Below are 115,343 nucleotides of genomic sequence, written 5' to 3' on the forward strand. Positions count from 1 at the left end.
AGAACGTTGTATGAACAGGCAAAATGGCTGGTGTTGCCAGGTCGCAGAGAGCGAAGTTATCCGAGAGAGCTCAGAGCCAGAAGCAGGAAATATCCAGATAAAAAAGTTGCTGGCCACCCTTAAGTGACCAGCATTAGCCGCGGCGGGTTTATTTTTCATACGGGCGCCGGCGGTTTATTCCGTCAGCGCCTTTTGCGCCGCGGCCAGTTCACGCTGCCGGGGCGACGCCACCGCGTGATCGCGCGCCAGCAGCGTATACACCGTCGGCAACACAAACAGGGTGAACAGCGTGCCCACCAGCATGCCGGATACGATCACCAGCCCCAGGCCGAAGCGGCTGGCGGCGCCGGCGCCGCTGGCGAACAGCAGCGGAATCAAGCCGAACACCATCGCCCCGGTGGTCATCAACACCGGCCGCAGGCGAATTTGCGCCGCCTGCAAAATCGCGACGCGGCGCGTCAGCCCCTGATGCATCTGCAACTCGTTGGCGAACTCCACCATCAAAATGCCGTGCTTGCTGATCAGCCCGATCAGGGTCACCAGCCCGACCTGGGTATAGATGTTCATCGTGGCGTAGCCCAGCGCCAGCGGCAGCAAGGCGCCGCAGATCGACAGCGGCACGGTGATGAGGATGATCAGCGGATCTTTCAGGCTCTCGTACTGCGCCGCCAGCACCAGATAGATGATCACCAACGCCGCCAGGAACGCGAATGCCAGCGCGCTGCCTTCCTGGGTATATTGGCGCGAATCCCCCTGCCAGTCGTGGCTAAACTCGGCCGGCAGCGCATTGGCCTGCCGTTCGAGGAAGGCCACCGCTTCGCCCATCGAAACACCGGGCGCGGGAATGGCCTGCAGGGTGGCGGCGTTCTGCTGGTTGAACTGGGTCAGCTTGTTCGGCTCGACCTTAACGGCCACCGACACCACGGTGGAGAGCGGCACCAGCGTATTGTCCTGCGTGCGGACGTACTGTCGCGCCAGCGCCTGCGGCGTCAGCCGCTGTTCGCGCAGGCTCTGCGGGATCACGTCATAGGCGCGGCCGTCCATGCCGAAGCGGTTGAGGTAGTTTTCCCCCACCAGCACCGCCAGCGATTCGCCGATGTCGCTCATGCGGATCCCCAGACTGTTGGCCTTGGCGCGATCGATATGCACCTCCGCCAGCGGGTTGTTGTAGTCCAGATCGCTGTCCACCACCATAAACAGGCCGCTGTTTCTGGCGTTCTGCTTCACCTCTTCCAGGGTGCGATACAGCTGCGGGTAGTCCTGCGGCGTGCGCAGCACCATCTGCACCGGCAGCCCGCCGGTGGAGCCCGGCAAGGCGGGCAGCTGGAAGGCGAAAATGCTGGTGCCTTCAACGTCGTTCACCGCCCGCTGCAGATCGGCCTGCACCGCCGACGCCGAGCGCTGGCGCGCCTGCCACAGCGTCAGGTTGATGCCGCCGATGCCGGACGCCGTGCCGTCGCTGCCGTTGATGATCCAGCGGCTTTCGGTTTCCGGCATGCGGTTGTAAACCTCGTCCAGCTTGTAGGCAAAGCGTTCGACATAGTTCAGATTGGCGTGCTGCGGCGCCTTGATGGCGGTCAGTACGATGGCCTGATCCTCGGTCGGCGCCAGCTCGCGCTGCGGCATCAGATACAATAGCGGCAGGCTGATCATCACCAGCAACGCCAGCGCGCCGGTCAACCAACGGTGGCGCAGCGAAAAATCCAGCGCGCGCGCATAGCGCCGCGTCAGACCGCCGAAGAACCACTCGGCGGCGTGCGCCACGCGCCCTTCGCTCTGTTTGGCCGGCAGCAGGAGCGAGCTCATCACCGGCGACAGCGTCAGCGCCACCACGCCGGACACCACTACCGCCCCGGCCAGCGTCAACGCAAACTCGCGAAACAGCGCGCCGGTCAGCCCGCCCATCAGGCCGATCGGCGCATAGACCGCCGCCAGCGTCAGGGTCATGGCGATCACCGGCCCCGCCACCTCGCGCGCGCCGATCATCGCCGCCGCCAGCGGCGTTTTCCCCTCTTCGATATGACGATGCACGTTCTCCACCACCACGATGGCGTCGTCCACCACCAGGCCGATCGCCAGGACCATCGCCAGCAGCGTCAGCAAATTGACGCTGAAGCCGAAGGCCAACATCAGCCCGGCAGCGCCAAGGATCGACAGCGGAATGGTCACCACCGGGATCAACACGGTGCGCAGCGACCCCAGACACAGGTAGATCACCGCCACCACGATCACCAGCGCTTCGAGCAGGGTATGCACCACTTCATCGATCGAGGCCTGAATAAAGCGCGCGGTTTCGAACGCCAGCGCCATCTTCACGCCCGGCGGCTGCATCTTGTCGATCGCCGGCATCAGGTGGCGAATGCCGTCGACAATCACCAGCGGGTTGCCGGTCGGCGTAGGGAAGACGCCGAGGAACACCGCCGGTTCGCCATCCATCAGGGCGCTGGTTTCCGTGGCCGCGGCGCCCAGCTCCACGGTGCCGACGTCTTTTAAGCGCACCAGGCCATTGCCGTCGTTGCGCACCACCAGATTGCGAAATTCCTCAACGCTGGTGAGATCGGTATTCACCCGCACGTTGGCAACCACATACTGCCCTTTCACCTTGCCCGGCGCCGCCTGGTAGTTGTTGCGCCGCACCGCGTCGGCCACGTCGGCGGCGGTCAGGCCGCGGCCGGCCAGCCGATCGCTGTCCAGCCACAGGCGCATCGCCATTTTTTGCCCGCCGAACACTTCCACCTTGGCGACGCCGTCGATGGTGGTGAACATCGGCTCCACCACCCGCGTCAGGTATTCGCTCAGCGCCGGCGTGGACAGCGTTTTACTGGAAAAGCCGACATAGGCCACGGCGGTAGCCTCACCGGCGGAACGTTCAATCACCGGATCGTAAGCCTGCTCCGGCAGCTTGTAGCGCACCTGATTGACCTTGGCCATCACTTCGGTCAACGCCTGGGTCGAATCGCGGTTCAGCGCCATGCGCACCGTCACCACGCTGCGCCCCTGCACCGAAGAGGAAGAAAGGTAGTCAACGCCCTCGACGGAGGACACCGCCTGGGCGATCGGCTGCGTGACAAAGCCCTGCATCAGCTCGGACGACGCGCCGGGATATTCAGTGCTGATGGTGATGGTCGAGTTTTCCAGCAGGGGGTATTGGCGGATCGGCAACTTGCTGAGCGCCAGCGCGCCGAACAGCAGGATCAGGGTGCTGACCACCAGCGCCAGCACCGGCCGGCGCACGAACAGATCGGTAAATGTCATCGGTCTCTCCTCAGGAACCGGCCTGGGCGGCGTTCAGGGTATCCTGCGCCACCGGCTCGGCCGCCATGCCGTCGCTCAGCTTGAGCTGGCCCGAAGTCACCACCCGATCGCCTTCCTGCAGGCCATTGACGATCTCGACGCGCCCGTCGTTGCGCTCACCCACGGTGACCGAAACGCGCTTGACCGTCATGCCCTTTTCACTCTGCTGGGCCAGAAACACGGTATCGCCGTACGCGGTATAGGTCAGCGCCGTTTCCGGCACCGTCAGCACCGCCACGCGCTGCTGCTGCGTGACGCGAATGCCGGCGTACATGCCGGCCTTCAGCAATCCCTCACGGTTGGTCAACGTCGCCTGCACCTGCACGGTGCGGGATTTGCCGATCATCGGGTCGATAGCGGTAATGACGGCGGGGAAAGCGCGATCGGGATACGCCCCAACCTGCACCGACACCGCCTGGCCTGGCGCCAACCCGGCGCTGCTTTGTTCGTCCAGCGAAAAGTTGACGCGCAGCGTATCGGCGTCCACCAGGTTCGCCACCGCCTCGGCGGCGTTAAGATATTGCCCTTCATGCACGCGGCGAATGCCGATGACGCCGGAAAACGGCGCGCGGATCGCCTTCTGCGCAATTTTGGCCTGCGTTTCCCGCACCGCGCCAAGCGCCATATCCCGCTCGGCCAGCGCATCGTCCAACTGTTGCCGCGCAGTGGCGTTGAGGTTCATCAGTTTTCGCATGCGCCCCAGCAGCAGATCGGCGTTGCGCAATTGCGCCTGCAGACGCACCAGCTCAGCCTGTTCGACCGCATCGTTGAGCTGCACCAGCAACTGCCCCTGCCGCACCGTTTGGCCGGATTCAAACAGGATACGCGTGATGCGGCCGCTGGTTTCCGCCGCCACCTCCACCTGGCTGGCCGCCTCCAGCTCGCCCACGCCGGCGTAGCTGCGCGCCGCCTGTTCACGCAGTGCGGGCGCCAGCGCCACTTTCACCGGCGGATAGGCCGGTGCGCCTTCGCTTTGACGCGCGGTGGAACGCATCGCTACCGCAGCGACGACGAGTACCGCCAGCAGCGCCGCGATAATGAGATATCGTTTCATCATGCAGCCTCACGCGTGTTGGCCAGACGTTGACGCAAACGGCTGGCGATGGCCGTCACCCACAGCCCGCCGATCACCGTGATGTGTTCCAGCGCGAAGTAGAGAGAAATCTGCATATTGGGAGCGGACATATTCCAGAAGGTGTGGACGATCGCGATAGTCAGGATCAGAAACACCGACAGCATGCCGGCGCCCAGCCACACCCACCGGTTCAGCAGGATCAATACCGAACCTGTCAGCAGCACCGCCGCCGACGCCAGGTTGAACAGCCAGGCCGGATGCAAACCGGCGGCGCGCATCTCCGCCAGGCTCCCTTCGATGTCGAACAGCTTGGCGAGCCCCGACGAGATGAAAATCACCATCAAGCACAGACGTGCGAGCAGCCAAAGCCAATAACTGTCCAGAGCGGTGTTGATAAAGCGTTGCATAACGGTTTCTTCCTGATTTTACAGCCAAAGCCATCCTTCTCCCCAATAAGACGGGGGCAGGTCTCGAGAGATGCCGGTTGCCAAGCCCGGCAGGCTGAACTATAAAACCTCAGGTTAACTTGAGGTCAAGTTGAGGAAGATAAAATGGCAAGAAATGAACCGATTGACGCCAATCGGCTATTGACCGTCGGGGAAGTGGCGAAACGCAGCGGCGTGGCGATATCCGCGCTGCACTTCTACGAGAGTAAAGGGCTGATTCAGGCGACGCGCAACGCCGGCAATCAGCGGCGTTATCCGTCGGTGGTATTGCGCTATATCGCGGTGATCAAGATCGCACAGCGCGCGGGCATTCCGCTGGAAGAGATCCGCGCCGCGCTGAGCCGTTTCCCCATCGGCAGCAAGCTGACCTCAGAACAATGGGGAGTGCTGTCCTCCGCCTGGCGCAAAACGCTGGATGAGCGTATTCAACGGCTGACGGTGCTGCGCGACCATCTCGATAGCTGCATCGGCTGCGGCTGCCTGTCGCTCGCCGACTGCCCGCTGCGCAACCCGAACGATATATTGGGCCGGCAAGGGGCTGGCGCGCATATTTTCGAACACCCGGATGGGCAGTGACAGGCGGCTAGGCAACCGGCATCATCGAGAGGCGGCGATTGGCTTCGGCGAATACCGCGACGCTGTGATCGATAAACGCCCGCACCGGCGGCAACAGGCCTTTGCCGCTGGTGAACACCAGATGAACAATGCTGCTCGGCGCACGCCACTGTGGCAGCAGACGCAGCAGTTGACCCGTTCGCAATTCGTTGGCACACAAATGGATCGGCAAAAACGCGACGCCCATCCCGGCAATCGCCGCACTATGCAACGTGCTGTAATCCCCGCAACACAGCCGGGGGACGTGTACGAAAGTACGTTGATTGCCTGCATTATCCTCGAATTCCCATCGATCGCGATCCAGCCACTCCCCCATCGACAACGTCGGCAAGCTGGCCAGCTGTTCGAACGACTGCGGCAAGCCGCCGGCTTTCTCCACCAGCTGCGCGCCGGCGACCAAAATGCGTTGCCTTACGCCAAGATCGCGCTTAATCAATGATTGATCCTGGTCGAAATGACTCGTAATGCGAAACGCCACATCGATCTTTTCGTTGATCAGATCCACATGGCGCTCATGGATCAACAGTTGTACGCGCACGTCCGGGTAACGCGCCATAAACCCCAACAGCAGATGGGAATTATAATACTGCATCAAACCGGGCGGCGAACTGATGCGCAGGCAGCCGCTCACTTCGTCGCGCGCACGGGCGACAATGGCATCGGTCGCCTCCAACCGCTCGATAATCGCCTCACACTGCCGATACACATCGCGGCCAATATCCGTGACGCGGAAACTGCGCGTCGAACGTTCGATTAACCGCGCACCGTAACTCGCCTCCAGACGAGCCACGCGTTTGCTGAGTTTGGATTTGGCTTCGCCGCTCGCCCGCTCGGCTGCGGCGAAACCACCATGTCGCACCACCAAAGCAAACAGTTGAAGATCGTTCAAATCCTGCATGCCCCCTCCTTATCGTTTCCAGTTTGGAAACGATGCATTACGCTTTCAGGCACTACCGCGCCGGCACCTCGCTGCTTATCCTTTAGCATAACGAAACAAAAAGATTCAACCATAGCAAAGAACAAGCGTATTGCGCTTGGGGAGAACATCATGAAGAACGTCATGTTGAAAACGATGCTGCTAGGGGCTTTTGTCTTTTCAGGCGCAACAGTCGCGGCAACGCAAATCAATAGTCAACAGGCGGACGCCCTGACGCCGCGCCAGGTGATTACCGTTAGCGGTGCCGCGAATCTGAGCGATGCGGAAAAGATGTTGGCGGACAAAACCGCCAAGGCAGGCGCCCGTTACTACAAAATCATCGCGATCGTAGGCAATAACAAGCTGCACGCCAGCGCGATGACTTATCAATAACCAACCCCGGCAGCGGCGGCTGCCGGTTTTTTTGCACCAACCCATTCATCAGGGATAAATAATGTTCAGCGTGGCCGAGGTGTTGATTTCACCCTGCGTCACGCCATCGCGCTGATAAGGGTAATAATAAGCGCCCATGCCGATGATAAAGTGACTGTTCAGGCTGCCGCCGGCAGCGACGTGAAACAATGAGGTGGCGCTGCCGCGATCGACATTGGAGGGCGACAGTACCACCGGCGAGCTCGGCATATCGCGTTTGACCAGGCGCAGCCCCACCCCTTGCGCGCCGCCCGCGTTGGCATTGGTCAGCACGCTGGCGTCGGAGGCCAGCAGGTTATTGCTGGACAGGAACATCTCGACGGCGCGATCGGCGATGCCTTCCTGCTGCATGTTCTGGCAGCTGATGTTCAGCGAGAACGGCGTGTAGCCGGGTTGGTTGTTATTCAGCACCTGCGCCACGCCCATTTTCGGCAATCTGACCGTCAGGCCGGCGTTGTCGAAACGGCAGGTGGTGGTTTTGGGCGCGTATTTGATGTTCATCGGCTGGCCGTACATATCGCGTTCGTCATAAGGCCAGTTGCCGGTCAGGAGCCAACTGAGTATTTTCCCGACTTGCTGCAACAGCCAAATCGGCAATTCCCATATCTTTATGCCGGTAATGTCCGAGACCATCAGCGCGTCATCCAGCATCAACGTATCCCCCGGCACCACACGGCCATTTTTGGGCTTCGATTCTAATGAGTAGCGCACGGTCATCGGCGTATTTAACTCGGCGGCGGAATGTTCGCCGCGCTTTGACAGTTCACGATCGCCAATCTTATTGACGATTTGCGCGCGTATCCACTGCGTGCCGTTGTTAAAACCAAAAATAGCCGCATTCTTATTATCGGGCGACAGCTTGAGCGTATAGGTAAATTTGCTCTTTGAAGAACTGCAGTCAAAAGTGCCGACATATTGGGTGCTGTATTGCTCCTCCCACACCGGGGTGTTGGCATTCAGCTTATCGGAGAGATCGACATTCAAAGCCGGTGCAAATGAGATCCCTTTGCCAAAACAGGTGGCATAACTATAGCCGCTGAACACCCCGGACAGCAGCAGCAAAAAAATCAGCCTGATCATAGGTTCGGTTATCCTGTATTAGCGGCAAACGCCGGGCGACGCGTCGAGCGCCAGAGTCGGTTTGGCGATACGGCAACGGCCGTCGCGCAGTTGCACCGTCAACGCCGTTGGCGGCTGTTCGACGCGCAGGTACAGCACGCTGGCCTGGCCGACAAAGCCTATCGACCGGCCGTTTTCATCCAGCACTTCGGCGCCGAACGGCAGCGGTGCACCATCGGCGCGCTGCGCCCGCAGCTGGAATGGCTGACGTTGATCGGTTTCGAATTTCAGGTAGCTGACCGCGCCGTAGTAAGGCACGTGGTTGGCGACGTTGCCGCTGATTTCCGCCCCGCTGCTGTGGCCGGTATCCGACAGCGTGACCGAGTTTTGCCGGTATGGCGTGGCATAGGGCACCAGCGCCAGACCCTGGGCGTTGGTCACGATGCTTTCGTCGCCGTTGACCATCAGCCCTTCGGCCTGCGGCGCCTCGACCACCGTCATGGTGTTGCCGATTTCGTTCGACGCCAGCACATGCCAGGGGATCGCCACCAGGCTGCCGCGCGCGCTGAGGCCGCTCTGGCGATAATCGTTGCCTTCGCTGTAGGAGACGCCAAGCGTCGAGACACGGGTGCGGTAGGCCGCATTGACACCGGCCATGTTGTCGCCGCCGCTGCGATTGCTGCCGTTCAACGAGTAGCTCAGACGGTTGGATTCCAGCGCATTGCCGCTCAGGCTGACCGTGCTTTGCTGATAGTGAGAGTCCGTCGCCGACAGGCCGGTGCTGAGGTAGGCGTTGTTGTCGAACACCGACAGCGGCAGGCTGAACGACAGGTAATAACGCGTCTCTTCCTCACGCTGGCTGTTGCGTACCCGGCTGGCGGAAACGGAGTAGCTGACGCGCCCCAGATTGTTGGAGTACCCCAGCTGGTATTCGCGGCTTTTCGCGTTGGCCGTCCAGTAATCGCGCTGGGAGCCGGAGAAGAACAGCGTGCCCCACCCTTCGTTAAGACGCTGGTTCAGGTTAAGCGTAAAGGTATTTTTCGGCCGGGCGGACCGTAGCGCATCCCAGGTGTTCATATCCAGTTCGGACAAACCCACCTCGTCGCGCCAGCGGTCAAACTGCCGTTCCAGCTGGCGGTAACCGTCATTAGAGTAAATGGCGTCGGTAAAGCTGTAGTAACCGCGGGTGGAGTAACGGTAGGCCGCCAGCGTGAAGTTGGTCGCGGTGGCATCGAGAAATTTACTGTAGGCGATACGGAAGCTCTGCCCGCTTTCACGGCGGTTTTTCAGGCGGGTATCGGCATGCGTCAGGTCGATGGACACCGCCCCTATCGGCAGGTTCCAGCCGCTGCCGAGCAGCCAGGCCTGATAGTCGTCGCTCAAAATGCTGCCGGCATAGCCGGTTACCAGGTTGTTGAAACCGTACTGCAGGGTGCCCTGCACAAAGCCGGGATCGTAATCGGTATTGCTTTCGTTCACCTTGCCGGCCAGCACGCTGTATTGGCTGACGCCCTGTTTCAACATGTTGGGTACGGCGGAAAACGGCACGCTGAACGACTGTTCACGCCCATCCGCCTCTTTGACCGTTACCCACAGATCGCCCGCCGAGCCGGTCGGCTGAATGCTGTCGAGGGTAAAGGCGCCCGGCGGCACGTTTTCCTGGTAGATCACGTTGCCGTTCTGCACCACTTTCACCAGGGCGTTGGTTTGCGCCACGCCCCGCACGATCGGTGAAAAGCCCTGCTGCGAGTTGGGGCGCATGCTGATGTCCGACGCCAGCGCCACCCCGCGGATGCGCACCGAGTCGAACAGATCCCCCGGCGAATAAAAATCGCCGGCGGTCAGGTTGGATTTGATGTCGGCGAAGCCGCGCTGCAGATAGCGCGTGTTGTTCTGCCAGTGGCTCCCCCGCCCGCTGCCGTGGCGAAAGCTGCTGCTGTCGCGAAATTGCCAACCGGCCAGATTGATCCCGGATTCCAGCCCGGTATAAAAATCGTCGTTGTTGCTGCGATTGCCGTCGCCGCGCGCCTCGGCGTGGTAGTACGTCGCGTTGTAGGCCAGCGTCAATGCGGAGATGCCGCGATTCCAGAAGGCTGGATCCACGTATCCCGCCTCCGATCGGTTGACCCGCGCCTGCGGCACCGTCAGCCGCAGGCTCAGCGCGCCGACGTCCATATCGAACCGGCCGCCCTGCACCAGCGTGGCGATCGACAGCGTCGTCTGGGGCGCCTGAGGCGTCGGCAATTGACTCAGATCGATGCCCAGCCGCTGCGCATCCTGGTAGTCGATTTGGATATCGTCGCGTTGGGTGCCAAACAGCAGCGCATAGCGCCCTTTCCAGTCATGGTTGACATACACATCGATCTCCTGCCGGCCGGCAGGCATGTCATTATTGAGGTAAAAACGCGAGAGATCGGAATCGCGCGATTCGCCGGCCAACAGCGACGTATCGAACGTCACCGCCCAGGCCGTATCCGGCAACAAGAATGAAGAGGCGGTCAGCAGCGAGAGGACTTTTTTATTCAGCTTCATTGTTGTTCTTTCAGGTTAGTGTGCGGTGATGGCTTTAGACTTGTAAGCCCCCAGATCGTCGATATACATCAGGTCATAACGGGCGTTTTTGCTGACCGCTCGTTTGCTGGCGGCAAACTGGGTGGAAAACGGCGCGACCATCAGCGAATCAACCAGCAGATGCTTGTCCGCACCCTGGCCTATATTCGCTACCGTAATGAAATACGGGCTTTTATTGATGACGTTGAAGCCTTTGCCATTGGCTTGCAGCGTCAGTTCTTCCAATGCATTTTCCACGCCGCGGGTTAACGCCTGCGGGCGGTAGAACAGTTTGATGCGCGACTTGATCGCCAGCTGCAGCGTATTGGTGCCCTGCAGGTTTTCCGGCGTCGGCGGGATATCCAGCACGTTGAGGTAGAACACCGATTCACGATCCGCCGCCAACGCGGCGCCAACTTTCTGAATACGCAGCTGCTGCCCGCTGTTGCCGTTCACTTTCACCACCGGCGGCGACAGCAAAAACGGCACATTGGCGGTTTCCGGGGTGGAATTGATATCGCCGTCGTCGATCCAGGCCTGAACCAGCGAGGGGTCGGTACCGTTATTCAGCAATTGGACAATCACGTCCTTGTTGTTTGCCGGGTAGATCACCCGCGTGCCGTTAACCACCACATTGGCCTGCGCGCCAACGGAACCCAGCAACAGCGCCGCTATCATCATGTATTTTTTCATCGTTCCCCCGGGTGGCCAGGCCCTATCAAGGGCCTGGCTGTCAGCGCGATTACAGGTAAGAAATGGTGTAAGTCACGTTGGAGCTCAGAGCGCCCACTTTTGCCGCTTCGGCGTTGGTTTTGTAGTAGTACGCGTCCAGCGTCAGGGTTTCTGAATCCGGCGCCTCTTTGTCGCCCATGATGTCGGTGACATAAGGCACGTTCAGTTGGATCGGGGTGGAAGAACCGGTTTCCGCCAGAGAGAAGCCCACGTTTTTCGCGACGGAAGCGTCGTTCTCGTTGACCGAGTTGTTCAGCAAATATTTGCCGTCGGTGGAGATGTTATCCGCGGAGGAGAAGTAGATTTTCAGCGGGGTGCCCGCGGTACCGGCCGCCGGCGAACAGCCGGAGAAGGTCAACGAGAAGGACTTCTTGTTCTTGGTGATTGGCCCGACGGTGTTACCCGCGTCGGTCACCGAGATCGGGCTCAGTGCTACGGTGAAATCCGCGCTCTTGCCGCCGTTAATCGTACAGGTGGTGTCGGTAATGGCGCCGGTAAAGTTAATCACGCCACCGGCGGAATTGTCTTCAGCAAAAGCCACCGGCGCAGCGACCGCGGCCGCCATGATTGCAACAGAAAGCATTTTCTTCATCATGAGATAAAACTCCATAACAGTTTGGTTTGAGAGAATAAATAAAAAGCAGCCGCTGCTGGCGGGATGAAACAATCCCTCCCCGTAATACAGAGGCAAAAGGGTGAACACATTCCTGTTTTTATAAAATCAAGCCATAGCGTTATTCATCAGCCGATAATAAAAGCGACAAAATAACGAACTCCTAGATAACCGCCGAGAAACCGGATGAAATGTCCAATAAATTGTGCACCCGATTCTTCAATCCCATTTTGCGTAATGCACTGCATTTCTGCGTGCTGACCGTTTTTACGCTTTTATCAAGCATTCGGGATACCTGGGTCACCGTATAGCCGAAAGAAAGCAAATGAAGCGTTTCCACTTCACTTTCAGTCAGGCAACTTTTCGTATTGCGGGCCGCCCCACCCTCAACGTTTCCATCTAATGCAGAATGCTGCGCAATATTAGCCAGCAGCAAAGACAATTCCTTATTCATGTCGGGAACTCGCACTCTTTTATCGAGCACCACCACATCACGCGTGACAGAACGAAATAACAGACGACGCTTCTCTTCTGTCGTCAAAAAAATTTTCACGCCATGAATAGCAGACAATAACGCTGCCGCCATGCTGAAACGCAACAGGCTTTTTATCGCATCATCGACGATTAGAATATCGTGGTAATTTCGCCCCATGGCCAAAGGCAGATCGTCGTAGTAAGCAATAACGTGATCCTTATGAAAAATCCTTGGCGCCAATATCCTTTTCATCGCCTCTCTGAAAAAGATGTTTTCAGATACGATACCGATACTGAGCATACTTCCTCCATCCATGGCTAAAGAAAACGGCGATGCCTTGCACTAAATACCTGCCGTTTTCTTGGAAAAATCGCATTGCCGTTTGGGAGCCATCAATAAGCGCCCGGCACATAAGCAGGCGCCGTAAAACACTAAGATAATTCTGCATCAAATCATTAACAACAGGAACATTATTTTTATTAACGTAAATTTTAATTATTATAATCTAATAAATTATATATTTTCAGAATTTAACCCTGCCAAGCATAATAAAAAGAGCAATGCACCATGCATTCTGTTCGTCGAAGAAATAAAAATCCCCCTGAATTATTTATGTTTCCCCACCCAGAACCTTGACCTGACCGACGTTTCACTAAATACTAGCCGCGACCTGGAAGCCTATACCATTATAAAAACCTGCATACATGAAATATATTATCGACCTCTGCGTGATCTATGACGCAAACGCGTGTCGTCTCCAACTCATTGATAACGATGAGTCATCGATACGGATATCCAATCCGGCCTCGCGCCTGTTAATTGAAATGCTGACTCATCCGAATATCCCATTGAAACGTGAGGTATTGATAAAAAAGGTATGGGAAGAGTATGGTTTTTCAGGCTCATCGATCAGCCTCAATGTAGCCGTCAGTGAAATAAGGAAAGCGTTCAAACTGCTGGGGAGAGAAACCTCGCCGATAAAGACCCTGGCGAAAGTCGGTTTTTGCTTTACCGCCATGATTGATATTTACCCATCACCGCAGGCAACCGTTAATGAAACGCCCCCTTCTGCCGCCTCAGTACCGCTTTCGTCTTTCCCGTCGGTTGCCGAATCACATAACACGCCGCCGCAGAAACAGGTAAATATTCGCGCTATTGCCGCTATCTGCGGCGCATTTATTCCGCTGTTGTTCGTCGCAGCGCTCTATCCTGTTGAACCGCCTGATCAACCCAGAGAAAATTTAATCTCGTTAGGGAAAAAAGACCGCTGCACCTTGTATTCTCTGGATGCGGACAAGCATATTGATGACGAACTGGAAAAGCGCATGGTCAACCAGGCGCTAGAAGAGAGCGGTGTGGATTGTATAGCCAGTAAAGCGGACATCTATTTTTCCTCCGTAAAACACACGTTGACTTATAACACCTTCCTCGGTGTGTGTTATCTCGGCTCACAAGATCGATATACCCAGTGTGTTACCTACAAAATTCTCAACGGAAAATAAATGGCCGCATTGCTCAACCCCAAAATGCTGACTATCGGATTTTTGGCAGTGATTCTCTTCATTGTGCTGTTTCGCATTTTAACCCCCGCCGCGCCTGTGCATATGAATTGCCAGGCCGATACGATCACTAAAAAACGATTAGCTTCAGGCGATGACCTGGAATTAAAAGTGACGGGCAGTTTATTCATCTATGACGAACATCATGCCATGATCGTGCAGCGTGGGGACATCACCGTGAGAGGCAAAACCTACAGCCTGGATAGGAAAATAAACTTTGATATAAAGAGGTTAGATGACGGGTTTTACATGACCACCCACCGAGAAATCAGTAAAGCGCCCGACGACAACGCGCCGGATGAGCTGACCCAGGAAATCCCCATGATCTCTCTCGGCATTAAGAACGGCGTTTTTTCGATGCGTAAAGCTCGGCAAGATGCGTACATCGTTCATGGCGTGCTTTTCCCGGTAACGCTATGCCGTTAACCTGAGAACAGAATGCCATAGAGAGACAGCGAAGGATCGCAACGGGGCGCGCTTATGGCAAACACGCCCCAGATACCGATTGGGGAGGAAGGGCTATTTTACCGACATATCCGTACGGACGATGCCATGGTTTTTCATCACCTCTTCCATGGTGAGGTTCTCATCATACGGCGTATCGTCCACCACGACGTCTTGCGGGCGCACATAAGGTTTGGTCGCGCGTTTGAACATCCACCACCACACGAATACCAGGAAAGCGCCGGACTTCAGAAAGATCATGGTCCATAGGGCGACTTGATACCAGTTCATCTCTGTCTCCATAAGAGCATTAAGCGAAATCGATAAGGCGGCGTTGTTTATCACCCCGGCGGTGCCTGACAGCAGCAGGCATCCGAGCAGCCAACCTTGATGACCGCATAATCTCACCGATGCGTGGCCCTTATCAATAGCCGATCGCGTTTCCTGCAAAAGCGCCTCGGTTTCTGCGCACGCAAAAACAAAAACCCCGTGCTCAGAGAGCACGGGGTCAGAATGTATGGCGGAGGAGCAGAGATTCGAACTCTGGAACGGTTTCCCGTCGACGGTTTTCAAGACCGTTGCCTTCAGCCACTCGGCCACCCCTCCGCAACGACGCGCACTATAAACAGACCTCATTCGCTTGTAAAGCCCGGGCGCGTTCAACCGCGCGAAAAATCGGCGAAGACGCAGCAAACAGCGAACAAACGCGCGTCCGCTCCTCCCTGCTGTTGCAACAATGATAACTAAGGGTAAAGATTGGTAAACAAACTTTAATCAAGCGCTTGCGCTGCCTATCATCGGGATTATTTTGTGATGGCTTGATAAGAGAGAGCATTATGGACCGCATTGTCGTCTCATCTTCTTCGCGCGACTCGCTGCTCAGCACGCATAAAGTCCTGCGCAACACCTATTTCCTGTTATCCCTGACGCTGGCTTTCTCGGCGCTGACCGCGACCGCCAGCACGATGCTGGGGCTGCCGGCGCCGGGCTTGCTGCTGATGCTGGTTGGTTTCTACGGCCTGATGTTCCTGACCCATAAACTGGCCAACAGCCCGGCAGGCATTCTGGCGGCGTTTGCGCTGACCGGTTTCATGGGGTATGCCCTCGGCCCCATTCTCAGCTCGTTCCTGAACGCCGGCGCGGGCGATCTGATCATGCTGGCGCTGGGCGGCACCGCAGCGGTGTTCTTCTGCTGCTCGGCGTATGTGCTGACCACCCGTAAAGACATGTCATTCCTGTCCGGCATGATGATGGCAGGTTTTGTGGTACTGCTGGTGGCGGTGATCGCCAACCTGTTCCTGCAGATCCCTGCCCTGCACCTGGCCATCAGCGCGCTGTTCATCCTGTTCTCCGCCGGCGCGATCCTGTGGGAAACCAGCAACATCATTCACGGCGGCGAGACCAACTACATTCGCGCCACCGTTAGCCTGTACGTGTCGCTCTACAACATGTTCATCAGCCTGTTGAGCATTCTGGGCTTCGCCCGCAGCAACTGATCGCACGTTACACCAGCTTTCCAGGCCCCGCTCCGGCGGGGCTTTGTTTTTTGCGGCTGAAAAAATTTGCTAAACTGGCGGCCGTTCCGAATTATCCGTTATCGAGGCAGTATGTTGGAGTTTGAAGGTCAGGTTATCGACACTGACGCGCAGGGGTATCTGAAAAACAGCGCCGACTGGCATGAAGGGCTGGCGCCGCTGCTGGCCGCGCAGGAAGAGATCGTGCTCACCGAAGCACACTGGGAAGTGGTGCGCTTCGTGCGCGACTTCTATCAGGAATTTAATACCTCACCGGCTATCCGCATGCTGGTCAAAGCGATGGCGCAGAAATACGGCGAAGAAAAAGGCAACAGCCGCTATCTGTATCGCCTGTTCCCGAAAGGGCCGGCCAAACAAGCCACCAAAATCGCCGGATTGCCGAAACCGGTAAAATGCATTTGACCGCTCTGCCCGCAGCGCCGCTGCAGGCGAGCGTTTAATAACGAATGCCAAACCCGCTGTAATCAGCCAGGCCCTGCGGCTCCACCAGCACACGTTCGACGCGCGCGCTGCGCGGGCCGCCCTGTTTCAACCACTCCAGCAGCTTGTCCACCTGCGCCTGTGTGCCGCAGGCCACCACCTGAACACTGCCGTCATCGAGATTGCGCGCATAGCCTGTCACCCCCAACGCCTCGGCCTGCCGCTGGGTGGAATAGCGAAACCCAACCCCCTGCACTACGCCATACACATACGCAGCAATGCAAACTTGTGTCATAATCGCCCCCTTATTCAGTTTTCGTTATGGCATTGCCGTGCCTTTGCACCGCCGTGTCACTCTTTCTATCCTAGCTGGCAGCATTCTTAATTATGACCGTACGCCTGTTTCTCGCCAAAGGACGTGAAAAGTCCTTACTCCGTCGCCACCCTTGGGTGTTCTCCGGCGCCGTTCAACGCGTTGAGGGCAAAGCCCACTCCGGTGAAACCATCGATATCCTCGACAGCCAGGGTAAGTGGCTGGCACGCGGCGCCTATTCGCCCGAGTCGCAGATCCGCGCACGCGTCTGGACCTTCCAGCAAGATGAAGAGATTAACATCGATTTCTTCATTCGCCGCCTGCAGCAAGCGCAAAGCTGGCGCGATTGGGTCGCACAGCGCGACGGTCTGGACGGATACCGCCTGATCGCCGGCGAGTCCGACGGCCTGCCGGGCATCACTATCGATCGCTTCCAGAATTTCCTGGTGCTGCAGCTGCTGTCCGCCGGTGCCGAATACCAGCGCCCGGCCCTGCTTTCCGCCCTGCAGCATTGCTACCCGGAATGTTCGATCTACGATCGCTCCGACGTTGCGGTACGTAAAAAAGAAGGCCTGCCGCTGGCGCAGGGCCCGGTATTTGGCGATCTGCCGCCGGAACTGCTGCCGATCACCGAACACGGCATGAAGCTGCTGGTGGACATTCAGCAGGGGCACAAGACCGGTTTCTACCTCGACCAGCGCGACAGCCGCCTGGCGGCGCGCAATTACTCCGCCGGCCGTCGGGTGCTGAACTGCTTCTCCTACACCGGCGCCTTCGCCGTTTCCGCTTTGATGGGCGGTTGCGCGCAGGTGATCAGCGTGGATACCTCGCAGGCGGCGCTGGATATCGCCAAACAGAACGTCGAGCTCAACAAGCTGGATCTGAACAAAGCGGAGTTCGTTCGCGATGACGTGTTCCAGCTGCTGCGCAACTACCGCAATCAGGGCGAAAAATTCGATCTGATCATCATGGATCCGCCGAAATTCGTCGAGAACAAGAATCAGTTGGCCAGCGCCTGCCGCGGCTACAAAGACATCAACATGCTGGCGCTGCAGCTGCTGAATCCGGGCGGCATTCTGCTCAGCTTCTCCTGCTCCGGCCTAATGCCGACCGACCTGTTCCAGAAAATTTTGGCCGACGCCGCTGTAGATGCCGGACGTGATGTACAATTTATAGAGCAGTTCCGACAGGCTGCCGATCACCCGGTGATCGCCACATACCCTGAGGGGCTGTATCTGAAAGGATTCGCTTGTCGGGTGATGTAACTTGAAATGCGCTGCCCTGCCCCCATATATGAGCAAGGCATTGTTTCTCAGGAGGTCATCATGATTGCCAGCAAATTCGGTATCGGACAACAGGTTAGGCATAAACTGCTGGGGTATTTAGGCGTCGTGATCGATATCGACCCGGAATACTCTTTGGAACAACCCAAAGCTGACGAAATAGCGGCGAACGATGAACTGCGTTCAGCCCCTTGGTACCACGTGGTGATGGAAGACGAGGAAGGCCAACCGGTACACACCTATCTGGCGGAAGCGCAGCTGGATAGCGAAGCCCAGGAGGCACACCCCGAGCAACCATCGCTGGATGAACTGGCGGAATCCATCCGTCACCAGCTACAGGCGCCACGCTTGCGCAATTGACCGCGCCAAGACCTGAGAAACCCGAGAGGGCCCGGCATCGCGCCTGGCCCTTTTTATTTAGCGCTCCAACCCTAAGCGCGGGATTTCGATTTTCGGACAGCGATCCATCACCACACGCAACCCGGCCTGTTGCGCCAGCGCTGCCGCCTGCTCGTTAATCACCCCTATCTGCAGCCAGAGCGCCCTGGCGCCGATCGCTATCGCCTCTTGCGCCACACCGTAAGCCGCTTCTGAATTGCGAAACACGTCAACCATATCCACCGGCTGCGGGATAGCGGCCAGCGTAGGGTAAACCTGCTGCCCCAGCAGCGTCTGCCCCGCCAGTTTTGGGCTGACCGGGATCACCTGATACCCTTGCGCCAACAGATACGCCATCACCCCATAGCTGGGCCGCGATGGGTTATCGCTGGCACCGACCAGCGCGATAGTTTTCACCTGTTGCAACAGCTCAACAATCTCTTGATCTTGCATCTTCAACTCCCGTTTATCACTGCGTCACTTTCCATTTCGAGTGTAACCGATCGGCATTCGTTCGGTTAAACGCAACGCAAGGGAAACTTCACAGCAATCTTATGGTCAGAGGCTGTCGCGGTTCAGCTGCGCATGGTCATGTCTAATCGCGATAAAATATGTAAAAATGTAAACAAAATACCCGATTGAAAAATTTTGACACAACCTATGCCGTGTTCAACACTTAGCGTTACGCCACTTTATAAGGAGATAATGATGAAATTTGGTCTGGTGGTTGCGGCGTTGCTCAGCATCAGCATGCCTGCCGCGGCTACGACCCTGAAACTCTCCCCGGACATCGACCTGCTGGTGGTCGACGGCAAGAAAATGACAGGTTCGTTGTTAAAAGGCGCCGACAGCCTTGAACTGGATGGCGGGCAGCACCAGTTGCTGTTTAAAGTGACCAAAACCGTACGTTCCGGCCAGCATACGCAGGCCTATGCTTCCTTGCCGCTGGTTGCCACCTTCAATACGCAAAAGATCAGCCAGGTGGCGATCGAACTGCCACGCATCGAGAACGATCGTGATGCGCAACGCTTTGACAGAACGTTGAATTATCTGGTGGTCGATAAAGACGGCAACGCCCTGCCGTTCCGGCATGATGTGCTGCATCCCGACAGCGTCACCTTCAATACCGATTTGGAAAAGGTGATGACCGATTACAACCGCCAGAACCGCCCGGCCTCCGTTCCGAGCTTTGTTCAGGCGAACGCGGGCAATGCCTCAGCCCTCGCGTTGGCCGGCGCGCCGATAAACGCCCCGACGGTGACGTTGAAAGGTGAAAACGTGTCGGAACAAATGCTGCAATACTGGTTTCAACAGGCCGACAAGGAAACACAGAAGCGTTTTCTGCGCTGGGCCAATAAACAACCGATTCGCTGATCCCTCCCGGCGCCTTTCCCCGTAAAGGCGTCTTTTCTTCGCATTTTCAAGCGCAAACGCTAGGCAGTGAAAAACAGTTTCAGTAATCTGTCGCACATTCCCCGATTAGCGAAGGACACCGAGATGGAATTGACCACCCGCACTATCGCCGCGCGCAAACACATTGCGCTGGTGGCGCACGATCACCGCAAACAGGCCTTGCTGGAGTGGGTAGAAAGCCACAAGACCATTCTGGCGCAGCACCAGCTGTACGCCACCGGCACTACCGGTAATCTGATCCAGCGCGCCAGCGGCATTCCCGTCACCAGCATGCTGAGTGGCCCGATGGGCGGCGATCAGCAGGTTGGCGCACTGATTGCGGAAGGCAAGATAGACATGCTGATCTTCTTCTGGGATCCGCTGAACGCGGTGCCGCACGATCCGGACGTGAAGGCGCTGCTGCGGCTGGCGACCGTATGGAATATTCCGGTGGCCACCAACCGCTCGACCGCCGACTTTCTGATCGACTCTCCGCTGTTCAAAAGCGAGGTGGAGATCGCCATCCCCGACTATCAGCGCTACCTGCAAGACCGCCTGAAATAGTCCTCGCGGCCTGGCAGCCGCCAGGCCCAGGCTTACGGTTTTTTCTGCACCGGTACGCCAAGATCTTGCAGGTGTTCAACGAACACCGAAGGACGTTCACGATCCTGCAACAGCCACACCTGATGTTTAGCGCGCGTCAACGCGACATACAGCAGACGGCGCTCTTCGGCATCCGGGAAATCCTCCGGCTGCGGCAGCAGCACCTCTTCCAACACCGACTCGCGCGCCACGGCGGGGAAGCCGTCACGCCCATCATGCAAACCGGCGATGATGACGTATTCCGCCTGCTGCCCCTTGCTGGCGTGGATGGTCATAAATTCCAGATCCAGCTTGGGCCAGCGGGTGGCCGCCTTCGCCAGCGCTTCCGGTTTCAGATGATGGTAGCGCGCCAGCACCAGGATGCGCTCATCCGGCTTGGCGTAGCCGCTCAGTTTATCCAGCAAGGGCTCCAACTGCTCGTGCGGCAGGATCGCCACCGACTTTTTATTGCCCTTGCTCAGGCTGTTGAGCGTTTTTTTCAGCTGGTGCGGGTTCTGCTGCACGAACCGGTTGGCCACCTCGCCGATACGTTCGTTGAAGCGATAAGTGGTGTCCAGCGCGCACTGCGCCCCTTCGCCGAAGTGGGTGGCAAAAGCCGTGGTTAACGTCAACTCTGCGCCGCTGAAGCGATAAATCGCCTGCCAGTCATCCCCCACCGCAAACAGGCAGGTCTGCTTGTTCTGCCGACGCAGCGCCGCCAGCAACAGCGCACGCTGCGGCGAGATATCCTGAAACTCATCGACCAGAATATGTTTCCACGGGCTGACGAAGCGCCCCTTGTCGAGAATGTTGACCGCCTGATGAATAAGGCCGGAGAAGTCCACCGCTCCTTCCTCTTTCAAGGCGCTTTTCCAGGCTTTCAACAGTGGCGCCATCAGCCGAATGCGTTTCGAAAACAGATCGCGGATTTCTTCATCCGCCTGCTCAATCATTTCCGCCTGGCTGCCGCCGTGCATGCGCATCAGCCCCAGCCAGCGTTCCAACCGGCCCGCCAGCCGGTCCGCCAGGCATTTATCCTGCCAGAAGTCGCCTTCCGGCACGTCCCATTCCAGCTCCTCGGTCAACCATTGACGCCACCCCTTCGCCTGGGCTTTTTTCTCTGCACATTGCTCGCGCCAATGGGCAATCAGCAACGCTTTGCGCGCGCTGGCATCGGTTTCCAACCGGCTGATGGCCGGGGCTTTGCGGCTGCCTTGTTGAATGATCTGCAGCGCCAATGCATGGAATGTTTTGGCCTGAATACCGACATCGCCCAAACGTTCTTTGATGCGATCATTCATCTCACTCGCAGCCTGACGGCCGAACGCCAACAGCAAGATTTGGCCCGGCTCCGCCTCCTGACGGCGCAGCAGCCAGCCGGCGCGCGCCACCAGCACCGACGTCTTGCCGCTGCCGGCCCCCGCCAATACCAGGACGGAATCCTCGCCGTTGACCACCGCACGGCTCTGAGAGCCATTGAGCGGTGAGCTCTCGACGGTCTGGAAGAAGTCATGATGTTGCTCCAGCATGCGATCGGTCCACTGCCGGTTGCGTTGGTCGACACTGCGTTGCCCCTGCTGCAGCCATTGCAGACACAGATGGTAATCGGCCCGGCAGTTATCGAATTCCTCCAGGCGCGCCACCGGCATTGGCAGCGCGGAGAAGGCTTCACGGATTTGCTGCTGCAGCTTGCCCAGCTCAGACTTTTTGAACCATTTATCTTGCTGTTCAATGCGCTGAATCTGTGCCACCTGCTGTTGCAACACGCCGGCACTGACCTCACTCATTTCGGCGCTCCACTGCTGCCACGCCTGCTGCAGATAGTGATAAAAACGCTGCGTTTCCTGCCACTCGGTACCGTGCAGTCGCACCACTTTTTCGTCCGGCAATTCAAATTCCAGCTCGCCCCAGACGATGCCGCGCTTGCACCTGACCTGAATCAGTTGATTGAAGGGGATCAGGTACTCATGTTTTTCCCCGCTCACCTCAACGCCGGCGTGCAGCAACCGCACGCGGTTATAAGGGTGCTGAGCCAGGTGTTTCCCCAGCGATGTCGCTTTAAGTTCCATATCGTCGCGCCATGACTATGTTGAGATTAAATAACGGATATCTGCCAGTTTACCTGCGATAAGCAGTGGCACTCTAGCGCTAAAAAAAGGGTAGAATAGATTTTGCGTTTTTATCGTGAATACGCCCGCATCGCGGTTTGGCCAACATTAGAGCAGAATGACGTCTATGCGTACTGTACTGAATATTCTTAATTTTGTGTTGGGCGGTTTCTTCACCACGCTAGGTTGGCTCATCGCCACGGTGTTCAGCGTGCTGCTGGTCATCACGCTGCCGCTCACCCGCTCCTGCTGGGAAATCACCAAGCTGTCGCTGGTGCCGTTCGGCAATGAGGCAATCCACGTCGATGAGCTCTACCCGGAAAAAAGCAATGCGCTGCTCTCCGCCGGCGGCTCACTGCTCAACGTTATCTGGCTGGTGCTGTTCGGCTGGTGGCTGTGCCTGTCACACATCGCCGCCGGTATCGTGCAGTGCGTTTCGATCATCGGCATTCCGGTCGGCATCGCCAATTTCAAAATTGCCGCCATCGCTCTGTGGCCGGTGGGGCGCCGCGTCGTCTCGGTAGAAATGGCTCAGCAAGCGCGTATTGAGAATGCTTGCCGCCACTATCATCAGCGTTAATTTTTTCTCCGTTTGAGGAATTTTTCGTGCGCTCTTTTGCACCCGCAGTACGTCGTTACACCTATAACAGCAATCTGCTGTATCACCTGCGCATCCTTATTGCGCTGATCGGCACCACCGCCGTTCCCTGGTGGCTGGGCATTCCCAAGCTGACCATCCCGCTGACGCTGGGCGTGGTGGCAGCGGCCCTGACCGATTTAGATGACCGCCTGGCCGGCAGGTTACGCAACCTGCTGATCACGCTGGTGTGCTTCTTTGTCGCCTCAGCTTCAATCGAGCTGCTGTTCCCCTATCCCTGGTTGTTCGCCCTTGGCTTAACCACGTCGACCTGCGGTTTTATCCTTCTGGGCGCCTTGGGGCAACGTTACGCCACCATCGCCTTCGGCGCACTACTGATCGCGGTTTACACTATGCTCGGCACCGCCATGTACGATGCCTGGTATCAGCAACCGCTGCTGCTGGTGATCGGCGCGCTGTGGTACAACCTGCTGACGCTGGCGGGCCACCTGCTGTTCCCTATCCGGCCACTGCAAGAGAACCTGGCGCGCTGCTATGATCAACTGGCCAACTATCTGGATGCCAAAGCCAACCTGTTCGATCCCGACGCCGAACGCGACGCCGACCTGCCATGGATGGATGTTGCGATGGCCAACAGCGCGTTGGTCGCGTTGCTTAACCAGACCAAAGCCTCGCTGCTGACGCGCCTGAAAGGCGATCGCGGCCAGCGCGGCACCCGCCGTACCTTGCACTACTATTTTGTCGCGCAGGATATCCACGAACGCGCCAGCTCTTCCCACGTTCAGTATCACGCGCTCAGCCGGCAATTTCGCCACAGCGATATTTTATTCCGCTTCCAGCGTTTGCTGAGCATGCAGGCGCGCGCCTGCCGCCAACTGGCACAATCGATCCTGCTGCGGCAAAAATACCAGCACAACCCGCGTTTTGAGCCGGCCTTCAGCCGCATTCAGGAGGCCTTGGCGCGCATCGCCGAAACCCAGGGCAATTCAGAACAAACCAAGGCGCTGGCGCACCTGCTGAAAAACCTGCATGCGATCGATGCGCAGCTGGCCAATATTGAGTCAGAGCAGACGCTGGCAAGCGGGCAAGCGGAAGAGAACAGCCTGGCCGACGATCGCTTAACCGGCTGGAGCGACATCCGCCTGCGCATCAGCCGCCATTTGACGCCGCAATCGGCCCTGTTCCGCCACGCGATCCGCATGTCGGTGGTGCTGTGCGTGGGTTACGCTTTCATCCAGTTCACCGGCATGCAGCACGGTTACTGGATCCTGTTGACCAGCCTGTTCGTCTGTCAACCGAACTACAACGCTACCCGCCGACGCCTGGCGCTGCGCATCATCGGCACCCTGGCCGGTATCCTGATCGGCCTGCCGATCCTCTATTTCGTGCCTTCACTGGAAGGACAGCTGGTGTTGATCGTCATCACCGGCGTTCTATTTTTCGCTTTCCGCACCGTCCAGTATGCCCACGCCACCATGTTCATCACGCTACTGGTCTTGTTATGCTTTAACCTGTTGGGTGAAGGATTCGAAGTAGCCGCCCCGCGCGTTTACGACACCTTGTTGGGCTGCGCCATCGCCTGGGCGGCAGTCAGCTTTATCTGGCCGGACTGGAAATTCCGCCAACTGCCGGCGGTGGTGGATAAAACCCTGAATGCCAACTGCCGTTATCTGGACGCCATTCTGGTGCAATACCACCAGGGTAAGGATAACGGCCTCGCCTACCGCATTGCGCGGCGAGATGCCCACAACAGCGATGCCGAACTGGCTTCGGTCATCTCCAACATGTCCGCCGATCCCAAGGCCGACAAGGAATTGCAGGAAGCCGCCTTCCGCCTGCTTTGCCTCAACCACACTCTCCTGAGTTATATCTCGGCGTTGGGGGCGCACCGCGAGCGGCTGAATACCCCTGTCACCCTCGATCTGCTCAATGATGCCGTGTGTTACGTGGACGGCGCCTTGCATCAGGAAGAACGGAACAGCCAGCGCATTGCGCAAGCGCTGGAACAGCTGGCGGAGCGCATTCGCAGAGCCGTTCCGGAACCTGAAAGCAAAGAGCAGTTGGTGTTGCAACAGGTGGGGTTGATGCTCGAACTGCTGCCGGAGCTCACCGCACTCCACGCCCAAATCAATAAGGCAATCTAATTATTCAGGGCTCGCTCGATGGGCCCTGAACCACTGGCTCATGCCCATGGCGGCGCATCGCCATCGTATGATCGAACCAGCGCACCAGTTCGTTGCGCAATTCGGCCGGCAACGCCGCCTGATGATAACCGGCTATCGCGCCGCCCAGCGACAGCAGCACGCGCAGCCCCAGATTGGTCTGCTGTTGCAGCAGGCGGAGATAGCTGCGTTTAGCGCCTTGCAGCCGCAGGTCATAGGCGTTGCGGATACCCGCTCGCCATAGCAAGCGCTCCATGTTGACATCGATATTCGGCAACGCCTTCAATCGACCGTGATCGCCGGCCTTAAGCCGCTGCTCTCGACGCGCTTCCCTGACGGCCTGCCAGGCCAGCCCCACCAGCTCGTTGCGTTCCCGCCACAGCGACTCGTCAACCCAGTAATAACGCAAAGTGATGGGCACTCCACGCTTGGAATAGACCATATTGACCATCCCTCTGGCGCGAAAAGCCGGTTCCATGCTCGCCGTAGCCCGCAGGTACAACTCTCCTTCCGCTATCACTGCAAACATTACCCCCTCGGCCAGCAGGCCGTAGCCGCCAAACTGTGACCGCGTGGTGATGGCGCCCAGCGCCGCGAAGCAATTTTTAGCCTGTGCGATCCTTCGTATCGACATCCTTTTCATAGCGTTTCTCCTTTTTAGGTTCCGGTCGTATTATTTCTCTTATCAATGAAAAGAGTAACGTGAACAACTAATTAGGAAAATACGCACTATCCACCCGCATGCCAATCACAAAAAACACCGGTACAAAAAATGATCGCAATTATGCGAGCCGCTACGAAAATTTGGGTTGATCTTATCCCAAATCAGGGATACTGTATAAACATACAGTAACACGACGGGCGGGAACTTTATGCGTACTCAATCACTCTACCAACCTCATTTCAGCCAAGGCTCTTTTACAGCGCGCAATGTTGAGAAGAACACGGATGTCGGCAAAGAGAATGGCTTGATCAGTGAACTTGTTTACAACGAGCGCCAGCCCGCAGTGGCTCAATTGCTGTTGCCCCTGCTGCTGCAACTGGGCAAGCAGTCTCGCTGGCTTCTGTGGCTGACACCGCAGCAAAAATTAAGCAAGCAATGGCTGCAGCAATCCGGCCTGCCTGTAGATAAGATGGTGCAATTGAGCCAAATCAGCCCGGTGAATACGGTCGAGGCTATGGAAAAAGCGCTGCAAACGGGAAATTACAGCGTGGTTCTTGGCTGGTTGCCCGAGCTAACGGAGGAGGATCGTCTAAAATTAAGACGTGCGGCAGAATTGGGTAATGCCTATGGGTTTATCATGCGCCCTCAACGTGACATTAACCCGACTCACGGACACTGTTCCACCCTAAAAATTCACTCTTCTTTGTATCATTAAGTAAATTTAGGATTTTTCCCATCATTTTCGCACCCCATAAGCGGAACCTTTGCGGTGGAAGGCACAAAGCTAGTCCTGCTGCGGTTTGGCAAGTAAAAACGCCCAAAGAATCGCCGTTTTTTTAGGCTAAGAATGTTAGCAAATATGTACGATTCCGCGTTTTTTTTTAGAGCCTTATCACATCACACTTGTAACTTTCGCGCCACGTTGTAGACTTTACATCGCCAAGGTTGCTCTATAACGTCAGAAAAACTGGCGAGTAACAAACGAGGGCTTAAACCTTGGCGAAGGAATTTAACCAAGGGCTTAAAACAGCTTTAAAGCTCATTGCCTATTTGGATGATAACGAGGCGCAAAATGAAAAAGACAGCTATCGCATTAGCAGTGGCACTGGCAGGTTTCGCTACCGTAGCGCAAGCCGCTCCAAAAGATAACACTTGGTACACCGGTGCTAAACTGGGCTGGTCCCAGTACCATGACACTGGTTTCTACGGCAACGGTTACCAGAACGGTATCGGCAACGGTCCTACCCACAAAGATCAGCTGGGTGCCGGCGCGTTCCTGGGCTACCAGGCAAACCAATACCTGGGCTTCGAACTGGGCTATGACTGGCTCGGCCGCATGCCTTACAAAGGCAGCGTGAACAACGGTGCTTTCAAAGCGCAGGGCGTTCAACTGGCCGCTAAACTGAGCTACCCAATTGCTGACGATCTGGACATCTACACTCGTCTGGGTGGTATGGTATGGCGTGCAGATTCCAAAGCTAACTACGGCCGTACTGGTCAGCGTCTGAGCGACCACGACACCGGCGTTTCTCCGCTGGCTGCTGTTGGTGTTGAATACGCACTGACCAAAAACTGGGCTACTCGCCTGGATTACCAGTTCGTAAGCAACATCGGTGACGCAGGTACCGTTGGCGCGCGTCCAGACAACACCATGCTGAGCCTGGGCGTTTCTTACCGCTTCGGTCAGGATGACGTAGTTGCTCCAGCACCAGCTCCGGCTCCAGCTCCAGTTGTTGAAACCAAGCGTTTCACTCTGAAGTCTGACGTGCTGTTCAACTTCAACAAGTCTACTCTGAAAGCAGAAGGCCAACAGGCTCTGGATCAGCTGTACAGCCAGCTGAGCTCCATGGATCCTAAAGACGGTTCCGTAGTTGTTCTGGGTTACACCGACGCCGTTGGTTCTGACCAGTACAACCAGAAACTGTCCGAACAACGTGCACAGAGCGTTGTTGACTACCTGGTCTCCAAAGGCATCCCGTCAGACAAAATCTCTGCACGTGGTATGGGTGAAGCAGATGCAGTTACTGGCAACACCTGTGGCTACAAATCTGGCCGCGCTACCAAAGCTCAGATCGCTTGCCTGGCACCAGATCGTCGCGTAGAGATCGAAGTTAAAGGTATCAAAGACGTTGTAACTCAGCCTCAGGGCTAAGTTTACTCGCCTAATAAAAACCCCGCATAGCGGGGTTTTTTTTCGTCCTATTGTTGAAACCAAGCGCAACAAAGGCGCGCTCACGCACTTACTTGGGATCTTTGCCAAGAATCGCCTTCAAGTCTTCTTTCAACGACGACATCTGGTTCGCATACTTTTCTTTGCGTTCAGCGTCTTCGATAAGCTGCACGACGGTTTCCGACAGCGTAACGCCACGTCGGCGCGCCAGGGCAGCCAATCGTTGCCAAACCAAAAACTCCAGATCGATAGATTTTTTACGCGTATGCTGATGTTCTGCGTTAAAATGACGTTTACGGCGGGCGCGGATCGTTTGTTTCATCCGGTTATCCAGTTCCGGATTCATGTGAGCGGCAATCCATGCAAGTACCTTTACCGGCTCATTTTCCAGCTTCAGCAGCTCGTTAACCGCCTCCTGAGCAGCGCTGTTTTCAATGTAGCGGGTAATGAGTTCCCCTTCCCGATGTTTCTTCACCAGGTACTTCCATTTCCAACCGCTCTCCAGATTTTCCAGTTGCTGATATTTCATCTTGAGCTCTTCAGTGACCGCGTAACTTCAAATAAGCATAACAGCTTTGCGCCAAATTTCCCCGGCAATTAAGCCGTCTTTTAGACTGTTTTTTGCACAGTCACCGCGCGATGTCAAACTCCCTGATGCCAACTGGCACTCCGCATGTATCAAGCCGCCGTTATTCTTGTATAATCGCCCTTTCCCTTTTTAACGATTGCATCTAACACTTTGACCAATAACCGACTTGAATGGCAATCTTTATTGCCGGACGTAACGCCTTATCAGGCGATATTTGATACCGCCGCTCAGTTGGCACCCGTGCCCTTTTCCGCCATTCAGCCTCGGCTGGAAAATGCCCTGACGCTATTTTGCCACCCCCAATCGCCACCGCGTTTCATGCTGTTGAAGGCGCAAGAAACACGAGAGTATCTGGAACTGATCGCTCACGCCGTCACGCCACTGCTGCCGAAAAACACGGCATGCCGCGGCAGCCACTATGTCATTCAGGATGGCAAAGTCAGCGTAGAACCGGCCAGCCGTGGCGATGAACCTTTTGCCGCCGGCGGCGCTTGCCTGTTCCAGGAGTGGGTTGAGCCGGAGCAACTGTTTGGCTGCGTACGGATCCACAATGGCGACATCACCCTGCAGCCGGGTCTGGTGCACCAGGCCAACGGCGGCATTTTGATTCTGTCGGCCCGCGCCCTGTTGGCTCAGCCGTTGCTATGGCTGCGGCTGAAGCAAATGATCGGCCAACGTCAGTTCCATTGGGTTTCGCCAGACGAAACCCGCCCGCTGCCGGTAGCCATTCCGCCAATGCCGCTGGAGCTGCGGCTGATTGTGGTCGGCGATCGCCACGGCCTGGCCGATTTTCACGATATCGAGCCGGAACTGAGTGAACAAGCGGTCTACGGTGAATTCGAAGACGATCTGCAGCTGACTGAAGTTGATGATATGGCGCAGTGGTGCGGCTACGTCAACGGCGTGATTGCCGACCAGCAGTTGCCGATGCTGGCGAGCGACGCCTGGGCGCCGCTGATCGTTCAGGCCGTGCGTTACAGTGGCGACCAGGGCATCCTGCCACTCTCGCCGGTTTGGCTTGGCCAGCAGCTGTCCGAAGCCGCACTGTATGCCGAAGAAGATCGCATTACGGCCAAAGCGTTTGAAGCGGCGTTAAATGCCCGCGAATGGCGTGAAAGCTATCTGGCCGAACGTATGCAGGATGAAATCGAGCTGGGCCAGATTCTGATTGAGACCGAGGGTGAAGTGATCGGGCAAATCAACGGCCTGTCAGTCCTGGATTATCCCGGCCATCCACGCAGTTTTGGCGAACCGTCGCGCATCAGTTGCGTTGTGCATCTCGGCGACGGCGAATTCACCGACGTCGAGCGCAAAGCCGAACTGGGCGGCAACCTGCACGCTAAAGGCATGATGATCATGCAGGCGTTTTTGATCGCCGAGCTGGATCTGGATCAGCAGTTACCCTTCTCCGCTTCCATCGTCTTTGAGCAATCTTACGGTGAAGTAGACGGCGACAGCGCCTCGCTGGCTGAACTGTGCGCGTTGATCAGCGCCCTGTCACAGCAACCGATCACCCAGCAGATCGCCGTCACCGGCTCCGTCGACCAATTCGGCAACGTACAGCCGATAGGTGGCGTTAACGAAAAGATCGAAGGTTTCTTCGAGGTTTGTTTGCGCCGCGGCCTGACGGGTAAACAGGGCGTCGTATTGCCCGCGACCAACGTGCGCCACCTGTGCCTGCGCCAGGATGTCGTCGACGCGGTACGCGAAGGGCAATTCCATCTGTGGGCGGTAGAGAGCGCGGCGGAAGCCTTGCCTTTGCTCACAGGTTGCCTCTACTCTGACGAACAACAGCCGAACTTGTTGGCGGCCATTCAGGAACGGATTGCGCAGGTGAGCCTGCAGGAACGCCGTCGTCCGTGGCCGCTGCGCTGGCTCAACTGGTTCAACCACGGCTGATCGGACTTGTTCAGCGTACACGTGTTAGCTAACCTGCGTCCTTCATTAAAATAAGGCTTACTGAGAACATGGTAGATAAACGCGATTCCTATACGAAAGAAGACCTCGAAGCATCCGGCCGTGGCGAGCTGTTCGGCGCCGGTGGCCCACCGTTGCCGGCAGGTAACATGTTGATGATGGACCGCGTGGTCAAGATGACCGAAGACGGCGGAACTCACAACAAAGGTTATGTGGAAGCGGAGCTGGATATTAATCCGGACCTATGGTTCTTCGGTTGCCACTTTATCGGCGATCCGGTCATGCCAGGCTGCCTGGGCCTGGATGCGATGTGGCAGCTGGTCGGTTTCTACCTCGGTTGGCTGGGTGGCGAAGGCAAAGGCCGCGCGCTGGGCGTCGGTGAAGTCAAGTTTACCGGCCAGGTGCTGCCAACCGCGAAGAAAGTGACCTACCGCATTAACTTCAAACGCGTCATCACCCGCAAGCTGATCATGGGCGTCGCCGATGGCGAAGTGCTGGTTGACGGCGAAGTGATCTATACCGCTACCGATCTGAAAGTGGGTCTGTTCAAGGACACCACAGCGTTCTGATCACGCTGAGGAGAAGGCGGCCATCGTCTTGTTTTCTAATCCTCTTCGCATGCCATCACGCCCAGCGTGATGGCATTTCTTTCTCTTCTCGTTTAAAGACTACTCACCTCCTTTAATTGCCCGCTGCCGAAACGTTTTTTCCCCCTGTCTCCACCCTATTCCTACCCGAACGCAGGCCAGTTGAGCGAGGCCCCTCCCCGCAGCCCGCACCGACGCGATAGCGGTTTTTTGCATCCGGTCATTTTCTTGCCCCTCAAAATCGCCTAGTATAGCCATCATGTAACTACAATAAATGTATCCACAAAGAGGCGATATGCAAAAAACCCGCTTTAGCGATACACCTTGCCCCGTCGCACGTTCGTTAGATCGCGTCGGAGAATGGTGGAGCATCCTGATCCTGCGTGATGCCTTTCAGGGATTGTCCAAGTTCGACGAATTCCAACAAAGTCTGGGGATTTCACCCACTCTCCTGGCCCGACGCCTGAAGGATTTAGTGGCCCACGGCATTCTGCATAAGCAACGTTATCAAACGCGGCCGGTTCGCTATCAATATCTGCTCACCGAACGCGGCAACGATTTTCTTCCCGTACTGGCCGCTCTCTCACAATGGGGCAATCGCCATTTGATCGACGGTGACATTAGCGCCTTGTTAGTCGACGGCCGCACCGATCGGCCGATCCAGGTCCAGTTGATCAACGTCGAGACCCAACAGCAGGTGCCGCCGCAGTTTATTACGTTGGCACCGGGGCCTGCGGCAAATGACGGCATACGTCAACGCGCCGAACTAATGCGGCAGCGGCGCCTCGCCGATTTATCCGAACTCACCAAGGAGCAGTCATGAGCAATCGTCGTATCGTTATTACCGGCATGGGCGCCGTTTCACCGTTAGGGTGCGGCGTGGAGACCATCTGGCAACGTTTATTAAAAGGAGAGTCCGGCATTCGGGCTTTGCCTGACGAGATCGTTGCAGATTTGCCGGTCAAGGTCGGGGGGCAAGTCCCCGAACTGGCGCAAGATGCCGAGGCGGGATTCAACCCAGACGCGTCCGTCGCCCCCAAGGACCAAAAGAAAATGGATCGCTTTATTCTGTTTGCCATGGCGGCGGCGGATGAAGCCGTTCGTCAGGCCGGCTGGATAGCCGATACGGAGGAAAAACAAGAGCGAACCGCCACCGTCATCGCCTCGGGCATTGGCGGCTTCCCGGCCATTGCCCAAGCGGTGCGCACTACGGACAGCCGCGGTGCCAAGCGCCTGTCACCATTCACCATCCCCTCTTTCCTGGTCAATCTGGCGGCCGGTCACGTTTCCATCAAGCATCACTTCAAAGGCCCGATTGGCGCACCGGTCACCGCCTGTGCGGCCGGCGTGCAGGCCATTGGCGACGCGGTGCGTATGATCCGCAATGATGAGGCCGATATCGCCCTGTGCGGCGGTACCGAAGCCGCTATCGACACCGTAAGCCTGGGCGGATTCGCCGCCGCGCGCGCCATGTCCACCGCACCGGCCGAGTTGGCGCGACAGGCCTCCCGGCCTTTCGACAGCGCCCGGGACGGTTTTGTCATGGGGGAAGGCGCCGGCATGCTGGTGATTGAAACGCTGGAGCATGCGCGGGCGCGCGGCGCTACGCCGCTCGCGGAAATCGTCGGCTATGGCACCAGCGCCGACGCCTACCACATGACCTCCGGCGCTGAAGACGGCAACGGCGCCTATCGGGCGATGAAAATCGCGTTGAAGCAGGCGAATGTCGCCCCAGAAGAGGTTCAGCATTTAAACGCGCACGCGACTTCGACACCCGTAGGCGATTTAGGCGAAATCAATGCCATCAAGCACCTGTTTGGCACCGCCGGGACTGTCGCCGTGACCTCGACGAAATCAGCCACCGGGCACCTGCTCGGCGCCGCCGGCGGGCTGGAAACCATCTTTACCGCCCTGGCTCTGCGCGATCAGATAGCGCCTGCAACGCTGAATCTGGACAATCCCGATCCGGCGGCGGCAGGCTTGCATCTGGTCGCGAAACGGGCTGAATCGATGGACATGACCTACGCCTTATCAAACGGCTTCGGCTTTGGCGGCGTGAATGCGAGTATTTTACTGAAACGCTGGCAGGACAAATAAACGGCACAAACAAAAACCTCCGCCAAAGGCGGAGGTTATTCCTTTTATTTGACAGGGAGCCGCTTAAGCGGTCACAGCCCTGTCTTCCATGGCTTCTCGCCAACCTCCCAGCCATTGAGACCGGGCGTCCACCGATGATTGGTAGGGACAATGTTCCCTGGAACGCCCTAAAATACCTGCCTGATACCCTCTCGAATGCGCCCTTTCCAGACGATCGCGTTTCTGTCTCTTCATGCCTCGTTTCCCTCATTTTGGTCTGGTGGAAAGAAAACAATGGCTGCTTTTTGCGCAGCCACGAGTAATCAATAGCGCTAAAAGAACAGAAGATCAATGCGCAAAATTCACGCCAATGTCATATTTGTGAGCTACGCCCGAGGAAAGTGCTAAGTGGCTGATCTGCTGGGAAAGGGTTTAACTTTTTGAAATGAAAAAGAAATCCCTGTCAGTGAGAAAAAAAGACTTTTCACGCTGACAGAGATTAGACGATTTTAGACCAAATTATGACTAAATGCCGCCCATCTGTGCTGCGATAACCTGGGCTTCCTGCTGCCAGCCCTGCGCCAGCGTGCGCACCAGAGCATCATAGCCGTCCTCACCCTGTTTCAATTCCAGGCTGAAAGGCCGCTTGATCAAGCGCCCCTGGCGGTTCAGCACCCACTCGCCGCGAACGATCGCCTTGCCGTCAAAACGGCCGTGGAAGCCGCTGACGGTGACGTTGAGCACATCCTGATCGCTGCTCATCGGTTGCGAAGAGACCACCCAGCCTGGCAGCGCGCTGCTCAGGTTGGTGACCAGCGTTTGCTGCAGCTGCTGGTCAAGCGGGCTGGCCCACAGGTTGTTCTGGGCTATCACATACTGTACGTCGTTGGTCTGATACACCACGCCGCTCTGCGCCAGATAATCCGCCACGCTCACGTGCTCCAGCCACAGCTGGCGCGTGGAGGCGCCGCTGCTGCTGCTGACCGCGGCCGGCGCACCCAGCGCCGGCAACTGATAGTAGGTCTTCTGTGGCGAACTGCTGCAGGCGCTGAGCAACAGCGCCAGGGCTACCGGGATCCATTTCATCATTTCGTGGCCTTCTTCGGCTGAGGGTCAGTGCTGCCGGCGGCTTCAAACACCAGCGCGTTGCTCTTCTCATTCAGGGTGCGCAGCACCGGTTGCAGCTCACGCAACACCTGGTCGAGGCGCTGCATATCGCCCACCATCTTGTTGTAAGCCGGTGAACCAGGCTGGAACCCTTTCATGCTGCGGTTCAGCTCCAACAGCGTTTTCTGCATGTCCTGCGGCAGCGCCTGCATCTCTTTGCTGGCGATGATGTCGTTCAGCGACTTCATGGTCTGCTGCGTCGACTTCATGGTTTTCTGACTTTCCGCCAGCGTCTTGGTCGCTTCGTTGATCATCGGATTGATCGGCATCGCGTTGATCTTGTCCAGCGTCTGCATCAGTTTCTGCTGGATCTGCGCCAGCCCGCCGCTGGTGGTCGGCATCAGCGGATAACCGAACAGCTCGCGCGGCCCTTTCCACGGTTTCTCCTGCGGATAGAAGTCGAGATCGATGTACAGCGAACCGGTCAGCAGGTTGGCGGACTTCATCGAGGCGCGCATGCCGCGGGACTCGGCATCTTTCAAATGCCCTTCGATATCGAAATTGCCGCCCAGCTCTTTCTGGAAGCGATCCGGCTCGATGCGGATCAACACCGGAATGCGGTAATCGTTGTCCAGGCGCTGCGCCATGCCCTCTTTGTAGAACGGCACCTGCGCCACCGTGCCCAGACGAATGCCGCGGAACTCGACCGGGGCGCCCGGCTGCAGGCCGCGCACCGAATCGGAAAAGAACAGCAGGTAGTCCTTATGCACGGTATACAGCGAATCCTGCGTGCTGCGCTGGTTGTCGAACAGCTGGTACTCCGCCTTCTCTTTCGCCTGTTCGCCGCGATCCCAGCCCTCCGGCACGTCAAAACTGACGCCGCCGCTGAACAGGGTGGTCAGCGACCCCATCTCCACCCGCATGCCCTGCGCCGACATGTCGAACGCCACGCCGCTGTCTTTCCAGAAGCGCACGTTGGTGGTGACCAGCTGATCGTAAGGCGCGGTAATGAACAGCTGATAGCGCATGGCGCGTTCTTTAGGATCGAAGTAGCTGGTTTCCACCGACCCGACGCGATAACCGCGGAACAGCACCGGATCGCCGGCGTTGAGCTGGCCCGATTTCTCGCTGTCCAGCACGATGCGCAGCCCTTTGGCATCCGGGGAGGCCAGCGGCGGCGCGTCGAGCAACTGATAGTTGTCTTTGCCGTCTTTGCCCTTGTTGCCCGGCTGCAGTTCGATATAGGCGCCGGAGAGCAGCGTCCCCAACCCAGAGACGCCTTCACGGCCGATCTGCGGCTTCACTACCCAGAAGGCGGAATCCTGGCGCAGCAATTTCTCCATGCCGGAATTGAGGCGCGCCTGCACCATCACCTTGCTCAGGTCATCACTCAACGTGACGGTTTCCACCACGCCGACGTCCACGCTGCGGCTTTTGATTTTGGTTTTACCCGCTTCCAGCCCTTCCGCCGTCGAGGTCACCAGCGTCACTACCGGCCCCTGATGACTGAAGTGGTAAAACAGGATCCAGGCGCCGATCAGCGCGGTTACGATGGGAATGATCCACACTGGCGACCAGCGCTTGATCTTCTCGACGTCCGCGACGCTATGATTATTTTCCGTCACCTTGCGGCTCCTTGTTGATTGTTTCACTTGCGCGATCCCAGGTCAGCCGGGGATCAAATGTCATGGCGGCGAACATGGTGAGGATCACCACGAGCGCGAACAGCACGGCGCCCGTCGCGGGGTAAATGCTCATCAACTGCCCCATTCGCACCAGCGCCGACAATACGGCGATCACAAACACGTCGATCATTGACCAGCGGCCAACGAATTCGACCACTTCATAAATCAGATGCATGCGCTCGCTGTCGGCGCGCGGTTTCTTCCTGCCGTTCGCATCCCAGCACAGCCAGCCGATCGCCAGCATTTTCAGCGACGGCACCATGATACTGGCGATGAAAATCACCAGCGCCACCGGATAAGAGCCGTCGCCCCACAGCAGGATCACCCCCGCCATGATGGTGGAGTTCATCTTGTTGCCCAGCGCCTCGGTCACCATGATCGGCATCAGGTTGGCCGGAATGTACAGCATGACGGAGGTCACCAGCAGCGCCAGCGTCCACTGCAGGCTGTGGCGGCGACGTACGTAGCCGTTGGTGTGGCAGCGCGGGCAGCGCACCTGATTGGCCGGCAGGATCGCCGTGCAGCAGGCGCAAGAGCGCACGCCCTGCCGCATGCCGGTGCGCCCCACCGTCAGCGGGCGATCGATACGCGGCGCCGGTTCGATGTCCTGCCACAGCCAACGCCTGTCCACGCACTGGAAGGCGCGCACCTGCAGCAGGCAGAACAGGCAATAGGGCACGAAGCTGCTGCCGATGCCGATATCGCCGTAGGCCATCAGCTTGACGAAGCTGACCAGCACCCCGGCGAGGAAAATTTCCACCATGCACCAGGTCTTGAACTGGAACAGCACCCGGGCCATCCACTCTTTCAGCCCCAGCGGCAAACGCACTTTGGCGCACAGCAGAATGATCGCCACCATGCAAAACGCCGGGATCAGCTGCACGAACACCATAAACAGCGTGGCCATGCTGGCGTAGTCTTCCGCCACCATGACTTCCGGAATTTGAATCAGCCGGATTTCATTGCCGATGCCGGCGACGCGCATATTGATAAACGGGAAAATGTTAGCCAGCACCAGCATGAACAGGGCGCTGAGGGCGTAACCGATCGGCCGCTTGCGCGGCTCGTCCCAGCGGGTGCTGAGCGTGGTTTTGCAGCGCGGGCAGACCGCTTTGCTGCCATAGGCCAGCGGCGGCAGCGCCACCAGCATGTCGCACTGCGGACACAGCATCAGGTTATCCTGGTGCTCCGCCGAAGGTGCGGAATGACTATGCTGCTGATGATTGTTGTGGGAACACACCATATTCCTCCTAAATAACGTTGCTCACCGGCACGTCGATACCGCCCGCAGCAGCGCGCGGGCGGTATCGCAACGGTCAGCCGTTTTTCATCGCTTCCAGTTCTTCCCAGCGGGCGAAGGCCTGCTCGAGCGCCTGCTCGGCGTTAGCCAGCGCCGTCAGCACTTGTTGCGTTTCGCTGTGCGGCCGCGTGAAGAAGTCGGCGTCGCTCATCTGCGCCTGCAGCGCTTCGATCTCCGCCTCCAACTGTTCGAGCCGCTGCGGCAACTGTTCCAGTTCGCGCAGCAGGTTGTAACTCAGCTTGGCCGCCGCTTTCTTCGGCTGTTCGGCCTTTTTCTCCGCCGCCGGTTTGCTCGCGCTCGGCGCCGCCTGACGAATCGGTTTCGCCGTGGCGCGCTGATGATGCGCATCGTAGTAACCGCCGACGAAGGCGTTGATCACGCCGTTGCCTTCGAAGATCCAACACTCGGTCACCGAGTTGTCGACGAACTGACGATCGTGGCTGACCAGCAGCACGGTGCCCTGATAGCCGTCGATCAGCTCTTCCAGCAGCTCCAGCGTTTCGACGTCGAGATCGTTGGTTGGTTCATCGAGGATCAGCAGATTGCTCGGTTTCAGAAACAGCTTAGCCAACAGCAGGCGGTTACGCTCACCGCCCGACAGCGCCTTCACCGGCGTCATCGCGCGTTTCGGGTGGAACAGGAAGTCCTGCAGGTAGCCCAATACGTGGCGAGGGCGACCGTTGACCATCACTTCCTGTTTGCCTTCCGCCAGGTTGTCCATCACCGTGCGCTCCGGATCGAGATCCGCGCGGTGCTGATCGAAATAGGCCACTTCCAGCTTGGTGCCGCAGTGCACGCGGCCGCTGTCGGCTTTCAGCTGACCGAGCATCAGTTTCAGCAGCGTGGTTTTGCCGCAGCCGTTCGGCCCCACCAGCGCAATCTTGTCGCCGCGCTGTACCTGGGCGAAAAAATCGCGCACCAGCACTTTTTCGCCCACCTGATAATTGACGTTTTCCAGCTCGAACACGATTTTGCCGGAGCGGGTCGCCTCTTCCACCTGCATCTTGGCGGTGCCCATCACTTCGCGGCGCTGCGAACGCTCGACGCGCAGCGCCTTCAGCGCACGCACGCGGCCTTCGTTACGGGTACGGCGCGCCTTGATGCCCTGACGGATCCAGACCTCTTCCTGCGCCAGCTTGCGATCGAACTCGGCGTTTTGCAGCTCTTCCACCCGCAGCGCTTCTTCTTTGCTCTGCAGATACAGATCGTAATTGCCCGGCCAGGAAACCAGCTTGCCGCGATCCAGATCGACGATGCGCGTCGCCATGTTGCGGATAAACGAACGGTCGTGCGAGATGAAGACGATGCTGCCGTCGAACTCTTTCAGGAAGCCTTCCAGCCAGTCGATGGTTTCGATATCCAGGTGGTTGGTCGGTTCGTCGAGCAACAGCACGCGCGGCGAGCTCACCAGCGCGCGGCCCAGCGCCGCTTTACGCAGCCAGCCGCCCGACAGCGAGGAAAGCTCGGCGTCGCCGTTCAGCCCCAGCTGCAGCAGCACTTCGCTGATGCGGCTGTCGAGCTGCCACAGCCCCTGGTGATCGAGGATCTCCATGATTTGCGCCATGCGCGCCAGATTTTTCTCGCTCGGGTCGCTCTCCACCAGATGGGAAATCGCATGGTACGCCTTCAGGTGTTCCGCCTGCTCCGCGACGCCTTCGGCCACGAAGTCGAACACGCTGCCGCCGATATTGCGCGGCGGATCCTGTTGCAGGCGCGCCACGATCAGATCCTGCTCGTAGATCACCCGGCCGTCGTCCAGCGGGATCTCTTTGCCGAGGATCTTCAGCAGCGTGGATTTGCCGGCGCCGTTACGCCCGACCAGACACACGCGCTCGTTGTCTTCGATATGAATTTCGGTGTTGTCTAAAAGCGGCGCATCGCTGAAAGAGAGCCAGGCGCCGGACATGCTGATTAACGACATAGTAATTATTTTCCTTCGCCGGCGTGAGTCACCAGCCAGCAGTTGTGGATCTGACGGTTACGGGCAAAGTCCTGCGACAGCGTCTTGGCGGTGATCTCTTTCGCCTCCAGGCCCAGCGCGCTCAGCCCTGCCATATCCATTTGGAAACCGCGCTTGTTGTTCGAGAACATGATGGTTCCGTTGCGGCGCAGCAACCGTTTCAAATCTTTCATCAGCGCCAGATGATCGCGCTGCACGTCAAAAGTGTTCTCCATCCGCTTGGAGTTGGAGAACGTCGGCGGATCGATGAAGATCACGTCGAACTGTTCGTTAGCGTTGCTCAGCCACGACAGGCAGTCGGCCTGGATCAGCCGATGCTGACGGCCGGTCAGGCCGTTGGCGCGCAGGTTCTTCTCCGCCCATTCCAGGTAGGTGCGCGACATGTCCACCGTGGTGGTGCTGCGCGCGCCGCCCAGCCCGGCGTGCACGCTGGCGGTGCCGGTATAGGCAAACAGATTGAGGAAGTCCTTGCCGCCGCTCATCTCGCCCAGCATGCGGCGCGCAATACGGTGATCGAGGAACAGGCCGGTATCGAGATAGTCGGTCAGGTTAACCCACAGTTTGGCGTTATACTCTTCCACCAGCAGGAACTCGCCCTTCTGCGCCAGCTTCTCGTACTGATTCTTGCCCTTCTGCCGCTCGCGAGTTTTCAGGATCAGCTGATTCGATGGCAATTCCAGCACCGCCAGCGTCGCGTTGATCACATCGAACAGGCGTTGACGCGCTTTCTGCGCATCGACGGTTTTCGGCGGCGCATACTCCTGCACCACCACCTTGCTGCCGTAACGATCCACCGCGACGTTGTATTCTGGCAGATCGGCATCGTACAGGCGGTAGCATTCAATGCCCTGCTGTTTCGCCCACTTGTCGAGCTTCTTCAAATTCTTGCGCAGACGGTTGGCGAAATCTTCCGCCACCTGCACGCCGCCGGTAGTGGCGCCGGCCGGGTTCGCCGCCAGCTGATAGTTTTTCTGCACGCACTCCAGCGGGCCGTTCTTCGCCTTGAACTGGCGCTCGGCGCGCAGTTGCAGGCAGCTCAACAGCTCCGGCGAGGCGCTGAACAGCGACAGTTGCCAACCGCCGAAGGCGCTTTTCATCACGCGGCCCAGCATGTTATGCAGCGCGATCAGCGCCGGTTCGCTTTCCAGACGCTCACCGTACGGCGGGTTGCTGATCACGGTGCCGTGCGGGCCTTCCGGCAGCGGATTGGTCAAGCGCGCCACGTCGCCGACGTTGAAGGTGATCAGCTCGGCGACGCCGGCGCGGCGGGCGTTGCCGCGCGCCATCTCAATCACCCGGCGATCGATATCGAAACCGAAGAAGCGAGAGGCGGTTTCCTGCAGGCCCCGGCGTGCGCGCACCTGCGCTTCGGCGGTGACTTCACGCCACAGTTCGGCGTTGTGGCCGTTCCAGGCGCTGAAGCCCCAGTGCTGGCGGTGCAGGCCCGGCGCGCGATCGGCGGCGATCATTGCCGCTTCGATCAACAGCGTGCCGGAGCCGCACATCGGATCGAGCATCGGCGTGCCCGGCTGCCAGCCGGAACGCAGCACGATAGCGGCCGCCAGGTTTTCCTTCAGCGGCGCCTGGCCGGTGAGATCGCGGTAGCCGCGCTGATGCAGGCCTTCACCGCTCAGATCGAGGGCCACGCTGGCCATATCGCGTTGCAGGAAGACGTTAACGCGAATATCCGGCTGCTGCTTGGCAACCGTCGGGCGTTGGTCGAGTTTGCGGGTGAAGCTGTCGACGATGGCGTCTTTCACCTTCAGCGCGCCATACTGGCTGTTGCGGATCTCTTCGTTCACGCCGCTGAAATGCACGGCAAAGGTTTTATCCACGCCAAAAATGCTGGGCCAGTCGATCGCCTGCACCCCGAGGTACAGATCCAGATCGCTGTGCACGCGGAATTCGTTCAGCGGCAACAGAATGCGCGAAGCCAGGCGGCTCCACAGCAGGCTTTGGTACAGAAGACGATCGTCACCCTGAAAATGTACCCCACCCTGCACCACTTTGCAGTCGTGAGCGCCAAGCGCTTCCAGCTCGCTTTTTAACAGTTCTTCCAATCCACGCGCCGTGCTGGCAAACAGAGAGTTCATATCGTGCTTATCACCAAAAAGAAAATTGTTGCGCATTATAGCTAATCCGCACCGCTTGTCATAAAGTTGCTCCCTTCTATTTAATAATCGCACGGAGATGAGGGTGATCACGCTTTCCAGACTCTACGTCCATCCGGTTAAATCACTGCGCGGTCTGCAGCTTTCTTACGCCCAGGTCGGCAGCAGCGGTCTGGCCTTCGACCGCAACTTTATGATCACCGAGCCGGATGGCACCTTTATTACCGCGCGCCAATACCCACAGATGGTGCTGTTCACGCCGGCGCTGCTGCCGGACGGGCTGTTCCTGAGCGCGCCGGACGGCGAAAGCGCCGCCATTCGCTTCAGCGACTTCGCCGCCGCGCCGCAGCCGACCGAGGTGTGGGGCAATCATTTCACCGCACTGATCGCGCCGGATGAGATCAACCGCTGGCTGAGCGGCTATTTCCAGCGCGACGTTCAGCTGCGCTGGCTGGGGCCGGAGTTGACCCGCCGGGTGAAGAAACACCCCGAGATCCCGCTGACGTTTGCCGATGGCTACCCTTATCTGCTGATTAACCAGGCTTCGTTCAACGATCTGCAGCGGCGTTGCCCCGGCAGCATCAAGCTGGAGCAGTTCCGCCCCAATCTGGTGGTGAGCGGCGCAGCCGCCTGGGCTGAAGACGGTTGGCAGGTGATCCGCGTTGGCGAGGTGATGTTCGATCTGGTGAAACCCTGCAGCCGCTGCGTGCTCACCACCGTCAGCACCGAGCGCGGCCGCAAGCACCCGAGCGGCGAACCGCTGAGTACGCTGCAAAAATTCCGCTCCGCCGACAACGGTGATATCGATTTCGGCCAGAACATGATCGCGCGCAGCAGCGGCATCATCCGCGTGGGCGATACGGTGGAAGTGCTGTCGACCAAGCCGCCGCGCCCTTATGGCGCCGGCAAAGTGGTGGCGAGCGTGCAGGCGCCGCAAGACAGCGAGCACAGCGTCACTATCGAATATGAAGGAAAGGTGTTTACCGGCAACAACCAGCAGATCCTGCTCGAACAGCTGGAACAGCAAGGCATTCGCGTGCCTTACTCCTGCCGCGCCGGGATTTGCGGCAGCTGCCGCATTACGTTGTTGAGCGGTGAGGTCGCGCCGCTGAAGAAAAGCGCGCTGGGCGACAACGGCACCATCCTGTGCTGCAGCTGTATCCCAAAAAGTGATTTGACGTTGGCGTAATCCGCCTTATACCGCCCTGTCGTAAGCCGGGGCGGCGCTTTCATCCTGCGCGCAGGGTTTCAGCCGATCGTGCATCACCTTGATGGCGTCGCCCAATACCATGGTGCGGCCGGCGACCGTCAGTTGATTTTGCGCCAGCAGGCACAGGCTGGCGTTATCCCCGGCCTCCACCACCAGCAAGCGCGCTTCCACGCCGCTTTCCATCACCTTCACCGCCGCCAGCTCGCCGTTTTTCGGCTGCAGCGGGTAATGCTGCTGCGAGAAATGCCAGCTCTTCGGCATCAGCGGTTTCAGGAAGCGGTAGGCGACCAGCGCATTCAACACCAGCTCGGCGCGCTGCTCATGGCTGAGTTTGATCTGCTTGCACTGTTCTTCATAGGTGAAATAAAGGGCGGCGTCATCCACGCAAAAAGCGCATTCATCGAAGGCGTCCGGCGTTAACATTTTGGCCGGGAAACGTGAACGGAAGATCATACCATTAGCTAAATCCAGCATTAGCCGATCGTGTTCGGCATCAAAATACCAACGCCAATTATCGTCAGGTTTTATCTTCATTTCGTATCCTTCTCGCTGCCTATGCCAACGCCGCACTCACCCTAAAAGGCGATTTTATCACCGATAAAATAGCTTAAACATCGGATAATTCCGCGAACGATATTTATGCTAACGAACAAAATATAGACGAGCCGGGGGCAGAAATAAACCCCCGGAATAAAATGAGAGGAAAAATATTAGATATGGGTAACGATATCTTTAATCAAACGCGGGCCGTGATAGATAAATCCGGAATAAATTTGCAGCAGGCTCGCGCCGGCCTCCATTTTTTCGCGCGCCGCCGTCAGCGAATCGATGCCGCCCACGCCGATAATCGGCAGGCGCCCTTGAAGTTCGGTGGAAAGACGACGGATCACTTCCGTGCTGCGTGATTGTAACGGACGCCCACTTAACCCGCCCGCTTGTTCGCAGTAATTTAACCCCTGGATCAATTTTCGATCCAAAGTGGTATTGGTGGCGATCACGCCATCGATATTATGCCGCACCAGGCTATCGGCAATTTGGATCAATTCTTCTTCTGAAAGATCCGGCGCGATCTTTACCGCCACCGGCACATATTTGTGATGGCGCGCATGTAATTCCTGCTGCTTATTTTTAATCGCAGCTAAAAGATCGTCCAGCGCTTCGCCATACTGTAAGGATCGTAACCCCGGCGTATTCGGCGAAGAGATGTTAATCGCGATATAACCGGCATACGGATAAACTTTATCCATGCAGATCAAATAATCGTCTTTACCCTGCTCGACCGGGGTGTCTTTATTCTTGCCGATATTGATCCCAAGAATGCCGCCGAAATGGGATTTCTTAACGTTTTCAACCAGATTGTCCACGCCATGGTTATTGAACCCCATGCGGTTGATCAGGCCTTCCGCCTCAACCACGCGGAACAAGCGCGGCTTGTCGTTGCCCGGTTGCGGGCGTGGCGTCACGGTGCCGACTTCCACATGGCCGAAGCCCATCGCGCCGAACGCATCGATGCATTCGCCGTTTTTATCCAGACCGGCGGCCAATCCCAGCGGGTTTTTGAACGACAGCCCCATGCAGCTGACCGGTTTGGTCGGCACGGACTGACGGACAAGAAACGCTAATGGGGTGCCGGCAATACGGCTGAGCTGACGAAAGGTCACTTCGTGCGCGCGCTCGGGATCGAGCTGGAACAACGCTTTCCTGATGAGGGGGTAGTACATGGACTCTCCTGATTTCCCGGTTGCAAACCGGGGGCGTATTATCCGGTATCCCCCGCCCAATTGGAATTGATTAAAGGCAAAAAAAGCCGTTTTTACGCAATCGTTTTCTCTCTTCACCGCCAAATCGGCGCCAATCCGCTTTTGCGCATATCGAAATCAAAAAATGAGATTTAAAAAACGCGCCCGGTTGCTGGTAGGTTTAAAACACTTCTTTTTTATTTTCTAATTAAACCTAACTTTTAGTTATAAGGAGTGGCAATGCGCGTTATATCACTGGCCGGCAGCCCACGCATCCCATCACGTTCCGCCGCGCTGCTCGCGCTGAGTCAGAACTGGCTGCGGCAGCAAGGAGCGGAAGTGACGGCTTATACCCTGCACGACTTCGATGCCGAAGACCTGCTGTACGCCAACTTCAACAGCCCGGCGATCAAGGCGTTTGCCGAGCAGCTGGCGCAGGCCGACGGCCTGCTGATTTCCACGCCGGTTTATAAAGCGTCGTTCTCCGGCGCGCTGAAAACCCTGCTGGATCTGCTGCCGGAACGCGCGCTGGATCATAAGGTGGTGCTGCCGCTGGCGACCGGCGGTTCGATCGGCCACATGCTGGCGGTGGACTACGCGCTGAAACCGGTGCTGGCGGCGCTGAAAGCGCAAGAGGTGCTGCACGGCGTGTTCGCCGACGACAGCCAGATCCAACTGGCCGGCGAAGGCGCCACGCTCACCGACGCCGTCGCCGCCCGGCTGGAAGAGGCGCTGGCCAGTTTCTATCTGGCGCTTGGCCGCCGCAAACCGCCCGCGCTGCGCGTCGCCTCGCCGCTGGCGGCGCGACAGACTGCCTGAAAGGCCTGGAAAAGGAGAGCCTGAATGAAAAAACACATCGTTTTACGGCGCTGGCTGAGCGCCGCTACCCTCACCGGCCTGCTATCGCTGGTCTGGTCCACTGCCGCCGCCGCGCAGGATCCGGCGCAGTTCCGCATCGGCTACCAAAAAGGATCGGTCAGCCTGGTGCTGGCGAAGAGCCACCGGTTGCTGGAGGAACGTTTCCCCGCCACCCGCATCAGCTGGATCGAGTTTCCCGCCGGCCCGCAAATGCTCGAGGCCTTGAACGTCGGCAGCATCGATCTGGGCAGCACCGGCGATATTCCGCCGATCTTCGCGCAGGCCGCTGGCGCGGACCTGCTGTATGTCGGCGTTGAGCCGCCCAAACCAAAGGCGGAAGTGATCCTGGTGCCGGAAAACAGCCCGATCAAAACCGTCGCCGATCTGAAAGGCCATAAGGTCGCTTTCCAGAAAGGATCCAGCTCGCACAACCTGCTGCTGCGATCGCTGCAAAAGGCCGGCCTGAAATTTACGGATATCCAGCCTGCCTATCTGACCCCCGCCGATGCGCGCGCCGCCTTCCAGCAGGGCAACGTCGATGCCTGGGCCATCTGGGATCCTTATTATTCCGCCGCGCTGCTGCAGGGCGGCGTACGGGTGCTCGGCGACGGCACCGATCTGAACCAGACCGGTTCCTTCTATCTGGCGGCGCGCCCCTACGCCGAAGCCAACGGCAGCTTTATCAGCCAGGTTCTGACCGTGCTGACCCAGGCCGATGCGCTCACCCGCAGCGACCGGGCGCAAAGCGTGACCCTGCTGGCCAACGCCATGGGGCTGCCGGAGCCGGTGATCGCCAGCTATCTGGATCACCGCCCGCCGACCGCCATCACACCGCTCGATGCGCAGACGATCGCCGCGCAGCAGCAAACCGCCGACCTGTTTTACGCCAACCGGCTGGTGCCGGTGAAGGTCGACATCTCGCAACGCATCTGGCGCCCAAGCGCGCAATAAACAATGGGAGAACATTGACGATGAGCCTGAACGTTTTCTGGTTTTTACCCACCCACGGCGATGGCCACTATCTCGGCAGCGCACAGGGGGCGCGCAGCGTCGATCACGGTTACTTGCAGCAGATCGCCCAGGCGGCGGATCGGCTGGGATTCGGCGGCGTATTGATCCCCACCGGCCGCTCGTGCGAAGACTCCTGGCTGGTGGCCGCCTCGCTGATCCCGGTCACCCAGCGGCTGAAGTTTTTGGTCGCGCTGCGGCCGGGCATCATCTCCCCTACGCTGGCGGCGCGCCAGGCGGCGACGCTGGATCGCCTGTCCAACGGGCGCGCGCTGTTCAATCTGGTCACCGGTGGCGATCCGGAAGAGCTGGCGGCGGAGGGGTTGCATCTCAATCATGAAGAGCGCTACGAAGCCTCAACCGAGTTCACCCACATCTGGCGCCGGGTGCTGGAAGGCGAAACCGTCGATTTCGACGGCAAGCACATTCAGGTGAAAGGCGCCAAACTGCTGTTCCCGCCGGTGCAGCAGCCGCGCCCGCCGCTCTATTTCGGCGGATCCTCCGCCGCCGCGCAGGATCTGGCCGCCGAACAGGTAGAAATGTATCTCACCTGGGGAGAGCCGCCGGCGCAGGTTAAAGAGAAAATCGAAGAGGTGCGCGCCAAAGCGGCGGCGAAAGGCCGCCAGGTACGCTTCGGTATCCGCCTGCATGTCATCGTGCGGGAAACCACCGAAGAGGCCTGGCGCGCCGCCGATCGGCTGATCGCCCACCTCGATGAGGAAACCATCGCCGACGCGCAGCAGGCTTTTGCGCGCTTCGATTCCGTCGGCCAACGGCGCATGGCGGCGCTGCACGGCGGCAAGAAGGACAACCTGGAGATCAGCCCGAACCTGTGGGCCGGCATCGGCCTGGTGCGCGGCGGCGCCGGCACCGCGCTGGTGGGCGATGGCCCGACGGTCGCGGCGCGCATGCAGGAATATGCCGATCTGGGCATCGACACCTTTATTCTCTCCGGCTATCCGCATCTGGAAGAGGCCTACCGCGTCGGCGAACTGCTGTTCCCGCACCTCGATCTGGCGCAGGAGGAAACGCCCGCGCGCCTTCAGCCGGTGCGCCCGCAGGGCGAAGTGGTGGCCAACATTTATGTTCCGCAAAAAGTGTCGCAGAGCTGAGGAGCGCCCCGATGGCAAAGAACGCGCAACGCATCCTGTATCGGCTGGCCCCCTGGGCGCTGCCGCTGGCGCTGGTGATCCTCTGGCAGATCGCCGTAGAAACCGGCTGGCTGTCCAACCGCATTTTGCCGGCGCCGAGCGCGGTGCTGGCCGCCTTCTGGAGCCTGAGCCAAAGCGGCGAACTGTGGCAGCACCTGAGCATCAGCAGCCAGCGCGCGCTGATCGGCTTTGCCATCGGCGGCAGCATCGGGCTGATCCTCGGCTTTATTACCGGGCTGTCGCGCTGGGGCGAACGCCTGCTGGACAGCTCGGTGCAAATGATCCGCAACGTGCCGCACCTGGCGCTGATCCCGCTGGTGATCCTGTGGTTCGGCATCGATGAATCCGCCAAGATCTTTCTGGTGGCGCTCGGTACGCTATTCCCGATTTATCTCAATACCTATCACGGCATCAAGAACATCGATCGCGGCCTGTTGGAGATGGCCCGCAGCTACGGCCTGAGCGGTTTCCGCCTGTTTACGCAAGTGGTGCTGCCGGGCGCGCTGCCGTCGATTATGGTCGGCGTGCGTTTCGCTCTCGGCTTCATGTGGCTGACGCTGATCGTCGCCGAAACCATTTCGGCCAATTCGGGCATCGGCTACCTGGCGATGAACGCGCGTGAATTCCTGCAAACCGACGTGGTGGTGGTGGCGATCGTGCTGTACGCCCTGCTCGGCAAGCTGGCGGACGTGGGCGCGCAACTGCTGGAGCGCGTCTGGTTGCGCTGGCATCCGGCCTATCAACTGAAACAGGGAGAAGCGCTATGACCCTTCCCGCTCGCCTTGCGCAAGGCACGCCGGTGACGCTGGAGTCCATCGGCAAAGGTTACGGCAACCGCACCGTGCTGGACAATATTCAGCTGCGCATTTCCGCCGGGCAGTTCGTGGCGGTGGTCGGCCGCAGCGGCTGCGGCAAGAGCACCCTGCTTCGCCTGTTGGCCGGCCTGGAACAACCCAGCAGCGGCGCGCTGCTCAGCGGCAACGCGCCGCTTGCCGCCGCTAAAGAGGATACCCGGCTGATGTTTCAGGATGCGCGCCTGCTGCCGTGGAAAACGGTGATCGACAACGTGGGTCTGGGGCTGCGCGGCCAGTGGCGCGATGCGGCGCTGCAGGCGCTGGACGCGGTCGGCTTGGCGGATCGCGCCCGAGACTGGCCGGCGGCGCTGTCCGGCGGGCAAAAGCAGCGGGTCGCCCTGGCGCGCGCGCTGATCCACCGCCCTCGCCTGCTGCTGCTGGATGAACCGCTCGGTGCGTTGGATGCCCTGACGCGCATCGAGATGCAGGGGCTGATAGAAACGCTGTGGCAACAGCACGGTTTTACCGTACTGCTGGTCACGCACGACGTCAGCGAAGCCATCGCGCTGGCGGATCGGGTGATCCTGATTGAAGAGGGCCGCATCGGGCTGGATCTGACTCTCGATCTGCCGCGGCCGCGCCGCAAAGGTTCCGCCCGGCTGGCGGAACTGGAGGCCGAAGTGCTGGAGCGGGTGTTATCACCGCCGGCCACAGCGGCCAGCGGCCGTCGGGCGGCGAATTGAAGGGATGAAAAAAGGGACGGCGCAGGCCGTCCCTTGATCTATCCAGCGCGAAAAGATCAGGCGTCGAGCGCCTTGCTGATCTTCTCGTACAGATCGCCGGACAGGTTTTCCAATCCTTTCAGCTGTTCCAGCGCCTTGCGCATCAGCGCCTGGCGGCCCGCGTCGTAACGCTTCAGGCGAATCAGCGGTTCAATCAGGCGCGCGGCGATCTGCGGGTTGCGCTGGTTGAGATCGCTGAGGATCTCCGCCAGGAACTGATAGCCGCTGCCGTCCGCGGCATGGAACGCCGCCGGGTTGCCGGAAGCGAAGCCGCCGATCAGCGAACGGGTGCGGTTCGGGTTGCTCAGGCTGAACGAACGGTGTTGCAGCAGCGCGCGCACCTTGCTCAGCACGTCTGCCGCCGGGCTGCTGCCCTGCAGCACGAACCATTTATCCATCACCAGGCCATCCTGATGCCAGCGCTCGTCGAACGCCGCCAGCAGCGCATCGCGGCACGGCAGCTGGGCCGCGACCGCAGCAGACAGCGCCGCCAGCGAGTCGGTCATGTTGTCTGCCTGGCGATACTGTTCGCTTACCAGTTGGTCCGCCAGCGCCACATCTTCGCCGAACGCCAGATAGCCCAGGCACACATTACGCAAGGCGCGCTTGGCGATCTCGGCGTGCTCCACGCGGTAGCCGTCGGTCTTGTTGGCGTGATATACCGCCAGCCACTCATCGGCCAGCTCCCGCGCCAGGCAGCGAACGATCGCTTCATGCACCGCGGCGATCGCTTCCGGATCGATGGTGGCGAACAGCTCGGCGATTTCGTTCTCCGACGGCAACGTCAGGATCTGCGCCGCCAGCGCCGGATCCAGTTTTTCGTCCAGCAGCACTGCGCGGAACGCATCGGCCACGTGCAGCGGCAGCGACAGCGGCTGCTTCTGCTGGTGCCGCGCCACGTTCAGCTTGATATAGGTCGCCAGCAGGCTCTGCGCCGCATCCCAACGCGCAAATTCATTGCGCGCGTGCTGCATCAGGAAGGTCAGCTGCTGATCGCTGTACGGATAGTCCAGCTTCACCGGCGCGGAGAATTCGCGCAGCAGCGACGGCACCGGCTTATGCGCCACGCCGTCGAACACGAAGGTTTGCTCCGCTTCGGTGACGTTCAGCACGTTATTGACCGGCAGGCCGCCCTTTTGCAATGGAATGACGTTGCCTTCACTGTCGTACAGTTCGATATCCAGCGGGATATGCAGCGGCAATTTCTCCGGCTGATCGGCGGTCGGCGCGGTTTGCTGGCTGACATGCAGGCGATACTGCTGGGTTTCCGCGTCGTAATCGTCGCGAACCGTCAACAGCGGCGTGCCGGACTGGCTATACCAACGGCGGAAACGCGACAGATCGACGTTGGACGCGTCCTCCATCGCCTGCACGAAATCGTCGCAGGTGGCGGCGCTGCCGTCGTGGCGTTCGAAATAGAGCTGCATCCCTTTCTGGAAGTTCTCCTCCCCCAGCAAGGTGTGCATCATGCGGATCACTTCGGAACCCTTTTCATACACCGTCAGGGTGTAGAAGTTGTTCATCTCGATCACTTTGTCCGGGCGGATGGCGTGCGCCATCGGGCTGGCGTCTTCGGCGAACTGCGCGCCGCGCATCACGCGCACGTTGTCGATGCGGTTGACCGAACGCGATCCCAGATCGGAACTGAACTCCTGGTCGCGGAACACCGTCAGCCCCTCTTTCAGGCTGAGCTGGAACCAGTCGCGGCAGGTTACGCGGTTACCGGTCCAGTTGTGGAAGTATTCGTGGCCGATCACCGCTTCAATGTTCAGGTAATCCTTGTCGGTGGCGGTTTCCGCCTTCGCCAGCACGTATTTGGAGTTAAAGATGTTTAACCCTTTGTTCTCCATCGCGCCCATATTGAAGAAATCGACCGCCACAATCATATAAATGTCGAGATCGTATTCCAGGCCGAAGCGGGTCTCGTCCCACTTCATCGAGTTCTTCAGCGACGTCATCGCCCAGTCGGCGCGATCCAGGTTGCCGCGATCGACGAACAGCTCCAGCGCGACCTTACGGCCGGAACGGGTGGTGAAGCTGTCGCGCAGCACGTCGAAGTCTCCCGCCACCAGCGCGAACAGGTAGCAAGGTTTCGGGAACGGATCCTGCCATTGCACCCAGTGGCGGCCATCGGCCAATTCGCCCTGGCCGATGCGGTTGCCGTTCGACAGCAGGAACGGATAGCGCGCCTTGTCGGCCTCGATGCGAGTGGTAAAGCGCGCCAGCACGTCCGGGCGATCCTGATAATAGGTAATGTGGTGGAAACCTTCGGCTTCGCATTGCGTGCACAGCGCATCGCCGGACAGGTACAGCCCTTCCAGCGCAGTGTTTTTCGCCGGGTGAATGTCGTTGACGATGGTAAGAGTGAATTGTGCCGGCAACGCTTCGATGATCAGTTGGTTATCCTGCTGGCGGTAGGCGCTCCACGGTTGGCCGTCGACCTGAATGCTCACCAGCGTCAGATCTTCGCCATCCAGCACCAGCGGTGCGCCGGCCGCGCCCTGACGTTTGATTTTACTGACGGCGGTCACGCGCGTGGTTTCCGCGTCCAGACTGAAGTCCAAATCGATATCGGTCGTGGTGTAATCGGGCGCGCGATAATCGTGGCGGTATTTTGCCTGTGGCTGTTGTGTCATAAAAACCCTTAAACGTCTCGGTGAGTTATAGGTGCCAGGCCGCTCTTCTGCTTCATACCGCAGCCGGAGTGTTCCCCTGCGGCGCGCGCTGGGCCTGAATTGTGAATAAACTGTATCACAGCTGGCCGAAAAGCCCAGAGCCGCCGGGCGACCACGAGAGAGAAATCAGAGGCAAATCATAAATCGCCCGCCAGGCGATAGCGCAGGTAACCAATGGCTAAATAAAAATCAGCATTTAATGCTAAAAAACCGCCGCCGGGGGGCGCCGGCATAGTTGAGGCGACGCAGGCGCCATGGTGGTATAATTGCGGCATCAGGCCCAGGGATGACTCGCACTATGAAAATTAAATACGCAATCTATTTTTTTACCCTGTGCCTGATGACTTCCTTCTCTCTGTTCATCGTCGATGAGCTGCTCGAAGCCCATACCGACTACCGCGATAACCAACTCAATCTGTACAAAATTGATCGCGCCAAAGAAATCTCCGAAGCCTTTCAGGCTGCCTTGCAGGAGCACCGCCTCAAACGCTTGAGCCTGATCGATCCGCAAATCACCCGAGCGCAATGTTTGGCCGCCGATCGGGCGGCGCGCGAAAGAATTACCCGCATCCGCGAACATCTGGACGATGAGGTCGCCAGACAGCTCGGGGTTCGGCAAAAAATCGCCGCGCTGTCGATGATCAGCCTGATGGAACAGCTGCTGGATAATGACAACCTGCAGCTTTCGCAGGTCAATAACACCAACGCCAATCTGTTCAACATCAACAGCGCCTATTACATCTCGCAAACCAGCAAGAGCTATTACCGCTACACCTACGATACCCGGATGGTGGATACCGACTCTTTTATGTTTCTCGAGGCCATCCGCCTTAATAACCGGCTGAATATGTCACTGACGGAATTGAGCGATCAGATTATCGACGTCAACGTCAGACCGCTCGTTCGCAAAGACGCCTACCTGAAGTCCATTCAGCTGACCGGCGTGCTGAACGCGCTGAGCACCCGATTGATCTTCATGAAGATCAACTACGACGATGGACAAATCACCAACATCGTCAATGCATTGCTCACCCAGGTGTCCGCCGAGCGCCTCCAGCAGATTACCCATGGGCTGTACACCGCTATCGATACCCATCAGCCCTACCCCACCGCGCTTATTTCGCGCTATGTCGACGATGTGAGCGGGCTGTCGCAGGCGCTGTATCAACGCAGCTTCGAGCTGGAAACCCTCGCGTCGCGCCACAAGATTTATGACAGCCAGACGACCATTTACGGCATGATCGCACTCGCCGGCCTGGTGGTGTTGCTGTTCATTTTGCCGGCGCTGGTGTTCTGCACCAGCATCAACCGCTGGCTGACCAAGACCCACAACAATATCGTGCGGCTGTCGCGCGGCGAGATAAATATCGATCGCAACGACGCCTTCTACAGCCAGGAATTGATCGCCATCAGCGACGCCATTCAGCAGCTCAGGCAATACCAGTTGGACAAGGTCTCGCTGGAAAGCGAGAAACAACTGCTGATTAAAGAGCTCGAGGCCTCTTCTTTCCTCGATCCGCTTACCAATATTTACAACCGCCGTAAATTCTTCCTTGAATGTCAGCTGCTGGGCGACGGCAGCTACCCGCAGGCCTTTTGCCTGATCGACATCGACAACTTCAAACAGCTCAACGACAGCTATGGCCACGACGTGGGCGACCGGGCGCTGGTGGCATTCGGCCACCTGCTGCAACGCGCGTTCCGCGCCAGCGACATCTTCTGCCGCTACGGCGGCGAAGAGTTCGCGGTGCTGCTGGGCAACTGTTCGTTGGACAACGCGCGGGACATCATGGAGCAATTGCGCGCCCGCACTCATCGCCTGACGCTAAATCTGGCCGATGGACGGCAAGTGCGTTTTACCACCAGCTGCGGCATTGCGCCGGTCAACGCATTCACCGCGCTACAGGCGGCGATCAAACAGGCGGACGAAGCGCTCTATTTTTGCAAAAAGAACGGCAAGGATCGGGTCAGCGTGCATACCCAGGCCGGCTATATCTGATTCGCTGTTTAAAATAATTAACATTATAATTTTTATGACTAATTAGGCTAAGTCATTCACCTTACAGGCATATCTGGCTTTTTTTCCTCCCCGTCGCTATCAGGCCGCCATAAAGGCACGTTTAATCCTCGACCCGCTTTGGTGATTTATGGTGTGATGCAGCTTCAATAACAGGATAATCCGGGTATACTCCACCCCCACTTTTATGATTATCCGGATTTGGACACGCGCCTGACGAGGATGCTGTAACGCGCTATGACTCAATACGCTTCCCCGATTTTGACATCACTGCTTGATACCGATGCTTATAAGCTTCATATGCAGCAAGCAGTGTTCCATCGCTATCCCGCGATCAGCGTGGCGGCGGAATTCCGCTGCCGCGGCGACGAACTGCTGGGCGAATATGCCGACGAGATCCGCGCGCAGGTGGCGTTGATGAGCCGGCTGGCGCTGACCGATGCCGAATTCGCTTATCTTTCGGGCCTGCCCTTCTTCCGTCAGGATTACCTGAACTGGCTGCGAACGTTCCGCTACGATCCGCAGCAGGTCACCATAGACAACCGCGACGGCAAGCTGCAAATCCGCATCGCCGGCCCCTGGCGTGAAGTGATCATGTGGGAAGTGCCGTTGCTGGCGGTGATCAGCGAAGTGGTGCACCGTCGGCGCTCTCCGCTGGCGACGCCGGAACAGGCGGTGGCGCATCTGCAGACCAAGCTGGCTCAGTTCAAGACGCTGGCAGGCGATCTGGATCTTTCGCGCTTCAAGCTGATGGACTTCGGCACCCGTCGCCGTTTCTCTCAGGGCGTGCAACAGGCCATCGTCAGCACCTTGCAGGCCGAATTCCCGTACCTGTCGGGCACCAGCAATTACGATCTGGCGCATCAGCTCGGCCTGGCGCCGGTCGGCACTCAGGCGCATGAGTGGTTCCAGGCGCATCAGCAAATAAGCCCGGTGCTGGCCAACAGCCAGCGCGCCGCCTTGCAAGCCTGGTTGGATGAATACCCGGATCAGCTTGGCATCGCGCTCACCGACTGTATCACCATGGATGCCTTCCTGCGCGACTTCGGCCCGCAGTTCGCCGAACGTTATCAGGGGCTGCGCCACGATTCTGGCGATCCCGTCGAGTGGGGTGAAAAGGCCATTGCCCATTATCAAAAGCTGGGCATCGATCCGATGAGCAAAACGCTGGTGTTCTCGGACAACCTGGATCTGGAAAAAGCGCTGGCGCTCTATCGCCATTTCTACCAGCGCATCAATCTCGGCTTCGGCATCGGCACGCGCCTGACCTGCGATATTCCCGGCGTCAAACCGCTGAATATCGTGATCAAGCTGGTCGAGTGCAAAGGCAAGCCGGTGGCCAAGCTCTCCGACAGCCCCGGCAAAACCATTTGTCAGGATCAGGCGTTCGTCAGGGCCCTGCGCAAGGCCTTCGATCTGCCGCTGGTGAAGAAAGCCAGCTGAGCCTTCTATATATAGAGAGAAAGCCGGCCCGGTTCAGGCGCCGGCTTTTTTGTTTTTATCCCGACCGCCCTCTTTTCAGCCAGCCACGATAAATGTTGCGCCAATCCGATGATTTCTGCTTGTGCTCTGCACCGCGGCAAGTAACATAGCCATTACCCCCATATTCTTGGGTTGTAAGCTATTTCTAAACCAAATTATTAAAGAGAGAAATCTATGAGCGTAGTGCCTGTAGTCGACGTACTGCAAGGTCGTGCTGCGGTTGACAGTGAAGTCACCGTACGCGGCTGGGTACGTACCCGGAGAGATTCAAAAGCTGGTATCTCCTTCCTGGCCGTCTATGACGGTTCCTGCTTTGATCCGTTACAGGCCGTCGTTAATAATTCTCTGCCGAATTATCAGGATGAAGTGCTGCACCTGACCACCGGTTGCTCAGTTGAAGTTACCGGCAAGGTCGTCGCCTCACCGGGCGAAGGCCAGAGCTTCGAGCTGCAGGCCACCGCGATCAACGTGGTCGGCTGGGTCGACGATCCGGATACTTACCCAATGGCGGCCAAACGCCACAGCATCGAATACCTGCGCGAAGTGGCCCACCTGCGCCCGCGCACCAATCTGATCGGCGCCGTGGCGCGCGTGCGTCATACCCTGGCGCAGGCGATCCACCGCTTCTTCCATGAAAATGGTTATTTCTGGGTGTCCACTCCGCTGATCACCGCCTCCGACACCGAAGGCGCCGGCGAAATGTTCCGCGTGTCCACGCTGGATCTGGAAAACCTGCCGCGCACCGACAAGGGCGCCGTCGATTTCAGCCAGGACTTCTTCGGTAAGGAAGCCTTCCTCACCGTTTCCGGCCAGCTGAACGGCGAAACTTACGCCTGTGCGCTGTCCAAGGTATACACCTTCGGCCCAACCTTCCGTGCCGAAAACTCCAACACCAGCCGCCACCTGGCGGAGTTCTGGATGATCGAGCCGGAAGTGGCCTTCGCGACGCTGGACGATGTCGCCGGCCTGGCCGAAAGCATGCTGAAGTATGTGTTCCAGGCGGTGCTGGATGAACGAGCAGACGATCTGAAATTCTTCGCCGAGCGCGTGGATAAAGACGCAATCTCTCGTCTGGAGCGCTTCGTCTCTTCCGATTTCGCCCAGGTGGACTACACCGACGCCATTGAGATCCTGCTGGCCTCTGGCCAAACCTTCGAAAACCCGGTTTCCTGGGGCATCGATCTCTCTTCCGAACATGAGCGTTATCTGGCGGAGAAACACTTCCAGGCGCCGGTGGTGGTGAAGAACTACCCGAAAGACATCAAAGCGTTCTATATGCGCATGAACGAAGACGGTAAAACCGTCGCGGCCATGGACGTGCTGGCACCGGGCATCGGTGAAATCATCGGCGGTTCGCAGCGTGAAGAACGCCTCGACATGCTCGATCAACGTCTGGAAGAGATGGGCCTGAATAAAGAAGACTACTGGTGGTATCGCGATCTGCGCCGCTACGGCACCGTGCCGCATTCCGGTTTCGGCCTGGGTTTTGAACGTTTAATCGCCTATGTCACCGGCGTGCAAAACGTGCGCGATGTGATTCCGTTCCCACGCACACCACGTAACGCAAGCTTCTAATTCATACGATCAAACGTTTTTTAAACGATTTCGTTACAAAACAAAGGCCAGCCTCGCTGGCCTTTCGCATTTTTTAATATTGACGCACATCACAAAGTTCCCGAATAATTACATTTGGTTACACATACTTTCCTTTTGCAACCTGATTGGGACATTGGTATCATTTTCGTCCTAGATTAACCCGCCTGTGAATGGAACACTGCGTTCAGACACAGGACGACACCAATCTATCAACAATAGTTCCCAAAGAATTATTGGCGGCAGTGGCAAAGGTGTCCGAATAACACCAATGAGGGTAATAATGATGAAGCGCAACATTCTTGCAGTGGTTATCCCGGCTCTGTTGGCTGCTGGTGCAGCAAACGCAGCTGAAATCTACAACAAAGACGGCAACAAGCTGGATCTGTACGGCAAAGTTGACGGTCTGCACTACTTCTCCGACAACAAAGGTGATGACGGCGATCAGACCTATGTTCGTTTCGGCTTCAAAGGTGAAACCCAGATTACTGACCAACTGACCGGTTACGGCCAGTGGGAATACAACGTCCAGGCTAACCACGCCGAATCTCAGGGCACCGAAGGCACCAAGACCCGTCTGGGCTTCGCCGGTCTGAAATTCGCTGACTACGGCTCCTTCGACTACGGCCGTAACTACGGCGTACTGTATGACGTGGAAGGCTGGACCGATATGCTGCCAGAGTTCGGTGGCGATACCTACACCTACTCCGACAACTTCATGACCGGCCGTACCAACGGCGTTGCGACCTATCGTAACAACAACTTCTTCGGTCTGGTTGACGGTCTGAACTTCGCCGTTCAGTATCAGGGTAAAAACGAGAACGACAGCCGCGCGCTGAAGAAACAAAACGGCGACGGCTGGGGTCTCTCCTCTACTTATGACATCGGCGAAGGCGTAAGCTTCGGCGCTGCATACGCCTCTTCTGACCGTACCGACGATCAGCAGTATCGTTCTACCGCCGAAGGCGACAAGGCTGACGCATGGACCGTAGGTGCGAAATACGACGCCAACAACGTTTACCTGGCAGCAATGTATGCGGAAACCCGCAACATGACTCCTTACGGTGAAGCGGATAACACCATCGCAAACAAAACTCAGAACTTCGAAGTGACCGCTCAGTACCAGTTCGACTTCGGTCTGCGTCCAGAAGTGTCTTACCTGCAGTCTAAAGGTAAAAACCTGCGCGGTCGTTCAGCAAACAACGCAACCTTCACCGGCGGCGACGCTGACCTGGTTAAATATGTTTCTGTTGGTACCACCTACTACTTCAACAAAAACATGTCCACCTACGTTGATTACAAAATCAACCTGCTGGATGACAACGAGTTCACCAAAGCTAACGGCGTCGCAACCGACGATACTGTAGCAGTTGGCTTGGTATACCAGTTCTAAGTTGTCTCGCTTAACGGCGGTTTACCGTCGGCTAAGTTAAAAAACAGGGCTTCGGCCCTGTTTTTATTTGTGTCTCCCGGTAACGTTTTATCCTGCAGATTTCCCCTTCCCCATCATTTTTTCTGTCGAATCCTTCCCGTTCACAAGATCGCGGTGTTTTTATCGCAAACGGTTGGCAAAGCCGATAACTGGCGCTACCCTGATGCTTCTGTCTGCTTAACTCCGAGATTTGGAAGCACCTGACATGTTTGAAAAAATCACCGCCGCACCCGCCGACCCGATCCTGGGCCTGACCGACATTTTCCGCGCCGACGCCCGCCCGAATAAAATCAATTTAGGGATTGGCGTTTATAAAGACGAAACTGGCAAAACGCCAGTGCTGACCAGCGTAAAAAAAGCTGAACAGTATCTGCTGGAAAACGAGACCACCAAAAACTATCTCGGCATTGAAGGCATCCCGGCGTTCGCCAGCTGCACGCAAGAGCTGCTGTTCGGCAAAGAGAGCCCGATCGTTACCGCGCGGCGCGCGCGTACCGCACAGACGCCCGGCGGCACCGGCGGCCTGCGCGTGGCGGCAGACTTTATCGCCAACCAGACCAGCGCCAAGCGCATCTGGATCAGCAACCCAAGCTGGCCAAACCACAAGAACGTCTTTAGCGCCGTGGGCCTGGAAGTGCTGGAGTACGCCTACTACGACGCCGCCAACCACGCGTTGGACTTTGACGGCCTGCTGAACAGCCTGAAACAGGCACAGGCCGGTGATGTGGTGCTGTTCCACGGCTGCTGCCATAACCCGACCGGTATCGATCCAACGGCGGAACAGTGGGCACAGCTGGCTGAGCTTTCCGTCGCCAATGGCTGGCTGCCGCTGTTCGATTTCGCCTACCAGGGCTTCGCCAACGGTCTGGAAGAAGATGCGCAGGGCCTGCGTATTTTCGCCGCCAAACATCAAGAGCTGATCGTTGCCAGCTCCTACTCGAAAAACTTCGGCCTGTACAATGAGCGCGTCGGCGCTTGCACCATTGTGGCTGCCGATGCCGAAACCGCCGATCGCGCCTTCAGCCAGGTGAAAGCGGCCATTCGCGCCAACTACTCCAACCCGCCGTCACACGGCGCGGCGGTTGTCGCCACCATTCTGGGCAACGATGCGCTGCGCGCGATGTGGGAGCAGGAGCTGACCGACATGCGCCAGCGTATTCACCGTATGCGTCAGCTGTTCGTGAACACCCTGCAGGAGAAAGGCGCGCAGCAGGACTTCAGCTTCATCATCCAACAGAACGGCATGTTCTCGTTCAGCGGCCTGACCAAAGAACAGGTGCTGCGTCTGCGCGAAGAGTTCGGCGTCTACGCCGTGAACTCGGGCCGGGTAAACGTGGCCGGCATGACGCCGGACAACATGGCGCCGCTGTGTGAAGCCATCGTCGCCGTGCTCTAAAGGCATCGACGCAGGTCATAAATCGTAAAAAAGGGCGCTCTATGCGCCCTTGATTATTTCTGCCGGGAAATAATCGTTACCACACCGCCGGCTCTTCGCGCAGGAACGGGTTGGTCTGGCGCTCGTGGCCGAAGGTCGACATCGGGCCGTGACCGGGAATAAAGCGCATGTCGTCGCCCAACGGCAGCAGTTTGGTGCGAATAGAGGCGATCAGCGCCTGATGGTCACCGCGCGGGAAGTCGCTGCGCCCCACGCCGCCGTTAAACAGCACGTCGCCCACCAGCGCCAAACGCGCCTGCTCATTGATAAAGACGATGTGGCCCGGCGTGTGCCCAGGGCAATGCAACACCTTGAGCGTCATCTCGCCCACCTGCATCTCATCGCCTTCCGACAGCCAGCGGGTCGGCGTCAGTGGCGCGCACTCTTCCAGCCCAAACATCCGGCTCTGCGCCGGCAAACCGTCCAGCCAAAACGCGTCTTCTTTATCCGGGCCATAGATTGGCACCTGATAATGGTCCGCCAGCTCCGCCGCCGCGCCGACATGATCCAAATGGCCGTGCGTCAGCAAAATCTGGGTGACCGTCACCCCCTGCCGCGCGACTTCCGCTTTGATTTTTTCCGCTTCACCGCCGGGATCGACCAACGCCGCCTGCTGCGTGTTTTCACACCAAATCAGACTGCAGTTCTGGCTAAAGGCGGTAACGGGAATAAGATGGTATTTCATAAGGCTCCAACGACAATAACGCCGCTTCCGCAAGGGGCGGCGTTATTCACTGACGGCACAGCGATTACCAGGTCCGAACCGGGCCGGTATCGATGTGTACGAAGTTGCTACGTGGGTAATATCCTACACCACCGGCGCGCATTTTTAACGCCGCTTTGCGGATATTGCTCAATTGGATACCTTCAATGTGGAAATCCATCGCCTGGCCTTTGGTGTGGTAGCTGTGCTTGGCCACGCCGCGGCTATGCGCACGCAGTTCGTTGTTGGTGTCTACGGAACGGTATCCGGAGATCAGCTGCACCGGCTTGCTGGTGCCCAGCAGCCCCTGCAGACGATAGAGGTGATCAAACAAGCGGGGATCGATCGATTTAACCTTGTTGGCGCGATAATCGCGGAACAGATGATTTAGCCGCACCAATTCTTCTTTATTGTAACCTTTGCCGTCAAAGAACTCGGCTTTAATAGATTCACCGGTATTCAGGTTATTCAACACTAAAATACGCGGTCGAGCGGTGGAAATACTGGCAAACGCTTGCCCTGGAAGCAGCGCTATGCCCATAGCGGCGCCACCTAGCGCCAGCCATTTACGGCGGTGATGATCAATTTTGTCCATGACTCTGTTAAACCCGGCAAGAATGTCAAAATAAATGCACAAAGCAGCGCACTGTCCGAACCATAACCGCCTGCGTATGCTGAGTCAACCCGCGATACGCCTAGGTTTACAGGCCCCCGGCTACGAGGGCCTGCGGTATAGCCAAACATTCTGACCGTTATTTATTTATAATTACTGCATTTACTGCATTAATTTTTTGGCCTGAGCCAAAATTTGTGCGCCCGATCGCACCGTATTATCATAATTGTAAATATCTGTACGGAATTGCGGTTGGCCGTCATCCGAAACCCAGGCGGTCAGATAATACAGTTTTACGGGAATACGCTGGCGAATATTCACATAAGTGGTATTCCCTTCTTTCAGCGTGGAAGACACGCGGCTGTTGTTCCAGCCGGCGTCCTGCAGCAGCATATTCGCCAAATCGGAAGCCTTGTTCACCCGCACGCAGCCGGAGCTGAGCGCGCGGATATCTTTCTGGAACAGGCTGTGGTTCGGGGTATCGTGCAGGTAGATAGCGTCCGAGCTCGGCATATTGAACTTGAAGCGCCCCAGCGAGTTGGTCGCGCCCGGCGCCTGACGCACGCGATACGGGAAGTTGCGCGCAGAGACCATGCTCCAGTCGATCATCGCCGGGTTGATCACTTCCGCATCGTTGCTCCAGCCCGACAGCACGGTATAGCCGTGTTTCTGGAAGTAGTTACCGTCACGCATCGCCTTCGGCACGATGTCCTCACGCACCAGGGTAGTCGGCACGTTCCACGGCGGGTTGACCACCACGTTGTTCAACGCGCTGCTCATCAGCGGCGTCTTGCGGCTCGGCCGCCCGACGATAACGCGGGAAGACAGCACCTCATTGCCGTTCTGGTAGTAGGTCAGCGAGTAGTTGGGAATGTTCACCATGATGCCGGTGCCGACATGCCCCGGCAGGATCCGCAGGCGCTGGATATTCAGCGCCAGCAGCGCGGCGCGGGTTTTCGGTGACACGTTGAGCCACTCGCGGGTGCGCACGCCGATCACGCCATCCGCCGTCAGCCCTTGCCATTTCTGGAAGCGCTTGACGCCCTCCACCAGTTCGTCGGTATAGAGGTTATCGCTCACCACGCTGCCAATCTGCGGCGGCGTCTGTTCCGCGGTCAGCTCCGTCACCGGCGCTGCCGATGGGCTGACCGTCACGCGGCTTTTCTCTTCGTCTACCGTCAGCCCGCCGTCGTCGGGCTCATTGATCTTCGCCGAAACCACCGCCGGTTCCGGCTCCGCTTCCGGCGCCGCGGCGGCGAGCATACCGGTGCGCGTCAGGATCTCACGCAGCGCCGGAATATCATTGCTCATTTGGCCTGGACGCAGGCTCGGGCCGCTGCCCACCTGCGGCCAGGGACGATTATCCGCCAGCATGTCGCGCAGCGCCTGATGCATCTTGGCGTATTGCGGATGCTGCGGCGCGAGCGAATTCACGTAGCTCAGAGTACGCGCCTGGCGCACCGCCAGCTGCCATTGGTTGATCACCGCGGTGGGCGGCAAGCCAAGCTTGTAGGGAATATTGCTGTACAGCCAGTTGTTGCCGTTGGCACCGATGGCGGAGACGAACTGCAAATAGCCCAGCATCGCATCGGACAGCACCGCATCGCGGCCCGCTTCACTGAGCGCCGGATCGGTCAACATCTTCACCCATTGGGTGAACTGCGGCTGCACGCCAGACATCGCCAGCTCGGCCAGCTGCTGCTGAAATTGCTGAACGGCTTCGCGATCCTGCCACATCGGCTGCATGTGATTCGCCGCATACAGCGGCGCCAGCGTGGACAGGTAGTGCAAATCCATGCCGCGCGGCAACGCGGCCAGCAGTTCAGAACGGCTCTGCGCAACGGACATGCCTGCTGATGCCACCGGCAACGCCGGGACGGTGGCCGATGCGGAAAACGACGACACAAGACTACAGGCGATAGCGCCACTCAGCGCCAAACGTCGTAGAGAGTTTCCCTTTTTAAGCAACATCCCTTGCCCCCTGTATGCTCACAAAAAAAACGTCAAAAACTGCATATAGTTTCAGTATACAAACAGAAAGGCCGTTTCGCCCTGCGGGCGCCGAATAACTGTTTATGTGATTAAACTAACCGCTTTTCAACGGATAAAAAAGCAGGACTATCATCCACGCGCACAAAAAAATAGCCACCCTGCGGCGGCTATTTTCGGATTTTTAGGGCGTTTTTCTGCGTTACGGCGTTTCAACCGGCGCAGCACCCAGCGCCGGCGGCTCGCCGGCGAAACCGCGCAGCCCCACCACGTGCACATGCTCGTGGTTCTGGAACACCTTACGCACCAGTTTATAGGTGGTGCCCTTCTCCGGGCTGATGTTTTCCGGCGCCGCGATGATCAGCTGCATCTCCAGACGGTCGCACAGCTCGAACAGCGTAGCGATCGACTTGGCATCCAGACGCGCCGCTTCATCGAGGAACAGCAGGCGGCACGGCGAGATGTCTTTGCCGCGCAGGCGACGGGACTCTTCTTCCCAGCTCTGCACCACCATCACCAGGATTGACATCCCGGTACCGATGGCTTCACCGGTAGACAACGCGCCGCTTTCCGCACGCAGCCAGCCGTCGGAGCCACGGTATACCTCCACTTCCATCTCCAGGTAGTTGCGGTAGTCCAGCAACTCCTCGCCGATGGTCTGTGGCGTGCGCTGCCCCATGTCGATCTGCGGATTCAGGCGCTGATACAGTTTGGCCAACGCTTCGGAGAAGGTCAGGCGGTTACTGTTGAACAGATCCTGATGCTGTTCCTGCTGCTCGGAGAGCACGTCCAGCAGAGTGGCGTGCGCTTCGCGCACATTGACGTTCAGCCGCACGCTCTTCACCTGGCCGAAGGCAACGGCCTGCAGCCCCTGGTTCAGCATGCGAATGCGGTTCTGTTCGCGCTGAATGGTTTTGCGAATGATGTTGGCCACGCTTTTCGAACTGATCGCCAGCTTCTGCTCGCGCGCGGTCAGCTCTTCGGTCAGACGGCCCAGCTCGATTTCCATCTGTTCGATGGCCTCGACCGGATCGTCGGTGCGGATGATGTCCTGACGGATGCGCTCGCGCAGGTGCTGGTACACCGCGATATAGAACTGAATCTTACGCTCCGGCCGCTTCGGATCTTCCGACAGGCGCAGCACGTCGCGCAGGTGTTCATTATCCGCCACCGCCAGACGCAGCGCGCCGAGCGCCTTATCCGACATCGAGCGCAGCTCGTCGCCATCCATATACGCCAGCTCGCGGCGGTGCAGGCGGCGTTCCACGCCGTTGTCTTTCACCAGGCGCATCACCGCGCACCAGCCCGCCTTGGCGGTCACCACCTGCTCGCGCAACTGATGATAATCGCGTTCCAGCTTGCGCAGCTTCTTCTGCAGGCCGTCCATTTCGGCTTCGCAGAAGGTTAGCTGTTTCTCCAGCTGATTGCGGCGAGCGCGGTTGTTGCTCAGCGCCGCATGCAGTTCGTCGCGACGCGCGCGGGCGCGCGCTTCGGCATTGGCGTCGGCCTGCACGCCGATGTCCACCAGCTCCTGGCTCAGCTCTTTCAGCATGTCGCGCTTGGCGTCGTACGAGCTTTTCAGCGAAGCCAGCACCTGACTGTACTGGGTGAACTGGGTTTGATACTGGCGCAGTTGCTCACGGGCGCGGGCGCGTTCGGCTTCCGCCTGCTCCAGACGCTGGCGCAGCTTGTCGTTGAGATCGTTGTTGGCGTTCTGCATGCCGGCAGAATCGGTGTAGCTGAAGTGCGCGCGACGCTGCACCACCTCGGTCAGCGCGAACGCCTGCTGTTTCGCCTGACGCTGCACGCTTTGCGCCTGCGCGTAATCCTGCTGCAGCTGTTCATGCTGCTGCGGATCGCTCTGCAGCACCGACAGCAGCGGCTCCAGCTTGGCCAGCGACACGCCGTGCTGCTGAATATGACGCGCGGCGTCCTGCGCTTCTTCCAGCTCTTCGCGCATCTCGTCGACGCGGTCCTGCAACGTTTCATCGTTCAGCAACGACACCAGCGGCATCAGGCGGTTGAGCGCGGAAATACCCTCTTTGGCCTGATCGTACTGCTGACGCTGCTGCTGGTTCTGCGCTTCGTGATTGTTCAGCGCGCGTTCGATTTCGCCACGGCGGGCGTTCAGGCCGCGGATCTCCGCTTCCGGGTCGGCGTCGAACGCCACCGCCAGATGGGTGCCGATAAAGCGGCTGAAAGCCTGGTGCGAGCGCTGGGTTTTCTGCACGTCGAACGACAGCGTGGCATAGCGCTCCGCCAGCGTTTCACGCTCGGCATGCAGCACTTCCAGGCGGTTTTCGCGCGCCGCGCGGCCGAACAACGGCACTTCCGGGTAGCGGGAGTAACGCCACTGGCGATCGGCGATTTTCACCACCACCGCTTTTTCCTGCTCTTCGACGGCGAATACGCTGTCATCGAACGACTGCGGATCCCCTTCGATCAGGTAAAGATCTTCCGGGCAATCTTCCAGCCCTTCCAGCATCTCGCGCACCAGCGACAGATCCGGCACCACGATGGCGTGGCGCGAAGGGCCGTACAGCGCCGAGAAGTAAGGCGCGTCGTCGATGGTGACGTCATCGTAGATTTCCGACAGCAACACGCCGCCGAAACGTTCGGCCAGCGTGACCAGGCGTTGATCTTCCGCGCCGCCCGGCTGGCTGAGACGTTCGATCTGCGCTTCCACTTCACGTTTGCGGGCCGCCACTTCGTCGCGCTCGACGGTGGTTTCACGCTCGCGCTCCAGCAGCTGCTGCATGTATTCGGTCACCTGCTGGCTGTTTTCCAGCGGCTCTCCGCTCTGATCGCTGAGCTGGCTCAGAGCGTCCTGCGCCGCCAGCCACACCGGCGCGCGCGCCGTCAGCTCACGGATGCGCTGCTGGATCTGCTCCAGCTCCTGGCGCATCTCCATGCGGCGTTCGCCGGCTTCGCTGACGTTCTGCGACAGCGCTTCCAGGCGCTCTTCCAGCTCCTGCTGCAGCATGTCGAGATCGTCCGGCTGGTACTCTTGGCCATGGCGTTTGCAAAACTCTTGCAGCAGGCGCTCGGCGTCCTGCTGCGAGCGCAGGCGCTGTTCCAGTTCGCTCAGGCGCAGGCGCAGCGGCTGAACGCGCTCGGCGAGGTGCTGCTGCGAAGGCCAGTCGCGCAGCAATTCGCGCGCGCACTGCCAGGCTTCGCTGCGGCTGACCTGGCCGGCGATTTTACCCACCAGCTGATAGGCCTGTTCGAACTGGCCGTGCGCGGCGTCGGCCACGCTCAGCTTCTGTTCCAGCATCAGCAGCGCTTCGGTCGCCTCCTGCTCGCGGGCCTGGAAGGTATCCAGCCACTGTTCGGCGTTATCGGCGGTCAGATCCGGCAGTTGGCACAGCGCGCGTGCGCGCTCCAGCGCCTGCAGCGCCTGCTGATACTGAATGGCGCGGGTCTGCTGCACGTCGAGCGCCTGCTGGTAGTCGGCCAGCTGGCTCTTCAGCTCATCCACTTCCAGCTCGGCCGCTTCGGCGCGCGCTTCATTTTCGGCCTGTTGCTCGCTCGCCTCGGCCACCACTTCGTTCTGCTCTTCCAGACGGTAGGTCAGCTCTTCCAGATCGGCTTCATAGCGTTCGATCTTCTCCTGCTGACGCATCGCCGTCTGCACCAGATTCAGGTGGTCGCTGGCGGCCTGGTAATCGGTTTCCAGATCGGATTCGGCACCGCTCTGTTCGCTCAGCTCGCGCGCCATTTCCACATGGCGATACTGTTCGGCGGCCAGTTGCTTGCGGCTGCCCAACAGATCGCTGCGCAGCGCCAGCGCGCCGTCCAGATGGATGCGGCGTTCGTTGGCGTGACGCATATAGTCCGCCGCCACATAGGAGGTAGCCTCGGAGATCAAATGCTTGAACAGATCGCGATCCGACTGGGTGACGCGGATCGCTTCCAGCGTCATGCGGTTTTCGCGCAGCGCCGCTTCCATATCCTGGAACGCCTTGCGCACGCCGCTGTTTTCCGGCAGCAGGTAATCGCGCAGCGAGCGAGTGATAGCGCTGGAAATACCGCCGTACAGCGACGCTTCAATCAGACGGTAGAATTTGCTGCGATCGGCGGACGAACGCAGGCGTTTCGGGATCACGCCCAGATCGAACATCAGCGAGTGGTAATCGGTGATGGAGTTGAACTGCTTGAACTGCACGCCCTCCATCTCTTCCACGCGATCCTTCAGTTCCTGCAGCGACAGCACGCGCGCCTGGCGCTCACCCACGGTCTGGGTCAGCAGCTCGGTCGGCTGCACCGCGGTCGGCAGGCCCTGAATGGTGAATGGTTTGATGTCGACCTTGCGATCGCGCCCCGCTACCTGCTGCAGACGCACGCCGACCACCACGCGCTGGTGGCGCGAGTTGACGACGTCGAGGGTGGAGTAGCACACGCCGGCGCGCAGCTTGCCGTGCAGGCCTTTATCGCGCGAACCGCTGGTGGCGCCCGCTTCGGTGGTGTTACGAAAGTGCAGCAGCGTCAGATCGGGGATCAGTGCGGTGACGAAAGCCGCCATGGTGGTGGATTTCCCTGCCCCGTTACCGCCAGACAGCGTGGTCACCAGCTCATCCAGATCAAAGGTGCGGGCAAAGAAGCCGTTCCAGTTAACCAGCGTCAGCGAGCGAAATTTACCGCGTTCAATCATTCCTGTTCATCCTCTGCACCGTCAGGAGCGTTATCAACCTGCTGATCCTCAGCCTCATTCTCATCGTTCAGCGACAGGCTGGTTTCAACCGGCATCGCCTCGCCGTCGCGAATCATGCGCAGCTGCGCTTCACGCGGATCGTCGCCGCTGCGCACGTCGGCGCCGAAGCGGAACACCGCCTCGGTAATGCGGAACTTGCTGCTGTCATTGCCCATGAAGTAGACCATGCCAAGGCGGCGCAGGCGGTTCAGCGAGGTGCGCACCTTTTCGTGCAGCTTCTGCCGATCGAGATCCGAACCGGTGGAGCGCTGATTAACGAACTTCAGCAGCTTGTTCTCATCGGCCAGGCTCAGCAGCTCGTCGTACAGCTCCTGATGGCTGAAAATGCCTTCGTGCGCCAGGCGCTCGGGGCTGAGGTACAGGTAGCACAAGATCTTACCCACCATCATATCCAGCTCGGACAGCACCGAGCGCGGGATCAGCGTGGTAGAGCGCGGGCGCAAATAGAAGAAACCTTCCGGCGCCCGAATCAGCTCGACGCTGTAACGGGTGTAAAATTCTTCCAGCTCATCCTGGAAATCCATTAAAAAGGCATGGTTGTCCAGCTCATCGATACCGATGTGACGACCCGCGCGCAGTTGGCTGTCCAGCGCCGGGAACAGCGAGTTGGACAGTGCCTTGGCCAGCTTGACTGGCATTACTTGTTCAATATTTGTCGATGACATGGGCCTGGACCTTGGCTCCGTAATCATTGATTGCCTGCCATTCCGCCGGCAACCCTGAGAAATCTGCTTCAGCCACACCGAGGCGCACTGCCTGGTCGACCACTAAACGTGCCACGTCGAAATGACGCGCACGCGGATATTGCGCCAGATAATCGCGCATCACCGCTGCAAGGTTGAGCGGCATCTGCTGTTCCTGATACACCTTCAGCGCCTCTTCGATCATCGCCGCCAGCTGTTCGCGAATTTCGCTGAACTCTTCGAACTCCAGATCCGGCGGCAGTTCCCCGGTCACTTCCTCGCTGCGCAGCGCCAGTTCTTCGTCGCGCATATCCAGCAGACGATCGGCATTGGCATGGGTCAGCGCCCACGGGTGGTCGAAATAGGTTTGCACCGACTGGCGCAGGCGTTGGGCGAACACGCGGTTTTTATCCATATCGATAGCGGTACGGATAAATTTATGCACGTGGCGATCGTAGCCGATCCACAGGTCAATCGCCTGCTGGCCCCAGCTGATGATGCGATCCAGCTTGCTTTGCAGATCGAACACCAGCTTGTCGACGAAGCCCAGCTCCACGTTGCCGAGGGTGGCGTCCTGGATGCGCAGCAGGTTGGCCTGCAGCTTGTCGCCCGCCGCATCCAGCGTATCCTGCAGCTCGCGCAGGGTGCCCGAGGTTTCCGACAGCAGCATTTCACAACTGGAGATCGCCGCCCGCCAGTCTTTGCTCAGCAGCGCCGCGATGTCGTTTTTCACGCTCTGCTGCTGCTCGTCCATCACGCGTTGGGTCATGTCGATGCTGTCGAAGATTTCCGCCACCGAATATTTCAATGGCGCGAACACGTTGCGGTGCCAATGGAAATCGTCGCCGCCCTCGTCGGCGGCGTCGGCGGCGCGCTTGAGCTCCTGCGCCACGATCGACAGCTGCATCGACAGACGCAGCGTGGAGAATTCGCGTTGGCGAATATAGTAATCGGTAATGCCGATGCCCAGCGGCGTGAGGCGGTAAATCGCGTTACCGTCCGCCAGTTCGCTGGTAAAGCGGTTCAACAGGCGCTGGCGCACCATGTCGTTGATCGCATTGTTGGCGCGCATCGCCACCGTTTCATGCGTCTGTTCAAAACCCTTGCTGACATGGCGAAATGCATCAACCAGCTCACCTTCGCTCATCTCGCCGTCCAGCCGTTCGCCGTTCAGGGTGGCGATGGCGAGCAAAAATGCGAGACGCTCAGTAGGGAGCGAAATAGAGAAATCATTTTTCCGTGCCCAGGCGACCAGTTCGGGTACTGTCTGGGAAAATTCACTCATAGTTCGTCCTTCAGGTTTGGTTTATGCGCCATGACGTGAATATAGCGCCCCAAACTCACGTACGGCTCCTGCCGGCAATAGTGCTGTTCAAGCGCCAGTAACTCTTCAAATTTTTGTGTTTGCAGCTGTCTGCTCTGCAGATAGTCGTGGAACACCCGCACCCCGGTTTTGCCGCTGATGCGCATGCCCAGCTGTTCCAGCCAACCGTAGACCAATAGCGGATCGTGCGGATATTGCGGCGACAGCGAACGCTTGCGGCGCCGCCTGACCTCGGGATCCACCAGTTGGAAATTACCCAACACCACGTTGCGCATCAAGAGGCCGTTGGCGTTGAAGAACATCAGCGACAGCGCACCGCCCGGCGTCAGGCAGTCATACAACGCCCGCAGCGCCGCTTCGGGCTCGGCGATCCATTCAAGCACTGCATGAAACAATATCAGATCAACCGGCTGTTCCAAATGTTGAGCGATATCCTGCGCAGAACTTTGTACGAATTGCATGTTCTGGCTCACACCTTTCTGCTCCGCCAGCTGCGCGGCGCGCTGGATCATCTCACCAGAAAGATCGCACAACAACACCTGATGTCCTAATTCTGCCAACTGGCAGGCCATATGGCCTTCACCGCCCCCGGCGTCGAGGATGCGCAGCGGCCGCTGCGGCAACTGTGCCAGCAGCCCGGTCAGATCCTGCCAAACCACCGCCTGGCGGATTTTTCCTTTAGTGGTGCCGTAAATATTACGCGCAAATTTTTCAGCAATATCGTCAAAATTGCGATCCTGCATGGACAACGGCTCCGCTGATCTCATTCTTGTCGGCGGCAAAGCGCACGCCCATTCAAACCTGCTATTTTGGCACAGACTGGCTTAGAATGTATCTTCTTGCGGCTCGTTTATGCCTGGATGCCGCTTTTTCACCCAAAAGGATCTGATTTTCGATGCTGTTCAACCTGAAAAAGTTCTTTGGCGCCATGCTGATGCCGCTGCCGCTGTTGATGCTGCTGATGGGGCTGGCGCTGCTGCTGCTGTGGTTCACCCGCTGGCAAAAAAGCGGTAAGACGATTTTCACGCTGAGCTGGCTGTTTTTACTGCTTTTCAGCCTGCAACCGGTGGCCGACCGGCTGCTGCGGCCGATCGAAGCCGAATACCAGACTTATCGCGGCAACGATCCGGTCAGCTACATCGTGGTATTGGGCGGGGGCTATACCTACAATCCCGATTGGGCGCCCAGCTCGAACCTGCTCGGCAACAGTCTGCCGCGCGTGACGGAAGGCGTGCGGCTTTATCTTGCGCATCCCGGCGCCAGGATGGTGTTTACCGGCGCGTCCGCCGGACGCATGCAAAGCAACGCCGCCACGGCGGCGCTGGTGGCCGAAAGCCTGGGCGTGCCGCGCAGCGATATGGTGATCCTGAGGGAACCGCGCGATACCGAGCAAGAAGCCGCTCAGGTCGCCAAGTTGGTCGGCGAGCAACCCTTCATTCTGGTCACCTCCGCCAACCATCTGCCGCGCGCCATGCGCTTCTTCGAGGCGAAAGGCCTGCACCCGATCCCGGCGCCGGCTAACCAGTTGGCGATCGACTCGCCGCTGAATATCTGGGATCGCGCCACGCCGTCGTCAATGTTCCTCGGCCATACCGAGCGCGCCTGGTATGAAACGCTGGGCAGCCTGTGGCAATGGCTGAAAGGCGCGGACCGCGCCGGCGCCGAGTAAGGCCCGTTCAACCGGCCAGCCAGGGCAGCAGCTGTTGCGACGCATAGTCGAACGGCCGCCGCTCCAGCTTGCCGGTATGGATCAAACGCCCCACCGCTTCCCACACCACGTACAGCCAGCGCCGCGCCAGAAAAGCGTCGGCGACCGGCGCCCGGCGCAGATAGCTGAACAGCAGTTGGCTGGGCATACCCGCCTCGCACAGGCGGAAAAGATCGTATTCGCGTGGCGCCCACAGCACCACGCCGGGATTGAGCATCGCCAGCAATTGATCGCTTTTGGGATCTTTCAGCATGCTGCGCAGCGACAGGTTACCGTGCACCAGAACGCAAGGATCGTCGAAGCCGACGAAAAAATGGGTCAGCGCTTCGCGCGTGCGGTACAGCAAACGGCGATCCGCCATGGTCAGCTGCGGGGTAGTGAGATTGACCACCGTCGCCCACAGCACTTCGACCCGCTGTTGATACCAGCAAAACCAGTCGTTCTCCTGCGTGCTGTCAACGCTGCCGACGCTGCCGTGGCTGTCGATGCGGTGCCAGGCCAATATCCCGTCAACGATCTGCTCCATCAGCATATTCCAGCGATCCGGCGAACGCGTCGGCGCTTCAGCCGACACGCCGCGCAGGCGCTCGATCAGCAGGATTTCCTTGTACGGCGCCTGGTGGGTACACACCACGCCGTACACCGTAGGCAGGCGAATATCCCCGTCGCGCGCCAGCATTGACAGCTTGTACGCCTCCTGCTGGGCGATACCCTGACAGATAAAGCTTTTCGCCATCAGCGGGATCGCGTTGCCCTGCCGATCGTACAGCGAATACATATGCGCATAAGGCTGCTCGCTCACCCGCTCCAGCCGGCTGATGGACTCACCCAGCACAATGCTCAGTTCGGCGCGTAACTGCTCCATAAGGCATTCACCTCAGGCTAATAGGGGGGATGCGTAACATCATCGAACGGTGAGCGGAAAAATTCTTCAACGCAGATCAACAAAACGGGGATCAATAATGGAGGGTATTGCATCGTCGGCGCGTTGCGCGCCGCGCCGACGAACTCAGGCTCAGGGTTGAATGCTGTCGCGCACGCGCTGGAGATCTTCCGGCGTATCGACCCCCACGCTCGGGATCGCTTTCGCGACCGCCACGTGGATTTTTTCACCGTACCACAGCACCCGCAGCTGTTCCAACAGCTCGATCTGCTCCAGTTGGCTCGGCGCCCAGCTGACGTAGCGGCGCACGAAGCCGGCGCGATAGGCGTAGATGCCGATATGACGCAGCAGGCTGTCGCCGATGCTCTCTTTCGACGCGGCGAAACGCTCACGGTCCCACGGAATGGTGGCGCGTGAGAAATAGAGCGCGTAGCCCTGCGCGTCCATCACGACCTTCACCGCGTTGGGGTTGAAAGCCTCTTCGGCGCTCTCGATCGGCACTGCCAGCGTCGCCATACCGGCCTGGCTGCCCGCCAGGTTCTCAGCCACCTGACGCACGATCACCGGCGGGATCAGCGGTTCATCGCCCTGCACGTTAACGATGATCTGGTCGTCGGCAAAGCCGTAGTGCGCGATCACTTCCGCCAGACGCTCGGTGCCGGAATGGTGATCCGGGCTGGTCATGCACACTTCGCCGCCGGCGGCTTCCACCGCTTTGGCGACTTCAAGGTGATCGGTCGCCACGATGACGCGGCTGGCGCCGGACTCGCGGGCGCGCTCCATCACGTGCACCACCATCGGCTTGCCGTGAATATCGGCCAGCGGTTTGCCCGGCAAACGGGTTGAGGCGTAGCGGGCGGGAATAATAGCGATAAAACTCATGCGTGCTTCTCATCCAGCGACAGCGCACGCGCTTCATTTTCCAACAGCACCGGAATGCCGTCGCGCAGCGGGTAAGCCAACCCGTCCGCTTTGCACACCAGTTCCTGGTTTTCTTTATTGAAATAGAGTTTGCCGTTGCATACCGGGCAGGCAACGATTTCGAGTAAACGGTGGTCCATGCATCCTCCGCTAGGGGATTGGTCATCTGGGAAAGGCAGTGAGGATAGCATAACGCCCGGCCTCAGGTTAATCACCGGCGGCGCCAACCCACCGATATTTCCTCAGCGCGCCGGCGCAACAGCTTGAACTGCGGCGCATCCCGGCGTAGAATTTTGTGATACAAATCACAAAAAGGCCGTGATACGTGATCAAACGTCTGCATAAAATCATCGCTCTGTTCGCTAACTTCAGCCACTGAGCCCCTTTGTAACGAGCGGCGCTGAACTTCGTTTTACCCCACCGACGGCGTCGCTCGTTATCCCACTTCCCAGCCGGCACCCCATTCAGCGGCCAACGCCGCCGGAATGTCGCCCAGCGCGACGCGTTGCGCGCCGTGCCATTTGGCCATACGCGCGATGGCCTGCCGAATATCCTGGGCCCGCCGTTTGCCGAAGCGCACCCGCGGCTCCGCATGAAAGCTGATGATCTCGAACACCCCCTGGCGGCGGTGCGCCTTGGCGTCAATGCGCCCCACCAGTTCACCCCGATGCAGCACCGGCAAGGTGAAGTAGCCATAGCGGCGTTTTTCTTTCGGCGTATAGCACTCCAGCCGATAGTCAAAGTTGAACAGCTCGAGCGCCCGGCGGCGATCCCAAACCACCGGATCAAACGGCGACAGCAGGCTGGTGACCGTCGATTTCAGCTTGCCCTGTTCCGCCAGCGGCAGCAGTTCCGTCAGTGAGCCATGCACATAGAACTGCCCTTCCAGCCCCTCTACCCGCACCGGCGAAATCTCCCCCTGATCCTGCAGCTCTGCCAGCAAAGTTTTTGGCGCCACGCGTTTCAGCCGATAGTAATCCGCCAACCATTCGGCGCGGAAAATGCCCAGATAGCGGCAGGTGCGATGCAACATTTGCCGGCGCGCCCGCTCCGCAGGCAGCGCATGACGCGCATCGTCCCAGGCCGGCAGCAGCCTTTCGGTCAGATCGTAAACCCGGTGGAAGTTGCGACGCTCGGCCACCATCAGCTTGCCGGCGGTAAACAGGATCTCCAGATGCCGTTTCTCCGGTTTCCAGTCCCACCATCCGCTGTTGCCTTTCTTCTCGGCGCTGAAATCGGCGGAGCGCACCGGCCCCTGTTGTTCGATGTGCCGCAGCAGGTTGTCCATCGCCGCCTGGTGCTGCTGCACCCAGTCGGCGGAATATTTCCAGCCCATATCATGCGGCGCCAGCATGCGATGCCGCAGCAGACCAAAATCCTCGATCGGCAGGAAACAGGCTTCGTGCGCCCAATACTCGAACAGCTTGCGGCCGGCGAGCGCCTGCTCCAGCCATTCCGGTTGATAGACCCCCAAACGGCTGAACAGCACCAGATACGGGCTGCGGGCGACGACGCTAATGGTATCGATTTGTAACAGCCCCATGCGCTGGATCGCGTTCACGACGTCGTCGGGCCGAGCCTGGCGTTTAAGCGGAGAAAGCAGCCCCTGGGCGGCAAGGTGCAGCGCGCGAGCGGCGGTAAGGGAAATTATCGGGGTGGTCATCCTGATATCCGTGGCAAGTAGGCAATGGCCTGATAATAGTGGATATCGAGGGATTTATCTTCGCCAGTGCATGCGGGTGGCGACACCGGCACTGGCGAGGAAGGTGGATGCGATCAGAACGCGATAACGTCTGCCGCGGACAGCCCATGTGAGCTGCGATAGATCGAGAACTCGACGTTCTGACCTTCGTTCAACGACTTATTTTTGGTGTTGGCGATAGCGTTGCGATTGACATAGATTTCGTCGCTGCCATCTACCGGTGAAATAAAACCATAGCCTTCGGCCTGATTAAACCATTTCACGCGGCCCATTTTTAACACAGTATTTTTAAACATAACTTATATCCTTTTACTTGAGCATCCTTGACAACGTCATTTTTTATATTGTCTGGACGCTACCAGCCCATCCTAAAGTTTTTCGTAACAAACCTCTCGTGAGCAAAAAATAAAAAACCCGCACTAAGGCGGGTTTGTTGAACTTAATATCTTCCGCATGACTCAGCGCTGACGCATCACCATGGTTGTATTAAGATCTCTTATACGCGTTCCCTGTATTCTTACAGAGCAACTACGTTGGCGGCAGCCGGCCCGCGCGGGCTGTCCTGGATGGTGTACTCGACGCGCTGGCCTTCAGCCAGGGTCTTGAAACCGTCGGTCATGATTGCGGAGAAGTGTACGAATACATCTTTGCCGCCGTCGTTCTGCTCAATGAAACCAAAACCTTTGCTTTCGTTGAACCACTTAACCTGACCAGTCTTCTTAGACATTACATTTACCTTTAAATATATTTACAAAACCTGCCATAAGAGGCAATTGGGGCCGTTTCAGAAACATTACTTATGGGAGGTACTTAGAAGGTTCGTCTTTGAAGCGGAATCGGATGATAACGTTTTTGGAGGAACTGCTTAACTCTAAACTCGAACATAAATAGGTCTGGATTACAGGCCGACTTGCATTTACTCATAAAACTGGTGAATGCACAAGAGGTTTATTGCCTTAAATTCATAAATAAGCCGAATTTATTTTTATCTCCCTGAATATGCATGACTTAATTTAATGGTCGCCGCGGCCGAACCACCGCGTCTCTCCGCTCGCCAAGGCATCTTTTGCCCGTCTGTGCGCTGCAAATGAGAGCTGACGCATAAAACTCTAATATGCTTGCCACGTCTATAACAAATCCCAAACCAGATAGCTAAACTTGAGGGGAAAACAAGGCAGACGGCTTTTTCGCCAGCACTTTTGCCGCTAAAAACACGATTTTTCAGATTATGCTGAATCAAGGAGCTATGCGCATGACCGCCCAGCAGTTCGTTTCACCTAATGAAATCCGCGCCAGATTCTCTCACGCGATGTCGGACATGTATCAAAAGGAGGTGCCGCTGTACGGCGATCTGCTGGAGCTGGTGGCGGAAACCAACCGACAGGTTCTGCGCGAAGATGCCGCACTGGCTCATCAACTGCAAATTACCGGCGAGATAGAACGCCTGGCGATGGAGCGCCACGGCGCCATCCGGGTCGGCACCGCGGACGAGCTGGCCACCCTGCGCCGCCTGTTCCGGGTGATGGGCATGGCACCGGTCGGTTACTATGACCTGTCGGTGGCGGGCGTTCCGGTGCACTCCACCGCTTTTCGCGCCGTACACGAAGACGCGCTGCAGATCAGCCCTTTCCGCGTGTTCACCTCCCTGCTGCGCCTGGAACTGATAGAAGATCCCGCGCTGCGTGCGCTGGCCGAGCGCTTGCTGGCGCGCCGCCGCATCTTTACCGATCGCGCGCTGGAGCTGATCGCGCTGCAGGAAGCGCAAGGCGGGCTGAATGAAGTGCAGGCGCAAGAATTTGTCGAACAAGCGCTGGAAACCTTCCGCTGGCACAACCAGGCGACGGTCAGCGCCGAAGAATACCGGCAGCTGCACGATCAGCATCGCCTGATCGCCGACGTGGTGGCGTTTAAAGGGCCGCATATCAACCATCTGACACCGCGCACGCTGGATATCGATCGCGTTCAGCAGGCGATGCCCGGCCGCGGCATTACGCCCAAGGCGGTCATCGAGGGCCCGCCGCGCCGCCGTCGCGCGATCCTGCTGCGCCAAACCAGCTTCAAGGCGTTGGAAGAACGCGTCGATTTCGTTGAGCATGACGGCCGCGCCGTCGCCGGCCACCATACCGCGCGCTTCGGCGAGATCGAACAGCGCGGTGTGGCGCTGACGACGAAAGGACGAGAACTCTACGACCGTCTGCTGCAGGCCACCAACGATGCGCTGCAGGGGCCGCCGAGCGAGAAAAATGCCGAGCGCTACTATCAACTGCTGGAGGAAAACTTCCGGGCGTTTCCGGATGATTACGCCACGCTGCGCGAGCAACAGCTGGCCTGGTTCCGCTATTTCCCGACCGAATGCGGCCTGGCGGCCAAAGAGTCGCTGGATAAGCACAGCACTCTGGAGCAACTGATCGAGAAAGAACACGTTCGCTTCCAGCCGCTGGTGTATGAAGATTTTCTGCCGGTCAGCGCCGCGGGGATTTTCCAGTCGAATCTGGGGGACAGCCGCCACGCGCAGTACAACGCCGCTTCCAGCCGGGCAGCGTTTGAACAAGCGTTGGGCAGTGAGGTGATCGACGAGCTGGCGCTGTATCAGCAAACCCAGCAGCGTTCGCTGGAAGCCTGCGCGCAAGCCCTGGGGCTTGCCACGCTGACATCCTGAGGTTACTTGGTCAGCAGAGATTCGATATCCTGCAGCAGTTGCTCAGCCTGAGCGGACGGTAGCACCGCATCAACCGGCAAATACCACCAATTGGGCTGGGCAAAGGCGCGACATTTCACCGCGTCCTTCTCCGTCATCAACAGCGTTTGATCGGCAGCAACCAGCGCCGCCAGCTGCGCCTGCTGATATTCCTGATGATCGGCAAACGCCACTTCCTGCACCACCTCGACGTTCAGTTTTTCCAACGTCGCGAAGAAACGCGGCGGATGGCCGATGCCCGCCATCGCTACCACGCGCGGCAGCTCGGCCGCCGGGCGACGTTCACCGCTCAGCAGGTTCACCGCATCACGCGCCTGCAGGCGCATGGCAATTTCCCCGGCCTGCGCCACGCCGCCATTGGCGACGCGCGCATTGACACTGCCAAGCCGCGCAGCACGCTCGCGCATCGGCCCGGCCGGCAGCCACCAGCCGTTGCCGAAGCGACGCACGCCGTCGATGACCACCAGCTCGAAGTCACGCTGTAAAGCATAGTGCTGCAAGCCATCGTCGGTGACGATCGCATCCAGCGGCTGTTGTTGCAGCAAGGCCTGCACCGCCTCTGCTCGCTTGGGCGCGATCGCCACGGGCGCACCGGTCCGCTGATAAATCAGCACCGGCTCATCGCCCGCCTCGCGGGTCGAGGTATTCTGATTGAGCACCAGGGGATAGACCGCCGACTTGCCGCCGTAACCGCGTGACACCACACCAACGCGATAGCCCCGCTGCTGCAGGTGTTCCACCAGCCAGATCACCATCGGCGTTTTGCCGTTGCCACCGGCGGTGAGGTTGCCCACCACCACCACCGGCACCGGCGAACGCCAGCTTTTGCGCAGGCCACAGCGGTAGCTGAGGCGGATCAGCCAGCTGAACAGGCCATACAGCCAGGAGAGCGGCAACAGCGCCAGATAAAGCAGCGAACCGCCGGACCAAATGCGCTCAATCATTATTGACCAAACTGCATGCGGTGCAGTTGCGCATAGGCGCCCTGCCGTTCAAGCAACTCGGCGTGCTCGCCGCGTTCGACGATGCGACCGTCCTCCACCACCAGGATCTCGTCCGCCTTCTCAATCGTCGACAGACGGTGTGCGATCACCAGCGAAGTACGGTCTTTCTGCAGCTCGTCCAGTGCGGCCTGAATGGCACGCTCGGATTCGGTATCCAGCGCAGAAGTCGCCTCATCCAGGATCAGGATCGGGCAATCGCGCAGCAAAGCACGCGCGATGGCGATGCGCTGACGTTGGCCGCCGGACAGCATCACGCCGTTTTCACCGATCACCGTATCCAGGCCGTTTTCCATCTTGTTGATGAAGTCCATCGCGTACGCCATTTCGGCCGCTTTCTCAATCTGCTCGCGGCTGTATTCGCTCTCGCGCGCATAGGCGATGTTATTGGCGATGGTGTCGTTGAACAGGTGCACGTTTTGCGAGACCAGCGCCACCTGATTACGCAGTGAGGCCAGGGTATATTCACGCAGATCGTGGCCATCCATCAGGATTTCGCCTTCCTGAATATCGTAGAAGCGCGTCAGCAGGTTGGCGATGGTGGATTTACCCGAACCCGAGCGGCCCACCAACGCCACAGTCTTGCCTTCGGCGATTTTCAGGTTGATATCACGCAGCGCCGGCGTTTCTTTAGCCGGATAGTAGAAGGTGACGTTGCGGAATTCGATGTCGCCTTTCGCGCGCTTCACTTCGCGGGTGCCGGTGTCTTTTTCCTGTTCCATATCCAAGATGGAGAACAGCGTCTGGCAGGCCGCCATCCCACGCTGGAACTGGGCATTGACGTTGGTCAGCGACTTCAGCGGACGCATCAGCGCGATCATTGACGAGAACACCACGGTAATGGTGCCGGCGGTCAGGGTTTCCATCACGCTCGGGAAGCTGGCGGCAAACAGCACGAACGCCAAGGCCAGCGAAGCGATCAGCTGAATGATCGGATCGGAAATGGAAGACGCAGAGACCAGTTTCATGCCTTGTTGACGCATGCGGTTGCTCACCGAGTTAAAGCGCTCGGTTTCCACCTGCTGGCCACCGAAGATCAGCACTTCTTTATGGCCTTTCAGCATCTGTTCGGCGCTGGTGGTCACCTGCCCCATGGTGTTCTGCATGTTCTTGCTGATGTTGCGAAAACGCTTGGACACCAGGCGAATGGCGATGGAAACGATCGGCGCCAGCACGATCAGGATCACCGACAGCTGCCAGCTGTAGTAGAACATCATGATGAACAGGCCAATGATCGAGGCCCCTTCGCGCACCACGGTCACCAGCGCGCTGGAAGAAGAAGACGCCACCTGCTCGGAATCATAGGTAATGCGCGACAGCAACGTCCCGGTGGATTGCTGATCGAAGAAGGCCACCGGCATTCTCATCATGTGGCCAAACAGGCGGCGGCGCATCTGCATCACCACCATGCCGGAAACCCAGGAAATGCAGTAGCTTGAAACAAAGCTGGTCACCCCGCGCATCAGCATCAGCGCAATCACCGCCAGCGGCATCCACACCAGCACGCTGCTGTCGGTTTTTCCAAACCCATCGTCCAATAACGGTTTAAGCAGAGACAGCATCAGCGTGTCCCCCGCTGCGTTCATAATCAACGCAATGGCGGCCACAATCAGCCCGGTCTTAAAAGGAGTGATCATCGGCCAGAGTCGACGGAACGTCTGCCAGGTCGAGAGATCTTTATCATTCATCATGCAAATACCAGCATCGGAAGAAATAGCGGCCTATTTTACTCATTATCGCCCTCTACGCCAAACCGCTGATGGTACCAACGGGGCATTAATTGTTCGCGAAAGCCTTTAATTTGCCAATCGTTGTCGAAAAAAAGCACCGACAACTGGCCGGAGCGCGTCGTATCGTGCCATGTAATGCCATTTGCCCGATACCGGGCGACCACTTTACGCGCTGGCAAACGCCATTTACCGTAACGAGATGCGGACGCCAGCGCAGCTTCGGGATTAACCGCGCGCAAAAAAGGCGGTGTTGAGGAAGTTTTGCTGCCATGGTGCCCCACCTGCAATACCGTGGCCGTTAAGCGGTCGCGCCGCAATCGGAGCAGCTGCGCCTCCGCCCTCTTTTCCGCATCGCCGGTGAGCAGCAGACTGTATTTCCCGTCGTCGATACGGATCACGCAAGAGTCGTCATTAACCGGCCTTTTGAGCATTTTCGGCGGCCACAGCACCTCGAATTGCAACGACTGCCAGCGCCAACGCTCGCCGGCGATGCAGGGTAAATGCCCTTCCCCGCGTATCGGGCTGCGCACGGTAGCTTGCGGGAACGCTCGCCGCATCGTCGGGAGCCCGCCGATATGATCGAGATGAATATGGCTGATAATGATCTGCTCCAGCTCGATGCCCCGCCAGTTCAGCATCGGCAATATATGCCGTTCTGCGGCACTGCCTGTCGCCCAACGATCGCCGGTGTCGTACAGTATCCCCTTGCCGTTTTGCTCGATCACCACCGCCAGGCCGTGCCCGACATCGAGCATGTCGACGCGCCAATGGTAATCCGGTGCTTTACCTCGCCATAACACGCAGCATATGGCTATCGCTGCCAGTCCAGGCGCATAGCGCCACCACCAATGAAAGCGCCAACAGATAACGAGAAGCCATCCCGACGCGCTGGCAAGCAACGAGGCGGCCCCCAAATCCACCCAACCGCGCTGCAGATAATTTAACGGCACAAACACCCATCCCAACGTGAAATCCGCCAACCACCAAAGCCCGTAACTTAGCGAGGGGAAGATGCCGCAAATCAACGCCAGCAAAATCAACGGCACCGTCACCAATGAGACGATGGGCACCGCCCAGAGATTGGCCGGCAGCGAGGTCAACGTCAGGCCCAGAAACAGCGCGGCCTGCATCGGCACCAGCAGCAACGTCATGCCTAGCTGAATATGCAGCCAGCGCACCGGAGCCCAATACCACGCCGAACGAAATCGCTCGCCGAGCGGTGCCCACTCGAACCAAAAAATCAGGCACCCCACCGCCAGTACCGACAACCAGAAACTGTCTGACAAGACCGCCAACGGATCGCACAGCAAAATAAGCCCGATGCACCACAGCCACACTTGCCATGAAGAGCAATGCACGCCGCGCAAACGCAGCAGCATCCACAGCGTCATCGCCAACGCGGTACGCACCGCCGGCGGCTGGGCGCCCACCAACCAAACATAGATCAGCGTCGCCACCCAGCCCGCGATCAACGGAAAACGATAACCAATCAGATGGGCGGGGAGGAAAAACTGCAGAGCGCGCAGCACTGCCCAGAACAAAATGGCGACCATCGCAACATGTAACCCCGATATGGCCATCAGATGAGCGATACCGGTTTTCAACATCAGCGTGCGCAAAGCCTGTTCGAGCGCGGTTCTTTCCCCAAACGCCAACGCCAGCAACACCGCCTTGTAACGCAATTCACCAATGTTGGCTTCAGCATGGCTGATAATGCGCTGGCGCAGGCCGCAATTCCCCTCCAGCAAGCGCGCCTGCCTGACCTGAGCGGTCAACGGCTGGCGCTGTGCGATCGCCCAACGTTGGCTGTCGAAGCCTCCTTCATTGAGCTTGCCATGCACCGGCCGCATGCGCAGTTTCAATTGCCAACGCTGCCCGGCACACAGCCGTTGCTCTTTCGGAGCCCATGTCGTGGTAAACGCCAGCGCAGGCACCAGCCAATGACCGTCGACCCGCTCGATGCGCATCAGGGTCTGCTTACTGACGGCAGGCTCCAGTGCGACGCTGCTTATCTGCACCACCGCCGTCACTTCCGGCGCGCGGCTTAAGCGATCCATTTGCCCGAGCAGGCTTCCGGCGTTGAAAACTGCCCATATGAATCCCAATCCCAGGCAGGCCAAATAACGGCAGAACGGCCAACGGGTGCGCAGCAGTAAACCGGCGACCAGCAGCATCGGCCACAGCAACCATTGCTCTGGCAACTGCGGTAAAAGCAGCAGCGGCAGGATGCCGCAGATAACGGCGAATATCGCCAGATCCAGCGAAATTTTGATCGCTCTTCTCCCATCAGCTTCACCATGAGCAAAAACGCGTCACGAAGAGCAAGCAGGATTATTCAAGCGACATGTCGCCGCCAGCGGGCTTTAGTGAGGATGCGGCGAGCACGGCAGGATAAGAGAGGCATATGCAGCAGCCACACCGCAAATGCGGCGCGGTACGCAATTCACAAGCAGAGCTCGGGGAATTGCAGGCGAAAAAAAACGGCGCCTTAAAGGCACCGTTTTATATTCTTTACAAGCAACAACGCTATGGGCAGTCAGCGACTAGCCATAGATATTGGCGCGGTCACGCAACTCTTTGCCTGGTTTGAAGTGAGGAACGTACTTGCCGTCCAGCTCGACTTTGTCGCCGGTTTTCGGGTTGCGGCCTACACGCGGGGCACGGTAGTGAAGAGAAAAACTGCCGAATCCGCGGATCTCAATGCGTTCGCCCTCGGCCAGCGTTGCGGCCATGTGCTCAAGCATCTCTTTCACTGCATCCTCAACGGCCTTCGCCGGAATATGAGATTGCTGGCCAGCAAGTCTTTCAATAAGTTCAGACTTGGTCATAGTACCTCCAAGCTTTGCAGCTAAACTACCGTATCGGGGCGGTCAGAAACCGCCCCCCGTCATTACTCGCCTTTAGCCGCTTTGAAAGCTTCAGCCATTGCGTTAGAGAAGTTGCCTTCTTCCTGTTTGTTGTTAACAGTTGCGATGGCGTCTTTCTCGTCAGCTTCGTCCTTAGCACGTACGGACAGGCTTACAACGCGGTTCTTACGGTCAACGCCGGTGAATTTGGCTTCAACTTCGTCACCTACGTTCAGAACCAGAGTTGCATCTTCAATGCGGTCGCGAGAGGCTTCAGATGCACGCAGGTAACCTTCTACGCCGCCTGCCAATTCAACTGTAGCACCTTTGGCGTCAACTGCAGTGACTTTACCAGTAACAATAGCACCTTTCTTGTTCATAGACAGGTAGTTATTGAACGGGTCTTCAGCCAGCTGCTTCACGCCCAGGGAGATACGCTCGCGCTCTGCGTCAACTTGCAGAACAACCGCTGCGATTTCGTCGCCTTTCTTGTATTCACGAACTGCTTCTTCGCCTGCAACGTTCCAGGAGATGTCAGACAGGTGAACCAGGCCGTCGATGCCGCCGTCCAGGCCGATGAAGATACCGAAGTCAGTGATAGACTTGATTTTACCTTCAACGCGGTCGCCCTTGTTGTGGGTTTCTGCGAACTGCTGCCATGGGTTGGATTTGCACTGCTTCAGGCCCAGGGAGATACGACGACGTTCTTCATCGATGTCCAGAACCATCACTTCCACTACGTCGCCCACGTTAACAACTTTGGACGGATGGATGTTTTTGTTGGTCCAATCCATTTCAGAAACGTGTACCAGACCTTCAACGCCTTCTTCGATTTCTACGAAGCAGCCGTAATCAGTCAGGTTGGTTACACGACCAGTCAGCTTGGTGCCTTCTGGGTAACGTTTCGCGATAGCAACCCATGGATCTTCGCCCAGCTGTTTCAGGCCCAGGGATACACGAGTACGCTCGCGGTCGAACTTCAGCACTTTAACAGTGATTTCATCGCCAACGTTGACGATTTCGCTTGGGTGCTTAACGCGTTTCCAAGCCATGTCAGTGATGTGCAGCAGGCCGTCTACGCCGCCCAGATCAACGAATGCACCGTAGTCAGTGAGGTTCTTAACGATACCTTTAACTTCCATGCCTTCCTGCAGGTTTTCCAGCAGTTGATCGCGCTCAGCGCTGTTCTCGGATTCGATAACCGCACGGCGAGAAACGACAACGTTGTTGCGCTTCTGATCCAGCTTGATGACTTTGAACTCAAGCTCTTTGCCTTCCAGGTGCAGAGTGTCACGTACCGGACGCACGTCAACCAGGGAACCTGGCAGGAACGCGCGGATGCCGTTCAGCTCGACGGTGAAGCCACCCTTCACTTTGCCGTTGATAACACCGGTTACAGTCTCAGCTTCTTCGTAAGCTTTTTCCAGCGTGATCCAAGCTTCGTGACGCTTAGCTTTCTCACGGGACAGCAGGGTTTCACCGAAGCCGTCTTCAACAGCATCCAGAGCAACGTCAACTTCGTCACCAACCTGGATTTCCAGCTCGCCCTGGGCGTTTTTGAATTGCTCAGCCGGGATGGCAGACTCAGATTTCAGACCGGCGTCAACCAGTACGATATCTTTGTCGATAGCAACAACGACGCCACGAACGATGGAACCCGGGCGGGTTTCGATTTCTTTTAAGGATTCTTCAAAGAGTTGAGCGAAAGATTCAGTCATGTTGTTAATCTTCAGGGTTCTTTAGTTTAACGTCCATTTAGCGTCCCGCCGAATGGGGTTGTTTCACATACCCCGCCATTGGCTCCATGCCGACAGGGTTTAAGGTTACAGGGGTAAAATTTTACCCGATATATTGCGATACCGCTATGACAAATATGACAAAAAGCCAATAGCGCCGCCGCGCTTATTGCTGCGGCAACGCCAACACTTTCTGTGCATACGTCAACGCCTGCCGGATCACTTCTTCGATCGACATGCTGGTAGAATCCAGCACGAGGGCGTCAGAAGCGGGCACCAGAGGCGCGATAGGCCGATTACGGTCACGGTCGTCCCGTTCCTTTATCTCGGCTAAAAGACGTTCAAAGTTAACATTAAAGCCCTTCTCCTGCAACTGCAGCATGCGGCGGTGCGCGCGCTCCTCCGAGCTGGCGTCGAGGAAAATCTTGACCGGCGCGTCCGGGAACACCACCGTGCCCATGTCGCGGCCATCGGCAATCAGGCCGGGCGCCTCGCGGAATGCGCGCTGGCGGCGCAGCAGCGCCTCGCGCACGCGCGGAAACGCCGCCGCTTGCGACGCGGTGTTGCCGACGGTTTCGGTGCGGATCTCATTGCTGACGTCCTCACCTTCCAAAATCACCTGCAGCTTGCCGTCCTGGGCAACGAAGCGAACATCGAGATGTGCGGCCAGCGGAACCAGCGCTTCCTCAGAAGTGATATCAACCTGATGATGCAACGCTGCCAGCGCCAGCACGCGATAGATCGCGCCGGAGTCCAGCAAACGCCAACCCAGAGACTCGGCCAACGCTTTACACAGCGTGCCTTTGCCTGCGCCACTTGGTCCATCAACGGTTATCACCGGGGCTGTAGCCGTCATTTCTCTCTCCTTCAGGTAGAAAACCTCACAGAGACACGGCGTGCTTCGACTCGAAGCCCGTGCGCTCTGTCACCTGCCCAATCAGGGGCAAATACGGTGGCGTATTATACGCTGCCCTACGGCGATCTGTTACCCTGGAACTGTCCGGTTGTTGAAAATAAGCGCACAACCGCGAAAAAGTATAGAAGAAATGCCGGCCGCCAAAGGTTAAAAACGATAAAGGCCCACAAAGGGGCCTTAAAATAAACGATTTGACGGGTTACGCCGGCTGGCTGATGCGGGCCAGCTGTTCGAAATAGTCCGGGAAGGTTTTCGCGGTGCATTTCGGATCGAGAATGGTGACCGGCGTATCCGACAGCGCCACCAGCGAGAAACACATCGCCATGCGGTGATCGTTGTAGGTGCCAATCTCGGCGAACTGCAGTTTGGCCGGCGGCACGACGTGAATGTAGTCTTCCCCTTCGTCCACTTCCGCCCCCACTTTACGCAGCTCGGTGGCCATCGCCGCCAGACGGTCGGTCTCCTTCACCCGCCAGTTGTAGATATTGCGGATGGTGGTCGGCCCCTCGGCGAACAGCGCCGCGGTGGCGATGGTCATCGCCGCGTCCGGAATGTGGTTCATGTCCATGTCGATGCCGCGCAGTTCACCGCGGCTGCACTCGATGAAATCGTCGCCCCAGGTAATGCGCGCGCCCATTTTCTCCAGCACGTCGGCAAACCTGGTGTCGCCCTGCACGCTTTTGCGGCCGATGCCGGTCACGCGCACGGTCCCGCCCTTGATAGCCGCCGCCGCCAGGAAGTAAGAAGCGGAAGACGCGTCGCCCTCAACCAGGTAATCGCCCGGCGCGATATACGTCTGGCGCCCCTGGATATGGAACACCCGATAGTTGTCGTGGCTCACCGATACGCCGAAAGTGCGCATCAGATGCAGCGTGATGTCGATGTACGGCTTGGAAACCAGCTCGCCCTTGATGTGGATCTGCGTATCCTGCGGCGCCAGCGGCGCAGTCATCAGCAACGCGGTCAGGAACTGGCTGGAGACGCTGCCGTCAACGGTGACGTCGCCGCCCTGGAAGCCGCCACGCAGGCGGATCGGCGGGTAATCGGTCTGCTCGAGGTAATCAATCTGCGCCCCGCCCTGGCGCAGCGCGTCCACCAGATGGCCGATCGGGCGCTCTTTCATGCGCGGTTCACCGGTCAGCACCACGTCGCCTTCGCCGAGGCACAGCGCCGCCGCCAATGGGCGCATCGCCGTACCGGCGTTGCCGAGGAACAGTTCCAGCGGCCGATCGGCCACCAGCGGCCCGGCCACGCCGGTCACTTCGCACAGGGTGCGATCGGCGGAAAGCTGGTAGTTCACGCCCAACGCCTGCAGCGCGTTCAGCATATGACGCACGTCGTCGCTGTCCAGCAGGTTGGTCAGCCGGGTCGTGCCTTTCGCCAGCGCCGCCAGCAGCAGAGCGCGGTTAGAAACGCTCTTCGAGCCGGGTAAGTTGACGGTGCCATTGACCAGGGCGACCGGTTGTAACGTCAGGGAATCCACCATGTGAACAAAACTCTCCAATTCTGATAAACGAAACGGCTCCGGAATAATGCCGGAGCCGCTTTAATGCAAAAGGACAACAGCCTGAGGCAGCCCGCGCCTGGCGGGCTGACGGAATCAACCGTGACGACGTTCGAAGTCGGCCATGAAATCGGTCAGCGCCTGCACGCCGGCCAGCGGCATGGCATTGTAAATAGAAGCGCGCATGCCGCCAACTACCCGGTGGCCTTTCAGCGCCTGCAGGCCGATGGCCTCGGCTTCGCTGAGGAACACTTTGTCCAGCGCCGCATCGGCCAGTTGGAACGGCACGTTCATCCACGAACGGTTGGCGATCGCCACCTGGCTGCGGTAGAAGTCGGATTTATCGATGGTCGCGTACAGCAGCTCGGCCTTGGCCTGATTGCGTTTTTGCATCTCCACCAGGCCGCCCTGCTCTTTCAGCCATTTGAACACCAGCCCGGACAGGTACCAGGCGAAGGTCGGCGGGGTGTTGAACATCGAGTCGTTCTCGGCCAGCACGGTGTAATCGAGGATCGACGGCACTTCTTTGCGCGCCTTGCCCAAAAGATCGTCGCGCACGATCACCAGCGTCAGGCCGGCCGGGCCGATGTTTTTCTGCGCGCCGGCGTAAATCACGCCGAAGCGGCTGACGTCGAGCGGGCGGGACAGGATGGTCGAGGAGTAATCGCCGATCACCACCTTGTCGCCGAAGTCCGGCGTTTCATCGATGGCCACGCCGTCGATGGTCTCATTCGGGCAATAGTGCACGTAAGCCGCGTCGTCGCTGAGCTGCCACTCTTTCATCGGCTTGATGCCGCTCAGGCCGTCGATGCGGGTTTTCACGTCGATGACGTTCGGGGCGCAATACTTTTCCGCTTCCTTGATGGCGCTGTGCGCCCAATAGCCGCCGTCGATATAGTCGGCGGTGGCCTTGTCGCCCAGCAGGTTCAGCGGCAGCGCGGCGAACTGCGCGCGGGCGCCGCCGTGGCAAAACAGCACTTTATAGTTGGAGGGGACTTTCAGCAGATCGCGCAGATCCTGTTCCGCCTGCTCGGCAACGGCGATGAATTCTTTGCTGCGGTGACTGATCTCCATCACTGACGTGCCCAGCCCGTGCCAGTTGCACAGTTCCTGTTCCGCACGACGCAACACTTCCACCGGCAGCATCGCCGGGCCAGAGCTAAAATTATAAACCTGAGTCATTTCCCCTCACCACATTCACTGTTCGCCGCAGAAAAGCGACCTGTCGAAAAGACGCCCGAAGTTAACGCTCGCGTTAACCAACCCATCGGTTTTATCACTCACGCCCCATGGCTGCAACGCTTATTCGCCCGTCGGCGGCAAACGGCCGCGCCGGGTGATGACAGGCTCTGCGGCCGTCGCGATTGTTTGGACGATAAAACCCTGTGACATGGGGAAATTCAGCGGGTTAACGCGGTGTTTTATGCTGTATTCAGCCAAGATGGCTGCGAGAGCCCGGCCGGCCCCCGCAGGAGAGAAAACGGTCAGTACTGATTGAACATCTGCTGGATCTGCTTCGCGTCTTTGGTTTGCGTCAGCGCCAGCTGCAGCAGTATGCGCGCTTTTTGCGGATTCAGCGTGCCGGCGGCCACAAAGCCGTACTTGGCGTCGTCCACTTCCGCATCTTCGGTGGTGGCGCCGGTCGGCACGCGCGATGAGCGCACCACCGCCACACCATTGTGCGCCGCCGTCGCCAGGGTGTCGAACACGGTTTTATACAGGTTGCCGTTGCCGACCCCGGCGCTGACGATGCCCTGGTAGCCTTCGGCGATCAGCGCCTTGGCCGGCGCATCGGAGGCGTTGGCATAGTTGTAGATGATGCCGACCTTCGGCAATTCGTTCAGCTTGCTGACGTCGAACGGCGTATCCCGGGTATGCTTACGCTGCGGCGAGCGCTGGTAATCGATCTTGCCGTTGTGGATATACCCCAGCGGGCCGAAGTTCGGCGACTGGAAGGTCTGCACGGCGGTGGTGTTGGTCTTGGTGACGTCGCGCGCATCCAGCACGGTGTCGTTCATCGCCACCAGCACCCCGCGGTTGGCCGATTGCGGATCCGCCGCCGTCACCACCGCGTTGTACAGATTGAACGGGCCGTCGGCGCTCATCGCCGTCGCCGGCCGCATCGCCCCTACCAGCACCACCGGCTTGTCGCATTTCACCGTCAAATCGAGGAAATAGGCCGTCTCCTCCAGCGTATCGGTGCCGTGGGTGATGACGAAGCCGTCGGTCTTGCCGCAGTCGGCGTCAATTTTCTTCGCCAGCGTCAGCCAGACCTGATCGTTCATGTCCTGCGAGCCGATGTTCACCACCTGCTCCCCCTGCACGTTGGCGACGTTCTTCAGCTCCGGCACCGCATCGACCAGCGCCTCGACGCCCAGCTTGCCCGCGGTATAGTTGGATTTCGTCGCCGACTCACCGCCGCCGGCGATAGTGCCGCCGGTCGCCAGCAGGGTGATGTTGGGCAGCGCCAGCGCCGAGGCGCTGAAGCCGGTCAACAAGAGGGTTAACGCGCTGAGTTTCACTGATTTCATTAGATTTCTCCGTGACAGATAACTCGCTGAATTATGGCGCCTATCCTTAAAAAAACTGTGACTTTGCCGCCGCTTTAGGAATACGTGGAGCTCCAGCGTAAAACCCCGTATCATTGCGCGTTTTTAGTACGCGCAAAAAGTGAAGACAATGACGCAAACTTTTATCCCCGGTAAAGACGCCGCCCTGGAAGACTCCATCGCCCGTTTCCAGCAGAAACTGAGCGATCTCGGTTTCAACATCGAAGAAGCCTCCTGGCTGAACCCGGTGCCGCACGTGTGGTCGGTGCACATTCGCGATCGCGATTGCCCGCTGTGCTTCACCAACGGCAAAGGCGCCAGCAAAAAAGCCGCGCTGGCCTCCGCGCTGGGTGAATATTTCGAGCGCCTGTCCACCAACTACTTCTTCGCCGATTTCTATCTGGGCCGGCAGATCGCCGAAGGCGACTTCGTGCACTACCCGAATGAGAAATGGTTCCCGCTCCCTGAAGACGACGCGCTGCCGGCCGGCATCCTCGACGAACGCCTGCACGCCTTCTACGATCCGCAGCAAGAGCTGAGCGCCAGCGATCTTGTCGATCTGCAGTCCGGCAACGCCGATCGCGGCGTGTGCGCGCTGCCGTTTACCCGCCAGTCCGATCAGCAAACCGTGTACATCCCGATGAACATCATCGGCAACCTGTATGTTTCCAACGGCATGTCTGCCGGCAACACCGCCAACGAAGCGCGCGTGCAGGGCCTGTCGGAAGTGTTCGAGCGCTATGTGAAAAACCGCATCATCGCCGAATCCATCAGCCTGCCGGCGATCCCGGACGAAGTGCTGAACCGCTACCCGGGCGTGGTGGAAGCCATCGCCAAACTGGAAGAGGAAGGTTTCCCGATCCTCTCCTATGACGCCTCGCTGGGCGGCAACTACCCGGTGATCTGCGTGGTGCTGTTCAACCCGACCAACGGCACCTGCTTCGCCTCGTTCGGCGCGCACCCGGACTTCGGCGTGGCGCTGGAACGCACGGTGACCGAACTGCTGCAGGGCCGCAGCCTGAAAGATCTCGACGTGTTCACCGCGCCGACCTTCGATGACGAAGAAGTGGCGGAACACACCAACCTGGAAACGCACTTCATCGACTCCAGCGGCCTGATCTCCTGGGATCTGTTCAAACAGGACGCCGATTACCCGTTCGTTGACTGGAACTTCAGCGGCAGCACGCAGGAAGAGTTCGCCACCCTGATGAGCATATTCGACAAGGAAGACGCGGAAGTGTACATCGCCGACTACGAGCACCTGGGCGTCTACGCTTGCCGCATCATCGTGCCGGGCATGTCCGACATTTATCCGGCGGAAGACCTGCTGCTGGCCAACAACAGCATGGGCGCGCACCTGCGCGACACGCTGCTGGCGCTGCCGGGCAGCGAGTGGGAACCGGAAGAGTACCTGGCGCTGATCGAGCAGTTGGACGACGAAGGGCTGGACGATTTCACCCGCGTACGCGAACTGCTGGGCATTGCCAGCGGCAAAGACAACGCCTGGCATACCCTGCGCGTGGGCGAGCTGAAGGCGATGCTGGCGCTGGCGGGCGGCGATCTGGATCAGGCGCTGATCTGGACCGAATGGACGCAGGATTTCAACGCCTCGGTGCTGAGCCCGGCGCGCAGCAACTACTACCGCTGCCTGCAAACGCTGCTGCTGCTGGCGCAGGAGCCTGAACGCGAAGCGGCGCAATACTATACCGCGTTCGTGAAGATGTATGGTCAGGAAGCGGTCGACGCCGCCTCCGCCGCCATCAGCGGTGAAGAACGCTTCAACGGGCTGTTCGCCGTCGATGCCGATCTGAAGGCGCTGCCGGCCCATCAGGCGCTGCTGGCGGCCTACGAGAAGCTGCAGGCGGCCAAACGCCGCCACTGGGCCAAAGCCTAAGCGTCATCAGAGGTACTGCCACTTTGGGAGTACCCCTGCTGCCAAACGCCGCACGCCGTTGCGGCGTTTTCATTTTTGCGGTTTATTTCAACGCATGCGGTTTTATTTTTTCGCCGGAAAATAGGCGGTTAAACGACCATAAAAATAAATAAACCGTCAATTGTTGCCGGACGGTGAAATAATAATTAACCGATAATTAAACTTTCAGCGCTGCGCGGCGACAAAACGCCTAAAAATTTAACTTTAGCGCCTGCGGCCCACCCTGCACATTCAAAAAAATTTGCAAACATTAAAAAATTGTTTTATCTTAAAAATCAATAAATTAACCACAAAAACCACACAAAAAACACGTCATTTTGCCGCTCTACTTCCCCGCCTTATGATCCAAATCAAATTTTCCCCTATACTGCTTTGCTAGTATCTCATTGCGTTGTTTTAACCCTTAAGAGCGAGAGTTAGTTTGAAAACTGACAGCCCCTTCGATCTGATTTTACCTGCGGCAACGGCGAAAATCGCTGAAGATGCCGGCGTGTATAAAGCCACCAAACATCCGCTGAAAACGTTTTATTTGGCGATCACCGCCGGTGTCTTCATTTCCATCGCCTTCGTCTTCTACATCACGGCGACCACCGGCACCGCCGGCGTGCCTTTCGGGCTGGCGAAACTGGTCGGCGGCATCTGCTTCTCTCTAGGGTTAATGCTGGTGGTGGTGTCGGGCGCCGACCTGTTCACCTCTACCGTGCTCATCGTCATCGCCAAGGCCAGCGGCCGCATCAGCTGGGGCCAGCTGGGCGCCAACTGGCTGAACGTTTATCTCGGCAATCTGGTCGGCGCGCTGTTCTTCGTGGCGCTGATCTGGTTCTCCGGCGAGTATATGGTCGCCAACGGCCAGTGGGGGCTGAATGTCCTGCAAACCGCAGACCACAAGCTGCATCACACCTTTATCGAAGCCGTGTGCCTCGGCATTCTGGCTAACCTGATGGTCTGCCTGGCGGTCTGGATGAGCTACTCCGGCCGCACCCTGACCGACAAGATGCTCGCCATGGTGCTGCCGGTCGGGATGTTTGTCGCCAGCGGCTTCGAGCACAGCATCGCCAACATGTTTATGATCCCTATGGGCATCGTGGTCAAACACTTCGCCACGCCGGAATTCTGGCAAGCCGTAGGGGCGGTACCTGAGCAATTCGCTCATCTGACAGTAAGCAACTTCATCATCGACAACCTGATTCCGGTCACCATCGGCAACATCATCGGTGGCGGTCTGCTGGTTGGGTTGACTTACTGGGTAATTTATCTGCGCGGGGGCCGCGAACAGCACTAAGCTGTGAGTTACCGCGCGCAGAGTTAGAAATCCACAATCAAAGGTAGGTGTACAATGACCGAACTTAACGAGAAATTAGCCAACGCTTGGGAAGGTTTCAGCAAGGGTGACTGGCAGAATGAAGTCAACGTTCGTGACTTCATCCAGAAAAACTACACGCCTTATGAAGGTGACGAGTCCTTCCTGGCTGGGGCAACTCAGGCCACCACCACCTTGTGGGACAAGGTTATGGAAGGGATCAAACTGGAAAACCGCACTCACGCGCCGGTTGATTTCGACACCAACGTTGCTTCAACCATCGTTTCTCACGACGCGGGTTACATCGCCAAAGAGCTGGAAACCATCGTGGGTCTGCAGACCGACGCCCCTCTGAAACGCGCGCTGATCCCGTTCGGCGGCATCAAAATGGTCGAAGGTTCGTGCAAAGTGTACGGCCGCGAGCTGGATCCGCAGCTGAAAAAAGTGTTCACCGAATACCGTAAAACCCACAACCAGGGCGTATTCGACGTTTACACCAAAGACATCCTGAACTGCCGTAAATCCGGCGTGCTGACCGGCCTGCCGGACGCCTACGGCCGCGGCCGCATCATCGGCGACTACCGCCGCGTGGCGCTGTACGGTATCGACTTCCTGATGGCCGACAAGCTGAACCAGTTCAAATCGCTGCAGGAAAAACTGGAAAACGGCGAAGATCTGGAAATGACCATCCAGTTGCGCGAAGAGATCGCTGAACAGCACCGCGCTCTGGCTCAGATCAAAGAGATGGCCGCCAAATACGGCTACGACATCTCCGGCCCGGCCACCAGCGCGCAAGAAGCGGTGCAGTGGACCTACTTCGGCTACCTGGCCGCGGTGAAATCCCAGAACGGCGCCGCCATGTCCTTCGGCCGCGTGTCCACCTTCCTCGACGTGTTCATCGAGCGCGACATCAAGGCGGGCAAACTGACCGAAGAACAAGCGCAGGAACTGATCGACCACCTGGTGATGAAACTGCGTATGGTGCGCTTCCTGCGTACCCCTGAGTACGATGAGCTGTTCTCCGGCGACCCAATCTGGGCAACGGAATCCCTGGCCGGTATGGGCGTCGACGGCCGCACCCTGGTCACCAAAAACAGCTTCCGCTTCCTGAACACCCTGTACACCATGGGGCCGTCTCCGGAGCCGAACATGACCATCCTGTGGTCTGAGAAGCTGCCGCTGAACTTCAAGAAATTCGCGGCGAAAGTGTCCATCGACACCTCTTCCGTTCAGTACGAAAACGACGACCTGATGCGCCCTGACTTCAACAACGATGACTACGCCATCGCTTGCTGCGTCAGCCCGATGATCGTCGGCAAACAAATGCAGTTCTTCGGCGCCCGCGCCAACCTGGCGAAAACCATGCTGTACGCCATCAACGGCGGCGTTGACGAAAAACTGAAAATGCAGGTCGGCCCTAAAGAAGCGCCGATGATGGACGAAGTGCTGGACTATGACAAAGTCATGGCGCGCATGGACCACTTTATGGATTGGCTGGCCAAGCAGTACGTGACCGCGCTGAACATCATTCACTACATGCACGACAAGTACAGTTACGAAGCTGCGCTGATGGCGCTGCATGACCGTGACGTTTATCGCACCATGGCTTGCGGTATCGCCGGCCTGTCCGTTGCAGCCGACTCCCTGTCTGCCATCAAGTACGCGAAAGTCACCACCATTCGCGACGAAGACGGCCTGGCCATCGACTTCAAAGTGGAAGGCGAGTATCCGCAGTTCGGTAACAACGACGCCCGCGTCGATGACATCGCCTGCGACCTGGTGGAACGTTTCATGAAGAAAATTCAGAAACTGCGCACCTACCGCAATGCGGTACCGACCCAGTCCGTACTGACCATCACCTCCAACGTGGTGTACGGTAAGAAAACCGGTAACACCCCGGATGGCCGCCGCGCAGGCGCACCGTTCGGCCCAGGTGCCAACCCGATGCACGGCCGCGACCAGAAAGGTGCAGTAGCCTCCCTGACCTCGGTAGCCAAACTGCCGTTTGCCTACGCGAAAGACGGGATCTCCTACACCTTCTCCATCGTGCCTAACGCGCTGGGTAAAGACGACGACGTGCGTAAAGCCAACCTGGCGGGCCTGATGGATGGTTACTTCCACCATGAAGCCTCCATCGAAGGCGGCCAGCACCTGAACGTCAACGTGATGAACCGCGAAATGCTGCTGGACGCGATGGAAAACCCTGAGAAATACCCTCAGCTGACCATCCGCGTTTCCGGTTACGCCGTGCGCTTCAACTCGCTGACCAAAGAGCAACAGCAGGACGTGATTACTCGTACCTTCACTCAAACGATGTAATACGCCGGCCGGGCGGGAAACCGCTAGGCACCAACGCAGGGGCCGGTTTTGCCGGCCCTTTTCTCCCACCGCTCTCCCCTGACTCTGTACGAGTCTGTTTTGCCGGGCATCTATACTGAATGGATAGCCGGCAAAACAGTTATCCGGCAACTGACCGGCCGACAGGCATCATTACCCCGGTGGCGGTTCCACCCGCTGCTGCATCGCAGATACCTGGCCGGCGGCCACGCGCCTATTTTTAGACTGCGTTTGACAGTCAATATTGGAGAAAACCCCGCAATGTCAGCAATTGGTCGCATCCACTCCTTCGAATCCTGCGGCACCGTCGATGGGCCCGGGATCCGCTTTATCGTCTTCTTCCAAGGCTGCCTGATGCGCTGCCTCTATTGCCATAACCGCGACACCTGGGACACCCACGGCGGCAAGGAAGTGACCGTCGAAGAGCTGATGAAAGACGCGGTGGCCTACCGCCACTTCATGAACGCCTCCGGCGGCGGCGTGACCGCGTCCGGCGGCGAGGCGATCCTGCAGGCTGAATTCGTCCGCGACTGGTTCCGCGCCTGCCACGCCGAAGGCATCAATACCTGCCTGGACACCAATGGCTTCGTGCGCCGCTACGATCCGGTGATCGACGAGCTGCTGGACACCACCGATCTGGTGATGCTGGATCTGAAACAGATGAACGACGAGATCCACCAGAACCTGGTCGGCGTCTCCAATCACCGCACGCTGGAATTCGCCCGCTACCTGGCGAAACGCAACCAGCGCACCTGGATCCGCTACGTGGTGGTGCCGGGCTGGTCAGACGACGATAAGTCGGCGCACCTGCTGGGCGAGTTCACCAAAGACATGACCAACATCGAGAAAATCGAGCTGCTGCCCTACCACGAGCTGGGCAAGCACAAATGGATAGCGATGGGGGAAGAGTACAAGCTGGACGGCGTGCACCCGCCGAAAGCCGAGACCATGGATCGCGTCAAAGGCATCCTGGAAAGCTACGGCCACAAAGTGATTTACTGATTGCATTCTTCTTGCTTGCCAGGGATTAGCTATTATCCTCTGGCATGCAAATCGCCCTTAGAGGGACTTTGTTCTGGGCAAAGAATTCCCCTAAGTTGTTAGCCTGAATATTACCTTATCCGCAGATCTGATGCGTTAAGTGTAAACTCTTCATCTATCCCTAATTTTTCCATTATAGCGGGTAAAACCTGGTGGATTATTCTCATCCCGACTAAAAGCTCATTCATATATATATCGGGATGGATACGTGATGAGTTAACGCCAAGACTCTCAGCTTCAGCCTCATGTCCCAATTGATCACTAGAATCATATACCATGCCTAAAAGTTCAGCTTTTAGAGGAATTCCATTTCGGAATGCTTTCTCTTTCACAAGAGTGAGCCACTCCTCGTAATCTTGTTCAATACGGTGTCTAAACTTCCCAAAATTCGGTGCGAACTCTGGGTCTATATCTATCTTAGTAGCGGCAAGAAACATTAAGCACGGTTCTATATTCACAGCTGGTGTATCAAATAGCTCTAACTCATCATCATTTACAATATCCTGTACATAAGCAGCATAGAATCCATAAACGTCATTAAGTGAATTGTAAATTTTTCGGATAAGAGAAGAATAAGGATTCGCGTCTATTAATTCCCATAGTTCCTCAGTATATTCATCGTCACCCGTATCGTTGTAGTCAACGTCTAGCACTTTAGGGAACTCTTTAGGTAAAACTATCCCCATATCATGCAGCACCTGTAAAGTCTCACTGCATAAGAGTCCCATATCATCTTCTAGTGGGTATGTGATATAGCCTGTTTCAGCACTCATTTGGGCCATGCCTGCAAGATAGCCAGTCAGTTTCGCCCACTTTTCTGCGTTATCCAGAGAACCAGCCCAAAGAACTAACCAAGGATTATTTTCACCTATCCCAGTGATTTTTCTGAATTTATTTTCCATGTCAGGTGACATATATTCACCTTTCTTCCATTTACTTACCTGACCTGGCGACACTTCGAGGCGAGTAGCCAACTCCCTTTGATTACAATGTAAGGCTGCTAATGCCAGCTGTACAAAAGCTTCACTATTCATCTTATGAATCCCTTCTGTCATTTAAATTTAGTAAACAATTTAAAAAAGTTAGTAAATATAAATTATCAGAAGTTGATGTACGAAGCTAGCAAGTAAGAAATTTTTTTGCGTTTACCATAAAAAAATCCGAAGTCAGCAAACCAACTTCGGATTAAATTAGTTTAAAGTCAATTAATTATGAAATCAGGCGGCGGCGAACGGCGTGTGATGGTGATCCGGCTTCTGTTTCTTCAGCAGCATCAGCAGGTAAACCAGCGCCACGGCGGCGATCATCACGAACAGCACGCGGTCGGAATAGTTTTGCATCAGCAACGCCGTCATCGACGGCCCCAGCAGGCTGCCGATGGTGTAACTCATCAACAGCGCCTGGTTCATCGCCACCAACTCGTGCGGCAGCGCCTTCTCGCAGGCCCAGGACATCGCCACCGGATACAGGGTAAAGCCGGCGCAGCCGAGGATGAACAGCGAAGGCGCCATGGCGTAGTTGCCGAGCATCGCCACGCTGGCGAGGATCACCACGAACACCTGAATGCGCAGCACCAGCAGGCGCCCGTAACGATCGGCCAGGCGACCGACCGGCCATTGGCCGACGATGCCGGAGCTGACCAGCAGCGCCATCCAGTAACCGACGTTGGCGTCGCTCATGCCCTGATGGGAGAGGTACAACGGCATCAGGCCGTATAGCGAACCGAGCACAATGCCGGAAATGATGCAACCGTTGATGCCGAGGCGCGCGCTGCGGCGTCTCAGCATGGTCCATACCGCCGCCTGCTGCGGCTCGTCTTCATGGCGGTTGACCCGCGCGAACAGCATCGGCAGCATGGCGCTGATCACAATGGCGGTCACCCACGGCACCACGTGCAACAATTCGGTCGAGGTCATGCTCAACAGCAATTGGCCGGTCACCGTCCCGAGGTAATAAACGATCATATAGGCCGCCAGCAGCTGGCCGCGGTTGCTCAGGTTGCCGCTGCGCAACAGCGCGCTCTCCACGATCACCCAGATCCAGGCGCAACCGACGCCGGCGAAGAAGCGCCAGCCCAGCCAACTCCAAAAATCGATCGACAACACCATGCCGGCGGTCGCAGCGGCGAACACCAGACAAGAGAGATGATAGCTGCGGGTAAAGCCGACGCGCTGGATCAGTTTGCCCGCCACCAGCGTGCCCAACAGGTTGCCGCTGAAATAAGAGGAGCTGACCATTCCCACCTGCCAGGTCGACAGCTGAGCATGGGTTAACCAAAGAGGCACTAACGTATTCAAAACGGCAATGGATACCGTGAGCAGCAAAAGGCCGCAGAGCAATAAGAGCACTGGGCGGGAGTATGCGGACATAGTGAAATTGTGACCGAACGCGCAATGAGAGTGCGCGCATCATGCCACTGGCGATAAAAAAGTCAATCGCCTCTTATCGTTCCACCGCACGATTTGTTTCCAGCTAACCGGCTGAAAAAGCGCTATGCTCAGCGCAGAGCGAATTTGACGATGGAGAGGCAAGATGAGTCAGACAAATGATGCGGCGGTAGAGGCCCTGCTGGCGGACATCGGCAGCACGCAAGGCGAACTGCTGGAGATCGTACAACAGGTGCGCCGGATAGCTGCAGCGTGCGGCAACGGCGTCACCGAATCGGTAAAATACGGCGGCATCATGTTCGCGCATAGCCAATTTTTCTGCGGCGTTTTCGCCTACCGCCACCACGTCACGGTGGAATTCGGCCACGGCTACCGGCTGGCAGACAGCCATCACCAGCTCGAAGGCAGCGGCCAGTATCGGCGGCACATCAAGCTCCACTCGCCCGCCGAGGTGAAGAGCAAGCATCTGGCTGACTACCTTCAACAGGCTTATACGCTGGCGATGTCATGATACAAGGATAATCTGATGACGAAACCCGCCTTTCAAGTCCTTTCCAGCCGTCTGTGCGACATTGAGATCGTCATGGCAGACACAGATTTCTCCTTTGGCCGCCATACTCACGATCAATTTGGCATCGGCTTGATGGATCGCGGTGGGCAAAAATCGCTTAGCGGGCGGGGACGTGTTGAATCTGCCGCCGGCGATATCATCACGGTGAATCCCGGCGAAGTTCATGACGGTGCTCCCCTCATCGGTGCCAGAGCCTGGCGCATGCTTTATTTCCCCCCCGCCTGGCTCAACAGATGCTTTGCCGATATCAGCGAAGGTAAATATTCTTCCGGAGAATTCAGCCAGCCGGTGTTTTGCCGACATCAGCTCTCCGCCAGTTTCAACCACCTATTCATCGCCGTCGAACAAAGCGATAAATTTGCGGTTGAGGAGACTTTGCTGACTTTCGCTGCCACGCTGGCCGAGATCCCCGGGAAGGGTTTCGTTTCCCCGTCCGTAGGCATCATGCGTGCACGAGAATGGATAAACGACTCGCCGGCCAGCCCGTTAACCTTGGCGGAGCTAGCGAAAGAGGCTGGGCTAAGCCAGTATCAATTTGTACGTGGTTTCAAACGCTTCACCGGGCTGACGCCTCATGCCTACTTGTTGCAACGTCGGCTATTGCTGGCACGCCAGCTGATCCTCGCCGGTAACGCGCTGGCCGCAGTAGCGGACATCAGCGGCTTCGCCGATCAAAGCCACATGACGCGCATGTTCGTCAGAAGTTTTGGTTACACCCCCGGCGTTTTCTCTCGCAAATAGCCCGTTCCTGCCAACAGTTGCAATTTCGTTCAAGACGACGCGGTCCCGCTACCAGAAACTGAGTTCACTCTAGCCGCAAAACCAACAAGGAGCTTGCCCCGTGAACGCAGATTTTCTGTTGACCTCATTACTGATCGTGATATCACCGGGAACCGGTGCATTGATTACCCTATCTACCGGATTGCAACAGGGTGCGCGCCGTGCACTGGTGGCGGCGGTGGGCTGTACGCTGGGTGTAGTGCCCCATATGCTGGCTGCGTTGACCGGGCTGGCGGCATTACTGCAGGCCAACCCTCTGGCATTTGGATTTGTGAAATATATCGGCGTAGCCTATCTGCTGTTTATGGGATGGCAAACTTTGCGCGATAGTGGCCCAATGTCCATAACTCAAAGCTCGATGCAACCCAGTCAGGGAGCTTTGGTGCGTTATGCCATATTGGCTAACGCACTCAACCCCAAACTATCGGTTTTCTTCCTGGCATTCCTGCCGCAGTTTGTCACCACAGGCGATCCGCATCCGGTCCGCACTATGCTGCTGCTGTCCACTCTCTTCTCCATGATGACATTGGCGATCTTTGCTTTTTACGGCGCTTTTGCGGCGCGCGTCCGACATCTTATTTTGGGTAATGTCCGCGTCATGAATGGTATACGTTGGTCGGTTTCTGTGGCGTTTATCGTTCTTGCCGTGAAGCTGGCCCTGTCCCATCAGTCGTGACATCAAAGGCATAAAAAAAGCGCCCGCAGGCGCTTTTTTCGTGGTTTGCCGTTTAGCCGATATATTCCAGGCCGCCCATATAAGGACGCAGCACTTCAGGCACCTGAATGCGGCCGTCGGCCTGCTGGTAGTTTTCCAGCACCGCCACCAGCGTACGGCCAACCGCCAGGCCGGAGCCGTTCAGGGTGTGAACCAGGCGCGGTTTCTTGTCGGCTTTGCTGCGGCAGCGCGCCTGCATGCGACGCGCCTGGAAGTCCCACATGTTGGAGCAGGACGAGATCTCGCGGTAGGTATCCTGCGCCGGCAGCCACACTTCCAGATCGTAAGTTTTGCACGCGCCGAAGCCCATGTCGCCGGTGCACAGCAGCACCTTGCGGTAAGGCAGGTTCAGCAGCTGCAGCACTTTTTCCGCGTGGCCGGTCAGCTCTTCCAGGGCATCCATCGAATCTTCCGGACGAACGATCTGCACCATCTCGACCTTGTCGAACTGGTGCATGCGGATCAAACCGCGGGTGTCGCGGCCGTAAGAACCGGCTTCCGCGCGGAAGCATGGCGTGTGTGCAGTCATTTTCAGCGGCAGAGTTTCCTCTTCCACGATCTCGTCGCGCACCAGGTTGGTCAGCGGCACTTCCGCCGTTGGGATCAGCGCGTAGTTGCTGCTGTCGGCTTCTTCTTCCAGCGGACGGGTATGGAACAGGTCTTCGCCGAACTTCGGCAGCTGGCCGGTACCGTACAGCGTGGCGTGGTTAACCAGATAAGGCACATAGGCCTCCAGGTAGCCGTGCTGCTCGGTGTGCAGATCCAGCATGAACTGGGACAGCGCGCGGTGCATGCGGGCGATTTGCCCTTTCATCACCACGAAGCGCGAACCGGTCAGCTTAACCGCGGCGGCAAAATCCAGCCCGCCGGCCATTTCGCCCAGATCGACGTGATCGCGCACCGCGAAGTCGTACTGGCGCGGTTCGCCCCAGCGGGCAACTTCCAGGTTTTCGCTGTCGTCTTTACCATCCGGCACGGCGTCGTCCGGCAGGTTAGGCAGCGTCAGGGCGTAATCGCGGATCTCGCTCTGCAACGCATCCAGCGCCGCCTTGGCGGCATCCAGCTTGTCACCCAGCTCGTTCACTTCGCGACGCAGCGGCTCGATGTCTTCCCCACGCGCTTTGGCCGCGCCGATGGATTTCGATCGGGAGTTGCGTTCCGCTTGCAGCGTTTCAGTTTCTACCTGCAGAACTTTGCGACGTTCTTCCTGCGAACGCAGCAGATCCAGATCGAGTTTAAAGCCTCGGCGAGCCAGTTTGACGGCGACTGCGTCTAGCTCATTACGCAGCAGATTGGGATCGAGCATGCTAATCCTGTGCTTGTTGTTATTGAAAGAAGTGTTGTTGTTCTATGCGGCTGATTTATAGCCGCATAAAAGAAGAGTGATACCCGCTAACCTTACCGCAACGGCCTCGCTAGCGGTAGCGTTTTGTCGGGCTATTTTGATCCTGCTCAGCCAGCCATGCCAACTTTTCGCCGATTTTCCCTTCCAGCCCGCGCGAGGTCGGTTGATAGTAGCGCGTATGGGCCATTTCGGGCGGGAAATAGTTCTCGCCGGCGGCGTAGGCGTTGGGTTCGTCGTGGGCGTAGCGGTACTCCGCCCCCAGCCCCATTTCCTTCATCAGCTTGGTCGGTGCGTTGCGCAGGTGCTCCGGCACGTCATAATCGGCCTGCTCTTTGGCGTCGCGCATGGCAGCCTTGAACGCGGTGTAGACCGCATTGCTCTTCGGCGCGCAGGCCAGGTAGACGATCGCCTGCGCGATGGCGCGTTCGCCCTCCGCTGGCCCCACGCGGGTGAAGCAATCCCAGGCGGCGATCGCCACCTGCATGCCGCGCGGATCGGCGTTGCCCACGTCTTCAGAGGCAATCGCCAACAGACGGCGCGCCACGTAAAGCGGATCGCCGCCGGCGGTAATGATGCGTGCATACCAATACAGCGCGGCGTCCGGCGCCGAGCCGCGCACCGATTTATGCAGCGCGGAAATCAGGTCGTAATAACGGTCGCCCTTGTTGTCGAAGCGCGCGCTGCGCTCACCCGACACTTCTTTCAGCAGCTCCGGCGTCAGCACCCGCACGCCTTTGGCGTCCAACTCCGCCATGTCGGCCATCATTTCCAGGCTGTTCAGCGCCCGGCGTGCGTCGCCGCCCACCAGCTCCGACAGCAGGCGGCGCGTTTCCGCCGGCAGCTCGATATTCTGGCCGCCAAAGCCGCGCGCCTTGTCGCCCATCGCCTGATCCAGCACCTGGCCGATATCTTCGGCGGTCAGCGCCTTCAGCAGGTAAACGCGGGCGCGGGACAACAGCGCCGAGTTCAGCTCGAACGACGGATTTTCAGTGGTGGCGCCGATAAAGGTGATGGTGCCGTCTTCGATGTGCGGCAGGAAAGCGTCCTGCTGGCTCTTATTGAAGCGGTGCACTTCGTCGACGAACAGGATGGTGCGGCGGCCGGCATCGCGATTTTGCCGCGCCCGCTCGATCGCCTCGCGGATCTCCTTGATACCGGAGGTCACGGCTGAGATCCGTTCGACATCCGCCTGGCCGTAACGGCCGATCAGTTCTGCCAGCGTCGTCTTCCCGGTGCCCGGCGGCCCCCATAAAATCATCGAGTGCAGCTGCCCGGCCTCAATGGCGCGCGGCAGCGGCTTGCCGGCGGCCAGCAGGTGCTGCTGGCCGATATACTGCGCCAGCGTGGTCGGCCGCATACGCGCGGCCAACGGCTGGAACTCGTTCTGGGAAAAATCGAGCGACAGATTATTACTCACTTGCACCTCACTGGCGCTGGTCGTCCAGCGTCACCCCCTTCGGCGGGGTAAATTTGAATTTGGCCGGATCGGCGGCGACGTTCTGCTGGCTTTTCAGCGTGTAAGAACTGCGCTGGCCGTCCTGCTCCACCGCGGCGAAGCTGCGGATGGTGCCGCTGTTGGTCACGCTGATGGCGAACTGCTTCAGGTTGCCGCTGGCGGACTTCGGCGTCAGCTCGAAATCATCGCCCTTTTGCTTCACGTTGTACTGTTTCCAGTCGCTGGCATTATTGCGGGTGATCAGCATAAACGGCGTATTGCCGGTGGCGTTCTTCAGCCAGGTTGCCGTCACCTGCTCGACGAATGGGTTATAGAACCACAGGGTCTGGCCATCGGAGACCAGCACGCTCTCATCGGGCGAGGTCATATGCCAGTTGAACAGGTTTGGCCGCTTCACCCACAGCTCGCCTTCCCCCTGTTGCACCGCGGCACCGTCGGCGCTGGTCACGGTTTGCGAGAAGCTGGCGTGGAAACTGTTCACCTTCGCCAGGCGACTTTGCAGATCCTGTGCGGCGTCGGCCAGCACGGAAGTAGAAGCGAATCCCGAAAGCAGACAGCAGGCAACTAACAGTTTTTTCATTATTCCAGATACCTTATGAAATGCGTTAACCGCAGGGCGACGCCGTGCGGGTCAAATCAACCCTTTACCCCGTTACTTTACCCGAAGCCGGCGATCGGCCGGTAGGCCAATGTTCCGAGAAGAAACGGGTTTACGCTTCTTTGCACAAGGGCCGCTTAAGCGGCCCTTTCTTATTGAATTGCAATGGCTAAACGACCATCAATCGTGCCGCGGCGGCGCCAGCACCTCGCGGTTGCCGTTGTGCCCCTGCTCGCTGACGATGCCCTGCGCTTCCATCTGTTCGATGATGCGCGCCGCGCGGTTATAGCCGATACGGAACTGGCGCTGTACGCCGGAGATGGAGGCGCGGCGTTTATCCACCACGAAATCCACCGCCTGGTCAAACAGCGGATCCAGCTCTTCGTCGCCGTCCATACCACCGCCGGCACCGCCCTCGCCGTCTTCGCCGCCGCTGAGAATGCCCTCTTTATATTGGGGCCGCTCGCGCGCTTTCCAATCCTTGACCACCGCGTGCACTTCCTGATCGCGCACGAATGCGCCATGCACGCGCACCGGAATCGAGGAGTTCGGCGCCAGATAGAGCATGTCGCCCATACCCAGCAAGGACTCGGCGCCCCCCTGATCGAGGATGGTGCGGGAGTCGATCTTGCTCGACACGGTAAAGGCGATACGCGTCGGGATGTTGGCCTTGATAAGACCCGTGATCACATCCACCGACGGACGCTGGGTCGCCAGCACCAGATGGATACCCGCAGCACGCGCTTTCTGCGCCAGGCGAGCGATCAACTCTTCGACCTTCTTGCCGACCGTCATGATCAGATCGGCGAATTCGTCGACCATCACCACGATGTACGGCTCTTTCTCCAACACCGGCGGCGTGATGTCCATGCTGTCGGTCGGCTTCCAGAACGGATCCGGGATCGGACGCCCCATCGCTTCGGCCTGATCGACGCGCTCGTTGTAGCCGGCCAGGTTACGCACACCCAGGGCAGACATCAGCTTGTAGCGGCGTTCCATTTCCCCCACGCACCAGCGCAGCGCGTTGGCGGCGTCTTTCATGTCGGTGACCACATCGGTCAACAGGTGAGGAATGCCTTCGTAAACCGACAGCTCCAGCATTTTCGGGTCGATCATGATAAAGCGCACTTCTTTCGGCGTGGCTTTATACAGGATGCTCAGGATCATGGCGTTGACCCCGACCGACTTACCGGAACCGGTGGTACCGGCGACCAGCAAGTGCGGCATTTTGCCCAGATCGGCCACCACCGGTTCGCCGGAGATGTCCTTACCCAATACGATGGACAGCGGCGACGGGTTGTCACGGAAGGCCGGGCAATCCAGCACTTCGCGCAGATACACCGTTTGCCGCTTGGCGTTCGGCAGCTCCAGACCGACGTAAGGCTTGCCGGGGATCACTTCTACCACGCGCACCGCCGACGTCGACAGCGAGCGCGCCAGATCGCGCGACAGGTTGGAAATGCGCGCCGCTTTAACGCCCGGCGCCAGATCCAGCTCGAAGCGGGTGATGACCGGCCCCGGCAGGATGTCCACCACGTCGGCTTTCACGCGGTAATCGGCCAGGCTGGCCTCCACCAGACGCGCCTTCTGTTCCAGCGCGAAGGAGTCGACCGGTTCTACCTCTTTCGGGGCCTCGGTCAGCAGATCCAGCGTCGGCAGCGGCGTGGTCGGCTTCTGCAGCGGCTGATCGTTGCGCATCAGGAACGGGTGAATCAAGCTGTCCATCGCCGGATGCTGCTCGGCCTGAGTTTGCTGAGGCTGCTGCTGCACCGGTTGCTGTGGCTGCTGATATGGCTGCGACGGCTGTTGATACTGTTGTTGCTGCGGCTGCTGGTATTGCTGAGGCTGCGAGTGCGGTTGCTGAGGTTGGGCAACCGGCGCCGCAGGCTCAAACTGGCCGAACGGCACGTCGTCCTGTTGCTCGCTTTGCTGTTCAATGCGCTCTTCAAGCTGCGGAGACAGCGTGAACATCGGCTCGCTCGGGCCATCATCCACCAGATCCGCCATCGGCGAGAAGCTGAAAGCATTGCGGGTATCGACCGGGCTGGCGGCCGGCGCTTGCGGAGCAGCCGCTTGCTGGCCGTAGCGCGCCTGCTGCTGCTCGGCGAACGCCTGGCGCAGCGCGGCCTCTTGCAGCGCCTCTTCGTCGTCCTGTTGATAGCCTTCGCCGTAGCGTTGGTTCTGCTGCTCGGCAAACGCCTTGCTCAGCTCGGCTTCCTGCAGGGCGCTCTCGTCATCTTGTTGCTCCGACGCGTAGCTTTCGCCGTAGCGTTGGCTTTGCTGCTCGGCAAACGCCTGACGCAGCGCGGCTTCCTGCAGCGCCTCTTCTTCCTGCGGGCTCACCGCCGTCGGCTGCTGAGGATCCGCCTGGCGCTGTTCCTGCTCGGCCGCACGCTGCGAAGGCAGCTTGATGCCGTAAGAAGCCAGCTCGCGACGGGTCGGGATGCGCACCGGGTTCGGCCGCGGCAGCTCAGGGCCGATGCCCTGCTTAACCTGCGGATTGCCGTCGCTGGTGGCCGTGAAGGCCGGCATGAAGGTCGCCGCTGCGGCACCCGCAGCGGCAGCGGCTGCCGTATCCAGCAGTGGCTTGGCACCGGTAGCGCTGAAACCACCCGCTCCGCTGACGTCGGCGCTGTCGCGCTGCGCGGCGGTAAAATCAAAGGGAGAACGCGCCGGCGGCTGCGGCGCAGCCGGCTCTTGCCAATTGCCGAGACGCGGCTCATCGTCATCCTGATAAGGATCGACAGGACGCGTCGCCTTCGGTGCAGGCGTTTCTTCCGGAATTTCGAAGGAGTACAGCGGCGGCGTGGCGTCTTGCGCCGGGGCGCTCACCGGGTGCTGATTGACCGAGGCCGGCGCGGCCGGCGCCACCGTTACCGACGGCGCCTGAGCGGCGATCGGCGCTGCAACGGGCTCGTGGATCGCTGCCTTCACCGCCGGTGCAGGCGAAGCCACCGGCGCGATTGGCGCGGCGTCGGCTTCAACCTCAGCATCGTCGGCTCTCAGGCCGCTGAGCAACGGATCGGCGGCGTCTTCCGCCGCCTCTTTGGCGCTTTCAGTGACCGAAGGCGCAGAGAACAACACGTCGTCATCGGCGGCCGCGGCTCCGGCGGCGGTCGCGGCAACCGCTGCGGCGGCGCCCTTCCCTACCTGCTCAGGCTCGTCGTCAACGTAACGCTCGTCATCCTCGAAATAACGCGCTTCGCGACGCGAACGGTTGGTCATGAAGGTCGCGACGCCCAGCACCGCCCCGCCGATCTTCTCGGCGATCACCAGCCAGGACCAGCCGGTAAACAGCGTCAGCCCCGCCGCCCACACGCACAGCAGCGCCAGCGTGGCGCCGATGCCGTTGAACCATGGCAACATGGCGTTGCTCAGCAGGCTGCCGATCACGCCGCCGGAAGCGAAGTAATAGAGATCGTCAACGTTCAGCGCCGCCAGCCCACAGGAGGTGAGCACTAACGCCAGGGTGCCGATCAGGCGCAGGGAGAGCGCGAAATAGTCGACGTAGTCTCTGTTGGCCCGTTGGCGATAGGCCGCCCAGCACAGAACCAGCATGATCGGCGGTATCGCGTAGGCGAGCACCCCGAAGGTGAAGAACAGCGTGTCGGCCAACCAGGCCCCAACACCGCCGCCCAAGTTGTGAATCGGCTCATGCCACGCGGTCTGCGACCAGCTTGGGTCAGACGGGTTGAAACTGACCAGCGCAGCCATGAGGTAAACGGCAAAAATCGCTACCACGATAAGCACAGCCTCCAGCAAACGCCGGCCACTGCTGAGTCTTTTCAGGGTAACTTCTTTATCTTCTGTATATTCCTGGCTCAAGAAAGGCTCTCCAGGTTCCTGTTAGCTGACATAGCAACAGCGCCGAGAAGCTTCCCCGGCGCCGAAACTGTATGAATAAACAGGAGTGTAACCAATTTAATCAGGTTTTGCACCTGCACCTTACCGTGTTTTGATAACCAGACGGTTACTCTGTTTCACTTCTTCCATCACTACGTAGGTACGGGTGTCGTTGACCCCCGGCAAACGCAGCAAGGTTTCGCCCAGCAGTTTACGGTAAGCCGACATGTCCGGTACGCGGGTTTTCAACAGGTAGTCGAAATCACCGGAAACCAGATGACACTCCTGAATCTCTTCAAGCTTCTGCACTGCCGAGTTGAATTGCTCAAACACATCCGGCGCGCCGCGGTTCAGCGTGATCTCCACGAAAACCAGCAGGGACGCATCCAGATAATGCGGGTTAAGCAATGCGGTATAGCCATGAATGAAACCCTGGCGCTCGAGACGGCGCACGCGTTCCAAACATGGTGTCGGGGATAACCCCACGCGCTTCGAAAGCTCGACGTTCGAAATACGCCCATCCTTCTGCAGCTCATTCAGGATGTTGCGGTCGATACGGTCAAGATCTTTACCCGGGCGTTTCTTGTTGTCTGCCATTATTATTGTCTCTCTTATTTTCTTCCGTGCACTTGCCACACCCTAGCCAACGTCAATGTGTAAGGGTTCGTTCCAAGCGAAGACCCGATGCCTGTCATATGCTTCTTCACTACCATCATTCCACGCCGCGCAGCCTGTCTGTCCAACCCCGCGCGGCGCCGGTAACGACGTTAAGGTCGAGAAAAAATCAGCAAACGCTTGCGCGCCCTGCTCCGCACATCCACCGCGCATTGCCGCCTCGCGGCGCAAATACGTACGATTTGCTGGTGTTACGGGGATAATTTCTTCTTCCTATGATGTTTTCGCAAATGCGCAGCGGATTGTCAAAGTAAAAGAAGCAAAATCAGAACAACGTACCGTCACGAAAAGTCTGCATCCCATTTTTGGTTATGAATCGCTGGCAGATAACCCCCGGCAGGGAGCGGCCTAAGTCGCAGAATGCGCCGTTTTTGCGCGCTTGGCGATTCAGCGGCCTAATGCGACTTTGATAAGGTAAATTTCTGCGTTCGGCGTACGATTTGCCGACAGCGGGTGCATTAATAGGCGACAACTATCATACAAATCGTTAACAACGTCGCCCGGCGCTTTTTTTACTGCGTCATTTTCCCTACAATCGGCTTCATTGTCCGCCATTGTGGAATAAAGAGGTTATTCATGGGCACGGCTAAACATAGCAAATTACTGATTCTGGGCTCCGGCCCGGCCGGTTACACCGCCGCCGTTTACGCGGCGCGCGCCAACCTGAGCCCGGTGCTGATCACCGGTATGGAACAAGGCGGCCAGCTGACCACCACCACTGAAGTGGAAAACTGGCCGGGCGACGCCGAAGGCCTGACCGGTCCGGCGCTGATGGAGCGCATGCGCGAGCATGCGGAGAAGTTCCAGACCGAAATCGTCTTCGATCACATCAACAGCGTCGATCTGCAGCAGCGTCCGTTCCGCCTGTTCGGCGACAGCGGCGAATACAGCTGCGACGCGCTGATCATCGCGACCGGCGCCTCCGCCCGCTATCTTGGCCTGCCTTCCGAAGAGGCCTTCAAGGGCAAAGGCGTTTCCGCCTGTGCGACCTGCGACGGCTTCTTCTACCGCAACCAGAAAGTCGCAGTGGTCGGCGGCGGCAACACCGCCGTTGAAGAAGCGCTGTACCTGTCCAACATCGCCGCCGAGGTTCACCTGATCCACCGCCGCGACAGCTTCCGCTCGGAGAAGATCCTGATCGACCGGCTGATGGAAAAAGTGAAAAGCGGCAACATCGTGCTGCACACCGACCATACGCTGGACGAAGTGCTGGGCGATGAAATGGGCGTGACCGGCGTGCGTATCCGCAGCACCAAAGCGGAAAACGAAACCCGTGAACTGGAACTGGCCGGCGTGTTCATCGCCATCGGCCACAGCCCGAACACCGGCATCTTCGGCGGCCAGCTGGAGCTGGAAAACGGCTACATCAAGGTGCAGTCCGGCATTCACGGCAATGCGACCCAAACCACCATCCCCGGCGTGTTCGCCGCGGGCGACGTGATGGATCACATCTACCGCCAGGCGATCACCTCCGCCGGCACCGGCTGTATGGCGGCGCTGGACGCGGAGCGTTACCTGGACGGCATCGCCGGCGCAGAAGTCTGCTAAAACGTTCTCTTCATCAGCAAAAAGCGGCTCTCGAGCCGCTTTTTTTGTTTCCCCCCTCCGCACTCCCCTTCTCGCGTCTGTTATAGCCACATTTGGCCGCTTTATTATTTTCAGTCTGCCGGGTGACGAGGTAACATGGGGCCTCGCTTGTTTGTCGCCGATTGCGCCAAACACTATTATTTAACAGTACGTTAACCCAGCCCGTAACAAACGGGCGCCGGCGACGCAGACGCATATCTGATGAAAAAAACCAGACAGCAACAGTTAACCCGTTGGCTTAAAACCCAGAGTTCGTTAGCGCAGCGTTGGTTGCGCCTTTCCATGCTGTTAGGGCTGTTCAGCGGCCTGCTGATCGTGGCGCAGGCGTGGCTGTTGGCCAGCCTGCTGCACGCCCTGATCATCGAGCATACCCCGCGCGAACAGCTGATCCCTTCGTTTATCTGGCTGGCCGCCGCGTTCGCGCTGCGGGCGCTGTTGAGCTGGCTGCGGGAACGAGTCGGTTTCCGGTGTGGCCAGGTGATCCGCCAGCGCATGCGCCAACAGGTGCTGGATAAGCTGCAGCAGCTCGGGCCTGCCTGGATCCAGGGCAAACCGGCGGGCAGTTGGGCCAGCATCATCGTCGAGCAGATCGAGGATATGCAGGACTATTACTCGCGCTATCTGCCGCAGATGTATCTGGCGGTCTTCATCCCGCTGCTGATCCTGATCGCCGTCTTCCCGATCAATTGGGCCGCAGGCATCATTCTGCTGGCGACCGCGCCGCTGATCCCGCTGTTCATGGTGCTGGTCGGCATGGGGGCCGCCGACGCCAACCGCCGCAACTTCGTGGCGCTGGCGCGATTGAGCGGCAACTTCCTCGACCGCCTGCGCGGCCTGGACACCCTGCGGCTGTTCGACCGCGCGCAGGCCGAAACCGCGCAAATCGCCAAATCTTCCGAAGACTTCCGCAGCCGCACCATGGAAGTGCTGCGCATGGCCTTCCTCTCTTCCGGCGTGCTGGAGTTCTTCGCTTCGATCTCCATCGCCGTGGTGGCGGTGTACTTCGGCTTTTCCTACCTCGGCGAACTCAATTTCGGCAGCTACGGCCTCGGCGTAACGCTGTTTTCCGGTTTTCTGGTGTTGATTCTGGCGCCGGAGTTTTTCCAACCGCTGCGCGATCTCGGCACCTTCTACCATGCCAAGGCGCAGGCGGTCGGCGCGGCGGAAGCGCTGGAAACCTTCCTCAGCGCCGAAGGCGAGCAGATGGGCAACGGCACGCGGCAACTGCCCGCCGATCAACCGCTGACGCTGCAGGCGAACGCGTTGGAAATCCTGTCGCCGAACGGCGTGCTGCTGGCCGGGCCGCTGAATTTCACCCTGCAACCGCAGCAGCGCGTGGCGCTGGTCGGGCTGAGCGGCGCCGGCAAAAGTTCACTGCTCAATCTGTTGCTCGGCTTCCTGCCCTATCGCGGATCGCTGACCGTCAACGGCGTCGAGCTGCGTGACCTGTCCGCCGAAACCTGGCGCCAACAGCTGAGCTGGGTCGGTCAGAACCCGCACCTGCCGGCGCAAACCCTGCGCGCCAATATCCTGCTGGGCTGCCCGCAGGCCGACGAAGCGCAGCTGCAGCAGGCGGTGGAACACGCCTACGTCAGCGAACTGCTCCCTTATCTGCCGCAGGGGCTCGACACCGAAGTGGGCGACAACGCCGCCCGCCTGTCGGTCGGCCAGGCGCAGCGCGTGGCGGTCGCCCGGGCGCTGATCGGCCCGCGCCGCCTGCTGCTGCTGGATGAACCGGCCGCCAGCCTCGATGCCCACAGCGAGCAGCGGGTGATGCAGGCGTTGAACGCCGCTTCGCATCAGCAAACCACCCTGCTGGTGACGCACCAGTTGGAAGACACCGAAGACTACGATCAGATTTGGGTGATGGATAACGGGCGCATCGTGCAACAGGGCAATTACGCCACCCTCAGCGCCCAGCCGGGCCTGTTCGCCACTCTGATCGCCCATCGCCGCGGGGAGCTTTAATCATGCGCGTTTTGCTGCCGTTTTTGGCGTTGTACCGCCGCCATAGCCTGCTGATTAGCCTCGGCATCCTCTTGGCGATCGTCACTCTGCTGGCCAGCATCGGCCTGCTGGCGCTCTCCGGCTGGTTCCTGGCCGCCTCGTCGCTGGCCGGACTGGCGGGCCTGCTGACCTTTAACTACATGCTGCCGGCCGCCGGCGTGCGCGGCGCGGCGATCTTCCGCACCGCCGGGCGCTACGCTGAGCGAGTCGTCAGCCACGACGCCACCTTCCGCGTGCTATCGCATCTGCGGGTGTTCACCTTCAGCAAGATCCTGCCGCTGACGCCGGGCGGCATCGCCCGTTTCCGTCAGGCCGAGCTGCTCAACCGCCTGGTGGCGGACGTGGACACGCTGGATCATCTTTATCTGCGGGTGATCTCGCCGCTGATCAGCGCAGCGGTGGTGATCCTGGTGGTCACCTACGGCCTGAGCTGGCTGGATCCTGCACTCGCCCTGACGCTGGGCGGCATCCTGTTGCTGCTGTTGCTGCTGGTGCCGCCGGTGTTTTATCGCGCCGGCAAGCCGATCGGCGGCCAGCTTACCGCGCTGCGCGGCCAATACCGCACCGACCTGACCGCCTGGCTGCAGGGGCAGGCGGAATTGGTGGTGTTCGGCGCCGTCAACGACTTCCGCCAGACGCTGAACGCCACCGAACAGCGGTGGCAACGCCGCCAGTGGCAGCAGGCCTCGCTGAGCGGCATGGCGCAGGCGCTGATGATCCTCGCCAGCGGGCTGACGGTAACGCTGCTACTGTGGCTGACCGCCGCCGGCATCGCCGGCGATACCCAGCCCGGCGCGCTGATCGCGCTATTTGTCTTCGCCGCGCTGGCGTCGTTCGAAGCGCTGATGCCGGTCGCCGGCGCCTTCCAGCACCTCGGCCAGGTCATTGCCTCCGCCACGCGGGTCAAGCAGATCATCGATCGTCAGCCGGAGGTCACCTTCCCGGCCGCCGGCCCGGCCGCCGCCGATCGGGCTCATCTTAGCCTGCAGCAGCTGAGCTTCACCTACCCCGACCAACCGCAGCCGGTGCTGCGCGACGTCACGCTCGAGGTCGCGGCCGGCGAACACATCGCTTTGCTCGGCCGCACCGGCTGCGGCAAGTCCACCCTGCTGCAGTTGCTGACCCGCGCCTGGCGCACCGACGGCGGAAAAATTCTGCTCAACGGCGAACCGCTGGAGGATTATGATGAAGCCACGCTGCGTCGGATGACCACGGTCGTCAGCCAGCGGGTGCATATCTTCAGCGATACGCTGCGGGAAAACCTGCGGCTGGCCGCGCCGGATGCCGACGACGCTCGCCTGAGCGAGGTGCTGCGGCAGGTGGGGCTGGATAAATTGCTGGACAGCGACGGCGGGCTGAACGCCTGGCTGGGCGAAGGCGGCCGGCAGCTGTCCGGCGGCGAACAGCGCCGCCTGGGCATCGCCCGCGCGCTGCTGCACCCGGCCCCGCTGCTGCTGCTCGACGAACCGACTGAAGGGCTGGACGCCGAAACCGAGCAGCAGATCCTGGCGCTGCTGCGCCGGCATTGTCAGGGTAAGACGCTGATCCTGGTGACGCACCGTCTGTACGGCCTGGAGCATCTCGACCGCATTTGCGTAATGGACGACGGCCGGATTGTCGAACAGGGCGATCACGCCACCCTGATGCGCCGGCAGGGCCGCTATGCCCGCTTTCGCAACCGTATCAGCAACCTGGCGCCGTAATCGGCCCGTAGAGGACGCAGAGACCCCGTATGCGCATCGTGAAGCTTTCCCCACAGTCGCTGGCGTTCCCCTCGCCTGAAAGCGCCCTGCGCGACCCTAACGGCCTGCTGGCTATCGGCGGCGACCTGACGGCGCCGCGGCTGCTGGCGGCCTACGAGCGCGGCATCTTCCCCTGGTATTCGCCGGGGGAAGCCATCCTGTGGTGGTCGCCCGATCCGCGTGCGGTGCTGTTCCCGACAGAGTTTCATCTCAACCGCAGCCTGAAACGCTTTTTGCGCCACGATCCGTTTCGCATCACGCTCAATCACGACTTCGCCGCGGTGATCGCCGCCTGCGCCCACCGGCCGGATGAAGGCACCTGGATCGGCCCGGAGGTGCAGCGCGCCTATCAGCATCTGCACCGCCTCGGCTACGCGCACTCGGTGGAGGTATGGCAGGATAATCAACTGGTCGGCGGCATGTATGGCGTGGCGCAGGGCGCGTTGTTCTGCGGCGAATCGATGTTCAGCCGCGTCACCAACGCCTCAAAATGCGCATTGATGGCCTTTTGCCGCCATTTTGCCGCTTATGGCGGGGAATTGATTGACTGCCAGGTGCTGAACGCTCACACTGCCCGCCTTGGCGCGCGTGAAATTCCGCGCCGTCAATTTTTGCAGCAGCTCAGCACCCTTCAACGGCGGCCTTTGGCGCCGGCGTGCTGGGAGCCGCAAGTCATATCCCCACAGCCGGCTGAACCGCCCTCTCCAGTAAACTAATTGGTGGAAACGGTGCAATGTTCACCGACACATCTTTACATAATGGGGGTTTTTCGGCATTATCTTGCCGGTTAAAAACTAAGGTAGTTAGACCTAGAGGATTCGATGGCCAAAGAAGACAATATTGAAATGCAGGGCACCGTTCTTGATACGCTGCCGAACACCATGTTCCGCGTTGAATTGGAAAACGGGCACGTGGTAACCGCACACATCTCCGGTAAAATGCGTAAAAACTATATCCGCATCCTGACGGGCGACAAAGTCACTGTAGAGCTGACCCCGTACGACCTGAGCAAAGGCCGCATTGTCTTCCGTAGCCGTTAATCGGCTCACCGCGCGCCACACGTTGGCGGCATCGAGGATGTAATCCCTCGGGAGCCCTTTCCGTTTACCCCCGCAGCGACGTTACACAACGGGTTGCAGGTGCGCAGGTAAACTGAGAGGGCTCACTCGTTTCTGTTGTACGGTGAATCTCACCCATAAAAAAAGCGATGCCGAAGCATCGCTTTTTCTTTGCCTGAAGGCGGCCTTAGTGCACCGCGCCCTCGTCCGCCTTGCGCTTGGCGGCGCTGAGGAAGTGGTAGGTCAGCTGTTTCTTGTCCTTGTCCAGCTCGACCTTCACGGAGCCGCCGTCCACCAGCGAGCCGAACAGCAGTTCGTTGGCCAACGGTTTCTTCAGGTTCTCCTGCATGACGCGCGCCATCGGACGAGCGCCCATCGCGCGGTCGTAGCCCTTCACCGACAGCCAGTCGCGCGCTTCGTCGCTCACT

At 58.6% G+C, this 115,343-nt stretch carries 97 protein-coding genes and 1 tRNA gene (1 of these 98 running past the window's edge); 43 read left to right on the forward strand and 55 right to left on the reverse strand.

All coding sequences use genetic code 11. The features are described from left to right. Positions 1-174: 174 nt before the first annotated feature. From REA38_RS02935 to REA38_RS02945, 3 genes are read right to left on the reverse strand one after another with little or no spacing between them, the layout of a single operon-like run. On the reverse strand, positions 175-3,255 hold the full coding sequence (locus REA38_RS02935) for a MexW/MexI family multidrug efflux RND transporter permease subunit (RefSeq protein WP_308884930.1): 3,081 nt from the start codon (positions 3,253-3,255) through the stop codon (positions 175-177). Between the two features lie 10 nt (positions 3,256-3,265). Then, positions 3,266-4,351: an efflux RND transporter periplasmic adaptor subunit gene (locus REA38_RS02940; protein WP_308884931.1), complete on the reverse strand. Its 1,086-nt coding sequence runs from the start codon at positions 4,349-4,351 to the stop codon at positions 3,266-3,268. Next, on the reverse strand, positions 4,348-4,776 hold the full coding sequence (locus REA38_RS02945; protein WP_033654208.1) for a DoxX family protein: 429 nt from the start codon (positions 4,774-4,776) through the stop codon (positions 4,348-4,350). The genes REA38_RS02940 and REA38_RS02945 overlap by 4 nt, the downstream gene beginning before the upstream one ends. Positions 4,777-4,920: 144 nt before the next feature. Here REA38_RS02945 and soxR point away from each other — a divergent pair, with 144 nt between their 5' ends. Continuing rightward, positions 4,921-5,391: a redox-sensitive transcriptional activator SoxR gene (soxR, locus tag REA38_RS02950; protein WP_033637918.1), complete on the forward strand. Its 471-nt coding sequence runs from the start codon at positions 4,921-4,923 to the stop codon at positions 5,389-5,391. A 7-nt stretch (positions 5,392-5,398) separates the two neighbouring features. Here soxR and REA38_RS02955 read toward each other — a convergent pair whose 3' ends face one another. Further along, the gene (locus REA38_RS02955) at positions 5,399-6,328 is read right to left on the reverse strand and encodes a LysR substrate-binding domain-containing protein (protein WP_033646557.1); all 930 of its coding nucleotides are present in this window, start codon (positions 6,326-6,328) and stop codon (positions 5,399-5,401) included. Between the two features lie 150 nt (positions 6,329-6,478). Here REA38_RS02955 and REA38_RS02960 point away from each other — a divergent pair, with 150 nt between their 5' ends. After that, positions 6,479-6,739: a DUF1471 domain-containing protein gene (locus REA38_RS02960; protein WP_033637916.1), complete on the forward strand. Its 261-nt coding sequence runs from the start codon at positions 6,479-6,481 to the stop codon at positions 6,737-6,739. A 48-nt stretch (positions 6,740-6,787) separates the two neighbouring features. Here the strand turns inward: REA38_RS02960 and REA38_RS02965 are convergent, their stop codons facing one another. From REA38_RS02965 to REA38_RS02985, 5 genes are all read right to left on the reverse strand, one after another. Further along, entirely contained in the window at positions 6,788-7,858 is a 1,071-nt protein-coding gene (locus REA38_RS02965) for a fimbrial protein (protein WP_308884934.1), read from the reverse strand. Between the two features lie 18 nt (positions 7,859-7,876). Further along, a complete protein-coding gene (locus tag REA38_RS02970; RefSeq protein WP_308884936.1) occupies positions 7,877-10,369 on the reverse strand; it encodes a fimbria/pilus outer membrane usher protein in 2,493 nt (830 codons plus the stop codon). A gap of 15 nt (positions 10,370-10,384) precedes the next feature. After that, entirely contained in the window at positions 10,385-11,080 is a 696-nt protein-coding gene (locus tag REA38_RS02975; RefSeq protein ID WP_033637911.1) for a molecular chaperone, read from the reverse strand. A 49-nt stretch (positions 11,081-11,129) separates the two neighbouring features. After that, entirely contained in the window at positions 11,130-11,714 is a 585-nt protein-coding gene (locus tag REA38_RS02980) for a fimbrial protein (protein WP_033637910.1), read from the reverse strand. Positions 11,715-11,895: 181 nt separating this feature from the next. Next, positions 11,896-12,507: a LuxR C-terminal-related transcriptional regulator gene (locus REA38_RS02985; RefSeq protein WP_308884939.1), complete on the reverse strand. Its 612-nt coding sequence runs from the start codon at positions 12,505-12,507 to the stop codon at positions 11,896-11,898. 404 nt (positions 12,508-12,911) lie between these two features. Here REA38_RS02985 and REA38_RS02990 point away from each other — a divergent pair, with 404 nt between their 5' ends. Then, positions 12,912-13,709 (forward strand): winged helix-turn-helix domain-containing protein, encoded by a 798-nt coding sequence (locus REA38_RS02990; RefSeq protein ID WP_050438912.1) that lies wholly within the window; start codon positions 12,912-12,914, stop codon positions 13,707-13,709. After that, positions 13,710-14,192 (forward strand): hypothetical protein, encoded by a 483-nt coding sequence (locus REA38_RS02995; RefSeq protein ID WP_308884941.1) that lies wholly within the window; start codon positions 13,710-13,712, stop codon positions 14,190-14,192. 93 nt (positions 14,193-14,285) lie between these two features. Here REA38_RS02995 and REA38_RS03000 read toward each other — a convergent pair whose 3' ends face one another. After that, positions 14,286-14,501, reverse strand: coding sequence for a hypothetical protein (locus tag REA38_RS03000; RefSeq protein WP_016928277.1), 216 nt, complete (start codon positions 14,499-14,501; stop codon positions 14,286-14,288). Positions 14,502-14,728: 227 nt separating this feature from the next. Continuing rightward, positions 14,729-14,816 (reverse strand) — tRNA-Ser (locus tag REA38_RS03005). Between the two features lie 230 nt (positions 14,817-15,046). On the opposite strand from REA38_RS03005, the gene yccA reads away from it, so the two are divergent. Continuing rightward, positions 15,047-15,706 (forward strand): FtsH protease modulator YccA, encoded by a 660-nt coding sequence (gene yccA, locus REA38_RS03010; protein WP_004928091.1) that lies wholly within the window; start codon positions 15,047-15,049, stop codon positions 15,704-15,706. A 111-nt stretch (positions 15,707-15,817) separates the two neighbouring features. Continuing rightward, complete coding sequence (gene tusE, locus REA38_RS03015; protein WP_004928095.1) at positions 15,818-16,147, forward strand: sulfurtransferase TusE; 330 nt, start codon at positions 15,818-15,820, stop codon at positions 16,145-16,147. Positions 16,148-16,181: 34 nt separating this feature from the next. Here the strand turns inward: tusE and yccX are convergent, their stop codons facing one another. After that, positions 16,182-16,460 carry an acylphosphatase gene (gene yccX / locus REA38_RS03020; RefSeq protein ID WP_033646563.1) on the reverse strand — a complete coding sequence of 93 codons (279 nt, stop codon included), beginning with the start codon at positions 16,458-16,460 and terminating at the stop codon, positions 16,182-16,184. A 92-nt stretch (positions 16,461-16,552) separates the two neighbouring features. Here yccX and rlmI point away from each other — a divergent pair, with 92 nt between their 5' ends. Together rlmI and hspQ are read left to right on the forward strand one after the other, a co-directional pair. Then, a complete protein-coding gene (rlmI, locus tag REA38_RS03025) occupies positions 16,553-17,743 on the forward strand; it encodes a 23S rRNA (cytosine(1962)-C(5))-methyltransferase RlmI (RefSeq protein WP_308884944.1) in 1,191 nt (396 codons plus the stop codon). A 60-nt stretch (positions 17,744-17,803) separates the two neighbouring features. After that, positions 17,804-18,121: a heat shock protein HspQ gene (gene hspQ, locus REA38_RS03030; protein ID WP_033637900.1), complete on the forward strand. Its 318-nt coding sequence runs from the start codon at positions 17,804-17,806 to the stop codon at positions 18,119-18,121. Between the two features lie 57 nt (positions 18,122-18,178). On the opposite strand, the gene REA38_RS03035 is transcribed toward hspQ, so the two are convergent. Then, positions 18,179-18,592, reverse strand: a complete 414-nt coding sequence (locus REA38_RS03035; RefSeq protein ID WP_033637899.1) for a CoA-binding protein — start codon at positions 18,590-18,592, stop codon at positions 18,179-18,181. 255 nt (positions 18,593-18,847) lie between these two features. Between REA38_RS03035 and REA38_RS03040 the strand changes: the two genes are divergently transcribed. Together REA38_RS03040 and REA38_RS03045 are read left to right on the forward strand one after the other, a co-directional pair. After that, complete coding sequence (locus tag REA38_RS03040) at positions 18,848-19,513, forward strand: DUF2057 family protein (RefSeq protein WP_033637898.1); 666 nt, start codon at positions 18,848-18,850, stop codon at positions 19,511-19,513. Positions 19,514-19,636: 123 nt separating this feature from the next. Then, positions 19,637-20,095 (forward strand): methylglyoxal synthase, encoded by a 459-nt coding sequence (locus tag REA38_RS03045; RefSeq protein ID WP_015377363.1) that lies wholly within the window; start codon positions 19,637-19,639, stop codon positions 20,093-20,095. Between the two features lie 32 nt (positions 20,096-20,127). On the opposite strand, the gene helD is transcribed toward REA38_RS03045, so the two are convergent. Continuing rightward, entirely contained in the window at positions 20,128-22,182 is a 2,055-nt protein-coding gene (gene helD / locus REA38_RS03050; protein WP_308884946.1) for a DNA helicase IV, read from the reverse strand. Between the two features lie 166 nt (positions 22,183-22,348). On the opposite strand from helD, the gene REA38_RS03055 reads away from it, so the two are divergent. Continuing rightward, positions 22,349-22,801: a YccF domain-containing protein gene (locus REA38_RS03055; RefSeq protein WP_308884948.1), complete on the forward strand. Its 453-nt coding sequence runs from the start codon at positions 22,349-22,351 to the stop codon at positions 22,799-22,801. A gap of 26 nt (positions 22,802-22,827) precedes the next feature. Then, positions 22,828-24,963: a YccS family putative transporter gene (gene yccS, locus REA38_RS03060; RefSeq protein WP_033646568.1), complete on the forward strand. Its 2,136-nt coding sequence runs from the start codon at positions 22,828-22,830 to the stop codon at positions 24,961-24,963. 4 nt (positions 24,964-24,967) lie between these two features. Here yccS and REA38_RS03065 read toward each other — a convergent pair whose 3' ends face one another. Further along, positions 24,968-25,624 (reverse strand): TfoX/Sxy family DNA transformation protein, encoded by a 657-nt coding sequence (locus REA38_RS03065; RefSeq protein ID WP_033646570.1) that lies wholly within the window; start codon positions 25,622-25,624, stop codon positions 24,968-24,970. A gap of 229 nt (positions 25,625-25,853) precedes the next feature. Here REA38_RS03065 and sulA point away from each other — a divergent pair, with 229 nt between their 5' ends. Together sulA and ompA are read left to right on the forward strand one after the other, a co-directional pair. Beyond that, the gene (sulA, locus tag REA38_RS03070) at positions 25,854-26,360 is read left to right on the forward strand and encodes an SOS-induced cell division inhibitor SulA (protein ID WP_033654220.1); all 507 of its coding nucleotides are present in this window, start codon (positions 25,854-25,856) and stop codon (positions 26,358-26,360) included. Between the two features lie 357 nt (positions 26,361-26,717). Next, on the forward strand, positions 26,718-27,797 hold the full coding sequence (ompA, locus tag REA38_RS03075; RefSeq protein WP_047571655.1) for a porin OmpA: 1,080 nt from the start codon (positions 26,718-26,720) through the stop codon (positions 27,795-27,797). 88 nt (positions 27,798-27,885) lie between these two features. Here ompA and matP read toward each other — a convergent pair whose 3' ends face one another. Further along, on the reverse strand, positions 27,886-28,344 hold the full coding sequence (gene matP / locus REA38_RS03080) for a macrodomain Ter protein MatP (RefSeq protein WP_004928138.1): 459 nt from the start codon (positions 28,342-28,344) through the stop codon (positions 27,886-27,888). Between the two features lie 210 nt (positions 28,345-28,554). Here matP and REA38_RS03085 point away from each other — a divergent pair, with 210 nt between their 5' ends. From REA38_RS03085 to fabF, 4 genes are all read left to right on the forward strand, one after another. Continuing rightward, positions 28,555-30,303, forward strand: a complete 1,749-nt coding sequence (locus tag REA38_RS03085) for a Lon protease family protein (RefSeq protein WP_033646573.1) — start codon at positions 28,555-28,557, stop codon at positions 30,301-30,303. Between the two features lie 68 nt (positions 30,304-30,371). Then, positions 30,372-30,890 (forward strand): bifunctional 3-hydroxydecanoyl-ACP dehydratase/trans-2-decenoyl-ACP isomerase, encoded by a 519-nt coding sequence (fabA, locus tag REA38_RS03090; RefSeq protein ID WP_004928144.1) that lies wholly within the window; start codon positions 30,372-30,374, stop codon positions 30,888-30,890. Positions 30,891-31,203: 313 nt separating this feature from the next. Further along, the gene (locus REA38_RS03095; RefSeq protein WP_033637890.1) at positions 31,204-31,731 is read left to right on the forward strand and encodes a helix-turn-helix domain-containing protein; all 528 of its coding nucleotides are present in this window, start codon (positions 31,204-31,206) and stop codon (positions 31,729-31,731) included. Beyond that, positions 31,728-33,005, forward strand: coding sequence for a beta-ketoacyl-ACP synthase II (gene fabF / locus REA38_RS03100; protein WP_060429018.1), 1,278 nt, complete (start codon positions 31,728-31,730; stop codon positions 33,003-33,005). The genes REA38_RS03095 and fabF overlap by 4 nt, the downstream gene beginning before the upstream one ends. A 63-nt stretch (positions 33,006-33,068) precedes the next feature. Here fabF and rmf read toward each other — a convergent pair whose 3' ends face one another. The 6 genes from rmf to rlmKL all read right to left on the reverse strand — a co-directional run bounded on the left by rmf (position 33,069) and on the right by rlmKL (position 41,129). Further along, the gene (rmf, locus tag REA38_RS03105; RefSeq protein WP_004928150.1) at positions 33,069-33,239 is read right to left on the reverse strand and encodes a ribosome modulation factor; all 171 of its coding nucleotides are present in this window, start codon (positions 33,237-33,239) and stop codon (positions 33,069-33,071) included. A 270-nt stretch (positions 33,240-33,509) separates the two neighbouring features. Further along, complete coding sequence (gene pqiC / locus REA38_RS03110) at positions 33,510-34,073, reverse strand: membrane integrity-associated transporter subunit PqiC (RefSeq protein ID WP_308884953.1); 564 nt, start codon at positions 34,071-34,073, stop codon at positions 33,510-33,512. After that, the gene (gene pqiB, locus REA38_RS03115; RefSeq protein ID WP_308884955.1) at positions 34,070-35,716 is read right to left on the reverse strand and encodes an intermembrane transport protein PqiB; all 1,647 of its coding nucleotides are present in this window, start codon (positions 35,714-35,716) and stop codon (positions 34,070-34,072) included. Before pqiB ends, pqiC begins: the two co-directional genes overlap by 4 nt. Then, a complete protein-coding gene (pqiA, locus tag REA38_RS03120; RefSeq protein WP_308884956.1) occupies positions 35,703-37,019 on the reverse strand; it encodes a membrane integrity-associated transporter subunit PqiA in 1,317 nt (438 codons plus the stop codon). The genes pqiB and pqiA overlap by 14 nt, the downstream gene beginning before the upstream one ends. Positions 37,020-37,092: 73 nt before the next feature. Then, the gene (locus REA38_RS03125) at positions 37,093-38,997 is read right to left on the reverse strand and encodes an ABC transporter ATP-binding protein (RefSeq protein ID WP_308884957.1); all 1,905 of its coding nucleotides are present in this window, start codon (positions 38,995-38,997) and stop codon (positions 37,093-37,095) included. A gap of 5 nt (positions 38,998-39,002) precedes the next feature. Beyond that, positions 39,003-41,129 carry a bifunctional 23S rRNA (guanine(2069)-N(7))-methyltransferase RlmK/23S rRNA (guanine(2445)-N(2))-methyltransferase RlmL gene (gene rlmKL, locus REA38_RS03130; RefSeq protein WP_308884959.1) on the reverse strand — a complete coding sequence of 709 codons (2,127 nt, stop codon included), beginning with the start codon at positions 41,127-41,129 and terminating at the stop codon, positions 39,003-39,005. 103 nt (positions 41,130-41,232) lie between these two features. On the opposite strand from rlmKL, the gene REA38_RS03135 reads away from it, so the two are divergent. Beyond that, positions 41,233-42,336, forward strand: a complete 1,104-nt coding sequence (locus tag REA38_RS03135; RefSeq protein WP_308884961.1) for a YcbX family protein — start codon at positions 41,233-41,235, stop codon at positions 42,334-42,336. A gap of 6 nt (positions 42,337-42,342) precedes the next feature. Here the strand turns inward: REA38_RS03135 and REA38_RS03140 are convergent, their stop codons facing one another. Together REA38_RS03140 and pyrD are read right to left on the reverse strand one after the other, a co-directional pair. Beyond that, positions 42,343-42,891, reverse strand: a complete 549-nt coding sequence (locus REA38_RS03140) for a cell division protein ZapC (protein WP_033637882.1) — start codon at positions 42,889-42,891, stop codon at positions 42,343-42,345. A 176-nt stretch (positions 42,892-43,067) separates the two neighbouring features. Continuing rightward, positions 43,068-44,078, reverse strand: coding sequence for a quinone-dependent dihydroorotate dehydrogenase (gene pyrD, locus REA38_RS03145; RefSeq protein WP_047568298.1), 1,011 nt, complete (start codon positions 44,076-44,078; stop codon positions 43,068-43,070). 258 nt (positions 44,079-44,336) lie between these two features. On the opposite strand from pyrD, the gene ssuE reads away from it, so the two are divergent. From ssuE to ssuB, 5 genes are read left to right on the forward strand one after another with little or no spacing between them, the layout of a single operon-like run. Continuing rightward, positions 44,337-44,915, forward strand: coding sequence for an NADPH-dependent FMN reductase (ssuE, locus tag REA38_RS03150; RefSeq protein ID WP_151265009.1), 579 nt, complete (start codon positions 44,337-44,339; stop codon positions 44,913-44,915). A 24-nt stretch (positions 44,916-44,939) separates the two neighbouring features. Next, positions 44,940-45,905: a sulfonate ABC transporter substrate-binding protein gene (locus tag REA38_RS03155; RefSeq protein WP_308884964.1), complete on the forward strand. Its 966-nt coding sequence runs from the start codon at positions 44,940-44,942 to the stop codon at positions 45,903-45,905. Between the two features lie 20 nt (positions 45,906-45,925). Beyond that, positions 45,926-47,074, forward strand: coding sequence for an FMNH2-dependent alkanesulfonate monooxygenase (ssuD, locus tag REA38_RS03160; protein ID WP_033646584.1), 1,149 nt, complete (start codon positions 45,926-45,928; stop codon positions 47,072-47,074). An 11-nt stretch (positions 47,075-47,085) separates the two neighbouring features. Continuing rightward, positions 47,086-47,880 carry an aliphatic sulfonate ABC transporter permease SsuC gene (ssuC, locus tag REA38_RS03165; protein WP_033646585.1) on the forward strand — a complete coding sequence of 265 codons (795 nt, stop codon included), beginning with the start codon at positions 47,086-47,088 and terminating at the stop codon, positions 47,878-47,880. Then, entirely contained in the window at positions 47,877-48,650 is a 774-nt protein-coding gene (gene ssuB / locus REA38_RS03170) for an aliphatic sulfonates ABC transporter ATP-binding protein (RefSeq protein ID WP_033637874.1), read from the forward strand. The genes ssuC and ssuB overlap by 4 nt, the downstream gene beginning before the upstream one ends. A gap of 56 nt (positions 48,651-48,706) precedes the next feature. On the opposite strand, the gene pepN is transcribed toward ssuB, so the two are convergent. Continuing rightward, entirely contained in the window at positions 48,707-51,325 is a 2,619-nt protein-coding gene (gene pepN / locus REA38_RS03175; RefSeq protein ID WP_033646587.1) for an aminopeptidase N, read from the reverse strand. A 337-nt stretch (positions 51,326-51,662) separates the two neighbouring features. Between pepN and REA38_RS03180 the strand changes: the two genes are divergently transcribed. The 5 genes from REA38_RS03180 (at position 51,663) to REA38_RS03200 (ending at position 59,284) form a co-directional block, all read left to right on the forward strand. Continuing rightward, the gene (locus REA38_RS03180; RefSeq protein WP_308884969.1) at positions 51,663-53,363 is read left to right on the forward strand and encodes a GGDEF domain-containing protein; all 1,701 of its coding nucleotides are present in this window, start codon (positions 51,663-51,665) and stop codon (positions 53,361-53,363) included. Between the two features lie 255 nt (positions 53,364-53,618). Further along, positions 53,619-54,824 (forward strand): nicotinate phosphoribosyltransferase, encoded by a 1,206-nt coding sequence (gene pncB / locus REA38_RS03185; protein ID WP_049213672.1) that lies wholly within the window; start codon positions 53,619-53,621, stop codon positions 54,822-54,824. 213 nt (positions 54,825-55,037) lie between these two features. Beyond that, a complete protein-coding gene (gene asnS, locus REA38_RS03190) occupies positions 55,038-56,438 on the forward strand; it encodes an asparagine--tRNA ligase (protein WP_033637870.1) in 1,401 nt (466 codons plus the stop codon). A gap of 301 nt (positions 56,439-56,739) precedes the next feature. Then, on the forward strand, positions 56,740-57,849 hold the full coding sequence (ompC, locus tag REA38_RS03195) for a porin OmpC (protein WP_060419709.1): 1,110 nt from the start codon (positions 56,740-56,742) through the stop codon (positions 57,847-57,849). A 244-nt stretch (positions 57,850-58,093) separates the two neighbouring features. Then, positions 58,094-59,284 carry an amino acid aminotransferase gene (locus REA38_RS03200; RefSeq protein ID WP_033637868.1) on the forward strand — a complete coding sequence of 397 codons (1,191 nt, stop codon included), beginning with the start codon at positions 58,094-58,096 and terminating at the stop codon, positions 59,282-59,284. 76 nt (positions 59,285-59,360) lie between these two features. Here the strand turns inward: REA38_RS03200 and REA38_RS03205 are convergent, their stop codons facing one another. From REA38_RS03205 to cmoM, 7 genes are all read right to left on the reverse strand, one after another. Next, positions 59,361-60,008: an MBL fold metallo-hydrolase gene (locus tag REA38_RS03205; RefSeq protein ID WP_033646596.1), complete on the reverse strand. Its 648-nt coding sequence runs from the start codon at positions 60,006-60,008 to the stop codon at positions 59,361-59,363. 64 nt (positions 60,009-60,072) lie between these two features. Further along, positions 60,073-60,621, reverse strand: coding sequence for a YcbK family protein (locus REA38_RS03210; RefSeq protein WP_033637866.1), 549 nt, complete (start codon positions 60,619-60,621; stop codon positions 60,073-60,075). A 180-nt stretch (positions 60,622-60,801) separates the two neighbouring features. After that, a complete protein-coding gene (ldtD, locus tag REA38_RS03215; RefSeq protein ID WP_049233767.1) occupies positions 60,802-62,610 on the reverse strand; it encodes a L,D-transpeptidase in 1,809 nt (602 codons plus the stop codon). A gap of 220 nt (positions 62,611-62,830) precedes the next feature. Further along, positions 62,831-67,279 carry a chromosome partition protein MukB gene (mukB, locus tag REA38_RS03220; RefSeq protein WP_060419715.1) on the reverse strand — a complete coding sequence of 1,483 codons (4,449 nt, stop codon included), beginning with the start codon at positions 67,277-67,279 and terminating at the stop codon, positions 62,831-62,833. Next, on the reverse strand, positions 67,276-68,004 hold the full coding sequence (gene mukE / locus REA38_RS03225) for a chromosome partition protein MukE (RefSeq protein WP_033637863.1): 729 nt from the start codon (positions 68,002-68,004) through the stop codon (positions 67,276-67,278). The genes mukB and mukE overlap by 4 nt, the downstream gene beginning before the upstream one ends. Beyond that, positions 67,985-69,307: a chromosome partition protein MukF gene (gene mukF, locus REA38_RS03230; protein ID WP_004928228.1), complete on the reverse strand. Its 1,323-nt coding sequence runs from the start codon at positions 69,305-69,307 to the stop codon at positions 67,985-67,987. The genes mukE and mukF overlap by 20 nt, the downstream gene beginning before the upstream one ends. Then, positions 69,304-70,089, reverse strand: a complete 786-nt coding sequence (gene cmoM / locus REA38_RS03235; RefSeq protein WP_033646604.1) for a tRNA uridine 5-oxyacetic acid(34) methyltransferase CmoM — start codon at positions 70,087-70,089, stop codon at positions 69,304-69,306. Before cmoM ends, mukF begins: the two co-directional genes overlap by 4 nt. Before the next feature lie 152 nt (positions 70,090-70,241). Here cmoM and elyC point away from each other — a divergent pair, with 152 nt between their 5' ends. Beyond that, on the forward strand, positions 70,242-71,015 hold the full coding sequence (gene elyC, locus REA38_RS03240) for an envelope biogenesis factor ElyC (RefSeq protein ID WP_151265001.1): 774 nt from the start codon (positions 70,242-70,244) through the stop codon (positions 71,013-71,015). 7 nt (positions 71,016-71,022) lie between these two features. Here elyC and REA38_RS03245 read toward each other — a convergent pair whose 3' ends face one another. From REA38_RS03245 to REA38_RS03270, 6 genes are all read right to left on the reverse strand, one after another. Continuing rightward, positions 71,023-71,919, reverse strand: coding sequence for a YcbJ family phosphotransferase (locus tag REA38_RS03245; RefSeq protein ID WP_033654240.1), 897 nt, complete (start codon positions 71,917-71,919; stop codon positions 71,023-71,025). A gap of 150 nt (positions 71,920-72,069) precedes the next feature. Continuing rightward, the gene (gene kdsB, locus REA38_RS03250; protein WP_025302283.1) at positions 72,070-72,819 is read right to left on the reverse strand and encodes a 3-deoxy-manno-octulosonate cytidylyltransferase; all 750 of its coding nucleotides are present in this window, start codon (positions 72,817-72,819) and stop codon (positions 72,070-72,072) included. Next, complete coding sequence (locus tag REA38_RS03255) at positions 72,816-72,998, reverse strand: Trm112 family protein (protein WP_004928237.1); 183 nt, start codon at positions 72,996-72,998, stop codon at positions 72,816-72,818. Before REA38_RS03255 ends, kdsB begins: the two co-directional genes overlap by 4 nt. A gap of 296 nt (positions 72,999-73,294) precedes the next feature. Continuing rightward, positions 73,295-74,521, reverse strand: coding sequence for a winged helix-turn-helix domain-containing protein (locus REA38_RS03260; protein WP_308884972.1), 1,227 nt, complete (start codon positions 74,519-74,521; stop codon positions 73,295-73,297). Positions 74,522-74,634: 113 nt separating this feature from the next. After that, the gene (locus tag REA38_RS03265) at positions 74,635-74,856 is read right to left on the reverse strand and encodes a cold-shock protein (protein WP_004928241.1); all 222 of its coding nucleotides are present in this window, start codon (positions 74,854-74,856) and stop codon (positions 74,635-74,637) included. A 221-nt stretch (positions 74,857-75,077) separates the two neighbouring features. Continuing rightward, the gene (locus tag REA38_RS03270; RefSeq protein ID WP_019454537.1) at positions 75,078-75,287 is read right to left on the reverse strand and encodes a cold shock domain-containing protein; all 210 of its coding nucleotides are present in this window, start codon (positions 75,285-75,287) and stop codon (positions 75,078-75,080) included. A gap of 525 nt (positions 75,288-75,812) precedes the next feature. On the opposite strand from REA38_RS03270, the gene REA38_RS03275 reads away from it, so the two are divergent. Then, a complete protein-coding gene (locus REA38_RS03275) occupies positions 75,813-77,219 on the forward strand; it encodes a VOC family protein (RefSeq protein WP_033637856.1) in 1,407 nt (468 codons plus the stop codon). 2 nt (positions 77,220-77,221) lie between these two features. Here REA38_RS03275 and lpxK read toward each other — a convergent pair whose 3' ends face one another. From lpxK to ansB, 9 genes are all read right to left on the reverse strand, one after another. Continuing rightward, positions 77,222-78,202: a tetraacyldisaccharide 4'-kinase gene (lpxK, locus tag REA38_RS03280; protein ID WP_033637855.1), complete on the reverse strand. Its 981-nt coding sequence runs from the start codon at positions 78,200-78,202 to the stop codon at positions 77,222-77,224. Then, positions 78,202-79,950, reverse strand: coding sequence for a lipid A ABC transporter ATP-binding protein/permease MsbA (gene msbA / locus REA38_RS03285; protein WP_021504329.1), 1,749 nt, complete (start codon positions 79,948-79,950; stop codon positions 78,202-78,204). The genes lpxK and msbA overlap by 1 nt, the downstream gene beginning before the upstream one ends. A gap of 35 nt (positions 79,951-79,985) precedes the next feature. Beyond that, complete coding sequence (locus REA38_RS03290; protein WP_080353500.1) at positions 79,986-82,256, reverse strand: ComEC family protein; 2,271 nt, start codon at positions 82,254-82,256, stop codon at positions 79,986-79,988. A gap of 276 nt (positions 82,257-82,532) precedes the next feature. After that, the gene (gene ihfB / locus REA38_RS03295; RefSeq protein WP_004928264.1) at positions 82,533-82,817 is read right to left on the reverse strand and encodes an integration host factor subunit beta; all 285 of its coding nucleotides are present in this window, start codon (positions 82,815-82,817) and stop codon (positions 82,533-82,535) included. Between the two features lie 62 nt (positions 82,818-82,879). Then, positions 82,880-84,553 carry a 30S ribosomal protein S1 gene (rpsA, locus tag REA38_RS03300; protein ID WP_004928267.1) on the reverse strand — a complete coding sequence of 558 codons (1,674 nt, stop codon included), beginning with the start codon at positions 84,551-84,553 and terminating at the stop codon, positions 82,880-82,882. 184 nt (positions 84,554-84,737) lie between these two features. After that, positions 84,738-85,427: a (d)CMP kinase gene (cmk, locus tag REA38_RS03305; RefSeq protein ID WP_004928270.1), complete on the reverse strand. Its 690-nt coding sequence runs from the start codon at positions 85,425-85,427 to the stop codon at positions 84,738-84,740. Positions 85,428-85,686: 259 nt separating this feature from the next. Next, entirely contained in the window at positions 85,687-86,973 is a 1,287-nt protein-coding gene (gene aroA, locus REA38_RS03310; protein ID WP_033654246.1) for a 3-phosphoshikimate 1-carboxyvinyltransferase, read from the reverse strand. Between the two features lie 114 nt (positions 86,974-87,087). After that, entirely contained in the window at positions 87,088-88,173 is a 1,086-nt protein-coding gene (gene serC / locus REA38_RS03315; RefSeq protein ID WP_033637853.1) for a 3-phosphoserine/phosphohydroxythreonine transaminase, read from the reverse strand. 302 nt (positions 88,174-88,475) lie between these two features. Then, complete coding sequence (ansB, locus tag REA38_RS03320; RefSeq protein WP_060418408.1) at positions 88,476-89,522, reverse strand: L-asparaginase 2; 1,047 nt, start codon at positions 89,520-89,522, stop codon at positions 88,476-88,478. Positions 89,523-89,670: 148 nt separating this feature from the next. Between ansB and ycaO the strand changes: the two genes are divergently transcribed. The 4 genes from ycaO to pflA all read left to right on the forward strand — a co-directional run bounded on the left by ycaO (position 89,671) and on the right by pflA (position 96,112). Next, complete coding sequence (gene ycaO / locus REA38_RS03325) at positions 89,671-91,434, forward strand: 30S ribosomal protein S12 methylthiotransferase accessory factor YcaO (RefSeq protein WP_308884978.1); 1,764 nt, start codon at positions 89,671-89,673, stop codon at positions 91,432-91,434. A 460-nt stretch (positions 91,435-91,894) separates the two neighbouring features. After that, positions 91,895-92,755: a formate transporter FocA gene (gene focA / locus REA38_RS03330; RefSeq protein WP_019454548.1), complete on the forward strand. Its 861-nt coding sequence runs from the start codon at positions 91,895-91,897 to the stop codon at positions 92,753-92,755. Between the two features lie 54 nt (positions 92,756-92,809). Next, on the forward strand, positions 92,810-95,092 hold the full coding sequence (gene pflB / locus REA38_RS03335; RefSeq protein ID WP_004928286.1) for a formate C-acetyltransferase: 2,283 nt from the start codon (positions 92,810-92,812) through the stop codon (positions 95,090-95,092). Positions 95,093-95,371: 279 nt separating this feature from the next. Continuing rightward, positions 95,372-96,112 carry a pyruvate formate lyase 1-activating protein gene (gene pflA / locus REA38_RS03340; RefSeq protein ID WP_033637850.1) on the forward strand — a complete coding sequence of 247 codons (741 nt, stop codon included), beginning with the start codon at positions 95,372-95,374 and terminating at the stop codon, positions 96,110-96,112. A 110-nt stretch (positions 96,113-96,222) separates the two neighbouring features. Here pflA and REA38_RS03345 read toward each other — a convergent pair whose 3' ends face one another. Further along, positions 96,223-97,185 carry a transcriptional regulator gene (locus REA38_RS03345; RefSeq protein WP_060421667.1) on the reverse strand — a complete coding sequence of 321 codons (963 nt, stop codon included), beginning with the start codon at positions 97,183-97,185 and terminating at the stop codon, positions 96,223-96,225. A gap of 183 nt (positions 97,186-97,368) precedes the next feature. After that, positions 97,369-98,520: an MFS transporter gene (locus tag REA38_RS03350; RefSeq protein WP_033637849.1), complete on the reverse strand. Its 1,152-nt coding sequence runs from the start codon at positions 98,518-98,520 to the stop codon at positions 97,369-97,371. 163 nt (positions 98,521-98,683) lie between these two features. On the opposite strand from REA38_RS03350, the gene REA38_RS03355 reads away from it, so the two are divergent. From REA38_RS03355 to REA38_RS03365, 3 genes are all read left to right on the forward strand, one after another. After that, complete coding sequence (locus tag REA38_RS03355; protein ID WP_308884981.1) at positions 98,684-99,049, forward strand: DUF1801 domain-containing protein; 366 nt, start codon at positions 98,684-98,686, stop codon at positions 99,047-99,049. A 15-nt stretch (positions 99,050-99,064) separates the two neighbouring features. Continuing rightward, the gene (locus REA38_RS03360) at positions 99,065-99,850 is read left to right on the forward strand and encodes an AraC family transcriptional regulator (RefSeq protein WP_308884983.1); all 786 of its coding nucleotides are present in this window, start codon (positions 99,065-99,067) and stop codon (positions 99,848-99,850) included. A gap of 100 nt (positions 99,851-99,950) precedes the next feature. Next, on the forward strand, positions 99,951-100,565 hold the full coding sequence (locus tag REA38_RS03365) for a LysE family translocator (RefSeq protein ID WP_308884985.1): 615 nt from the start codon (positions 99,951-99,953) through the stop codon (positions 100,563-100,565). A gap of 52 nt (positions 100,566-100,617) precedes the next feature. On the opposite strand, the gene serS is transcribed toward REA38_RS03365, so the two are convergent. From serS to lrp, 5 genes are all read right to left on the reverse strand, one after another. Next, the gene (gene serS / locus REA38_RS03370; RefSeq protein ID WP_033637847.1) at positions 100,618-101,910 is read right to left on the reverse strand and encodes a serine--tRNA ligase; all 1,293 of its coding nucleotides are present in this window, start codon (positions 101,908-101,910) and stop codon (positions 100,618-100,620) included. Between the two features lie 109 nt (positions 101,911-102,019). Further along, on the reverse strand, positions 102,020-103,306 hold the full coding sequence (locus REA38_RS03375; protein ID WP_048322053.1) for a replication-associated recombination protein A: 1,287 nt from the start codon (positions 103,304-103,306) through the stop codon (positions 102,020-102,022). 67 nt (positions 103,307-103,373) lie between these two features. Continuing rightward, the gene (lolA, locus tag REA38_RS03380) at positions 103,374-103,985 is read right to left on the reverse strand and encodes an outer membrane lipoprotein chaperone LolA (protein WP_019454555.1); all 612 of its coding nucleotides are present in this window, start codon (positions 103,983-103,985) and stop codon (positions 103,374-103,376) included. 198 nt (positions 103,986-104,183) lie between these two features. Continuing rightward, complete coding sequence (locus REA38_RS03385; protein WP_308884989.1) at positions 104,184-107,828, reverse strand: DNA translocase FtsK 4TM domain-containing protein; 3,645 nt, start codon at positions 107,826-107,828, stop codon at positions 104,184-104,186. Between the two features lie 120 nt (positions 107,829-107,948). Then, positions 107,949-108,443, reverse strand: coding sequence for a leucine-responsive transcriptional regulator Lrp (gene lrp, locus REA38_RS03390; protein ID WP_004928318.1), 495 nt, complete (start codon positions 108,441-108,443; stop codon positions 107,949-107,951). Positions 108,444-109,097: 654 nt separating this feature from the next. Here lrp and trxB point away from each other — a divergent pair. The 5 genes from trxB to infA all read left to right on the forward strand — a co-directional run bounded on the left by trxB (position 109,098) and on the right by infA (position 114,897). Next, positions 109,098-110,069 (forward strand): thioredoxin-disulfide reductase, encoded by a 972-nt coding sequence (trxB, locus tag REA38_RS03395; RefSeq protein ID WP_033637844.1) that lies wholly within the window; start codon positions 109,098-109,100, stop codon positions 110,067-110,069. Between the two features lie 240 nt (positions 110,070-110,309). Continuing rightward, positions 110,310-112,076: a cysteine/glutathione ABC transporter permease/ATP-binding protein CydD gene (gene cydD / locus REA38_RS03400; RefSeq protein ID WP_308884992.1), complete on the forward strand. Its 1,767-nt coding sequence runs from the start codon at positions 110,310-110,312 to the stop codon at positions 112,074-112,076. A gap of 2 nt (positions 112,077-112,078) precedes the next feature. Beyond that, positions 112,079-113,818 (forward strand): cysteine/glutathione ABC transporter ATP-binding protein/permease CydC, encoded by a 1,740-nt coding sequence (cydC, locus tag REA38_RS03405; RefSeq protein ID WP_308884994.1) that lies wholly within the window; start codon positions 112,079-112,081, stop codon positions 113,816-113,818. 29 nt (positions 113,819-113,847) lie between these two features. After that, positions 113,848-114,573 carry a leucyl/phenylalanyl-tRNA--protein transferase gene (aat, locus tag REA38_RS03410; protein WP_033637838.1) on the forward strand — a complete coding sequence of 242 codons (726 nt, stop codon included), beginning with the start codon at positions 113,848-113,850 and terminating at the stop codon, positions 114,571-114,573. Positions 114,574-114,678: 105 nt separating this feature from the next. Then, entirely contained in the window at positions 114,679-114,897 is a 219-nt protein-coding gene (gene infA, locus REA38_RS03415) for a translation initiation factor IF-1 (protein WP_002211347.1), read from the forward strand. A gap of 205 nt (positions 114,898-115,102) precedes the next feature. On the opposite strand, the gene clpA is transcribed toward infA, so the two are convergent. Then, positions 115,103-115,343 carry the 3' end of an ATP-dependent Clp protease ATP-binding subunit ClpA gene (gene clpA, locus REA38_RS03420; protein ID WP_025302261.1) on the reverse strand. It continues 2,039 nt past the right edge of the window, so 241 of the gene's 2,280 nt are visible here — the last part of the coding sequence; its start codon lies off the right edge, out of view — the gene reads right to left on this strand; it ends in the stop codon at positions 115,103-115,105.

Source organism: Serratia sp. MF1(2023) (assembly GCF_030954545.1).
Classification (GTDB): domain Bacteria; phylum Pseudomonadota; class Gammaproteobacteria; order Enterobacterales; family Enterobacteriaceae; genus Serratia; species Serratia sarumanii.

Coding starts and splice junctions, on each gene's coding strand:
- REA38_RS03180 (WP_308884969.1), top strand. CDS start 51,663: ATGAAAATTAAATACGCAATCTATTTTTTTACCCTGTGCCTGATGACT.
- mukE (WP_033637863.1), bottom strand. CDS start 68,004: ATGTCATCGACAAATATTGAACAAGTAATGCCAGTCAAGCTGGCCAAG.
- helD (WP_308884946.1), bottom strand. CDS start 22,182: ATGGAACTTAAAGCGACATCGCTGGGGAAACACCTGGCTCAGCACCCT.
- REA38_RS02970 (WP_308884936.1), bottom strand. CDS start 10,369: ATGAAGCTGAATAAAAAAGTCCTCTCGCTGCTGACCGCCTCTTCATTC.
- ssuE (WP_151265009.1), top strand. CDS start 44,337: ATGCGCGTTATATCACTGGCCGGCAGCCCACGCATCCCATCACGTTCC.
- fabF (WP_060429018.1), top strand. CDS start 31,728: ATGAGCAATCGTCGTATCGTTATTACCGGCATGGGCGCCGTTTCACCG.
- lpxK (WP_033637855.1), bottom strand. CDS start 78,202: ATGATTGAGCGCATTTGGTCCGGCGGTTCGCTGCTTTATCTGGCGCTG.
- pepN (WP_033646587.1), bottom strand. CDS start 51,325: ATGACACAACAGCCACAGGCAAAATACCGCCACGATTATCGCGCGCCC.
- REA38_RS03095 (WP_033637890.1), top strand. CDS start 31,204: ATGCAAAAAACCCGCTTTAGCGATACACCTTGCCCCGTCGCACGTTCG.
- REA38_RS03140 (WP_033637882.1), bottom strand. CDS start 42,891: ATGAAGATAAAACCTGACGATAATTGGCGTTGGTATTTTGATGCCGAA.
- mukB (WP_060419715.1), bottom strand. CDS start 67,279: ATGATTGAACGCGGTAAATTTCGCTCGCTGACGCTGGTTAACTGGAAC.
- ycaO (WP_308884978.1), top strand. CDS start 89,671: ATGACGCAAACTTTTATCCCCGGTAAAGACGCCGCCCTGGAAGACTCC.
- REA38_RS02985 (WP_308884939.1), bottom strand. CDS start 12,507: ATGCTCAGTATCGGTATCGTATCTGAAAACATCTTTTTCAGAGAGGCG.
- fabA (WP_004928144.1), top strand. CDS start 30,372: ATGGTAGATAAACGCGATTCCTATACGAAAGAAGACCTCGAAGCATCC.
- REA38_RS03065 (WP_033646570.1), bottom strand. CDS start 25,624: ATGAAAAGGATGTCGATACGAAGGATCGCACAGGCTAAAAATTGCTTC.
- cmk (WP_004928270.1), bottom strand. CDS start 85,427: ATGACGGCTACAGCCCCGGTGATAACCGTTGATGGACCAAGTGGCGCA.
- REA38_RS03210 (WP_033637866.1), bottom strand. CDS start 60,621: ATGGACAAAATTGATCATCACCGCCGTAAATGGCTGGCGCTAGGTGGC.
- pqiA (WP_308884956.1), bottom strand. CDS start 37,019: ATGGTGTGTTCCCACAACAATCATCAGCAGCATAGTCATTCCGCACCT.
- REA38_RS03345 (WP_060421667.1), bottom strand. CDS start 97,185: ATGAATAGTGAAGCTTTTGTACAGCTGGCATTAGCAGCCTTACATTGT.
- rlmKL (WP_308884959.1), bottom strand. CDS start 41,129: ATGAACTCTCTGTTTGCCAGCACGGCGCGTGGATTGGAAGAACTGTTA.
- rmf (WP_004928150.1), bottom strand. CDS start 33,239: ATGAAGAGACAGAAACGCGATCGTCTGGAAAGGGCGCATTCGAGAGGG.
- pncB (WP_049213672.1), top strand. CDS start 53,619: ATGACTCAATACGCTTCCCCGATTTTGACATCACTGCTTGATACCGAT.
- REA38_RS03045 (WP_015377363.1), top strand. CDS start 19,637: ATGGAATTGACCACCCGCACTATCGCCGCGCGCAAACACATTGCGCTG.
- matP (WP_004928138.1), bottom strand. CDS start 28,344: ATGAAATATCAGCAACTGGAAAATCTGGAGAGCGGTTGGAAATGGAAG.
- REA38_RS03260 (WP_308884972.1), bottom strand. CDS start 74,521: ATGACCACCCCGATAATTTCCCTTACCGCCGCTCGCGCGCTGCACCTT.
- REA38_RS03355 (WP_308884981.1), top strand. CDS start 98,684: ATGAGTCAGACAAATGATGCGGCGGTAGAGGCCCTGCTGGCGGACATC.
- lrp (WP_004928318.1), bottom strand. CDS start 108,443: ATGGCAGACAACAAGAAACGCCCGGGTAAAGATCTTGACCGTATCGAC.
- infA (WP_002211347.1), top strand. CDS start 114,679: ATGGCCAAAGAAGACAATATTGAAATGCAGGGCACCGTTCTTGATACG.
- ssuC (WP_033646585.1), top strand. CDS start 47,086: ATGGCAAAGAACGCGCAACGCATCCTGTATCGGCTGGCCCCCTGGGCG.
- cydC (WP_308884994.1), top strand. CDS start 112,079: ATGCGCGTTTTGCTGCCGTTTTTGGCGTTGTACCGCCGCCATAGCCTG.
- REA38_RS02940 (WP_308884931.1), bottom strand. CDS start 4,351: ATGATGAAACGATATCTCATTATCGCGGCGCTGCTGGCGGTACTCGTC.
- REA38_RS03155 (WP_308884964.1), top strand. CDS start 44,940: ATGAAAAAACACATCGTTTTACGGCGCTGGCTGAGCGCCGCTACCCTC.
- ihfB (WP_004928264.1), bottom strand. CDS start 82,817: ATGACCAAGTCTGAACTTATTGAAAGACTTGCTGGCCAGCAATCTCAT.
- ldtD (WP_049233767.1), bottom strand. CDS start 62,610: ATGTTGCTTAAAAAGGGAAACTCTCTACGACGTTTGGCGCTGAGTGGC.
- REA38_RS03245 (WP_033654240.1), bottom strand. CDS start 71,919: ATGGAGCAGTTACGCGCCGAACTGAGCATTGTGCTGGGTGAGTCCATC.
- pflB (WP_004928286.1), top strand. CDS start 92,810: ATGACCGAACTTAACGAGAAATTAGCCAACGCTTGGGAAGGTTTCAGC.
- REA38_RS03270 (WP_019454537.1), bottom strand. CDS start 75,287: ATGTCTAAGAAGACTGGTCAGGTTAAGTGGTTCAACGAAAGCAAAGGT.
- elyC (WP_151265001.1), top strand. CDS start 70,242: ATGCTGTTCAACCTGAAAAAGTTCTTTGGCGCCATGCTGATGCCGCTG.
- REA38_RS02980 (WP_033637910.1), bottom strand. CDS start 11,714: ATGATGAAGAAAATGCTTTCTGTTGCAATCATGGCGGCCGCGGTCGCT.
- REA38_RS02965 (WP_308884934.1), bottom strand. CDS start 7,858: ATGATCAGGCTGATTTTTTTGCTGCTGCTGTCCGGGGTGTTCAGCGGC.
- REA38_RS03200 (WP_033637868.1), top strand. CDS start 58,094: ATGTTTGAAAAAATCACCGCCGCACCCGCCGACCCGATCCTGGGCCTG.
- mukF (WP_004928228.1), bottom strand. CDS start 69,307: ATGAGTGAATTTTCCCAGACAGTACCCGAACTGGTCGCCTGGGCACGG.
- lolA (WP_019454555.1), bottom strand. CDS start 103,985: ATGAAAAAACTGTTAGTTGCCTGCTGTCTGCTTTCGGGATTCGCTTCT.
- tusE (WP_004928095.1), top strand. CDS start 15,818: ATGTTGGAGTTTGAAGGTCAGGTTATCGACACTGACGCGCAGGGGTAT.
- rlmI (WP_308884944.1), top strand. CDS start 16,553: ATGACCGTACGCCTGTTTCTCGCCAAAGGACGTGAAAAGTCCTTACTC.
- ompC (WP_060419709.1), top strand. CDS start 56,740: ATGATGAAGCGCAACATTCTTGCAGTGGTTATCCCGGCTCTGTTGGCT.
- yccX (WP_033646563.1), bottom strand. CDS start 16,460: ATGACACAAGTTTGCATTGCTGCGTATGTGTATGGCGTAGTGCAGGGG.
- REA38_RS03255 (WP_004928237.1), bottom strand. CDS start 72,998: ATGGACCACCGTTTACTCGAAATCGTTGCCTGCCCGGTATGCAACGGC.
- serS (WP_033637847.1), bottom strand. CDS start 101,910: ATGCTCGATCCCAATCTGCTGCGTAATGAGCTAGACGCAGTCGCCGTC.
- hspQ (WP_033637900.1), top strand. CDS start 17,804: ATGATTGCCAGCAAATTCGGTATCGGACAACAGGTTAGGCATAAACTG.
- aroA (WP_033654246.1), bottom strand. CDS start 86,973: ATGGTGGATTCCCTGACGTTACAACCGGTCGCCCTGGTCAATGGCACC.
- serC (WP_033637853.1), bottom strand. CDS start 88,173: ATGACTCAGGTTTATAATTTTAGCTCTGGCCCGGCGATGCTGCCGGTG.
- asnS (WP_033637870.1), top strand. CDS start 55,038: ATGAGCGTAGTGCCTGTAGTCGACGTACTGCAAGGTCGTGCTGCGGTT.
- REA38_RS03265 (WP_004928241.1), bottom strand. CDS start 74,856: ATGTTTAAAAATACTGTGTTAAAAATGGGCCGCGTGAAATGGTTTAAT.
- sulA (WP_033654220.1), top strand. CDS start 25,854: ATGCGTACTCAATCACTCTACCAACCTCATTTCAGCCAAGGCTCTTTT.
- REA38_RS02995 (WP_308884941.1), top strand. CDS start 13,710: ATGGCCGCATTGCTCAACCCCAAAATGCTGACTATCGGATTTTTGGCA.
- REA38_RS02945 (WP_033654208.1), bottom strand. CDS start 4,776: ATGCAACGCTTTATCAACACCGCTCTGGACAGTTATTGGCTTTGGCTG.
- REA38_RS02975 (WP_033637911.1), bottom strand. CDS start 11,080: ATGAAAAAATACATGATGATAGCGGCGCTGTTGCTGGGTTCCGTTGGC.
- soxR (WP_033637918.1), top strand. CDS start 4,921: ATGGCAAGAAATGAACCGATTGACGCCAATCGGCTATTGACCGTCGGG.
- ompA (WP_047571655.1), top strand. CDS start 26,718: ATGAAAAAGACAGCTATCGCATTAGCAGTGGCACTGGCAGGTTTCGCT.
- REA38_RS02990 (WP_050438912.1), top strand. CDS start 12,912: ATGAAATATATTATCGACCTCTGCGTGATCTATGACGCAAACGCGTGT.
- REA38_RS03360 (WP_308884983.1), top strand. CDS start 99,065: ATGACGAAACCCGCCTTTCAAGTCCTTTCCAGCCGTCTGTGCGACATT.
- REA38_RS03040 (WP_033637898.1), top strand. CDS start 18,848: ATGAAATTTGGTCTGGTGGTTGCGGCGTTGCTCAGCATCAGCATGCCT.
- REA38_RS03125 (WP_308884957.1), bottom strand. CDS start 38,997: ATGTCGTTAATCAGCATGTCCGGCGCCTGGCTCTCTTTCAGCGATGCG.
- pqiC (WP_308884953.1), bottom strand. CDS start 34,073: ATGATGAAATGGATCCCGGTAGCCCTGGCGCTGTTGCTCAGCGCCTGC.
- REA38_RS02935 (WP_308884930.1), bottom strand. CDS start 3,255: ATGACATTTACCGATCTGTTCGTGCGCCGGCCGGTGCTGGCGCTGGTG.
- msbA (WP_021504329.1), bottom strand. CDS start 79,950: ATGATGAATGATAAAGATCTCTCGACCTGGCAGACGTTCCGTCGACTC.
- REA38_RS02960 (WP_033637916.1), top strand. CDS start 6,479: ATGAAGAACGTCATGTTGAAAACGATGCTGCTAGGGGCTTTTGTCTTT.
- ansB (WP_060418408.1), bottom strand. CDS start 89,522: ATGAAATCAGTGAAACTCAGCGCGTTAACCCTCTTGTTGACCGGCTTC.
- cydD (WP_308884992.1), top strand. CDS start 110,310: ATGAAAAAAACCAGACAGCAACAGTTAACCCGTTGGCTTAAAACCCAG.
- REA38_RS02955 (WP_033646557.1), bottom strand. CDS start 6,328: ATGCAGGATTTGAACGATCTTCAACTGTTTGCTTTGGTGGTGCGACAT.
- kdsB (WP_025302283.1), bottom strand. CDS start 72,819: ATGAGTTTTATCGCTATTATTCCCGCCCGCTACGCCTCAACCCGTTTG.
- rpsA (WP_004928267.1), bottom strand. CDS start 84,553: ATGACTGAATCTTTCGCTCAACTCTTTGAAGAATCCTTAAAAGAAATC.
- cmoM (WP_033646604.1), bottom strand. CDS start 70,089: ATGCAGGATCGCAATTTTGACGATATTGCTGAAAAATTTGCGCGTAAT.
- REA38_RS03375 (WP_048322053.1), bottom strand. CDS start 103,306: ATGCGGCCGACCACGCTGGCGCAGTATATCGGCCAGCAGCACCTGCTG.
- REA38_RS03205 (WP_033646596.1), bottom strand. CDS start 60,008: ATGAAATACCATCTTATTCCCGTTACCGCCTTTAGCCAGAACTGCAGT.
- REA38_RS03055 (WP_308884948.1), top strand. CDS start 22,349: ATGCGTACTGTACTGAATATTCTTAATTTTGTGTTGGGCGGTTTCTTC.
- pflA (WP_033637850.1), top strand. CDS start 95,372: ATGTCAGCAATTGGTCGCATCCACTCCTTCGAATCCTGCGGCACCGTC.
- yccA (WP_004928091.1), top strand. CDS start 15,047: ATGGACCGCATTGTCGTCTCATCTTCTTCGCGCGACTCGCTGCTCAGC.
- REA38_RS03035 (WP_033637899.1), bottom strand. CDS start 18,592: ATGCAAGATCAAGAGATTGTTGAGCTGTTGCAACAGGTGAAAACTATC.
- trxB (WP_033637844.1), top strand. CDS start 109,098: ATGGGCACGGCTAAACATAGCAAATTACTGATTCTGGGCTCCGGCCCG.
- REA38_RS03350 (WP_033637849.1), bottom strand. CDS start 98,520: ATGTCCGCATACTCCCGCCCAGTGCTCTTATTGCTCTGCGGCCTTTTG.
- ssuB (WP_033637874.1), top strand. CDS start 47,877: ATGACCCTTCCCGCTCGCCTTGCGCAAGGCACGCCGGTGACGCTGGAG.
- pyrD (WP_047568298.1), bottom strand. CDS start 44,078: ATGTACTACCCCCTCATCAGGAAAGCGTTGTTCCAGCTCGATCCCGAG.
- aat (WP_033637838.1), top strand. CDS start 113,848: ATGCGCATCGTGAAGCTTTCCCCACAGTCGCTGGCGTTCCCCTCGCCT.
- ssuD (WP_033646584.1), top strand. CDS start 45,926: ATGAGCCTGAACGTTTTCTGGTTTTTACCCACCCACGGCGATGGCCAC.
- REA38_RS03275 (WP_033637856.1), top strand. CDS start 75,813: ATGACCGCCCAGCAGTTCGTTTCACCTAATGAAATCCGCGCCAGATTC.
- REA38_RS03000 (WP_016928277.1), bottom strand. CDS start 14,501: ATGAACTGGTATCAAGTCGCCCTATGGACCATGATCTTTCTGAAGTCC.